The 99,267-nt window shown below is 61.0% G+C and carries 102 protein-coding genes and 2 pseudogenes; 63 read left to right on the top strand and 41 right to left on the bottom strand.

The annotated features are described in order from the left end of the window. Positions 1-778, bottom strand: a 778-nt coding sequence (locus NKI47_RS25625; protein WP_352594017.1) for an alcohol dehydrogenase catalytic domain-containing protein, incomplete at its 3' end; no start/stop codon positions are given. A gap of 242 nt (positions 779-1,020) precedes the next feature. Here NKI47_RS25625 and NKI47_RS25620 point away from each other — a divergent pair. The 5 genes from NKI47_RS25620 (at position 1,021) to NKI47_RS25600 (ending at position 5,646) form a co-directional block, all read left to right on the top strand. After that, complete coding sequence (locus tag NKI47_RS25620) at positions 1,021-2,271, top strand: lanthanide ABC transporter ABC transporter substrate-binding protein PedA1 (protein ID WP_352594016.1); 1,251 nt, start codon at positions 1,021-1,023, stop codon at positions 2,269-2,271. 21 nt (positions 2,272-2,292) lie between these two features. Beyond that, entirely contained in the window at positions 2,293-3,258 is a 966-nt protein-coding gene (locus tag NKI47_RS25615; RefSeq protein WP_352594015.1) for a YVTN family beta-propeller repeat protein, read from the top strand. Between the two features lie 98 nt (positions 3,259-3,356). Continuing rightward, positions 3,357-4,145, top strand: a complete 789-nt coding sequence (locus NKI47_RS25610) for a lanthanide ABC transporter ATP-binding protein PedB/LutE (RefSeq protein WP_031212311.1) — start codon at positions 3,357-3,359, stop codon at positions 4,143-4,145. Positions 4,146-4,156: 11 nt separating this feature from the next. Continuing rightward, positions 4,157-5,017: a lanthanide ABC transporter permease protein PedC gene (locus tag NKI47_RS25605; RefSeq protein WP_352594026.1), complete on the top strand. Its 861-nt coding sequence runs from the start codon at positions 4,157-4,159 to the stop codon at positions 5,015-5,017. After that, entirely contained in the window at positions 5,017-5,646 is a 630-nt protein-coding gene (locus tag NKI47_RS25600; RefSeq protein WP_352594014.1) for a hypothetical protein, read from the top strand. The genes NKI47_RS25605 and NKI47_RS25600 overlap by 1 nt, the downstream gene beginning before the upstream one ends. A 27-nt stretch (positions 5,647-5,673) precedes the next feature. On the opposite strand, the gene NKI47_RS25595 is transcribed toward NKI47_RS25600, so the two are convergent. The 4 genes from NKI47_RS25595 to NKI47_RS25580 all read right to left on the bottom strand — a co-directional run bounded on the left by NKI47_RS25595 (position 5,674) and on the right by NKI47_RS25580 (position 8,946). Then, positions 5,674-5,874, bottom strand: coding sequence for a hypothetical protein (locus NKI47_RS25595; RefSeq protein ID WP_023678847.1), 201 nt, complete (start codon positions 5,872-5,874; stop codon positions 5,674-5,676). A gap of 269 nt (positions 5,875-6,143) precedes the next feature. Then, entirely contained in the window at positions 6,144-6,959 is an 816-nt protein-coding gene (locus NKI47_RS25590; protein ID WP_352594013.1) for an oxidoreductase, read from the bottom strand. Between the two features lie 66 nt (positions 6,960-7,025). Beyond that, the gene (fabF, locus tag NKI47_RS25585; RefSeq protein ID WP_352594012.1) at positions 7,026-8,330 is read right to left on the bottom strand and encodes a beta-ketoacyl-ACP synthase II; all 1,305 of its coding nucleotides are present in this window, start codon (positions 8,328-8,330) and stop codon (positions 7,026-7,028) included. A gap of 37 nt (positions 8,331-8,367) precedes the next feature. Then, positions 8,368-8,946 carry a TetR/AcrR family transcriptional regulator gene (locus NKI47_RS25580; protein ID WP_352594011.1) on the bottom strand — a complete coding sequence of 193 codons (579 nt, stop codon included), beginning with the start codon at positions 8,944-8,946 and terminating at the stop codon, positions 8,368-8,370. A 79-nt stretch (positions 8,947-9,025) separates the two neighbouring features. On the opposite strand from NKI47_RS25580, the gene NKI47_RS25575 reads away from it, so the two are divergent. Then, positions 9,026-9,388 carry a hypothetical protein gene (locus tag NKI47_RS25575; RefSeq protein WP_352594010.1) on the top strand — a complete coding sequence of 121 codons (363 nt, stop codon included), beginning with the start codon at positions 9,026-9,028 and terminating at the stop codon, positions 9,386-9,388. Positions 9,389-9,499: 111 nt separating this feature from the next. Next, positions 9,500-9,958 (top strand): nuclear transport factor 2 family protein, encoded by a 459-nt coding sequence (locus NKI47_RS25570; RefSeq protein WP_352594009.1) that lies wholly within the window; start codon positions 9,500-9,502, stop codon positions 9,956-9,958. 212 nt (positions 9,959-10,170) lie between these two features. Here NKI47_RS25570 and NKI47_RS25565 read toward each other — a convergent pair whose 3' ends face one another. Then, on the bottom strand, positions 10,171-11,130 hold the full coding sequence (locus NKI47_RS25565) for a LysR family transcriptional regulator (protein ID WP_352594008.1): 960 nt from the start codon (positions 11,128-11,130) through the stop codon (positions 10,171-10,173). A 123-nt stretch (positions 11,131-11,253) separates the two neighbouring features. On the opposite strand from NKI47_RS25565, the gene NKI47_RS25560 reads away from it, so the two are divergent. The 10 genes from NKI47_RS25560 to gph all read left to right on the top strand — a co-directional run bounded on the left by NKI47_RS25560 (position 11,254) and on the right by gph (position 21,240). After that, positions 11,254-12,300, top strand: coding sequence for a class 1 fructose-bisphosphatase (locus NKI47_RS25560; RefSeq protein WP_352594007.1), 1,047 nt, complete (start codon positions 11,254-11,256; stop codon positions 12,298-12,300). Between the two features lie 5 nt (positions 12,301-12,305). Beyond that, a complete protein-coding gene (locus tag NKI47_RS25555) occupies positions 12,306-13,178 on the top strand; it encodes a phosphoribulokinase (protein WP_352594006.1) in 873 nt (290 codons plus the stop codon). A gap of 10 nt (positions 13,179-13,188) precedes the next feature. Next, positions 13,189-15,210: a transketolase gene (tkt, locus tag NKI47_RS25550; RefSeq protein WP_352594005.1), complete on the top strand. Its 2,022-nt coding sequence runs from the start codon at positions 13,189-13,191 to the stop codon at positions 15,208-15,210. 10 nt (positions 15,211-15,220) lie between these two features. Next, a complete protein-coding gene (fba, locus tag NKI47_RS25545) occupies positions 15,221-16,300 on the top strand; it encodes a class II fructose-bisphosphate aldolase (RefSeq protein WP_352455612.1) in 1,080 nt (359 codons plus the stop codon). Positions 16,301-16,321: 21 nt separating this feature from the next. Next, positions 16,322-17,815 carry a ribulose-bisphosphate carboxylase large subunit gene (locus tag NKI47_RS25540; protein ID WP_502897016.1) on the top strand — a complete coding sequence of 498 codons (1,494 nt, stop codon included), beginning with the start codon at positions 16,322-16,324 and terminating at the stop codon, positions 17,813-17,815. 18 nt (positions 17,816-17,833) lie between these two features. Continuing rightward, positions 17,834-18,268 carry a ribulose bisphosphate carboxylase small subunit gene (locus tag NKI47_RS25535; protein ID WP_352594004.1) on the top strand — a complete coding sequence of 145 codons (435 nt, stop codon included), beginning with the start codon at positions 17,834-17,836 and terminating at the stop codon, positions 18,266-18,268. Between the two features lie 7 nt (positions 18,269-18,275). Continuing rightward, positions 18,276-19,214, top strand: coding sequence for a CbbX protein (gene cbbX, locus NKI47_RS25530; RefSeq protein ID WP_352594003.1), 939 nt, complete (start codon positions 18,276-18,278; stop codon positions 19,212-19,214). A 62-nt stretch (positions 19,215-19,276) separates the two neighbouring features. Beyond that, the gene (gene rpe, locus NKI47_RS25525; protein ID WP_352594002.1) at positions 19,277-19,963 is read left to right on the top strand and encodes a ribulose-phosphate 3-epimerase; all 687 of its coding nucleotides are present in this window, start codon (positions 19,277-19,279) and stop codon (positions 19,961-19,963) included. 21 nt (positions 19,964-19,984) lie between these two features. Continuing rightward, the gene (locus tag NKI47_RS25520) at positions 19,985-20,542 is read left to right on the top strand and encodes a thioredoxin family protein (RefSeq protein WP_352594001.1); all 558 of its coding nucleotides are present in this window, start codon (positions 19,985-19,987) and stop codon (positions 20,540-20,542) included. Beyond that, on the top strand, positions 20,539-21,240 hold the full coding sequence (gph, locus tag NKI47_RS25515) for a phosphoglycolate phosphatase (protein ID WP_352594000.1): 702 nt from the start codon (positions 20,539-20,541) through the stop codon (positions 21,238-21,240). The genes NKI47_RS25520 and gph overlap by 4 nt, the downstream gene beginning before the upstream one ends. A 60-nt stretch (positions 21,241-21,300) precedes the next feature. Here the strand turns inward: gph and NKI47_RS25510 are convergent, their stop codons facing one another. Beyond that, entirely contained in the window at positions 21,301-21,681 is a 381-nt protein-coding gene (locus tag NKI47_RS25510) for a c-type cytochrome (protein WP_352450669.1), read from the bottom strand. A gap of 364 nt (positions 21,682-22,045) precedes the next feature. Between NKI47_RS25510 and NKI47_RS25505 the strand changes: the two genes are divergently transcribed. The 4 genes from NKI47_RS25505 to NKI47_RS25490 are packed head-to-tail and all read left to right on the top strand — an operon-like array spanning position 22,046 to position 24,788. Then, entirely contained in the window at positions 22,046-22,255 is a 210-nt protein-coding gene (locus NKI47_RS25505; RefSeq protein WP_023678830.1) for a hypothetical protein, read from the top strand. A 43-nt stretch (positions 22,256-22,298) separates the two neighbouring features. Next, complete coding sequence (locus NKI47_RS25500; protein WP_352593999.1) at positions 22,299-23,285, top strand: ABC transporter substrate-binding protein; 987 nt, start codon at positions 22,299-22,301, stop codon at positions 23,283-23,285. Then, on the top strand, positions 23,282-24,079 hold the full coding sequence (locus NKI47_RS25495) for an ABC transporter permease (protein WP_352593998.1): 798 nt from the start codon (positions 23,282-23,284) through the stop codon (positions 24,077-24,079). Before NKI47_RS25500 ends, NKI47_RS25495 begins: the two co-directional genes overlap by 4 nt. Next, entirely contained in the window at positions 24,048-24,788 is a 741-nt protein-coding gene (locus NKI47_RS25490) for an ABC transporter ATP-binding protein (protein WP_352594024.1), read from the top strand. The genes NKI47_RS25495 and NKI47_RS25490 overlap by 32 nt, the downstream gene beginning before the upstream one ends. 101 nt (positions 24,789-24,889) lie before the next feature. Here NKI47_RS25490 and NKI47_RS25485 read toward each other — a convergent pair whose 3' ends face one another. Beyond that, positions 24,890-25,243, bottom strand: coding sequence for a hypothetical protein (locus NKI47_RS25485; protein ID WP_352593997.1), 354 nt, complete (start codon positions 25,241-25,243; stop codon positions 24,890-24,892). 671 nt (positions 25,244-25,914) lie between these two features. Here NKI47_RS25485 and NKI47_RS25480 point away from each other — a divergent pair. The 7 genes from NKI47_RS25480 to pqqE all read left to right on the top strand — a co-directional run bounded on the left by NKI47_RS25480 (position 25,915) and on the right by pqqE (position 32,929). Beyond that, positions 25,915-27,816 (top strand): methanol/ethanol family PQQ-dependent dehydrogenase, encoded by a 1,902-nt coding sequence (locus tag NKI47_RS25480; protein WP_352455603.1) that lies wholly within the window; start codon positions 25,915-25,917, stop codon positions 27,814-27,816. A gap of 154 nt (positions 27,817-27,970) precedes the next feature. Then, entirely contained in the window at positions 27,971-28,495 is a 525-nt protein-coding gene (locus NKI47_RS25475; protein WP_352455602.1) for a c-type cytochrome, methanol metabolism-related, read from the top strand. Further along, entirely contained in the window at positions 28,467-29,360 is an 894-nt protein-coding gene (locus tag NKI47_RS25470; RefSeq protein WP_352593996.1) for a substrate-binding domain-containing protein, read from the top strand. The genes NKI47_RS25475 and NKI47_RS25470 overlap by 29 nt, the downstream gene beginning before the upstream one ends. A gap of 464 nt (positions 29,361-29,824) precedes the next feature. Next, complete coding sequence (pqqB, locus tag NKI47_RS25465; protein WP_352593995.1) at positions 29,825-30,763, top strand: pyrroloquinoline quinone biosynthesis protein PqqB; 939 nt, start codon at positions 29,825-29,827, stop codon at positions 30,761-30,763. Next, a complete protein-coding gene (pqqC, locus tag NKI47_RS25460) occupies positions 30,760-31,518 on the top strand; it encodes a pyrroloquinoline-quinone synthase PqqC (protein WP_352593994.1) in 759 nt (252 codons plus the stop codon). The genes pqqB and pqqC overlap by 4 nt, the downstream gene beginning before the upstream one ends. Continuing rightward, entirely contained in the window at positions 31,515-31,811 is a 297-nt protein-coding gene (gene pqqD, locus NKI47_RS25455; protein ID WP_352593993.1) for a pyrroloquinoline quinone biosynthesis peptide chaperone PqqD, read from the top strand. Before pqqC ends, pqqD begins: the two co-directional genes overlap by 4 nt. Beyond that, the gene (gene pqqE / locus NKI47_RS25450; protein ID WP_352593992.1) at positions 31,808-32,929 is read left to right on the top strand and encodes a pyrroloquinoline quinone biosynthesis protein PqqE; all 1,122 of its coding nucleotides are present in this window, start codon (positions 31,808-31,810) and stop codon (positions 32,927-32,929) included. Before pqqD ends, pqqE begins: the two co-directional genes overlap by 4 nt. 21 nt (positions 32,930-32,950) lie before the next feature. Here the strand turns inward: pqqE and fghA are convergent, their stop codons facing one another. The 5 genes from fghA to NKI47_RS25425 all read right to left on the bottom strand — a co-directional run bounded on the left by fghA (position 32,951) and on the right by NKI47_RS25425 (position 39,269). Next, on the bottom strand, positions 32,951-33,802 hold the full coding sequence (gene fghA / locus NKI47_RS25445; RefSeq protein ID WP_352593991.1) for an S-formylglutathione hydrolase: 852 nt from the start codon (positions 33,800-33,802) through the stop codon (positions 32,951-32,953). 457 nt (positions 33,803-34,259) lie between these two features. Continuing rightward, a complete protein-coding gene (locus NKI47_RS25440) occupies positions 34,260-35,714 on the bottom strand; it encodes an aldehyde dehydrogenase family protein (RefSeq protein WP_352593990.1) in 1,455 nt (484 codons plus the stop codon). Then, on the bottom strand, positions 35,711-36,985 hold the full coding sequence (locus tag NKI47_RS25435) for an NAD(P)/FAD-dependent oxidoreductase (RefSeq protein ID WP_352593989.1): 1,275 nt from the start codon (positions 36,983-36,985) through the stop codon (positions 35,711-35,713). Before NKI47_RS25435 ends, NKI47_RS25440 begins: the two co-directional genes overlap by 4 nt. Positions 36,986-37,041: 56 nt before the next feature. Further along, the gene (locus NKI47_RS25430) at positions 37,042-38,220 is read right to left on the bottom strand and encodes an alanine racemase (protein ID WP_352593988.1); all 1,179 of its coding nucleotides are present in this window, start codon (positions 38,218-38,220) and stop codon (positions 37,042-37,044) included. Between the two features lie 11 nt (positions 38,221-38,231). After that, complete coding sequence (locus NKI47_RS25425) at positions 38,232-39,269, bottom strand: GNAT family N-acetyltransferase (protein WP_352593987.1); 1,038 nt, start codon at positions 39,267-39,269, stop codon at positions 38,232-38,234. Between the two features lie 54 nt (positions 39,270-39,323). Between NKI47_RS25425 and NKI47_RS25420 the strand changes: the two genes are divergently transcribed. After that, on the top strand, positions 39,324-40,262 hold the full coding sequence (locus NKI47_RS25420) for an ornithine cyclodeaminase family protein (protein ID WP_352593986.1): 939 nt from the start codon (positions 39,324-39,326) through the stop codon (positions 40,260-40,262). 146 nt (positions 40,263-40,408) lie between these two features. On the opposite strand, the gene NKI47_RS25415 is transcribed toward NKI47_RS25420, so the two are convergent. The 6 genes from NKI47_RS25415 to NKI47_RS25390 form a co-directional block, all read right to left on the bottom strand. Next, the gene (locus tag NKI47_RS25415; protein WP_502897014.1) at positions 40,409-41,740 is read right to left on the bottom strand and encodes an NAD(P)/FAD-dependent oxidoreductase; all 1,332 of its coding nucleotides are present in this window, start codon (positions 41,738-41,740) and stop codon (positions 40,409-40,411) included. 30 nt (positions 41,741-41,770) lie between these two features. Further along, entirely contained in the window at positions 41,771-42,649 is an 879-nt protein-coding gene (locus NKI47_RS25410; protein WP_023678809.1) for an ABC transporter permease, read from the bottom strand. A 32-nt stretch (positions 42,650-42,681) separates the two neighbouring features. After that, positions 42,682-43,632, bottom strand: coding sequence for an ABC transporter permease (locus NKI47_RS25405; protein ID WP_023678808.1), 951 nt, complete (start codon positions 43,630-43,632; stop codon positions 42,682-42,684). Positions 43,633-43,716: 84 nt separating this feature from the next. Next, positions 43,717-45,387 (bottom strand): peptide ABC transporter substrate-binding protein, encoded by a 1,671-nt coding sequence (locus NKI47_RS25400; protein WP_352450650.1) that lies wholly within the window; start codon positions 45,385-45,387, stop codon positions 43,717-43,719. A gap of 23 nt (positions 45,388-45,410) precedes the next feature. Further along, a complete protein-coding gene (locus NKI47_RS25395; protein ID WP_352593984.1) occupies positions 45,411-47,075 on the bottom strand; it encodes an ABC transporter ATP-binding protein in 1,665 nt (554 codons plus the stop codon). Positions 47,076-47,491: 416 nt separating this feature from the next. Further along, a complete protein-coding gene (locus NKI47_RS25390) occupies positions 47,492-47,695 on the bottom strand; it encodes a hypothetical protein (protein WP_352593983.1) in 204 nt (67 codons plus the stop codon). Between the two features lie 156 nt (positions 47,696-47,851). On the opposite strand from NKI47_RS25390, the gene NKI47_RS25385 reads away from it, so the two are divergent. The 3 genes from NKI47_RS25385 to NKI47_RS25375 all read left to right on the top strand — a co-directional run bounded on the left by NKI47_RS25385 (position 47,852) and on the right by NKI47_RS25375 (position 50,822). Further along, the gene (locus NKI47_RS25385; protein ID WP_352593982.1) at positions 47,852-49,177 is read left to right on the top strand and encodes an NAD(P)/FAD-dependent oxidoreductase; all 1,326 of its coding nucleotides are present in this window, start codon (positions 47,852-47,854) and stop codon (positions 49,175-49,177) included. Between the two features lie 84 nt (positions 49,178-49,261). After that, entirely contained in the window at positions 49,262-50,335 is a 1,074-nt protein-coding gene (locus tag NKI47_RS25380) for a tartrate dehydrogenase (RefSeq protein ID WP_352593981.1), read from the top strand. 10 nt (positions 50,336-50,345) lie between these two features. Then, positions 50,346-50,822: an Lrp/AsnC family transcriptional regulator gene (locus NKI47_RS25375; RefSeq protein ID WP_352593980.1), complete on the top strand. Its 477-nt coding sequence runs from the start codon at positions 50,346-50,348 to the stop codon at positions 50,820-50,822. A 305-nt stretch (positions 50,823-51,127) separates the two neighbouring features. Here NKI47_RS25375 and NKI47_RS25370 read toward each other — a convergent pair whose 3' ends face one another. Then, positions 51,128-52,504, bottom strand: coding sequence for an aspartate aminotransferase family protein (locus NKI47_RS25370; protein ID WP_352593979.1), 1,377 nt, complete (start codon positions 52,502-52,504; stop codon positions 51,128-51,130). A 429-nt stretch (positions 52,505-52,933) separates the two neighbouring features. Here NKI47_RS25370 and NKI47_RS25365 point away from each other — a divergent pair, with 429 nt between their 5' ends. Beyond that, positions 52,934-53,623, top strand: coding sequence for a haloacid dehalogenase type II (locus tag NKI47_RS25365; protein ID WP_352593978.1), 690 nt, complete (start codon positions 52,934-52,936; stop codon positions 53,621-53,623). Between the two features lie 154 nt (positions 53,624-53,777). Here NKI47_RS25365 and NKI47_RS25360 read toward each other — a convergent pair whose 3' ends face one another. The 5 genes from NKI47_RS25360 to argE form a co-directional block, all read right to left on the bottom strand. Next, positions 53,778-55,253, bottom strand: coding sequence for an NAD-dependent succinate-semialdehyde dehydrogenase (locus tag NKI47_RS25360; RefSeq protein WP_352593977.1), 1,476 nt, complete (start codon positions 55,251-55,253; stop codon positions 53,778-53,780). 18 nt (positions 55,254-55,271) lie between these two features. Continuing rightward, the gene (locus tag NKI47_RS25355; protein ID WP_352593976.1) at positions 55,272-56,315 is read right to left on the bottom strand and encodes a tartrate dehydrogenase; all 1,044 of its coding nucleotides are present in this window, start codon (positions 56,313-56,315) and stop codon (positions 55,272-55,274) included. Positions 56,316-56,486: 171 nt separating this feature from the next. After that, positions 56,487-56,843 (bottom strand): cupin domain-containing protein, encoded by a 357-nt coding sequence (locus NKI47_RS25350; protein WP_023678793.1) that lies wholly within the window; start codon positions 56,841-56,843, stop codon positions 56,487-56,489. 14 nt (positions 56,844-56,857) lie between these two features. Further along, positions 56,858-57,781 carry a 2-hydroxyacid dehydrogenase gene (locus tag NKI47_RS25345; RefSeq protein ID WP_352593975.1) on the bottom strand — a complete coding sequence of 308 codons (924 nt, stop codon included), beginning with the start codon at positions 57,779-57,781 and terminating at the stop codon, positions 56,858-56,860. A 16-nt stretch (positions 57,782-57,797) separates the two neighbouring features. Next, positions 57,798-58,922 (bottom strand): acetylornithine deacetylase, encoded by a 1,125-nt coding sequence (gene argE / locus NKI47_RS25340; protein ID WP_352593974.1) that lies wholly within the window; start codon positions 58,920-58,922, stop codon positions 57,798-57,800. Positions 58,923-59,164: 242 nt separating this feature from the next. Between argE and NKI47_RS25335 the strand changes: the two genes are divergently transcribed. The 6 genes from NKI47_RS25335 to NKI47_RS25310 all read left to right on the top strand — a co-directional run bounded on the left by NKI47_RS25335 (position 59,165) and on the right by NKI47_RS25310 (position 64,267). Then, positions 59,165-60,043: a GNAT family N-acetyltransferase gene (locus NKI47_RS25335; RefSeq protein ID WP_352593973.1), complete on the top strand. Its 879-nt coding sequence runs from the start codon at positions 59,165-59,167 to the stop codon at positions 60,041-60,043. Positions 60,044-60,109: 66 nt separating this feature from the next. Continuing rightward, on the top strand, positions 60,110-60,289 hold the full coding sequence (locus NKI47_RS25330; protein ID WP_352593972.1) for a YdhR family protein: 180 nt from the start codon (positions 60,110-60,112) through the stop codon (positions 60,287-60,289). A gap of 450 nt (positions 60,290-60,739) precedes the next feature. Next, positions 60,740-61,708 (top strand): helix-turn-helix domain-containing protein, encoded by a 969-nt coding sequence (locus NKI47_RS25325; protein WP_352594023.1) that lies wholly within the window; start codon positions 60,740-60,742, stop codon positions 61,706-61,708. A gap of 145 nt (positions 61,709-61,853) precedes the next feature. Then, positions 61,854-63,371: an aldehyde dehydrogenase gene (gene adh / locus NKI47_RS25320; protein ID WP_352593971.1), complete on the top strand. Its 1,518-nt coding sequence runs from the start codon at positions 61,854-61,856 to the stop codon at positions 63,369-63,371. 69 nt (positions 63,372-63,440) lie between these two features. Beyond that, positions 63,441-63,773 (top strand): DUF779 domain-containing protein, encoded by a 333-nt coding sequence (locus NKI47_RS25315; protein ID WP_352455633.1) that lies wholly within the window; start codon positions 63,441-63,443, stop codon positions 63,771-63,773. 62 nt (positions 63,774-63,835) lie between these two features. Further along, positions 63,836-64,267 (top strand): potassium channel family protein, encoded by a 432-nt coding sequence (locus NKI47_RS25310; protein WP_352593970.1) that lies wholly within the window; start codon positions 63,836-63,838, stop codon positions 64,265-64,267. Positions 64,268-64,279: 12 nt separating this feature from the next. On the opposite strand, the gene hemN is transcribed toward NKI47_RS25310, so the two are convergent. Next, entirely contained in the window at positions 64,280-65,629 is a 1,350-nt protein-coding gene (gene hemN / locus NKI47_RS25305; protein ID WP_352593969.1) for an oxygen-independent coproporphyrinogen III oxidase, read from the bottom strand. Positions 65,630-65,784: 155 nt separating this feature from the next. On the opposite strand from hemN, the gene NKI47_RS25300 reads away from it, so the two are divergent. Then, positions 65,785-66,513 carry a Crp/Fnr family transcriptional regulator gene (locus NKI47_RS25300; protein WP_352593968.1) on the top strand — a complete coding sequence of 243 codons (729 nt, stop codon included), beginning with the start codon at positions 65,785-65,787 and terminating at the stop codon, positions 66,511-66,513. On the opposite strand, the gene NKI47_RS25295 is transcribed toward NKI47_RS25300, so the two are convergent. Next, a complete protein-coding gene (locus tag NKI47_RS25295; protein ID WP_352594022.1) occupies positions 66,510-66,926 on the bottom strand; it encodes a hemerythrin domain-containing protein in 417 nt (138 codons plus the stop codon). The two genes, NKI47_RS25300 and NKI47_RS25295, sit on opposite strands and share 4 nt — an antisense overlap. Before the next feature lie 252 nt (positions 66,927-67,178). Between NKI47_RS25295 and ccoN the strand changes: the two genes are divergently transcribed. From ccoN to NKI47_RS25245, 10 genes are all read left to right on the top strand, one after another. Next, entirely contained in the window at positions 67,179-68,789 is a 1,611-nt protein-coding gene (ccoN, locus tag NKI47_RS25290) for a cytochrome-c oxidase, cbb3-type subunit I (protein ID WP_352593967.1), read from the top strand. An 11-nt stretch (positions 68,790-68,800) separates the two neighbouring features. After that, entirely contained in the window at positions 68,801-69,532 is a 732-nt protein-coding gene (gene ccoO, locus NKI47_RS25285; RefSeq protein ID WP_352578058.1) for a cytochrome-c oxidase, cbb3-type subunit II, read from the top strand. Between the two features lie 12 nt (positions 69,533-69,544). After that, on the top strand, positions 69,545-69,694 hold the full coding sequence (locus tag NKI47_RS25280; RefSeq protein ID WP_352593966.1) for a cbb3-type cytochrome c oxidase subunit 3: 150 nt from the start codon (positions 69,545-69,547) through the stop codon (positions 69,692-69,694). A 2-nt stretch (positions 69,695-69,696) separates the two neighbouring features. After that, positions 69,697-70,560 (top strand): cytochrome-c oxidase, cbb3-type subunit III, encoded by an 864-nt coding sequence (gene ccoP / locus NKI47_RS25275; protein WP_352593965.1) that lies wholly within the window; start codon positions 69,697-69,699, stop codon positions 70,558-70,560. Positions 70,561-70,777: 217 nt separating this feature from the next. After that, on the top strand, positions 70,778-72,337 hold the full coding sequence (gene ccoG / locus NKI47_RS25270; RefSeq protein WP_352593964.1) for a cytochrome c oxidase accessory protein CcoG: 1,560 nt from the start codon (positions 70,778-70,780) through the stop codon (positions 72,335-72,337). After that, positions 72,334-72,831: a FixH family protein gene (locus NKI47_RS25265; protein WP_352593963.1), complete on the top strand. Its 498-nt coding sequence runs from the start codon at positions 72,334-72,336 to the stop codon at positions 72,829-72,831. The genes ccoG and NKI47_RS25265 overlap by 4 nt, the downstream gene beginning before the upstream one ends. After that, complete coding sequence (locus tag NKI47_RS25260; RefSeq protein WP_352593962.1) at positions 72,828-75,116, top strand: cation-translocating P-type ATPase; 2,289 nt, start codon at positions 72,828-72,830, stop codon at positions 75,114-75,116. Before NKI47_RS25265 ends, NKI47_RS25260 begins: the two co-directional genes overlap by 4 nt. Continuing rightward, on the top strand, positions 75,113-75,268 hold the full coding sequence (ccoS, locus tag NKI47_RS25255; RefSeq protein WP_352455561.1) for a cbb3-type cytochrome oxidase assembly protein CcoS: 156 nt from the start codon (positions 75,113-75,115) through the stop codon (positions 75,266-75,268). Before NKI47_RS25260 ends, ccoS begins: the two co-directional genes overlap by 4 nt. A gap of 208 nt (positions 75,269-75,476) precedes the next feature. Further along, the gene (gene nirK, locus NKI47_RS25250; RefSeq protein ID WP_352593961.1) at positions 75,477-76,583 is read left to right on the top strand and encodes a copper-containing nitrite reductase; all 1,107 of its coding nucleotides are present in this window, start codon (positions 75,477-75,479) and stop codon (positions 76,581-76,583) included. 51 nt (positions 76,584-76,634) lie between these two features. Then, positions 76,635-77,504: an SUMF1/EgtB/PvdO family nonheme iron enzyme gene (locus NKI47_RS25245; RefSeq protein ID WP_352593960.1), complete on the top strand. Its 870-nt coding sequence runs from the start codon at positions 76,635-76,637 to the stop codon at positions 77,502-77,504. 58 nt (positions 77,505-77,562) lie between these two features. Here the strand turns inward: NKI47_RS25245 and NKI47_RS25240 are convergent, their stop codons facing one another. Next, positions 77,563-78,738, bottom strand: coding sequence for an NnrS family protein (locus tag NKI47_RS25240; RefSeq protein WP_352593959.1), 1,176 nt, complete (start codon positions 78,736-78,738; stop codon positions 77,563-77,565). 103 nt (positions 78,739-78,841) lie between these two features. Further along, positions 78,842-79,279 (bottom strand): pseudoazurin, encoded by a 438-nt coding sequence (locus NKI47_RS25235; RefSeq protein ID WP_352593958.1) that lies wholly within the window; start codon positions 79,277-79,279, stop codon positions 78,842-78,844. Positions 79,280-79,429: 150 nt separating this feature from the next. Between NKI47_RS25235 and NKI47_RS25230 the strand changes: the two genes are divergently transcribed. Further along, entirely contained in the window at positions 79,430-80,131 is a 702-nt protein-coding gene (locus NKI47_RS25230) for a Crp/Fnr family transcriptional regulator (protein ID WP_352578065.1), read from the top strand. Positions 80,132-80,135: 4 nt separating this feature from the next. Here NKI47_RS25230 and NKI47_RS25225 read toward each other — a convergent pair whose 3' ends face one another. From NKI47_RS25225 to NKI47_RS25195, 6 genes are all read right to left on the bottom strand, one after another. Beyond that, on the bottom strand, positions 80,136-80,321 hold the full coding sequence (locus NKI47_RS25225) for a DUF1858 domain-containing protein (RefSeq protein ID WP_352594021.1): 186 nt from the start codon (positions 80,319-80,321) through the stop codon (positions 80,136-80,138). A gap of 133 nt (positions 80,322-80,454) precedes the next feature. Continuing rightward, the gene (locus NKI47_RS25220; protein ID WP_352455556.1) at positions 80,455-80,598 is read right to left on the bottom strand and encodes a hypothetical protein; all 144 of its coding nucleotides are present in this window, start codon (positions 80,596-80,598) and stop codon (positions 80,455-80,457) included. Positions 80,599-80,663: 65 nt separating this feature from the next. Continuing rightward, complete coding sequence (locus tag NKI47_RS25215) at positions 80,664-81,122, bottom strand: RrF2 family transcriptional regulator (protein ID WP_352578066.1); 459 nt, start codon at positions 81,120-81,122, stop codon at positions 80,664-80,666. 55 nt (positions 81,123-81,177) lie between these two features. Further along, positions 81,178-81,582 carry a group III truncated hemoglobin gene (locus NKI47_RS25210; protein ID WP_352594020.1) on the bottom strand — a complete coding sequence of 135 codons (405 nt, stop codon included), beginning with the start codon at positions 81,580-81,582 and terminating at the stop codon, positions 81,178-81,180. Positions 81,583-82,019: 437 nt separating this feature from the next. After that, entirely contained in the window at positions 82,020-82,289 is a 270-nt protein-coding gene (locus NKI47_RS25200) for a DUF6455 family protein (protein WP_352593957.1), read from the bottom strand. Positions 82,290-82,380: 91 nt separating this feature from the next. Beyond that, positions 82,381-82,689: a putative universal stress family protein gene (locus NKI47_RS25195; protein ID WP_352593956.1), complete on the bottom strand. Its 309-nt coding sequence runs from the start codon at positions 82,687-82,689 to the stop codon at positions 82,381-82,383. Between the two features lie 218 nt (positions 82,690-82,907). Between NKI47_RS25195 and NKI47_RS25190 the strand changes: the two genes are divergently transcribed. Both NKI47_RS25190 and fixJ read left to right on the top strand, forming a co-directional pair. Continuing rightward, positions 82,908-84,455, top strand: coding sequence for a sensor histidine kinase (locus NKI47_RS25190; protein WP_352594019.1), 1,548 nt, complete (start codon positions 82,908-82,910; stop codon positions 84,453-84,455). Further along, a complete protein-coding gene (fixJ, locus tag NKI47_RS25185; protein ID WP_352593955.1) occupies positions 84,445-85,059 on the top strand; it encodes a response regulator FixJ in 615 nt (204 codons plus the stop codon). The genes NKI47_RS25190 and fixJ overlap by 11 nt, the downstream gene beginning before the upstream one ends. Here fixJ and NKI47_RS25180 read toward each other — a convergent pair. Further along, positions 85,056-85,280: a hypothetical protein gene (locus NKI47_RS25180; RefSeq protein WP_352593954.1), complete on the bottom strand. Its 225-nt coding sequence runs from the start codon at positions 85,278-85,280 to the stop codon at positions 85,056-85,058. The genes fixJ and NKI47_RS25180 overlap by 4 nt on opposite strands. Before the next feature lie 274 nt (positions 85,281-85,554). On the opposite strand from NKI47_RS25180, the pseudogene NKI47_RS25175 reads away from it, so the two are divergent. The 6 genes and pseudogenes from NKI47_RS25175 to NKI47_RS25150 all read left to right on the top strand — a co-directional run bounded on the left by NKI47_RS25175 (position 85,555) and on the right by NKI47_RS25150 (position 89,912). Continuing rightward, a pseudogene (locus NKI47_RS25175) lies at positions 85,555-85,994 on the top strand (pyridoxamine 5'-phosphate oxidase family protein). Between the two features lie 160 nt (positions 85,995-86,154). Further along, complete coding sequence (gene trxC / locus NKI47_RS25170) at positions 86,155-86,604, top strand: thioredoxin TrxC (protein WP_352593953.1); 450 nt, start codon at positions 86,155-86,157, stop codon at positions 86,602-86,604. A gap of 2 nt (positions 86,605-86,606) precedes the next feature. Next, a pseudogene (locus NKI47_RS25165) lies at positions 86,607-87,859 on the top strand (MgtC/SapB family protein). A 158-nt stretch (positions 87,860-88,017) separates the two neighbouring features. Beyond that, positions 88,018-88,608 carry an NAD(P)H-dependent oxidoreductase gene (locus NKI47_RS25160; RefSeq protein ID WP_352593952.1) on the top strand — a complete coding sequence of 197 codons (591 nt, stop codon included), beginning with the start codon at positions 88,018-88,020 and terminating at the stop codon, positions 88,606-88,608. Positions 88,609-88,930: 322 nt separating this feature from the next. Continuing rightward, the gene (locus tag NKI47_RS25155; protein WP_352593951.1) at positions 88,931-89,221 is read left to right on the top strand and encodes a hypothetical protein; all 291 of its coding nucleotides are present in this window, start codon (positions 88,931-88,933) and stop codon (positions 89,219-89,221) included. A gap of 244 nt (positions 89,222-89,465) precedes the next feature. Then, the gene (locus NKI47_RS25150; protein WP_352455548.1) at positions 89,466-89,912 is read left to right on the top strand and encodes a pyridoxamine 5'-phosphate oxidase family protein; all 447 of its coding nucleotides are present in this window, start codon (positions 89,466-89,468) and stop codon (positions 89,910-89,912) included. Between the two features lie 221 nt (positions 89,913-90,133). Here the strand turns inward: NKI47_RS25150 and NKI47_RS25145 are convergent, their stop codons facing one another. The 4 genes from NKI47_RS25145 to NKI47_RS25130 form a co-directional block, all read right to left on the bottom strand. Continuing rightward, a complete protein-coding gene (locus tag NKI47_RS25145; protein ID WP_352593950.1) occupies positions 90,134-90,481 on the bottom strand; it encodes a hypothetical protein in 348 nt (115 codons plus the stop codon). A 2-nt stretch (positions 90,482-90,483) separates the two neighbouring features. Further along, positions 90,484-91,062 (bottom strand): hypothetical protein, encoded by a 579-nt coding sequence (locus NKI47_RS25140; protein ID WP_352593949.1) that lies wholly within the window; start codon positions 91,060-91,062, stop codon positions 90,484-90,486. A gap of 295 nt (positions 91,063-91,357) precedes the next feature. Further along, complete coding sequence (locus tag NKI47_RS25135; RefSeq protein WP_352593948.1) at positions 91,358-92,719, bottom strand: glucoamylase family protein; 1,362 nt, start codon at positions 92,717-92,719, stop codon at positions 91,358-91,360. A 22-nt stretch (positions 92,720-92,741) separates the two neighbouring features. Beyond that, entirely contained in the window at positions 92,742-93,386 is a 645-nt protein-coding gene (locus NKI47_RS25130) for a CBS domain-containing protein (protein WP_352593947.1), read from the bottom strand. Positions 93,387-93,688: 302 nt separating this feature from the next. On the opposite strand from NKI47_RS25130, the gene NKI47_RS25125 reads away from it, so the two are divergent. The 4 genes from NKI47_RS25125 to NKI47_RS25110 all read left to right on the top strand — a co-directional run bounded on the left by NKI47_RS25125 (position 93,689) and on the right by NKI47_RS25110 (position 99,002). Next, the gene (locus tag NKI47_RS25125; RefSeq protein ID WP_352593946.1) at positions 93,689-94,396 is read left to right on the top strand and encodes an ABC transporter ATP-binding protein; all 708 of its coding nucleotides are present in this window, start codon (positions 93,689-93,691) and stop codon (positions 94,394-94,396) included. A 5-nt stretch (positions 94,397-94,401) separates the two neighbouring features. Continuing rightward, entirely contained in the window at positions 94,402-96,765 is a 2,364-nt protein-coding gene (locus NKI47_RS25120) for an ABC transporter permease (protein ID WP_352594018.1), read from the top strand. 3 nt (positions 96,766-96,768) lie between these two features. Continuing rightward, positions 96,769-97,995 carry an efflux RND transporter periplasmic adaptor subunit gene (locus tag NKI47_RS25115; protein WP_352593945.1) on the top strand — a complete coding sequence of 409 codons (1,227 nt, stop codon included), beginning with the start codon at positions 96,769-96,771 and terminating at the stop codon, positions 97,993-97,995. Positions 97,996-98,633: 638 nt separating this feature from the next. Then, the gene (locus tag NKI47_RS25110) at positions 98,634-99,002 is read left to right on the top strand and encodes a hypothetical protein (RefSeq protein WP_352455540.1); all 369 of its coding nucleotides are present in this window, start codon (positions 98,634-98,636) and stop codon (positions 99,000-99,002) included. 30 nt (positions 99,003-99,032) lie between these two features. On the opposite strand, the gene NKI47_RS25105 is transcribed toward NKI47_RS25110, so the two are convergent. After that, positions 99,033-99,267, bottom strand: a 235-nt coding sequence (locus tag NKI47_RS25105; RefSeq protein WP_352593944.1) for a copper-binding protein, incomplete at its 5' end; no start/stop codon positions are given.

Genomic DNA, 99,267 nt, shown 5'->3' with positions numbered 1-99,267 from the left:
TCTGGTCGGCGCCGCGCTTGGTCATGTTGACGAGATGAGCCACGACATCGCCGTCGATCTCCTTCGGATTGACGAAATGCGTCATGCCGAATTTCTCGCCCCAGGCTCGTCTGTCGTTGTTCAGGTCGACGCCGATGATCATGTCGGCGCCGGCAAGGCGCAGGCCCTGGATGACGTTGAGGCCGATGCCGCCGAGGCCGAACACGACCGCCGTCGCGCCTTGCTCGACCTTGGCCGTGTTGATCACAGCGCCGATGCCGGTGGTGACGCCGCAGCCGATGTAGCAGATCTTGTCGAACGGGGCGTCGGCATTGACCCTGGCCACCGCGATCTCGGGCAGCACGGTGAAGTTGGAGAAGGTCGAGCAGCCCATATAGTGGAACAGCTTGTCCTTGCCGATCGAGAAGCGCGAGGTGCCGTCGGGCATCAAGCCCTGTCCCTGCGTGGCGCGGATGGCGGTGCACAGATTGGTCTTGCGCGACAGGCAGGACGGGCACTGCCGGCATTCCGGCGTATAGAGCGGGATGACATGGTCGCCCTTCCTGACCGAGGTGACGCCCTTGCCGACGTCGACGACGATGCCGGCGCCCTCATGGCCGAGGATCGCCGGAAACAGGCCTTCCGGGTCGGCGCCCGACAGCGTGAACTCGTCGGTGTGGCAGATGCCGGTTGCCTTGATCTCGACCAGCACCTCGCCATCACGCGGACCTTCGAGGTCGACCTCCATGATCTCCAGCGGCTTTCCGGCGGCGACGGCGACAGCGGCGCGCGTTTTCATCAGGCAATCCTCCCATGACGACCCATAGAGTTTCACATTCCGCCATTGCTGCGGATGAGACCGCAACACGCTCATTCATCGCCGTATCCCCGCGAAAAGGAATAGGACTAAAGCAGACACGTAAGTCCACTTGCAGGGCTTTGATAAATCTTGTGGCGTCCGCTAAGCTCATTGTGGGCACCTTGAATTCGCGCTGGTCCGGGAACAATCGGACTTTAGTGCAAGAATGGGCAGTTTTATCGATGACGAGCGCGGTGCCAGGCACTCTCGCGGCCTTTTTGTGCTTTTTTTTCCAGACCGCCAACGTTACAGGCGTGATAGCCCAGGAAGTGACGGGCAAGCAACCGGTCGCAGCCGACAGGCCGGAAAGAAAGATAACCGAAATCAGAATAGGTTATTTGCGGGCCTACGCGCCGCAACTGGCGCTTTCCCTGCTGGACCTGCCGCCACGCGACGAAGGTGTCGCCGGCGCCAATGTGGCGATCGGCGATAACAACACGACAGGAAAGTTCCTCAGCCAGAAATTCAGCCTCGACATAGCCGAGGTCAAGCCGGACGCCGACGCGGTTGAGGCGTTCAACGATCTGATTGCCAAAGGTGACCGCTATGTTGTCGCTGACCTCTCGGCCAGGCAATTGCTGTCGATCGCCGACATCGCCCGCGACAAGGGCGTTCTGGTCTTCAATGTCGGTGCCACCGACGACAGCCTGCGCGAGGAAGACTGCCGCATAAATATTTTCCATATCGCGCCGACGCGAAGCATGCTGGCTGACGCGCTGGCGCAGTATCTCGTGGTAAAGAAATGGCCGAATTGGGTGCTGCTCTACGGTTCGCATGAGCGGGATCATCTCTATGCGGACGCGTTGCGCCGCGCGGCGGCCCGCTTCGGCGGTCAGATCGTCGCCGAGAAGGAGTTCAAAGACACCGGCACGGCGCGCCGCACCGACACCGGCGCCACGCAGATACAGCAGCAGATTTCCGTGTTCACGCAGGATCTGCCGGAGCATGACGTGGTGCTTGTCGCCGATGAGAGCGAGGTGTTCGGAACCTATGTGCCCTACCGCACCTGGACACCGCGGCTGGTCGCTGGCACGGCCGGTCTTGTCGCATCGTCCTGGCATCCCGCGAGCGAGCAATGGGGTGGCATTCAAATGCAAAGCCGTTTCCTGAAGACGACCGGCCGGCGAATGCTGTCCAAGGATATGTCGGCCTGGACGGCGGTGCGGGCGGTGGGCGAAGCCAGCACGCGGACCAATGGCGACGATCCGAAGAAGATCAGCGACTACATCGGCTCGGACGATTTCTCGGTCGCCGCCTTCAAGGGACAGAAGCTGACCTTCCGCCAGTGGAACCATCAGCTTCGCCAGCCAATCCTGCTCGGCGACACCAAATCCGTGGTCTCGACATCGCCACAGGAGGGTTATCTCCACCAGATCTCCGAGCTCGATACGCTCGGCGTCGATCAGCCGGAAACGAAATGCGTCCTTAAGTAGAACCAATCGGGAGGAATTTTCGTGCAGAGACGAGCTTGCGCACTCGCCATTCTCGGCTTCATGGCCAATCCGGCGTGGGCTTACACCGTTTATGTCTCCAACGAGAAAGACAATACGATAACGGTCGTCGACACGGCGACGATGCAAGTGGTGAAGACCGTCGAAGTCGGCCAGAGGCCGCGCGGTATCACCATCTCGCATGACGGCAAGTTCATCTATTTGTGCGCCAGCGATGACGATACGATCGAAATCATCGATACCGCGACGCTGCAGATCGTTGGCACGCTGCCATCAGGCCCCGATCCCGAACTGTTCGTGCTTTCGCCCGACGGCAAGACGCTCTACGTCGCCAACGAGGACGACAATCTCGTCACCGCGATCAACGTCGAGAGCAAGCAGGTCATGACCGAGATTCCCGTTGGGGTGGAGCCTGAAGGCATGGCCGTCAGTCCCGATGGCAAAACCATGGTCAACACCTCCGAAACCACCAGCATGGCGCATTTCATCGACACCGACAGCCATGAGGTGACCGACAACGTCCTGGTCGACACGCGTCCGCGCTTTGCGCAATTCAAGCCCGACGGATCACAGATCTGGGTCAGTGCCGAAATCGGCGGTACCGTCAGCGTCATCGACAGTCTCAAACACGAGGTGGTGAAGAAGATCCAGTTCGCGATTGCGGGACTGCGGCCCGAAACCATCCAGCCGGTCGGCATCGCAATCAGCGCGGACGGCAAGAAAGCCTATGTCGCGCTCGGCCCAGCGAACCACGTCGCCGTCATCAACACCGAAACCTACGAGGTGGAAAAATACATCCTGGTCGGCCAGCGCGTCTGGCATCTCGACTTCACCCCCGATCAGAAGACGCTGATCACCACCAACGGCAATTCCAACGACATCACATTCATCGACACGGCGACGGACGAGCCGGTTCAATCGGTTACGGTGGGCCAGCAGCCTTGGGGCGTGGCCATATCGCCCCACTAGACCGCAGCAATGATCAGGGAGGCCGACGTGATGAATATTTGCCGCGGGGATGTTGCAAGTGCACTAGATAACCAGCGCGCCCCGAAGGAGCCAGCGGCATGCAGCATGTGAGGACAAGCGGAGCTGGAGAGGAGGTGGCAGCGCTCGATGTTGCCGGCATCAGCCATTCCTATGGTCCGAAGCGAGCGCTCCAGGACGTCTCATTCTCGATCGCGCCGGGAACTTTCACCGTGCTGCTCGGCCTCAATGGGGCCGGCAAGACAACTTTGTTCTCACTGATCAGCCATCTTTACGGCACCCGCCGCGGATCGATCCGCATCTTCGGCCATGACGTCAGCCGCGCTTCGGGCGAAGCGCTCAGGCGTGTCGGCATCGTATTCCAGGCACGCACGCTCGACCTCGACCTCAGCGTCCACCAGAACCTCTCCTACCACGCCTCGCTGCATGGCATTGGCGGACACCAAGCCCGGCAGCGCATTGCCGCGCTGCTCGATACAGTCAACATGCAGGGCCGTCAGCATGACAAGGCACGCAGTCTTTCCGGCGGCCAAATGCGGCGCATCGAGATCGCGCGGGCGCTGCTCCACCGCCCTTCCCTGCTGCTGCTCGACGAGGCGACGGTCGGTCTCGACATCCAGTCGCGTGCGGGCATTTTGGCCACCATCCGCAAACTCGTCGAAACCGAGGGCATCGGTGTGCTGTGGGCGACGCATCTGATCGATGAGGTCGAAGACGGCGACCACGTCGTCGTGCTGCGGCAGGGCGACCTGGTTGCCAAGGGTAAGGTGGCCGATGTCGTTGCGACGAGCGGTGCCAGTTCGATCCGCGACGCCTTTTCCAGGCTCAACCGCATCGAAACAAGCGGCATCGCGGAGATGTCGCCATGAGCGCTCCCGCAATGCCCGCAAAAGTCGCCGCCCTCACGCCGGTGAAGTTCGAACAGTTTGGGCTCCACCACTACCTTGTTTGCCTCAAAGGGATCGTCGTGCGGGAGTGCCTGCGCTTCCTGCATCAGCGCGAGCGCTTTATATCCTCGCTGGTTCGGCCGCTCGTCTGGCTGTTCATTTTTGCCGCCGGATTCCGGCAGGTGCTCGGCGTATCGATCATCCCGCCCTACAAGACCTACGTGCTCTATGAAATCTACATCACGCCGGGCCTGTGCGGCATGATTCTGCTGTTTTCGGGCATGCAGTCTTCGCTGTCGATGGTCTATGATCGCGAAATGGGCAACATGCGCACCCTGCTGGTCAGCCCCTTCCCGCGTTGGTTTTTACTGATCTCGAAGATGTTCGCCGGTGTCGCCGTGTCGATCGCGCAGGTTTACGCGTTCCTGATCGTTGCCTGGTTCTGGGGCGTCAAGGCCCCGCCGCTTGGCTATCTCACCGTGCTGCCGGCGCTGTTCCTGTCAGGCATGATGCTGTGCGCGCTCGGCATGCTTCTGTCCTCAATGATCAAGCAGCTCGAAAACTTCGCTGGCATCATGAACTTCGTCATCTTTCCCGGCTATTTCGCTTCTCCGGCACTCTATCCCTTGTGGCGTATCCAGGAGGCTAGCCCCCTGCTCTACAAAATCTGCCTCGCCAATCCATTTACTTACGCCGTCGAACTGATCCGCTTCGCCTTCTACGGCCAGGTTGACTGGCTGTCGCTGGGCGTCGTTGCCGGCTGCACGCTGCTGTTCCTTGCCGCCGCCATCATCGCCTACGACCCTTCGCGCGGCCTGATGACCCGCAAACAGGACACGGGAGGAAATGCCTGATGGCGCGAATGATCCATGTTCGCGGTCTGGCTCTGGTCGCCATGCTCGCGCCGGGCGTCAACGCCATGGCAGCCGACCCCGATCCAGACTGGCCCTGCATGCAGCGCAAGGTGCCGCAACTCTCGCTCGGCCAGATCTGGAGCGGACCGGACCTTCCTTCAGCCGCGAAGGACTGGTCGAAGGACCCCACCATCTCCGCCCTGATCGAGGAAGTGGCAGCTCGCCGGATGCCGATTGCGGAAGCTCAAAAGAAGATCAGGGATTTCGCCGCCTCCTTGCCGGCCGAGCAACTTGCACCCAAAATGACGATGATGGTGCAAGGCATGTTCGACCACCTGGACGCCGAGCGCTCGCAGGTGATCTCCGGCATTTCCCGCTACGCCCACAAGCAGCTCGAAATGGCCGCCGCGTTGCGCAAGGAAGCGTCCGAGGTCGATGCATTGCGGGCAACGCCGGATGCAGATCCCGAAGAGATCGATCGGCGAACCGAACAGCTGAAATTCGCAACGCGAATTTTCAATGAACGCGTCCAATCACTGACCTACGTCTGTGAAGTGCCGACGCTAATCGAGCAGCGGCTTTATCAATTGTCCAAGGCCGTCTCGGAAACGCTCGCCGCGAAGAAATAGAACCTCATTCGATCTTCGCGGCGGATATCACGATCCACGGCCGGGCAGCACGCGCCAGCGCTGAACGAAATAACCGGGATGCGTCTCGATCCACTGGGCTACCAGCGATTGCGCCTGCATGAAGGCGGTCCCGGGATTCATCGCCAGGCCGTCCACCATCTGTTCGCGTTGTTCACAGGTCTGCGGCACATCCGTCAGGCAGACCATCATAACGAGCGTGTAGAGCATTACCCCTTGTCCCCATCGATTCCCGAACCCCATGCCCGGGAGTTTCCGTGATACCGACCAGTCTGCAGGGATCGCACATACGGATCACTTACGGTGTGAAAGGAACGTGGCCCCCGCTCTTTCGCGCCGCAATATAACATGGCGCTAATCTAACGCCAACGACCGCAGGGCGTTCTCCAGAGCAATCGCGTCAGGTTGCGCCGCGCCACCGTGGTGCCGATGTTTCCAGCGTCGATGATTCCGATCTTCACGGGTGTTCGTCGATGTCATCAAACCGGGAGCCCGAGTTGCTTTCGCAGGCTTTTGTCGAATGCGGATGCGGGGACGAAACGGCGCAGGAAACTGACCTGGCGCGCCATTTTTCCAGCCGCATAGCGCCCCTTCGGAGCGGGATCGGTCGCAGCCGCCAAAACGGTCCTGGCCACCACTTCCGGCGTATCGCCTTTTTCCATCGCTTTCCGCACAGCTGCATTCATGCCAGCGCGAGCAGAGCCATAGATGTCAAGCAACTGATCCGGCCTGGCGAGATTTTCTTCAAATGAGGTGCGGGTATAGGCGGGCTCCACCAACACGACGCGAATTCCGAAAGTACGCAGTTCGTGGTCGAGCGATTCGGAGTAGCCCTCAACGGCATGCTTGGTCGACGAATAAAGCGCGAAATAGGGAGCTGGAATAAACCCCTGCACCGAGCTCAAATTGACGATTCTGCCCTTGCCTTGGCGGCGCATTGTCGGCAACACCGCTTTGGTTACTCGCATAACGCCAAAGACGTTCACGTCAAACAACGACCTGGCCTGGGCCATCGAGGACTCCTCCGCGCCACCAAGCAGGCCAACGCCGGCATTATTGACAAGCAGGTCGATGCGCCCGGTCTCGGCCAGCACGTCCTGGACAAGTTTCGCCACGGACGTGTCATCTGTCACGTCACAGGCCAGCATGGTAACGCCATCGGATCGGTCGACGACCGCGCGACGGCTGGTTCCGAACACGCGAAAGCCCGCGTTCTGCAGGGCTTTGGCCGTTGTGTGCCCGATACCGCTGGATGCCCCTGTCACCAGGGCGACGCCTAGATTGGTCTTGTTCATGGAGATCACTTCTTTCTTCGTTTTGGATTGGCGTGGGAGAAGCACGACAGGTCGGAGCGAAAGGCGTCAATCATGAGCGCCTCTGGTACTCGCGCCGGCCAGATCATCCGTCCAGCGCCGGAACAGAGCGCTGGCATTAACGCCTCCGAAGCCGAAGCCATTGGAGATTGCATAGCCCATCGCCATCGGCCGGGCCCGGTTTGCGACGAAGTCGATCCCGTCGCCGGCCGGATCGGGAGCGCTCAGATTGAGGGTCGGCGGTGCCATCTGATCCCTGAGCGCCAGGATTGCGAAGATTGCTCCGAGCCCGCCGGCGGCTCCGAGCAGGTGTCCGGTCGCCGATTTCGTTGCACTGACAGCTATCGCGAAATCGCGCCCGAACACGCTCTTGATCGCTTCGATCTCACCCAGGTCGCCCACCGGCGTGGAGGTCGCATGGGCATTGAGATGACGAACCTCGCGGGGCGAAATCCCTGCTTGGGCGATTGCGATCTCCATGGCCCGGCGCGCACCGTCGCCGTCCTCGGGACCGGAGGTGACGTGATGAGCATCCGCCGTCGTGCCGTAGCCGACAAGCTCGGCCAGCGGTCTTGCGCCGCGCGCCAGCGCGTGGCTCAATTCCTCGATGACCAGCATGCCGGCTCCTTCGCCCATGACGAAGCCGTCCCGCGACTTGTCGAACGGTCGGGAGGCCTCATCAGGACGGTGATTAAAGGACGTCGAAAGAGAGCGTGCCGCGGCAAACCCACCGAGGCTGACAAGATTCATGCATGCTTCCGTCCCGCCGCACACGGCAATATCGGTCTCGTTGGCGCGGATTAGGCGAGCCGCATCGCCGATCGCCTGAATGCCGGCCGCGCACGCCGTCACGGGTGCACCGAGCGGACCTTTGAAGCCATAGCGGATCGAGACGTGGCCTGCCGCGAGGTTCACCAGGAAGGACGGCACCGTAAAAGGTGATAGACGGCGGACGCCGCGCCGGTCGACCGTGCGCACCGCCTCGGTTATGGCCGGGAACCCGCCGACGCCCGAGGCGATGATCGTGGCCGTGCGCAAGCGATCCGCTTCCGAGACGGGGGCCCATCTTGCTTGGGCGAGCGCCTCTTGTGCCGCGGCCAGCGCAAAGAGAATGAACCGGTCTACCTTGCGCTGATCCTTCGGCGGAAGGATGGCTTCCGGATCGAAACCAGCGTCCGGATCTTCTTCTGTGGAGGGCACCACCCCGCCGACCTTCGCCGGCAGGTCGCACACCACATCATCCGCAAGCCTCCGGATGCCCGAGCGGCCGGCCAGGAGACGCGACCAGGACGTTTCAACATCGGCAGCAAGGGGCGTAACCGCTCCCATGCCCGTAACAACAATCCGTCGCATCTATTTTCCTGTCAGTTCGGGCGCGCCGCCACGCCGTTCAAGCGCCGGCTGATTCACGAACCTGATTGGCCGCCGCATCCAGAAAGGCCTGCGCGAGGTCAGGATCGTTGATGACGCGGGATAACATCAGCGCACCGACCATCGTCGAGAGAATGGCCATGGCCCTGCCATCGAACTCCCCGCCACTGGTCTCAGCAATGAAACGGCCGAGGATCTCGAGATGCTCCTTGATCCCGGCTTCGAACGGCGCTTTCACGTCCTTGCCCTGTCTGGCGGCATCCGAGCCGAGCGCCACGATCGGGCAGCCGTCCATCTTTTCTCCGCGATGATCCATACTGAGGTAGAACGCGATCACCGCGCCAAGCGGATCATCAGGGTTTGCCGCAGTCGCGGCCGACCATCGACGGGTGGCGCTCTCCATCGCCCGCCTGGACGCCTGCGCCGCCAGGTCGTCCTTGGATGCGAACTGCTTGTAAAACGCGCCTTGGGTCAGTCCGGCACCCTTCATCAGATCCTTAAGGCCGATACCATCAAAGCCGCGCTCCCGAAAAAGGCGGCTTGCCACGTTGATGACGGTTTCTCGGTTTTCCGCTGCCTGAGTACGACTTACGCGCATTGTTGACCTCTTTTTTAGATTGCGTTCGTAATCTATAGCCTATATAGAGTTCGAACGCAATCTAAAAAGGAGATGCGAAATGATCCGCAAAACCCTGAGCGCATCGCTCCTGGCCGCGCTGTTTCTTGCGACCCCGGCTTTTGCCGAGGGAGCCACCATCGGACGCCCGATCGAGGGCGGCAGCCTGCACGAGGGACACCTTGACATGGTTGTCTACTACGTTCCGGTCGACGGCGGCCTCCTGGAGGTCACCGCCACCTTCGCGCCGAAGACCGGGGGCGATCCGCTGCGCGTCGTCATGGGCCTCGCCGACGACGACTCCGTGGCATTTTCCATGCCGGGCCACCAGGACGCGCTCTACGCGTTCTCAAGGTCCGGGGATGAGGTGACGGTGTCGACCGAGACTGACATGCATCTGCGAGCCGACGCGACAATACGCTGAGCCGAAGTTCAGACCGCAGCCGGCGTGCTGCTGGCCGTGGACTCTCGCGTCCGCTCGGCTCGCCACACGGTGCCTCGATCACGCCATCGAATAAGTTTGGGGAGAGGTCAAATGCTATACAGTTATTTTGTCGAGAAATCGATCCGAGAGAGCTTCGACCACGTCAACAACCATCGCTGGGATGAGGCGGTGAAGGCACTCGCGCTGCATGTCCATCACCGCGTTTCCGGCGCCCACGCGCTTGGTGGTGAGCGCCACGACAAAGAAGCCATGCGCCGCTGGTTTGAGCGCCTCGGCCGCGTCCTGCCCAATCTTCATCTCACGGTCAACCACATCTGGGTGAAGGGCTGGCCGTGGCATACCACCGTGTTTGTCCAGTGGGACGGCACCGCAACACTGCTCAATGGCGACGCGTCGTACGTCAACCGTGGTCTCCACGTGTTCACCCTGCGGTGGGGCAGAGTCTATGCACTTGAGGAATTTTACGATTCACAAGCAGCGGCCCGCGGTCTTGCCGCCCAAGCGGCAGCTGGCCTCGAAGAAGCCGTCGCCGAACCAATTGTAGGCTAGCAGACGCTCAGTCAAAGCCCACCCGTTCCGTGAACGCGGGGGCGCTACCGCGTGGCCCAGCGCTTGGAGGGCGGTCGCCTCGGCTCCGCAAATGCGTGCCACCAGCGATGTCTCCCTATCCTCGGCGCGTGGACATCGGTCTGGAGATCAAAGCCGATCAGCCACTGATATGCACCATCGTTTGTCTGAAGCGTTCGCCTGGACCGCGCGCCCTAAGTCGCGCCACGTTTGGTGTTCGGCTCCTCGTGCGGATAGAGCTTGCCGAACAGTGGCAGGTACATCGCGCCCTTGCGCATCAGAAAATCGTGGAAGGTCGCCATCGCCGGCGAGATCGCGTGATCGCTGCGCATCACTGAAAACCATTGCCGGCGGATCGGCATGCCGACAACGTCGAGGATAACCAGCCGGCCGGCTTCGGTTTCGGCAGCGATGGTGTGGGCAGAGATGAATGCGATACCGAGCCCGGCCATCACCGCCTGCTTGATGGTCTCGTTCGAGTCCATCTCGACGCCGAGATCGTCGATGCGGCCGGGGACGTCGCTCAGGAATATTTCCAGTGAGATGCGCGTTCCGGAGCCGGGCTCGCGAATGAGGAAATGCTCCTCGGCGATCCGCTCCTTGGAAATGTCGCGTGCCGACGCCAGCGGGTGGTCGGGCGGTGCGATGATGACCAGCGGGTGATCGCCGAAGACCGAAGCACGCACCGGGACTTCCTTGGCCGGGCGTCCCATCAGCGCGATATCGATGTCGTGGTTCTTCAGATTGTCGATCGTCTCGGCGCGGTTGCCGATGGCAAGGCGCATGTCGATATCGGGATGTTCCTTCATGAAGGCGGCCATCAGCCGCGGTGCGAAATATTTGGCCGTGGAAACGACGCCGAGCCGCAAGCTGCCGGCGCGCACGCCCTTGATTGCATCCATCTTGTCTTCGAGCAGACGAAGCCGCTCCTCGATGGCCTGTGCCGTCTCGACGAAGGCCAGACCTGCGGCAGTGGGACGCATGCCGTCCGACGTCCGGTCGAACAAGGCCAGTTGGAACTCCTCCTCCACCTGCCGCAACTGGATCGTTACCGCTGGAGGAGACAGGCCTAACACCTTGGCCGCGCTGACGATTTTTCCGTGGCTAATGATCGCCTGAACGGTCTTGAACTGCTTGAGCGTGAGGTTTCTCATATGGCATACTAAAATTTTTTTACTGCCTAAGTAAAGTTATTGAATTTTACTTATCCAGCGTCGTTTGTTCTCCTTTCCCAATCCGGCCGACCCGAGGAGAGGCGGCTGGATCGGGAGGTTACGATGCCAGCGGCAACGCTCGACGCTTTTCTGAACTCCTATCTTGGCGAGCCGGACGAACTGCGCTCCGCCGTCGTAGCGACCATCCGTCAGCTGACGCAGGCGGCCACCACGATCCGCAACACCATCAATCAAGGGGTGCTCGGCACGGCCTTTGCGGGAACCCGCGGCGCCAATGCTGACGGCGACATCCAGAAGGATCTCGATGTCTTCGCCGATGACATCTTCCTCGATGCCATGCGCCACGCTCCGATCGCGCTCTACGCTTCCGAGGAACTGGAGCAGCCGGTGCTGCTCGACAGGCAAGCGCCTCTTGCCATCGCCATCGACCCGCTCGACGGCTCATCCAACATCGACACCAACGTGTCGATCGGAACGGTCTTCTCGCTCCTCCCTGCAATTGGTGCGCCGGATGGGAATCCGGCCGCCTCCTTTTTGCAGGCAGGCGTGAACCAGCTGGGCGCCGGTTTCTTCATCTACGGCCCGCAGCTGGCGCTGGTTCTGTCGCTCGGCAGCGGTACGCATGTCTTCGTTCTCTCGACCCGGCTCGGCACCTTCGTCCAGGCCTACGAGAGCCGGATCATCCCACAGCGAACCCAGGAGTTCGCCATCAACGCCGCCAACTACCGGCATTGGGACGAGGCGGTGCGGCTCTACATAGACGACTGCCTTGAAGGCACCGAAGGCCCACGTGAGAAGGACTTCAACATGCGCTGGATCGCCTCCCTGGTCGCGGACTGTTACCGCATATTGATGCGCGGCGGCGTATTCCTGTATCCAGGCGACAAGCGCAAGGGCTACAGGCAGGGGCGACTTCGCCTCGTCTATGAGGCAAACCCGATCGCCTATCTCGTCGAACAGGCGGGCGGTGCCGCCACCGATACGATCACCCGCATCCTCGAAATCGAACCAGAGAACCTGCACCAGCGCGTGCCCATGGTTTTCGGATCGGCGCGCGAAGTCGCGCGCATCACCCGCTACCACACCGAACCGAGCGCCATCGGCGAACGCGCGCCGCTTTTCAGCCGCCGCGGCCTTTTCAGGGCCTGAAGACCATGTCGGCAAAGCACCCCATCATTACCATCACCGGGTCGTCGGGCGCAGGCACTACCTCTGTCAAGCGCATCTTCGAACTGATCTTCCGGCGCGAGAACATCGGGGCCGCCTTCATCGAAGGCGATGCTTTCCATCGCTACGACCGCGCCACGATGAAGGCGAAGGTGGCCGAGGAGGAAAAGGCGGGCAATCCGAACTTCACCCACTTTCATGCCGAGGCCAATGAGCTGGCAATCCTCGAAGAGGTATTCGAGGAATATGGCCGCCGGGGAACCGGAAAGACCCGCACCTACATCCATGACGAAGACGAGGAGAAGCAGTACGGCACGCGGCCGGGACATTTCACCGAATGGCGCGAATTTCCGCCGAGCGACCTGCTCTTCTACGAGGGCCTGCATGGCTGCGTCGTCACCGACAAGATCAACCTGGCCAGGCACGCGGACCTCAAGATCGGCGTGGTGCCGGTCATAAATCTCGAATGGATCCAGAAGATCCATCGCGACCGGGCAACGCGCGGCTATTCCACCGAGGCGGTGATGGACGTGATCCTGCGTCGCATGCCGGACTATGTCCGCTACATCGTCCCGCAGTTTTCGCAGACCGCCATCAACTTCCAGCGCGTGCCGATCGTCGACACGTCCAATCCATTCATTGCGCGCTGGATTCCGACGCCCGACGAATCGATGCTGGTTATCCGCTTCGCCAATCCCCGCGGCATCGATTTCCCCTACCTGCTTTCGATGATCCACGACTCGTTCATGTCGCGGCCGAATTCCATAGTGGTGCCCGGCAACAAGCTCGACCTTGCCATGCAGCTGATCCTGACGCCGCTCATCCTGCAATTGATCGAACGCAAGAACCGTGTGTCGTGAGGAGGACGCCATGAACAGCCAGGCAGCAGCATTGAAGCCCGTCGCCGCCGTCTCGGAACGCGACATGGCCAACGCCATTCGCGCACTGGCGATGGACAGCGTCCAAAAGGCCAATTCCGGTCATCCGGGCATGCCGATGGGCATGGCCGATGTCGCAACGGTGCTGTTCAGCCGCTTCATCAATATCGATCCGTCGGCCCCCAACTGGCCCGATCGTGACCGCTTCGTGCTGTCGGCCGGGCACGGCTCGATGCTGCAGTATGCGCTGCATTACCTGCTAGGCTTTGAAGACATGCCGATCGAAGAATTGCAGCGGTTTCGCCAGCTGGGCAGCCGCACCGCCGGACATCCGGAATATGGCCATGCGCTTGGCATCGAGACGACGACCGGCCCGCTTGGACAAGGCATTTCGACCGCTGTCGGCATGGCGCTGGCGGAGCGCATGCTGGCGGCCCGCCACGGCGCCGATCTCGTCGACCATTTCACCTACGCGATCGCCGGCGACGGCTGCCTGCAGGAAGGCATCAGCCACGAGGCGATCGATCTTGCCGGTCACCTGAAGCTCTCCCGGCTGATCGTCTTTTGGGACGACAATGCGATCTCGATCGACGGGCCCACTTCCCTGTCGACATCGATGGACCAGCCGGCGCGGTTCAAAGCCGCTGGATGGCATGTCCAGTCGGTGAACGGCCACGACACCGAAACCGTTGCGGCGGCAATCGAAGCGGCGCAGCAATCGGACCAGCCGTCTCTGATCGCCTGCCGCACGGTGATCGGCAAGGGAGCGCCCAATCTGGGCGGTTCGGAAAAGACGCATGGCGCGCCGCTGGGCGATGCGGAGATCGCCGCGACGCGCGAAAACATCGGCTGGGCCTTCGCGCCGTTCGAGGTGCCGGACGATATCCTTTTCGCCTGGCGCGAGATTGCCGGCCGCGGTCAAGCGGCACGCCGCGCCTGGGAGCAGCGGCTTGCCGCCTCGCCGCGGCGCCAGGCCTTCGAGGCCGCGGTCGCCGGCGCCCTGCCCGACGCGGTCTTCGAAGCGCTCGGCGCCTTCCGCAAGGAACATGTCGGGAAGGCCACCAAGGTTGCAACGCGAAAAGCCTCGGAAATGGCACTCGCTGCGATCAATGGCGCAACCGAACTGACCGTCGGCGGCTCCGCCGATCTGACGCATTCGAACCTGACGATCACCAAGGGTATGAACCGCATCGCGCCGGGTGACTACGCCGGCCGGTACATCCACTACGGAATCCGCGAGCACGGCATGGCCGCAGCCATGAACGGCATCGCACTGCATGGCGGCTTCGTGCCTTATGGCGGCACGTTCCTGTGCTTCGCCGACTACGCGCGCGGCGCGATGCGGCTCTCGGCGCTCATGGGCCAGCGCGTCATCTATGTGATGACGCATGATTCCATTGGTCTCGGCGAGGACGGCCCGACCCACCAGCCGGTCGAGCACCTGGCGATGCTGCGGGCGACGCCAAACCTCAACGTCTTCCGTCCGGCCGACATCATCGAAACGGCGGAGTGCTGGGAACTGGCGCTGAAGAGCGAGAAGCGGCCAAGCGTGCTGGTGCTCTCGCGCCAGAACCTGCCGATGCTGCGCCAAGCACCTAGCGACGAGCCACACAGCGACGAGAACCGGTCGAGCCGGGGCGCCTACATCCTGCGCGAGCCAGCCGGGCACCGCGCGGTGACGCTGATCGCCACCGGCTCGGAGGTCGAAATCGCGGTTGCCGCCGCCCTACGGCTGGAGACCGAGCACGGCGTCGCCGCCGCGATTGTCTCGATGCCGTGCTGGGAGCTTTTCGAGGAGCAGGACGCCGGCACCCGCGAGGCCGTCCTCGGCTCGGCGCCCCGCATTGCCATCGAAGCCGCAGCACGGCTCGGCTGGGACCGCTGGATCGGCGACACGGGCACTTTCGTCGGCATGGCCGGTTTCGGCGCCAGCGCCCCTGCCCCGGACCTTTACCGGCATTTCGACATCACGCCCGAAGCCGTCGCGGCAGCGGCGCTGAAGCTCATCATCTAGGAGGACGACCATGGCCCGCATCACCCTTCGCCAGCTTCTCGACCATGCCGCCGAGCACGGCTACGGGGTGCCGGCATTCAACATCAACAACATGGAACAGGGCCTCGCCATCATGGAGGCCGCCAGGGCCTGCGATGCGCCGGTTATCATCCAGGCCTCGCGCGGCGCCCGTTCCTATGCCAATGACATCATGCTGGCCAAGATGATGGAGGCGTTGACCGAAATCCATCCGGCCGTTCCGCTATGCATCCATCAGGATCACGGCAACAACGAGGCCACCTGCCTATCGGCGATCCGCCACGGCTTCACCTCGGTGATGATGGACGGATCGCTGATGGCGGATGCCAAGACACCGGCGAGCTACGATTACAACGTCGCCATCACCGAACGTGTCGCACGCATGGCACATTGGGTCGGCGCTTCGGTCGAAGGCGAGCTCGGCGTGCTCGGCTCGCTGGAAACCGGCCAGGGCGAGGCCGAGGACGGGCACGGCGCCGAAGGTGCGCTTTCCCATGACCAGCTTTTGACCGATCCCGATCAGGCGGTCGACTTCGTGACGGCTACCCGGGTCGACGCGCTGGCGATCGCCTGCGGTACCTCGCACGGCGCCTATAAATTCAGCCGCAAGCCTGACGGCGGTATCCTGGCCATGCAGGTGATCGAGGCGATCCACGAAAAGCTGCCCAACACGCATCTGGTCATGCACGGGTCTTCCTCCGTGCCGCAGGAACTGCAGGACATCATCAACAACTATGGCGGCGAGATGCCCCAGACCTTTGGCGTCCCGGTCGAGGAAATCGAGCGCGGCATCCGCTACGGCGTGCGCAAGGTCAACATCGACACCGATTGCCGAATGGCCATGGCCGGGCAGTTCCGCCGCGTTGCGACGGAGGACCCGCGCGAATTCGATCCGCGTAAATTCCTGAAACCCGCCATGGACGCCCTGCGCGACCTTTGCCGCGATCGCTTCGAACGCTTCGGCACCGCAGGCCACGCGTCGAAGATCAGGGTGATCGCCATGGATGAGATGGCGAAACGTTACGCCGCAGGAAAGCTCGACCCCCAAATCGCAACCGCGAAAGCCGCCTGAGCGGCAAACAGGAGACCTGCCATGAACAAGATCGACATGCCCTCAGCAGGCACGCTCAAGGAAGGCAAGGAACGCTACAGGTCGGGCGTCATCCCCTACAAGAAGATGGGCTACTGGGAGCCGGACTACCGGCCCAAGGAGACCGACCTGATCGCCATGTTTCGGATCACGCCGCAGCCCGGCGTCGACCACGAGGAAGCAGCCGCAGCCATCGCCGGTGAATCCTCTACCGCGACATGGACCGTGGTGTGGACCGACAGGCTGACCGCCTGCGAGCTCTACCGCGCCAAGGCATTCAAATCCGAGCCGGTCCCGAACACAGGTCCAGGCACCAGGATCGAGCAACAGTACTTCGCCTATATCGCCTACGACCTCGACCTGTTCGAGCCCGGCTCCATCGCCAACCTGACTGCATCGATCATCGGCAACGTGTTCGGCTTCAAGGCCGTCAAGGCCTTGCGGCTCGAGGACATGCGCATCCCGGTGGCTTACCTCAAGACCTTCCAGGGCCCGGCGACCGGCATCGTGGTGGAACGCGAGCGGCTCGACAAGTTCGGCCGGCCGCTGCTCGGCGCAACGACGAAGCCGAAGCTTGGCCTGTCCGGCCGCAACTACGGCCGCGTCGTCTACGAGGCGCTGAAGGGTGGCCTCGACTTCGTCAAGGATGACGAGAACATCAACTCACAGCCCTTCATGCATTGGCGCGACCGCTTCCTCTACTGCATGGAGGCTGTGAACAAGGCGTCGGCCGCCACCGGCGAAGTCAAGGGCCATTATCTCAACGTCACCGCCGGCACGATGGAGGACATGTACGAGCGCGCCGAATTTGCAAAACAGCTTGGCTCCTGCATCGTCATGATCGACCTCGTCATTGGTTACACGGCAATCCAGTCGATGGCCAAGTGGGCACGCCGCAACGACATGATCCTGCACCTGCACCGGGCCGGCAACTCGACCTATTCGCGCCAGAAGAACCACGGCATGAATTTTCGCGTCATCTGCAAATGGATGCGGATGGCCGGCGTCGATCACATCCATGCCGGCACGGTGGTCGGCAAGCTGGAAGGCGACCCGCTGATGATCAAGGGGTTTTACGACACGCTGCGCGAGGAGCGCACGCCGAAGAACCTCGAAACCGGGCTGTTCTTCGATCAGGACTGGGCCTCGCTCAACAAGGTGATGCCCGTCGCCTCCGGTGGCATCCATGCCGGCCAGATGCACCAGTTGATCCATTATCTCGGCGAGGACGTCATCCTGCAGTTCGGCGGCGGCACGATCGGCCATCCGGACGGCATCCAGGCCGGCGCGACGGCCAATCGCGTCGCGTTGGAGGCGATGATCCTCGCCCGCAACGAGGGCCGCGACTATCTGCGCGAAGGGACCAAAATCCTCGAACAGGCGGCCAGATGGTGCACGCCGCTCAAGGCGGCCCTGGAGACGTGGAAGGACGTCACCTTCAACTACGAATCGACCGACACGGCCGACTTTGTGCCAACCGCAACGCCGAGCTTCTAGACGAAAGGAACCGTCGCCATGATGACCAATCCCGGAAACAAGGTCACGCAGGGACAGTTTTCGTTCCTGCCCGAGCTAACCGATGAGCAGATTTCGGCGCAGATCAAATACGCGCTGAAAAACCACTGGGCGGTCAGCGTCGAATACACGGACGATCCGCATCCGCGAAACACCTATTGGGAAATGTACGGCAACCCGATGTTCGACCTGAGGGACCCGGCGGGCATCCTGCTTGAAGTCAACAATTGCCGGAAAGCCATGCCCAACATGTATGTCCGGGTCACCGCCTTCGATTCGACCAAGGGCTGGGAAGCACCGCGCATGTCATTCATCGTCAACCGGCCACCCAATGAACCCGGGTTCCGGCTGCTGCGCCAGGAACGTGACGGCCGCAGTCAGAGCTATTCGATCGTGCCTTATGCGACCGACAGGCCCGAAGGCGAACGGAGCTAGGCGAACCATGCTGGACGCGATAGCAAAGAGCGCTGCCGCGCAGGGCGAATCGGTTGATCTACAGGCCGAGTTCGAGGCGTCCAACATCGACGAGGTGATGGACAAGCTCGACCGCGAACTCGTCGGCCTGAAGCCCATCAAGAACCGCATCCGCGAGATCGCTGCGCTGCTCCTGGTCGACCGGCTTCGCCGCAAGTTCGGGCTGATCTCTGGCGCACCAACGCTGCACATGAACTTTACGGGAAATCCCGGTACCGGAAAGACCACCGTGGCGCTCAGAATGGCCGAAATCCTGCATCGTCTTGGCTATGTCCGCGAAGGGCATATGGTCGCGGTGACGCGCGACGATCTCGTCGGCCAGTATGTGGGCCACACCGCGCCCAAAACCCGCGAAGTGATCAAGCGCGCCATGGGCGGGGTGCTTTTCATCGACGAGGCCTACTATCTCTACAAGCCCGAGAACGAACGCGACTACGGCCAGGAATCGATCGAAATCCTGCTGCAGTGCATGGAAAACAACCGTGACGATCTGGTTGTGATTCTTGCCGGCTACAAGGACAAGATGGACCGCTTCTTCGACAGCAATCCCGGCATGCGCTCGCGCATCGCCCACCACCTCGACTTTCCCGACTACGGCGTCAGCGAACTCAAATCGATCGCCGAGATCATGCTGGCGGAACAGAATTACCGGCTCAGCGAGGCGGCGTCCAAGGCGCTCGAAGAGTATCTCCCGATCCGCATGCGGCTGCCGCATTTCTCCAATGCCCGCTCCGTTCGCAATAGCCTCGACCGGGCGCGGCTTCGCCAGGCCAGCCGGCTTTTCGCATCGCGCGACCGGGCGTTGACGAAAATCGATCTTATCACCATCGAGGAATCCGATATTCGCGGCAGCCGCGTGTTGGCGGAAGGCAAGCTCGAAGGCGAACCGGACACGAAGGCGCGCTGACAAAATGACGCCGGTTGGTGTGCAGCGACCGGAAACGGACGACAGAATGGGAGCCGACGATCATGGATACCAAGACAATCATCGCGCCCTCGGTGCTTTCCGCGGACTTCTCGCGGCTCGGCGACGAGGTCGAAGCGGTCGTCCGGGCGGGTGCCGATTGGATCCATCTCGATGTGATGGATGGCCATTTCGTGCCCAACATCACCTTCGGTCCGCCGGTGGTCAAGGCGATCCGTAATCGAACGGACAAGGTCTTCGACTGCCACCTGATGATCGCGCCGGCCGACGCCTATCTCGGCGCCTTCGCCGATGCCGGCTGCGACATCATTACGGTGCATGCCGAGGCCGGACCGCATCTCGACCGTTCGCTGCAGGCAATCAGAAATCTCGGCAAGAAGGCCGGCGTGTCGCTGAACCCGTCAACGCCGGAAAGCGTCATCGAATATGTACTTGACCGGCTCGATCTGGTGCTTCTGATGACGGTCAATCCGGGCTTCGGCGGCCAGGCCTTCATTGCGGCGGTCGTCGACAAGGTCAGGCGGGTCAAGGCGCTGGTCGGCCATCGTCCGATCGACATCGAGATCGACGGCGGCGTCTCGCCCGAGACCGCTCCGCTGGTCACCGCGGCCGGCGCCAATGTGCTGGTCGCCGGCTCGGCCATCTTTAAGGGCGGCACCGAGGCTGCCTATCGCGCCAATATCGGCACCATCAGGCAGGCGGCCGACGGGGCGATCCGGAAAGCGGCGTAAACCATTTCATCGGAGGAAATCTTGGCGGCAATCCCACCTGTCTGCGATTTCGGCTGGCGAGCCATCGACGCCGTTTTGCCCGGCGTCGACGGCACATCGCATTGGATCTTAAGCCACGCCGGCCCGAACGGGCTGGTGGTGGCCTTCATCTGCAACCACTGCCCCTATGTGAAGGCGGTGATTTCACGGATGGTGCACGATGCCAATGACCTCAAGGCCGAAGGCATCGGCTTTGTCGCGATCAACTCCAACGATAGCGACGCCTATCCAGATGATTCTTTCGACAAGATGAAGCTCTTTGCCAGGACGAACGGCTTCACTTTCCCCTATCTCCATGACGAGCACCAGACGGTGGCGCGTGCCTACGGAGCCGTTTGCACCCCGGATTTCTTCGGGCTCAACAGCGAGTTGACGCTGCAATACCGCGGCCGGCTTGACGCGTCGCGACGCGACGCCGAATCGCCCGGACTGAGGCGCGACCTGTTCGAGGCGATGAAGCAGGTTGCCCGAACCGGCGACGGACCGCTGGACCAGATCGCTTCGATCGGCTGTTCGATCAAGTGGAAGGATGCTGCATGAACGTCGGCGCAGGCAGGCCGTTTCGATCGCCCAAGGCGATCCTGTTCGATCTCGACGGCACGCTGGTCGATTCGGCGCCTGATATAGCGGCCGCCGTCAACGAATTGCTGGCCGGACACGATCTGCCGCCGCTGCGGCTGGATCAGGTCAAGGCCATGATCGGCGGCGGCATCAGGAAACTGGTCGAACGAGCCTTCGCGGCTTCCGGCACGCCGCTCCTCGGCACTGCACTCGATGAGGCCAACCGCGTCATGGCGGCGATCTATCGCAGGCATCTGACCGGCCGCACGAGGCTGATGCCTGGCGTCAGGGAGGTTCTCACGCACTTGCATTTGAGCGGAATAGCCATGGCCGTGGTGACCAACAAGCCGCAGCTGGCAGCTCGCGAAATCCTGCTGCATTTTCGGCTGACGGACTATCTCGGCGCGATCGTCGGCGGAGACGCGGTGACATACTTGAAGCCGGCGCCAGACGCGCTGTTGCTGGCGCTCGACCTGCTTCAGGTCGAACCTCGTGACACGCTGATGGTCGGAGACAGTAGCGCCGACGTGGCCGCCGCCCGCGCCGCCGGCATGGCCGTCATTCTGCTGCGTGGCGGATACAGCCAAATTCCCGTTGAAGAGCTTTGCGCCGACCTCGTTTGCGACAGCCTGTTCGATCTGCCGTCAGCGATGCAGAGGCTGCAAGACGCTGCGTGACCCATGCGCAAAGCCGAGCCAACGCCGGCCGAGCGCAGTCCAACGGCCGGCGGTACCGCGTTATTTTGAGAATTGCTTCAGATAAGCAATGACGTTGGCGATGTCCTCGTCTTTCTTGAGGCCGACAAACGCCATCTTGGTTCCTTTGACCATCGCCTTGGGATCGCGAAGGTAGGTCGTCAGCGTGGCCTCATCCCATTTGACGCCGGACTTGCCGGCCTCGGTCATGGCCTTGGAATAGCTGAACCCCGGATGCGTCCCGGCCGTTCGGCCGATAACGCCGTTCAAGGACGGACCGACCTTGTTCTGGTCCTTGTCTGCGACGTGGCAGACCTTGCATTTGGCGAAGACCTTCTCACCCGCCGCGGCATCCTGTGCCTGAGACTGGGTAGTGACAAAGGTGGCGACGGACACGGCGGCGAAAAATGCGACTGCGCGCATGGCATTTCCTCATTGATCGTGTGAGTGCCCGGGACACTTTACGCGTGTCGATGCCTTGATCGCCGGCATTCGTTTTAAAGCGGGAGAGCGAACTATTCGTCCTTCCTCCCCGGACTGGCAGCACCTGCACGCCTCGAAAAGCTAGACTGCCGATGAAGGAAGTCAATCGTACAAAGGTCCTGTTTCGTTTCCCGACTGCGCGAAGGGAAGTGTGTAGCGACACGCGGTCCACATCATTGACGCCTGTTGGCCGAACGCGTAGCCTCACTCCAACCGGTTTGCTGTTTGGGCACCTTCAGGAATCCGCGCAACTCCAAAGCACGAACTCTGGAGAGTTCGCCGCGCAGGCGACGATAAGTGCCAAATGGACATGGTCGATCTCATATTAACGGTGTGCCTTAGCGCCAATCCGGGCAATTGCCGAGATGAACATCTCTATTTCGAGAGCCGCGGCTCTCTGTTCCAATGCATGTTCCTGGCGCCCGCCGAGATCGCAAAATGGTCTCAGGAACATCCGAGTCTCAAGGTCGTGCGCTGGAAATGTGCCGTTCCGAGCAAGGAACGAGCGATTTGATCGACATTCCTGGTTCGTCGACGACCCTACAAGAGGAGACGCCATGATGATTTCGCGGCGCACGACGCTGCGCTTGGCGGCTCTGGGGGCCATCCTCGCCTCAAAGCCGGTTGCCGTCTTTGCGAAAGCTAAGGTCCGAATTGGTGTCCTGAAGTTCGGCACCGTGAGCTGGGAACTCGATACGTTGAAACGCCACAAGCTCGACGAGGCCAACAGGATCGATCTGGAAATCGTCTACTTCGCCGGGGAGGATGCGACCAACGTCGCGCTGCTGGCCGGCGCGATTGACATGATCGTGACCGACTGGCTGTGGGTCTCGCGCCAGCGCTCCGAGGGCGGCGACCTTACATTGGCCCCTTATTCGACCGCCGTAGGGGCAATCATGGTGAACGAGGAATCGCCGATCCGGACGCTCGCCGACCTCAAGGAAAAGAAAATCGGTGTCGCCGGCGGCCCGCTCGACAAGAGCTGGCTACTGGTCCAGGCGCTGGCCAGACGCGATCACGGCCTCGACCTGCCGACAGCCTGTGACGTCGTCTTTGGCGCGCCGCCGCTGATTTCTGAAAAGGCGATGCAAGGCGAACTCGATGCCGTGCTCAATTTCTGGCATTTCTGCGCCCGGCTCGAGGCCAACGGCTTTCGTCGGTTGATCGGCGCGGATGATGCGGCGAAAGCGCTTGGTGCCTCGGGCCCCGTATCGGCGCTCGGCTACGTCTTCCACGACCAATGGGCGAACGACAATCCGGATGCCGCCCGGGGCTTCGTCAAGGCCTCCAAGCAGGCCAAGGAGTTGCTGGCCAGATCCGATGAAGAATGGCTGCGCCTGGCGCCGCTCATTCGCGCAGAAGGCAAGGAGCTGGAAAAACTGCGCGACCGCTATCGCCAGGGCATCCCCAGACGGCCGGTCGCCGAAGAAGCGGTCGATGCGGGCAAACTCTATCACGTGCTGGCCGCGATAGGCGGCGAGAAGCTGGTTGGCAGGGCGCCCGAGATGGCGCCCGGCACGTTCTGGCCGGAACTCGCGAAATGACCGCAACGGAAGACAAGTCGGGTCGATCCGGCTTTGCGACGCCGCTGACACCAGCGCTGACGGTAACGGTTTCCCTGATTGGACTTTGCCTGCTGTGGGGCCTCGCGGCTCATCTGTGGCAAAGCCGTGCTTTCCCCCCACCAGGGCAGGTCTGGCAGGTACTGCTCAGGGAAGCGGCGAGCGGTGACCTTTTTTATCATCTTGGCGCCACGCTCGGACGGGTTGCTGCGGCGTACGTCGCCGCAATGATTATCGGCTCGGTCATCGGCGTCATCCTCGGCAGCTACCGCGGTGCGGACCGGTTCTTCAGTCCGTGGGTGGTCCTGTTTCTCAACATTCCCGCGCTGGTGGTCATCGTGCTCGCCTATATCTGGTTCGGCCTCAACGAGGCGGCGGCGATTGGCGCAGTTGCCGTGAACAAGATCCCCAATGTCGTGGTGACGATGCGCGAAGGCGCCAGGGCGTTTGATCCGCGTTATGCCGAAATGGCCGCCGTCTACCGCTTCGCCCCACTCGAGCGCATCCGCCATGTCCTGCTGCCGCAACTGCAGCCCTATTTTGCCGCGGCCTCGCGGTCCGGCATCGCCCTCATATGGAAGATCGTCCTGGTGGTCGAACTGCTCGGCCGCTCCAATGGCGTCGGTTTCCAGATCTATCTCTATTTCCAGCTCTTCGACGTCGCCGCCATTCTCGCGTACACGCTGGCTTTCGTGGCGGTGATGCTTGTCATCGAACTTCTCCTGGTGCAGCCCATTGAACGACATGCAACCCGTTGGCGCCGCCGTCCCGCTTAGGGTCGACATCGCCGAAAAGACCTTCAGGTCCGCGCAAGGTGTGTCGATCACGGCGCTTCAGGGTCTGTCCTTCGAGGTCCGGCCGGGCGAATTCGCTTGCCTGTTTGGGCCGTCGGGCTGCGGCAAGACCACGACGTTGCGGATCCTGCTTGGACTGGACAAAGACTTTTCCGGCTCTTTCCAACTGCCGCAAGGCGGCTCGAACCGCATCGCCGCCGTGTTCCAGGAGCCTACTTTGCTGCCATGGCGGACGGTGGAGCAGAATGTCAGGCTGGCGCTGCCGAAAAGCCTAAGAGCGAAGAGTCTCGACGAGCTGTTTGACACTCTCGGCCTCGCCGGCATGCGCTCGCTCTATCCGGCGGAGCTTTCGCTCGGCCTTGCGCGCAGGGCAGCGCTTGCCAGGGCCTTCGCCACCGAACCGGCGGTACTTTTCCTGGACGAACCCTTTGCCTCCATCGACGAACAGACCGCCGAGCGGCTTCGGCAATTGCTTTTGACCGTCTGGTCAGCGCGGCCTACGACCGCCTTGATGGTAACCCACAATCTGCGCGAGGCACTGATGCTGTCGGACCGCATCATCGTGCTTGCGCAGCGCCCTGCCCATGTGCTCGGCATGTTCGACGTAGGCTTGCCGCGGCAACATCGCAACCCACAGGTGATGAGCGACCTTTTGCTGTCGTTCCAGCAAAAATTTCCGGGCGTGGCCTGATCGCCTTACGGCTCGAATGCGGATTGCAACGTATTTCGCAGCCAATGGCCAATAAAACGGCGAGACTGTGAGGCACCGCCACGCGCGCCTGTTTCGCCTGATTAAAAGCAACGTACGTCGGCTTCAGCCTGCGCGCGTTTCAGTTCCGTGCGCGCCGCCTTCGCTGGCGCGCTTTCGCGAAACAACCCTGCGGCCTCCCCTGTCGTCAGCGACATGCTTTTGAAGGTCTCCGCCCTCTCATAGTGATCGTAAGGAAGGATCGAGGCGATAACATCGATCGAGCAGGAACAGCTTTCAAGCGCCTGACGTGTCTGGCCATTTGTTTGCATGCAGCCGAGCACGTAGTCGGCAATCGTTGCCGTCGGGTAGTCTCCCGCGGCGCTGGCCAAGTTCGCAAAGGCCAGCGTCGCCGCAAAGGCCACCGGCAAGGTGAGAGATCCAACAGACCTTATCATGAGGAACCTCCAGTTGGCCTGGACACCATGCATCCAGACGGGATCATCGCTCCAATTGGCGACGTGCCGCAAAGCCAGTCAAGCTCCCATGGCCTGCGTATACGACCAAAGGAGGAATGCCCTATCGACCGACAAGAGCCAGCTTCATGACCCCCTGCGCACCCTCTTTCACGCGTTCATTTCATGCGTCGCTCACTATCGGCAGCCAGCGAGATGCACGCATACTTACTCCGATGTGCCTCGTGGAATATATCGAAATAAAGTCAAATGTGGATCACCTTGAGAATACGGGAACAATATGGCTGCTATATGTGTCGCAGCTGGCGGCCATCCTCTTATTAGTTTTTCACCCGATGCTTATTTTACTTGTTTCTAAATATTGCATCGCACCATAATCGATATTGCAGCGCAACGACGCATTGTAGGTTTTTGCTTGCCTGGTCTTTTACGATGACATAGCTTTTCCCTGTTTCCGGCTTCAAGAGCGCCACCGTCATCAGGGAGCGGCGGCAGTCTTTCGAAGACCAAGGGGGGCGGGCGGTAACGGTGCCCTCTGCTTCGGGGTAGGTCGTGACAGCTGCCGGAAAATAACTTCCCAACATGAATTGCTTGGGCAGGCCCCTGTGGGGCTTGACGGTCGATTCTTCACTGTGAACCCGGGAGGATTTTGGATGCGTGTACTTGCGAAAACTACCTACATACTGACGACCGCGGCGTTTTTATCGCTCGGCGCTGCCTATACGGCTTCGGCCAATGAAGACCTTGCAAAGCTCGCATCGGATGCGAAGAACTGGGCGATGCAGACGGGTGACTACGCCAACACCCGCTATTCCAAACTCAACCAGATCACTGCGGACAATGTGAAGAACCTGCAGGTCAAATGGAGCTTTTCCACCGGCGTGCTGCGTGGTCACGAAGGCGGGCCGCTGATCATCGGCGACGTGATGTATGTCCATACGCCTTTCCCAAACAACGTCTTTGCTCTCGACCTCAAGAATGACGGCAAGATCCTGTGGAAATACGAGCCCAAGCAGGACTCGAACGTCATTCCGATCATGTGCTGCGACACGGTCAATCGCGGTGTCGCCTATGGCGACGGCAAGATCATTCTCAACCAGGCCGACACCACCGTCGTCGCGCTCGATGCCAAGACCGGCAAGGTCGTCTGGTCTGTCAAGAACGGCGACCAGACCGACGGCGGAAAAGGCGAATCCGGCACGTCGGCACCCGTAGTCATCAAGGACAAGGTGCTCGTGGGCGTCTCCGGTGCTGAATTCGGTGTTCGCGGCTGGCTGGCCGCCTACAATCTGAAAGACGGCAAGCTCGCCTGGAAAGCCTATTCGGAAGGTCCTGATGCAGACACCCTTCTCGATCCCGAGAAGACGACTCATCTCGGCAAGCCTGTCGGAAAGGATTCCGGCACGAACACCTGGGAAGGCGAACAGTGGAAGACGGGCGGCGGCACGACATGGGGATGGTATTCCTATGATCCCAAGCTGAACCTGGTTTATTACGGCACTGGCAATCCCTCGACGTGGAATCCGGTCCAGCGCCCAGGCGATAATCGCTGGTCCATGACAATCATGGCTCGCGATGCGGATACCGGTGTTGCCAAATGGCTCTACCAGATGACCCCGCATGATGAGTGGGACTATGACGGCATCAACGAGATGATTCTCGTCGATGGCATGGAAGTCAACGGCGCCAAGCACGACGTGCTGGTGCATTTCGACCGCAACGGCTTTGCCTACACAATGGATCGCGCCACCGGCGAACTTCTCGTCGCCAAAAAATACGATCCGGCAGTGAACTGGGCGACGGAAGTCAACATGGATCCCAAGAGCGACCAGTATGGCCGCCCGCAGGTCGTCGCCAAGTATTCGACCCAGCAGAACGGCGAAGACACCAACTCGACCGGTATCTGCCCGGCCGCGCTTGGAACCAAGGACCAGCAGCCGGCCGCCTACTCGCCGAAGACCGGGTTGTTCTACGTGCCGACCAACCATGTCTGCATGGACTATGAGCCTTACAAAGTGAGCTACACCGCCGGTCAGCCCTATGTGGGCGCCACCGTGTCGATGTATGCGGCGCCCGGCGGTGACGGCAACATGGGCAACTTCATTGCCTGGGATGCAGCCAAGGGTGAGATCGTCTGGTCGAAGCCCGAGCAGTTCTCGGTGTGGTCGGGCGCATTGGCGACAGATGGCGACGTCGTCTTCTACGGTACCCTCGAAGGCTACATCAAGGCGGTCGATAAGGACGGCAAGGAACTTTACAAGTTCAAGACCCCGTCCGGCATCATCGGCAACATCACGACCTATGAGCATGACGGCAAGCAGTACGTCGCCGTTCTGTCCGGCGTCGGTGGATGGGCCGGTATCGGTCTGGCAGGTGGCCTGCTTTCGCCCGATAACGCCGCTGCCTGGCATGGCGCCGTCGATCAGGGCCGTGCGCAGGGCGACGAGACCGCGGTCGTTGGAACCGCTGGTCTGGGTGCCGTCGGCGGTTACGCGGCACTTGCCGACTATACGACGCTGGGTGGTCAGCTCACCGTCTTCGGCCTCCCGGACTGATAACCGGGAAGAGCCTTACGACTAGGTTCGAAAACGAGAGCCCGGGTCACCCGAAGCCGGGAACTGGGCTCTCGATTGCGCGCCCACCCAAACACCGATCAATGCCGCTGCACGACGGCAGCCAGTGTCCCTGGCAAATGAAGGAAGAGTCTGAATGATCGTCCGCATTGCAGTTTCCGCTCTCGCCCTGGTCCTGCTGCCTCTGGCCAGCTCAAGTCTGGCACGGGCCGAAGACAGCATGGAAAAAGCCAAGGCGGTGAAGCAAGAAGGAGGCAAATATGTAGATGCGGACGGAAATCCGACCTACAAGATCGAAAACGGAACCGTCGATTGGTACACGTTCAGCGGGTACCGCCGGTATCACTCCGATTGCCATGTCTGTCACGGACAGGACGCAACAGGTTCGAGCTATGCGCCTGCCCTGGTCAATAGTCTAAAAACCATGGATTACGCCACGTTCCTGTCGATCGTCGCCGAGGGCCGCAAGAATGTCGGCGGCGGCAAGGAAAACGTCATGCCTGCCTTTGGCGACAACAAGAACGTCTATTGTTACCTGGACGATCTCTACGTCTATCTGCGCGCGCGCGCCGATGGCGCGGCACCCCGCGGCAGGCCGCCCAAGCACGAAAACAAGGCTCAGGCAGCCAAGGATGCCGAAGCATCCTGCATGGGTGGATGATATGATCGGCTGCACTGCATCGAAGCTGCGCGTCGTTCTGCCGATCCTCGGCGCCCTCGCCTTGCTGCCGTCGAACGTTCTGGCGCAAAATGCCGGGCTTGGCGCTGCGGGCGAACTGGTCGATCCCGACATTCTGCGCGTCTGCGCCGATCCCTCGAATATGCCCTTTACCGACAAGAACGGCCAAGGCTTCGAAAACAAGCTGGCTGAACTGGTTGCCAAGAAGACGGGGCGGAAATCAGTCGCTTACACGTGGTTTCCCACTGTCACCGGCTTTGTGCGAAACACGCTGGGGGCCAACCGATGCGACATCATCATGGGCTACGCCCAAGGCGATGAACTGGTGCAGAACACCAATGCCTACTACCGCTCCGCCTATGTGCTCGTATACCCCAAAGGCAACGGCATGGAAGGCATCGAGACGATCGAAGACCCGAAACTTTCCGGCAAGAGAATCGGCGTCGTCGAAAGCACGCCGCCAACCGCCAACATGGCCGCCAACAAGCTTCTGCGGACCGCCAAGATCTATCCACTCGCGGTGGATACGCGCATCACTCCGTCCATGGGGGAGGTCATGATCAAGGACATGCTCGCCGGCAAGATCGACGCGGCGGTCCTGTGGGGGCCGATGGCAGGTTACTATGCCAAGGAACTCGGAGCCGATGTCACCATTGTTCCGCTGTTGAAGGAAAAAACCGGCTCGCGCATGTCCTACCGCATCACCATGGGCGTACGTCCGTCCGACCAGGAATGGAAACGAACGCTCAACCGGGTGATCAGGGAAAACCAGCCGGAGATGACCAAGCTCCTGCTGGGTTACAATGTGCCGCTGATCGACGAGCACGACAATCCGATCACGCAATAGTTGGGATGGGTCAGGAGGAGGAAAAACCCAGGCGATGAACAATTGAAGAGAAAACTACAGCTACTTTCGATAGTTTTGTTTTTCGGGCCTTTCAAAACCTTGTGTTTCATTTGTCCATTTGAGAACGTGATGGACGAGCCATTGCTTCGGTGCCCTGCAATGGTTGGCTAACCACCGGATCGGCCCCTTCGGGCTGGTAGAAGAGGAGAAATGTTATGAAGAAGAGCTGGACAAAACCGACCATGTGTCAGGTTGCTGCGGGCTTTGAAATTTCGCGGTATCTGCCTGCTGAAATTACTCCCAAGAAGTAGGCCGCAGAGGTGCGTGTCCCTGGCAACAGGGGCACGCATCCCCTTGCCGCATGGGATTTTCGTGAAAGATTTTGAGGCACGCAAAGCGGGCGGGCCGTTTTTTGCGGCTGCAAATTGGCTGCTGGTCAGAGAAGCCGCGGGGCGGGCGTTTTCATGCGCTTGAGAATCATTGGATCGGCGGCCGGCGGCGGCTTTCCGCAATGGAACTGCAATTATCGTCTGAGCCGTGCGGCTCGCACCGGGATGGCTGGCGTGCATTCACGAACCCAATCAAGTGTCGCCGCGTCGGCGGATGGGCTCGGCTGGGTTCTGTTCAACGCGTCACCCGACATTCGCCAGCAGATCGCGGCAACGCCTGAATTGCAGCCCGCGCACGATGCGCCGCTGCGCTCGACGCCCATTCGCGCGGTGGTGCTGACCAATGCCGATGTCGATCATGTGGCCGGCCTGCTCAGCCTGCGTGAGCGGCAGCCTTTCGCTATCTATGCAACGACACAGGTTCTGGCGACGCTGAAGGCGAATTCGATTTTCAATGTCCTCGATCCGGCGCTCGTGCCGCGACGCATCTTGCCGCCGGCGCAAGAACTGTCGATCTGCGACGCAGACGGCCACGACACCGGGGTGGCTGTCGAGAGCTTTCCCGTGCCCGGGAAGATAGCCCTCTATCTCGAAGAAAGAGGCCAGCCGGATGCCAATTTCAGCTCCGATGCCGGCGACACGATCGGCGTCCGTATCGCCGGTGCCGGCAGTCGCGGCTCCATCTTCTACATCCCCGGCTGCGCCCGCATCGATGCGACCCTGCGCACGCGTCTAGCCGATGCCGCATGCCTTCTGTTCGACGGCACGGTCTTCACCGACGACGAGATGATTGCTGCCGGCGTCGGCCAAAAGACCGGTGCGCGCATGGGGCATCTGGCAATGTCGGGAGACGCAGGGTCGATCGCCAGCTTGGCCGATGTGAGGATCGGCCGCCGTGTCTTCGTCCACATCAACAACACCAATCCTGTTCTGGACGAGAATTCTGCCGAGCAGGCAGCAGTCAAAGCGGCTGGCTGGGAAGTGGCCCGCGACGGGATGGAGATGGACCTTTGAGTGATTTCCACGACGCAGCCAGCAACGGCCTGTCCTCAAGCGAGCTCGAAGCCGTGCTGCGGCAGGTCGGTGCCGAGCGCTATCACAACCGCCATCCTTTCCATCACAGGATGACCAGCGGTGCGCTGTCGCGGACCGAGATGCAGGCCTGGGCGCTGAACCGCTATTGCTATCAGGCGGTCATTCCGCGCAAGGACGCCATGATCCTCGCTCATGCCGAGGATCCGGCGTTTCGTGCCGCCTGGCGCAAACGCATCGAGGATCATGACGGCGAGGACGGCTGGAGCGGCGGTATTGCGCGCTGGTTGCACCTGGCGACCTCGCTCGGTCTCGATGCCGACGCGGTGAAGAGCGAAAGGCTGGCCCTGCCGGCGACCCGTTTTGCGGTTGGCGCTTACCTCTCCTTTTGCACGAACCGGACCCTGCTGGAGGCGGTCGCGTCGTCGCTGACCGAGATGTTCTCGCCGCTCATCATCGGCGAGCGGGTACCCGCGATGCTGGCCAGATACGATTATATCACCGAGGACACGCTGGCCTATTTCAGCCGACGGCCCGAACAGGCCTCGCGCGACGCCGACTTCGCGCTCGCCTATGTGCTCGAACATGCCGACACGGCGGAACGTCAGCAGCAGGTGATCGATGCACTGGTGTTCAAATGCGATATACTCTGGGCCATGCTCGACGCGCTTCAACACGCCTATGGCGAGCCGGGCAGTATCCCGCCCGGCGCCTTCCGTCCGGAGGCAGCCCAATGATGGCACTGCGCGAAAGAGCCATGGTGTCGCCGCAGTCGGTTCCATCGCTGCCGAAGCACGTGCGCATACAGTATGACTCCGTGCGCCAGGCGTTCGCGGTGCTTTCGCCCGAAAAGGTGTTCTGGCCGAACCACATCAGCCTCGACATATTGCGCCGCTGCGATGGGCGGTCCACGGTCGGCCACATCATTGCCGGCCTTGCCGCGGATTATGATGCCGAACAGGAGGCCGTGGCGGCCGACGTCATCGCCTTCCTGCAGGAATGGTCGGACAAGCTGCTGGTGAAGCTATGAGCGAGCCCATTCTCCCTCCGATCGGCATGCTGGCGGAACTGACGCATCGCTGCCCGCTGCAATGCCCCTATTGCTCCAATCCACTCGAATTGCTGAAGGCCAATCGCGAACTCGACACGCAGAGCTGGCTCGACCTATTCTCGCAGGCCGCCGATCTTGGCGTTCTCCAGGTGCATCTGTCCGGCGGTGAACCGACGCTGCGTCGCGATCTCGAGCAATTGATCGCCGGGCTTTCGGCGCGCGGCGTCTACACCAACCTGATCACCGCCGGTGTCGGCATTGCGGATGGCCGCATCGAGGCATTTGCCGAAGCCGGGCTCGACCATCTGCAACTGAGCTTTCAAGGTGCACGGCCGGCGACCACCGAGCGCATCGGCAATCACAGGGGCAGCCACGAAAAGAAGCTGGAAACGGCACGCCGCGCTCGCGCGGCCGGCTTGCCGCTTACCATCAACGCGCCGATCCATCGCCACAATATCGAGGAGGTACCGGAATTCATCGATCTGGCCCTTTCGCTGGGTGCGGAGCGTCTCGAGATCGCCAACGTGCAGTACGCCGGCTGGGCGCTGACCAATCGCGATCAACTGATGCCCGAGCGTGCTGCCGTCGACCGGCAGGCGGAGATCGTCGCGGCGGCGCGCGAACGGCTCACCGGCAACATGAACATCGATTTCGTCACGCCGGATTATTTCGCCATCTATCCCAAGCCGTGCATGGGCGGCTGGGCGCGCGACGCCTTCATGGTGACGCCGGACGGCACCGTACTGCCATGCCATGCCGCCCAGACCATCCCGTCGCTCGGCTTCGAGCGTTTTGGATCACGCAGCCTGGCCGCGATCTGGACCGATTCCCCGGCATTTAATGCCTTTCGAGGCACGGACTGGATGCAGGAGCCCTGCCGCAACTGTGAGCGGCGCGAGATCGACTGGGGCGGCTGTCGCTGCCAGGCGATGGCAATCGCCGGCGATGCCGCCGCGACGGACCCGGCTTGCGCGAAATCGCCGATCCATGCGCGCATGGCAATGCTGATCGACGAGGCCCAGCGCGCTGCGACGGTTCCTTCGAAGGACGAACCATTCGTCTACCGGCGCATTGGCGTCGTCACCGAGCCCGCCTGACTGCCGACCTATTCCTACGGCCTACCCTCGTGAAAGCCGTTCGGCATGCCACGTCATATGGTCATGCATGAATGTCGAAATGAAAAAATAGGAGTGATCGTATTCGTCCTGCATCCGCAATTTCAATGGAATGCCTGCCTTGGAGCAGGCGTCTTCGAGCAGCCAGGGCCTGAGGCCCTCCTGGAGGAAACCGTCTGACGTTCCCTGATCGACCAGGAATTCCGGGAAACGGTGTCCATCTTCGATGAGCGAAGTGGCATCGTAGCGCCGCCACGAGGCCTTATCCAGGCCGAGATATTTTTCGAAAGCCGGCTTCGACCAGCCGGCTGTGCTTGGCTGCACGATCGGCGCAAAGGCCGAGCAACTTCTGAAACGCGCGGGATTGTTCAGTGCGATCGTCAGCGCGCCATGCCCGCCCATCGAATGGCCGAAGATCGACTGGCGCGCCATATCGGCGGGAAATTCGCGCCCGATCACGGCTGGCAGCTCCTCGACGATATAGGAATACATGCGATAGTTCTTGGCATACGGCTCTTGCGTCGCGTCGAGGTAGAAACCGGCGCCGCTGCCGAACTGCCAATTGTCCTTTTCATCCGGAATGTCGGCACCACGCGGGCTGGTGTCGGGACAGACAACGATCAAGCCGAGTTCGGCGGCAATACGTCTGTATTCGCCTTTTTCCATTACATTCGCATGGGTGCAGCTGAGCCCGGAGAGGTACCACACCACGGGGCAACGGCTTTCCCGTGCCTGCGGAGGCACGAAAATGGCAAACGTCATTTCGCACGAGCAGCTCGTCGAAAGATGAGAGTAAACATGCTGGGCGCCGCCATGCGACTTGGCAGTCGAGACGAGTTTCGGGTGCTCTGGCATATATTCTTCTCCACCAATTACCGCCGACCGTAGGCTCTACGACATCAAGGGTGATCGCGGCAACCTTGGTGGGCCGGCTGGCGCGCGGGGCTCTTGATCGGAGCCGGGATGGCCTGCCTTCGCCGACCGTCTTGGCGCAGCAAGGCGCGAGAGGCCACTCGCTGGCGCAGCGTTGCCCAGCAAGCCATACGGGCCAGGCTGGGCGATTGTTGGCGATGCTGGCTATAACAAGGACGCACTCACTGCGCAGGCATCGGCGATGCTTCCGGGACGCCGAACTCTGCGCAAATGCACTTGCCCTGGCTTTCAGTGGCGACAGCCGCTTCGACGCGGCTATGGCGGACGAGCACGCACGCGTCATCGCGTGGGCTCGCAGCAAGCGCGACAGGGTACCGAGCAAGAACTTGTGAGCCGACGGCTATTCCCGACCGTCGAAAGCCACGGACAGGCCCAGGGCCTAGAAATAGCCGAGTATGGATTTTACCTCGAGATACTCCAACATGCCCTCGATCCCATATTCGCGTCCGTTTCCGGACTGCTTGAAACCGCCAAACGGGGCGTGCGGATCCCAGGCCGGGTAGTTGAGATGCACCTGACCGGAGCGGATCCGCGAGGCCACGTCCCTGACGGCGTCCACATCCTGGCCCTGCACATGGGCCCCCAGACCGTAGACCGTGTCGTTGGCGATGGTGACGGCCTCCTCGATTGTGTCGTAGGGGATGATGCAGAGAACTGGCCCGAAGACCTCTTCCTGGGCAATACGCATGGTCGTGCGCACGTCGGAAAAGATGGTCGGCCTCACATAGAACCCGACGTTCAGATCGTGCGCACGGCCCGGTCCGCCGGTGAGGAGCCTGGCGCCCTCAGAAATGCCGACGCCGATCATGGTTTGGATGCGGTCGAATTGGGCACGGTTTGCGATTGCACCATGAGTTGTGGCTTCGCAAAGCGGATCGCCAATGACGATCTGGGCTGCGGCCCTTTTGGCGATTGCCTCGATCTCGGAGAGCAGCGCGCGTGGCACGATCATGCGCGTCGGGGCGCTGCATGACTGGCCGAGATTGCGGAAGGCGGCGGCTACGCCCAGAGAAACGGCGCGATCGAGATCTGCGTCCGGCAGGATCACGTTCGGCGACTTGCCGCCGAGCTCCTGCGCGACACGCTTGACCGTGGTCGCCGCCGCCTGGGCCACCGCAATGCCCGCGCGGGTGGACCCGGTAATGGAGATCATGTCGACATCCGGATGGGAGGCGAGACCCATACCGACGCCTGGACCATCACCTTGCAGGAGGTTGAAAACCCCGGCAGGGAAGCCGGCTTCCTCGATTGCCTCGGCGAACAGCAGGGCGTCCAAGGGAGAAAGCTCACTCGGCTTCAGCACGATCGTGCAGCCTGCAGCGAGCGCCGGCGAAACCTTGGCGGTGATCTGGTAAAGTGGCCAGTTCCACGGAGTGATCAAGGCGCAGACACCGATCGGTTCGTGGGTGACGGCGGTTTGCCCCCGTTGCTTGACGAAGCGAAAGTCTGTCAGCACATCGCGAGCGACCTTAACATGCGTGATCGCCAGCGGCACCTGGGCGCTGCGCGCATAGCCGATCGCCGCGCCCATTTCGAGGCTCAGGCATTGAGCCAGCAGTTCGCCGCGCGCCTCGAGCAGCGCTTGCAGGCGATCGAGCAGACCCGCGCGGTCTTCTGGCGTGGTCCGACTCCAGGAGGCGAATGCCCGGCGAGCCGCTGCAACGGCCGCGTCAACGTCCTCGCCATTTCCAAGCGGAAACTGGCTCACAACCTCTTCTGTGGCGGGATTGACGACGACGCCCGTCGCGGTGCCGCTCGGCTCAACCCATTGACCGTCGATGAAGAACTTGTCCAGGTGGCCGTTGCGGGCCAGGTGTTCGAGGGGCGTCATCACCCTACAAGGTCCTTCATGCGGTAATAGGCGCCGAGAATCGGCAGGAACCAGGGGCGCCCGAAATAACCGGGGATCGCTGGCCAGTCGAAATCCTTCCAGGGATTGAGCTCGGGGCGCCCGTCCATGACGTCGGCCATGATGGTGCCCATCAACGTCGACATCTGGGTCCCGTGTCCGCTATAGCCCATCGAGTAATAGATGCCATCGCGCTCTCCGGCGCGCGGCAGGCGATCGCGGGTCATATCGACCATGCCGCCCCAGCAGTAGTCGATGCGGGTGCCGGCCAGTTCCGGAAAGACCTCGACCATCGCCGCCTTGAGTATCCGGCCGCTTTTTTCGTCGGATTGAGGGTTGGACACGGCAAAGCGCGCCCTCCCGCCGAACAGAAGGCGATTGTCCGGCGTGAGCCGCCAGTAGACAACGAGATTGCGCGTGTCGACGACCATGCGCCCAGTCGGCATGAGACGCCTAAGGTGGTCGGGCGACAGCGGCTCGGTCACGATCAGAAATGCGCCGACCGGGATCATGCGCCGGCGGATCCAGCCGAGCGGGCCAACCTGGGAAATGCCGCTTGCCAACAGGACCTGCCGCGCGACGATCTTGCCCTTTGGCGTCGTTACCTCATGCCCGCCTGAAACCTTGCGCATCGCAATGACGGGCGAGCGTTCATGGACCTCTGCGCCACGCCGGGCAGCAGCGGTCGCGAGGCCCCGGACGAACCGGCCGACATGCATGCCCGCGCTCTTGGGAAAGAGCAGCCCGCCATGGTAGCGGCTGGTGCCGACTTCGGTTCGCAGGTCCTCGCGCGCGATCATCCTGGTGTCGGGATCGACATTGGCAGCCAGTAGTTCCTGGCTGCGCGCCAGCATGTCGTAGTGCTCGGGCTTGGCGGCAAGCTTGAGCTTGCCGACGCGGGAGAAGCTGCAGTCGATCTTCTCTTCCTGCACCAACCGCTCGACCATATCGACGCCGGCGTCAAAAGCCTTGTAGAGCGCATTTGCGGCCGGCTTGCCGTGCTTGGCAGCCATGATTGCATAGTTCTGGGCAAAGCCGTTGTTGCACATGCCGCCATTGCGGCCGGACGCGGCATTGCCGATCGTTTCGGCATCCAACAGGGCAACCCGGGCGCCCTTTTTGGCAAGGGCCAGCGCGGCGGAGGAGCCGGTCAAGCCGCCGCCCACAATCGCCACGTCGTAGTGGCCTTCGAGCGGTTTGGGCGACCCTTCATTGAACGGCTGAGACGTATCCAGCCAGTAAGAGGTAAACTTCATTTTCTTGACCACCAGTGTTGATTTGAGTGGGGCGACATCCGAGCGTAGTCGCGCGCCTACCAGCCGCGCATCCGCTCCCAACGCGCTTCAATCTTGGGGCTGTCCCCGTTGACAACGCTGTAGAAATCATGCTGGGCGGCCATCGCACACGCATGGTTGGGCACAATCCGGACCCGAGTCCCGAGCGGCAGCTCGGGCATGGACTTTCCAGAGCCGGCACGAATGGCGAGGATACCGTGTTCCTGGCTGGCCTGGGCCACGATCACATCTTCAAGCACCCTCCCCTTTTCGTCGCAGACCACGCCGTAACCCTGGTCGATCTGCTGGTTTGCGGTTCCCCGGTCGCGCGAAAGCGCCATCCATCCAGCGTCAACCAGCACCCATCCCTTTTCCGGCTTGGACCCGATCACCGTGGCCAATACGGAAATCGCGATGTCGTCGAGTTCGCACGCCCCAACGCCGTGCTGGACCAGGTCGAAGAACATGTAGACCCCGGCGCGCAGCTCCGTGACCCCCTCAAGGTTGTCGACGAAATGCGCTGTCGGCGTTGAGCCGACGCTGACGATCGGGCAGGCATGGCCATGGGCGCGCAGGACTTCAGCGGCGCGCACCGTGGCTGAACGCTCGTTCTCGCCTGCCTTGACCAGCGCATCGGGCGTGTTCAAGCCATAGGATTCGCCTGCATGGGCGAGAACGCCGACGAGTTTGGCACTGGCCGCGACGACACTGCCGGCCACGTCGAGCAACTTCGGGTCGTCCGGCCTCAAACCACCGCGATGGTCATCGCAGTCCAGTTCGATGAAAACAGATGGGGTCATACCGGTGGCTTCGCGGACGCCGGCCAGGGCATCGGCCTGCCCGACCGAATCGAGCAACAGCTTCACATCAGCGCCGGTGCGGCGACAAAGCTCCATGGCCCGCTTGGCCGAGGCCGGCGAGATGCCGACCGCGTAGGTGATGTCTCGAAAGCCATGGCCCGCGAAATACTCCGCCTCGGCGATGGTCGAGACCGTGATCGGACCGCGTTCGCGATGGAACGCGTATCGGGCGACATCGATGCTCTTGGCCGTCTTCATATGCGGGCGCAGCACCACGCCAAGCTTCCTGGCGCGCTCAGCCAGACCCTTGATGTTGTGCTCGAGCCGGCCACGGTCGAGAAGCAGCGTCGGGGTGACCAAGGCGTCGATCGTCCTAGCCGTCTCGCTCACCGCCAGGCTTGCCGCCATCTTATTCATAGACTCGTTTCCTAAGTGAACGACTGGTTTGCCAACGCATACATATGGGCTGGCCCCTCGGCGACGGGTCGTTGTCCTTTGACCATGGCGGTCGCAGTGCCGGACCGCTGCAGGCCAAGGCTCGCAAGCCAGTCGCCCAATCCATCCTCGGCATAGACGTCGATGCGAACGAATTGATTGTGAAGCTTCGAAAGCTGGGCCAGGATCAGAAGCCGCGCGTCGTGGTCGCTCTCGGCTGCACAAGGGCCGACGACATAGCCGCGGCCAAACCTCCTCGCGACAGCGTAGCCTGCAATCCGTCCCCTGCGCTCAATGACCAATGCGTTGCCCACATCGGCGAGCGCAGCCACCATCGGCAGCCGGGGCATGCCCGTGGCCCGTTCGTCGAAGGCCTGAATTGCCGCGAGGTCAGAGGCTGTCGCTTGACGGATGTCGTCGCGGGTACTCCGCGTCACGGCGACAGCCAGCGAGCCCTGGTGCTGAAGCACCGTGCCCCAGGCAGTGAAGCCGCGTCGCTTGTAGAGCGCCAGCCCCTCTTCGGTTGAGTTGAGCAGCAGGTTGCGACCGTGTGTCGCCTCAAGCAATCCATCAAAGAGCCGGGCGCCGTTGCCACCGCCTTGCGCGGAGCCAGTAACTATGATCATCCCGACCGAGGCATAGGACTGTCCGTAATTCCAGGACATGGCCGTGCCAATCACCTGTCCTGCCCGCTCAAGCATCAGGCCATTGCCGACCATCAGGGCAAATTCCCAATCCTCCTGACGGTAGGGCCAGGCCATCTCCTGCGACAGCTTCAGTGCGCCCGGCAAATGGCGGGTTTCCAATTTCATCAGCTCGATCGGGGCGCTGACGATATTTCTGTCATGCTCAAAGGCCATAAGGTGCAACGCTGTCAGTTGATCCAGAGTCGGATTGAAGTCGGATCTTAGAGTCGCGCCCGGCGGACAGATTTCGCTGCTGTTTTGCCCCTTCAAATCAGCGGTATTATTCGTTTTATGCAGTTCCTCGGCATGCCAAGTCGTGCAAATCGGGCGAGGAATACCTGGCACCTTGAATCGCCGCTTCGTGGTTGCCCGATCGGCGATGCCCAGGAGGAATTTTGGATGATCTACATCAGCGAAGAGGAGTCAGCTGCCCTCGTCACGCATGAACTTGCTTTCGAGGCGGCGCGCGAGGCTCTCGTGGCGGCAGCATCGCGGCAGAGCTGGGTCTTTCCGGCTGTTCTCGGGCGCACACAGGAGGTGACCAATACCTTCTCAATCAAATCCGGTTCGTCGGGCGACCTGACCGGCGTGAAAATTGGCTCCTTCTGGTCGGGCAACCCGGCACGTGGCCTTCCCCGCCACAACTCGACCATCGTGCTGCTCGATCAGCATACAGGTCGGCTCGGCGCCGTAGTCGAGGCCGGGAAGGTCAACGCCTACAGGACGGCCGCCGCCGACGCGGTTGCGGCCGATCTTCTTGCGCGCAAGCAAGCCAAGGTTCTGGCGATCTTCGGGGCCGGCAACCAGGCGAGCTTCGAAGTGATGGCGCTGGCACGCATCCGCCCAATCGAAACCGTGCTGGTCGTGGCCCGGCCTTCGCCGCGGCGCGACGCTTTTGTCGATCAGATCGGCGAAAGGGGACTGAAGGCGCGCGCTGCCTTGCCGGAAGAAGCCGTGCGCACGGCCGACATCGTGGTGACGGCGACACCCGCACGCGAACCGCTGTTCAATGCCGCTTGGGTGGGACCCGGAACCCATATCGTCAGCATCGGGTCGGATGCTCCGGGTAAACGCGAATTGCCGAGCGAATTATTTCCCAAGGCACGTCTGTTTTGTGATCTGCTTTGCCAGTCCGTCCAGATCGGCGAGTTCCAATACGTGCGCGACGAAATCGACGCCGGCGTGCTTGCGGTAACACCAATCGGCGACGTTATTGAAAGGCGTGCGCTCGGACGCCGCTTCGACAATGAGGTCACGGTCTTCGACAGTTCCGGCATCTCCCTGCAGGACCTCTACATGGCCGACGCGCTGATCCGCGCAAAGGCGTCCCACCGCTGATCAGTTTCGCACCAGGCCCCAGTCCCGACGGATTTTTCGGCACTCTCCGGCAACAAGGTGACCCCGCGCGATCCTGCAGTCGTGTCAGCGGCGGGCGCGCCAAAGGGTTGCCCGCATGAACCACGGATCGCCCCCGATGTCGGCGACTAGCGTCTGGCGCGCCAGAAGGCGAGACGGTCCTGCAACCGATAGCCCTGGATAATCGCCGGCATGAACCACGGATTGCCACGATAGAGCGGGACGGCCGAAGGCGGTCGAAAGTCGAACGCAGTGCGCGACTGCTCGCCATGCCCCATCAACTTGTGGGCCGCACGCATGCCAATCCATGGCGCCCAGACCACGCCCGAACCGCAGAAGCCAGTTGCATAGACCACGCCGTCCTTCTCGAAGATGCGGGGCAGCATGTCTCGGTTCATCGCCACATTGCCGAACCAGCAATGCGAAAGGCGCACGTTCTCCAACTCCGGGAAAAGGTTCACCAGGCCCTTGCGAAGGAGAAGTTTCGGCGCCGCCGGATCGCCGACGCGGGAACTGTCACGGCCCCCCAGCAGGATACGTTTTCCGTCGGGCGAGGGACGATAATAGAAACCGAGTTGCCGGTTCTCGGTGATCGTCATCAGCTTCGGCATCAGCCGCGCCATGATATCGGGCGCAAGTTCTTCGGTGACGATGATCCGGCTGCGAACCGGAACCAGGCGGCGGCGCAGGAAGGGAGCGGCGCCGTCGGTATAGCCGTTGGTACAGACCAGAACCTGCCGTGCATCCACCGTCCCTGCCGAAGTCGCGACGCGGAACCCCGAACCGTTCCTCTCGATCGACTTGACCACTGTATGCGAATGGACCGTCAACCCGGATGCGAGCGCCACCCGCAGGAGCTCAGCATGGAATTTTGCGGGGTGCAGCCCGCCAATGTCCATCCGAACAGTCCCGCCGCGGTAGAAGTCGGTGCCGATATAATTTCGCTGCTCGGCATGCGGAACCGCGTAGGACTCGATCCGCAGTTTCTTCGCCAGCGTCTCGGCGCCGCGCGCCATCTTCTCATACTGTTCATATCCGAAAGCGCCTTTGAACTGGCCAACCAGTCGGAAGTCGCAGTCGAGCCCTTCGGTCTTGATGAAGTCGTAGAGGAACTCGCGTGCGACCTTGCCCTCGGCCTCGATCGCCATGGCCTTCTCTTCCCCGAAGCGCCGGGTGATCGTGGCATAGTCCGGCCGGATGGTCCCGCTCGTAATCCCGCCGTTGCGGGTGGAAGCACCCTCGCCCGGATTCATCGCATCAAAGGCTGCGACCGAGCGCCCTTCGCGCGCCAGCGCAAGCCCGGCCGAAAGCCCGGCATAACCGGCGCCGACAATTGCCACGTCAAGGTTCTTTGCGACCGGCTGTCGCGGCCGCGGCATGACGGGCGCTGCTTCCCACCAGTAGGGTGTGTTCTTGTCGGCGATATGAGGCTCTTGCACGTGGCTGACTTCTCGCTGCATTGCAGGGGTAATCTACGGTCGGTGAAACTTTCAGATGTGGTCGTCTCGGACGTCGAGCGCATCACGCAGCCCGTCACCGATGAAATTGAAACTGGTTACCGCGATGGTGATTGCAGCTCCGGGAATGATTGCCAGCCAAGGTGCGCTGCCCAGATATTGCTGGGCGCCATTGAGCATGTTGCCCCAGCTGGGCAGTGGCGGCTGGATCCCGTAGCCGAGGAAACTGATGTAGGCTTCCATGAGAATGGCGCGCGCGACCGTCAAGGTGGAAGCGACGATAATCGGCCCCATGGCGTTGGGCAGTATCTCGCGGAACATGATGTGGGTGCCGCTCAATCCCAGCATTCGCCCGGCTAGGACGAACTCGCGTTCGCGTAACGAGCGGACTTCCGCTTCGACTATGCGGGCAACCTCCATCCAACTGGTGAGGGCGATAATGACGGTGATCATCACAGGACTGGGCTTCAGTGCGGCAGCCAGCGCCAGCAGCAGAAAGATCGATGGGAATGACAGGAATCCATCGACCGTGCGCATCAGCGTGGCCCCGACCCAGCCGCCGCGATAGCCGGCAATTACGCCGACCAGGGTGCCGATGAGTGTCGACAAAACCATGGCAAAGAAACCCACCAGCAGCGAGATTCGTCCCGCCATCAAAAGCCTTGCCGCCACGTCGCGGCCAAGCGGATCGGTACCTAGAAAGTGGTAGCCCGTCAGCGGAGGGGCAAAGCGGGCCCGCAGATCGATATACAGTGAGTCATAAGGCAGGAGATGGGGGCCGAGGACGCAAGCGAGGCTCAGGAAGATGATCATCGCCAGCCCGAGCAGCGCCAAGCGATGACGCATGAAACGACGTGCCGCGCGGTTGTTTCTCCATCGGCTTGGAGCTGCATTTGCGGTGAAAGCGGTCATATCGGCTGTCTCCTGTCGGGGAAGTTGCGCGCTCAAGCCAGACGAATGCGCGGATCGACAATAGCGACGACAATGTCGGCGATCAGGTTTCCAAGCAGAACGAGGATGGCGGAGAACATCAGCAGCCCCATCACAACCGGATAGTCGCTGTAACCAAGGCTATCGAGGAACAACCGTCCCATTCCTGGCCAGGTAAAGACGGTTTCGGTCACGAGCGCGCCAGTGAGGACACTGGGAAGCTGCATCCCGGCCAAGGTAATCATCGGCAAAAGTGCGTTGCCGACGACATGCTTCATCAGAATCCGGCGTTCACTCAACCCCTTGGCCCGAGCGGTCTTGACGAAGTCCTGGCTAATGGCATCGAGAGTGGCCGTCCGCATGTAGCGGCTCCAGATCGCGACATGGACCAGCGACAGCACGATACTTGGCAGGATCAGATGGTGGAGGTAGCCCAGGATCGAGGCGTCGCCGATCTCGGACATATTACCCGCAGGCAGCCAACCCAACTTCAGGGAAAAGACGTAGATGCCGACGAGTCCGAACCAGAAGGTGGGGACCGACAACGCAACCATGGCCCCGACAGTTGCAAGATAATCGAACAGCGAGTAGCGGCGCGTGGCGCCTCGGATTCCAATCCAGGCGCCAATGGAGATCGCAATTGCGGTTGAGGACCCCATCAGCAGCAGCGTGGCAAAGAGATGGCTGCCGATCACCTCCAATACCGGCGCTCCGTCGCGGAAAGAGTGACCCCAGTCGCCCCGCACCAGCCGCCATGCCCAGTCCAGATATTGGATCCATATGGGTCGATCGAGGCCCAGCAGCCCCTTGAGACGCTCGATATCCTGCTGGGTCATTCCGGGATCGAGCCCGAATTGCGCCAGCGGGCCGCCGGGAAGGAGGTTCAGAATGCCGAAGCCGATGATCGAAACGATCACAAGCAGCACCAGGCTCTGCGAGAGGCGATTGAGCAGGAAGCCGCGCATTCGAGTCCCTCCATTGTGGGTTGATGATTTTAGTCTGTTGCCGCCGCCGCGGCGGAATCGGCGGGGCGGCGGCAACTGCGTGGATTAGGCCTTCCACTGCCAGGCTGCGGCATCCCACGACGCGGTGCGGGTGTTGGCGTTGGGCTCGAAGCCGTCCAACCCCTTCTTGCGCCCGAGGACGATTGTGTACGCGAACAGCGGCAGGAAGGGCAGATCATGGCGCACCACTTCCTGCACGCGATTATAGATCCCGCGTCGTTCTTCCGGATCGAAGCTGCGAGCGCCCTTTTCGAGCAGGGCATCGACCTCAGGGTTGGAATATTGCCCGGTGTTCGAACCGTGTCCGCCTTGAGCGGCGATTGCCTTCGTATGGAGCCGGTTTGTGGCGTCGGGGTCCGCGGCAATCAGATAGGTGACGCCCACCATGGCGGTGTCGAATTGCGACTTCAGCCAGAACTCGCCCCACATAACTGCAGCCGGCAAATTCGAGATCGTCATCTCGACGCCGATCTCGGCAAACGTCTGCTGCAGGAACTGCTGCGTCTGCTCGCGGAGGTTGTTGCCGGAAGTTGTCGAGTTGGAGAAGGACAGTCGCACCCCATCCTTGGCGCGGATTCCATCCGGCCCCGGCGCCCAGCCGGCCTCATCAAGGATTTGGCGCGCCCGGTCCAGATTGAACTCCTGAACCGGCAGGTTCGGGTCGTAGTAGTAGGACTCCTTCGGCATGAAGGTCTCGGTGAGAGTGCCCACGCCGTAATAGATCGTGTCGACGATCGCTTTCCTATCCAAGGCGGCGTAGAGCGCCTGGCGCACTGCCAACTCCTTGAACTGCGGGCGGCCCAAATTGAGGTAGATCGACTCCAGGGATGACCCGGTCTCAAGTGTCACCACGCGGTCTGCTAGTTCGCGGGCTTCAGTATAATGGTCGGCGGTGATGTACGACTGATCGACCAGGTCCACGTCGCCGCTCTTGAATTGCGTGTAGAGCACCGTCATGTCGGGGATGTATTTGAAGATGAGCTGCTCGACATAGGGGCCTTCGCCCGCGTACTCAGGATTGGCGACGAGCTCGATGTGATCACCTGCGACGCGCTGGCTCCATTTGAATGCGCCGGTGCCGACCGGCGCCTGGTTGAAGGCGGCTGTATTCGGATCGGCCTCTTTCTCCAGAATGTGCTTGGGCACGATGAACGTTTCGGCCAAGAACGAAAGATAGGGCGCAAAAGCCTCCTTCATCCGCCATGTGATCTCGGTGGGCGAAACCACTGTGATGTCCTGCACGAGCGAATGGCCGCTCGTGCGCCAAGCGCGAAACTTCGGGTTCGTGATGAGTTCAAGGGTGAATTTCACGTCCTCGGCCGTGAAGGGCTCACCATCGTGCCAGCGGGCATTGTCACGCAACCGGATGCGCCAGTTGAGACCGTCCTCCGAAATGCCGCCGTTCTTTTGGCTTGGCACCTCGGCTGCGAGGTTTGGATGTAGACCACCTTGGGGATCCATGCGGACCAGCGCGTCGAAAACCGAGAAATGGACCGCGTCATCGACTTCGATATGCGCCATCAGCGGATTGAACACGGTCGGCTCTTGGGAGAGGCCGACGATGACGCGACCGGCCGGGCCTGCAGGAGGGGTCTTGGCGAAGGCGGGCTTGCCCAACAGATTGGGCGCGATGAGGCCTGCAGCCCCACCTATCGCCATCAGTCGCAGCGCTTCGCGCCTCGAGTAGTTGGACGTAGTCGATGAATTTTTGGTCATGGTAGTTCCTCTCTTGTTATTTCTTATGCGTTTGCTGCTACTGGACGGGCATTGCCCGGCCGCTCTCCTGGAATTGCCGCTACCAGTTGGCGCGTGTAGGCTGCTTGCGGGTTCAGGAATATTTGCGAGGGCGGTCCGCGCTCGACGATCCGGCCCTTCTGCATCACCGCGATTTCGTCGCAGATCTGGCTGGCGACGCGCAGGTCGTGCGTGATGAAGACCATCGACACGCCCGTCTCGCGCTGGATCTGGTCCAGAAGCTGCAGGATCTGCGCCTGGATCGACACGTCGAGTGCGGAGACCGCCTCGTCGGCAATCAACAGCTTCGGCTTGAACATCAGCGCACGAGCGATGCCGATGCGCTGGCGTTGCCCACCCGAGAACTCGTGCGGGTAGCGGCCAAAAGCGCCGGCATCGAGACCGACATGGGCCAGAAGCGCACGCGCTTCATCGCGCGCTTGGACATAAGGCATCCCGTGCGCCATCGGGCCCACCGTCATGATGTGACCGACCGTCGAGCGTGGGTTCAGAGAAGCGAAGGGATCCTGGAAGATCATCTGGATCCGCGGTCGAAGCGGGCGGAACTTCGCTTCGGAAAGCTTGGCTATGTCACAGCCCTCGAACAAGATCCCGCCGCCGTCATTGTCCAGCAGCTTGATCAGCAGCCGGCCCAGCGACGATTTCCCCGAACCGCTCTCGCCTACGACCCCAAGCGTGCGGCCGGGCGCCAGTTCGAACGAAACCTCGTTGACCGCTGTCACAACTCGTTGCGCGCCGAACAGCGCGCTGCCGCCGCGATAGGTCTTCACCAGACCCTCAACCTTCAGGATCGGCTCCTTGCTGGCAGCTTCCGGACGAGGGCGATCTTCGCCGGTCAAATGCGGTACGGCTGCAATCAGGCGCTGGGTATAAGGGTGCTTGGGCGACTTCAGCACCTGTTCGGCGCTGCCCTGTTCGACGACATTGCCCTTTTCCATCACCACGACGCTGTCGGCGATCTCGGCCACCACGCCGAAATCGTGGGTGATGAACATAACGCTCATGCCCTTGCGCTGCTGAATGTCACGGATCAGTTGCAGGATCTGAGCCTGGGTGGTGACGTCGAGCGCGGTGGTTGGCTCATCCGCAATCAGCACCGTCGGCTCGAGCGCCAGGGCCATGGCGATCATGACGCGCTGCCGCTGCCCGCCCGAAAGCCGGAAAGGGTACTGGTGATACATGAGTTCGGGATCTGGCAGGCCTACTTCAGTGAGCAGCTCGATAGCGCGGTTTCGACAGGTTTGTGGCGTGCCGAAGCCATGCGCGGCCATGACCTCGTCAATCTGCGCGCCCACCGTCATCAGGGGATTGAGCGCCGAGAGCGGGTCCTGAAAGATCATCGACACGACCCGTCCACGCAGGTTGCGCAGCTTGTCGGGCGACATGCCGATGATGTTCAACCCCTCCAGCTGGATTATTCCCGATGAGAGGCGGATCACCTTGGGCAGTAGCCCCATGATCGCGTTCGCCGTGACCGACTTACCCGATCCGGACTCGCCTATGATGCAGAGTATCTGGCCGCGTTTCAGATCGAAGGAAATGTCCTTGACAGCATGGGTCCGTTCCATGCCTTGCGGCAAATTCACCGTGAGGTCGCGCACCGAAAGCGCCACATCGTGGGGGGCTACAGCCTGGATGCTTGCGACCATCGAGATCACCTCCCCTTTCAACCGAGCGCGTCCACCCTGTTGCGGACCGCTTCATCGCCCTTTGAGCAGAAGCGCCTCACCGTAGCGGCCGCAGTCTGGCCTTCTCGGCGCTTCGCGCGCTGAGTCTGCGAGAGACGGGTTCTGCTCATCCTGGCGGTTCCCTTATGAAATCCGGTCCGTGTACCGGACTCTGTTCCCTTTTTTCTTGGAGAACTCTCCGAAGGGGCAAGCCCTGCCTGTCGGATGTCCTCTGGAGCCTGCCTACCATAAGGAAGGGTTGCTCCGTTCTTCCAGCCAGTTTGACTGTTCTGTTTCCGCAGAGTCTTCGAAACTTGGCCCTCGCGCGGCAGGAACTTCTGAAAAGAACATCCAGTTCGGCATTTCACTCTGTTCCCGTTTCGGCGCGGAAACCGGGATCAGGCAACCATATCCTTCATCCGGCAATACGCGCCCAAGAGGGATAGGACCAAGGCTTTCCGGTGTACATCGGCACATGTGCAGGTCATGCCGCCGAGCGGATTGGTGACCGTGCGGCCCATCACAATGTCGGCCAAGGCGCTGCCGATCAAGGTCGACAACTGCGCCGTGTGCCCCCCATACCGCAGATGACGCGACTGCATGAAGTGTACTCCTGCTTGGCTCGCAGCGAGCTTTTCGCACAATAATTGCCTGTCCTGGAGGCTGCTAAACGCAGGAAATTCCGTCCAGGCACAAACTCCGCAGCCTGCATTTGCGGGCGGCAGGTTAGGATGCTTCAAATTACCGGAGTCCCATCCATGCCCGCGCCGCTCATGCACATCGACTGCAGCCCTTCCCTCCCTCGCGAGGCGGAAGTCGTCGTCATCGGCGGCGGCGTGGTGGGCGTGTTCAGCGCATATTATCTGGCGCGCCGCGGCCTCAAGGTCGCCCTGGTCGAGAAGGGGCGTATCGCCGCCGAGCAGTCCAGCCGCAACTGGGGCTGGTGCCGCCAGCAGAACCGCGATGCGCGCGAGTTGCCAATGGCAACCAAGAGCCTCGATCTCTGGGAGAAGGTGGCACAGGAGACTGGTGAGGATACTGGATTTCGCCGCTGCGGGCTCCTCTATCTCTCACAAGACGAAAATGAGCTGGCAGGCTGGGCGAAGTGGCGCGATTTTGCGAGAACGGTCGGGATCACCACGCACATGCTGAGCGCGGAAGAAGCCACCGAACGGGGCAAAGCGACGGGCCGCAAATGGAAAGGTGGCGTGTTCTCGCCAACTGACGGAACGGCGGATCCTTCCAAGGCAGTGCCGGTTGCGGCGCGCGGCATCATGGCGGCGGGCGGCACCGTACATCAGCATTGCGCGGCGCGCGGGCTGGAATTGAGCGCCGGCCGGGTGAGCGCTGTGGTGACCGAAGCGGGCACCATCCATACAAAGACTGTTGTCATGGCCGGGGGCGCGTGGGCTTCTTCCTTCTGCAACCAGCTCGGTGTTCGTTTCCCGCAAGCTGCCGTGCGTTCGTCCATTCTGGCCGTGGCACCCGGCGCAAACAGCCTGCCGGATGCCCTGCATACCACGCGCGTCTCTCTGACGCGGCGCAGCAACGGTGAATACGCGCTGGCGATCAGCGGGCGGGCGCGTGTCGATCCAACGCCGCAGCAGTTCAGGTTCAGCCGCGAGTTTGTACCTATGTTCGCCCGCCGCTGGCGCAATATCGCCCCGGGCGCCTTAGAGGGCTGGCGTCAAGGCCATGAAAGCCTGCGCAAATGGGCCCTGGACGAGATCACGCCAATGGAACGGAACCGCATTCTCGACCCGAAGCCCGACATGGGACAGATTCGGCTGACATATCGAAGAGCCTGCGAATTGATCCCCGAACTCCAACGCGTCGCGATCTCCGATGTGTGGGCGGGTTATATCGACAGTACACCCGATGGCATTCCCGCAGTCGGCGAAGTGGAGGGGATTCCGGGCTTCATCCTGGCGGCGGGATTCAGCGGTCACGGCTTCGGGATCGGCCCCGGCGCGGGGCATATGATCGCCGACATCATTACAGGCAGCGAGCCTATCGTCGATCCGCGTCCTTATAGGCCCGAGCGCCTGAAGACTGCTGCGTGGGGCAAGGTCGCTGAATTCTGAGAAGACCGTCTTGCCAACATACAATCGATCGCACACGAGATTGAGGTCACCAGGCGGCCAGCACCAAAAAACAGGGAAGTGACGATGCGCGAATATGAGATTGCCGCCATTCCGGCCGACGGGATCGGCCCAGAGGTGATTGCCGCAGGTCTCCAGGCGCTTGAGGCGCTGCAGCAGCGCTGCGGCGACTTCAAGCTGCGCCTCCAGCACTTCGACTGGGGCTCAGACTATTACAAGGTCCATGGTCGGATGATGCCCGAAGATGGGGTGGCGCAACTGAAGCGCTTCGACGCCATCTTCTTTGGCGCGGTGGGCGCCCCCGATCTGCCTGACGACATCACGCTCTGGGGCCTCCGGCTGCCGATCTGCCAAGGCTTTGATCAGTACGCCAACGTGCGGCCGACCAGGATATTGCCCGGGATTGTTTCGCCGCTGGCGGGCGTTGGCCCTGGCGATCTGGATTGGGTGATCGTACGGGAGAATTCCGAGGGCGAGTATTCGGGCCACGGCGGCCGCGCCCATCGCGGACTCCCCGAGGAAGTCGGAACCGAGGTCGCGATCTTCACGCGCGTCGGCGTCACCCGCATTATGCGATATGCATTCCGGCTGGCGCAGTCACGGCCGCGAAAGCTCCTGACAGTTGTTACGAAATCCAACGCGCAGCGCCACGGCATGGTAATGTGGGACGAAATCGCAGCCGAGGTGGCGCAGGAATTCCCGGACGTCGCGTGGGACAAGATGCTAGTCGATGCTATGACAGTGCGTATGACGTTGAAACCTCGGAGCCTCGATACGATCGTCGCCACCAATCTTCACGCCGACATATTGTCGGACCTTGCAGGCGCGCTCGCGGGCAGTCTCGGCGTTGCACCGACCGCCAACATTGATCCCGAGCGGCGCTATCCCTCGATGTTCGAGCCAATTCACGGCTCGGCATTCGACATCGCCGGCAAAGGTATTGCCAACCCGGTCGCCACCTTCTGGACCGCTGCCCAGATGCTCGAACATCTGGGCGAGAGCGCAGCGGCGGTGCGGTTGATGAGCGCTGTGGAAGCGGTGACGAGTGAAGGCGTGCTGACGCCGGACGTAGGAGGGACAGCGACCACGCAGGAGGTGACGGACGCCGTCTGTCGGGCGATCCGCGGTTCGAACCTGTGACAGGTTTCCAATGAAGCTCGACAGGATCGACATCAAGATCTTATCCCAACTGCAAAAGAACGGGCGGGTCACGAATGTCGAGCTTGCCGACCTGGTCAACCTTTCGCCGAGCCCTTGCCTGATGCGGGTGAAGAAGCTTCAGGCGGAAGGCTTCATCACCGGCTATTCCGCCCAGATCGATGTGTCCAAGCTCGGACAGACTCTAACGATCTTCACCGAAGTCACGCTCAAGCACCATCAACAGAACGACTTCGCGAGATTTCTCACCGCTATTCAGAAAGTCGATTCTGTCATCGAATGCCATCTGGTTTCAGGCGGCTACGACTATCTTGTGAAGTTTGTCACAGCGGGCATCAGCGAGTACCAGACAATCATGGAGCGGATGATCGAATTGGATATCGGAATCGACAAATATTTCAGCTTCGTCGTGCTGAAGTCACCGATCGTGAAAACCCATTTGCCTCTCGACATCATTTTCGACAAATGAAGCTGCTCCGCAGTCTTGGACCTGGAGAGCCGCGCGCCAGCATTCCCTCTTGCTGTTTTCGCTGCGCTTGTGCAACGGCATGCGATTCCACATACCGGCAAATGCTTGGCACTTGGCAGACGGCGGCATCACCTGAGGATTTGTTTCGGGGCCGCTAAAGCGCGTCGCGTTCGACCGGCCTCATGCGACGCGCTTTAGGTTCTTGTTTTGATGCATGTCGTTATCGCAAAACCGCTGCACACTTTTGCGCGACATGCATTAGGCGTCTACCGCATTGACCGAGGTCGCTTCGGCGATGCCAATGATCATCCCTGCATCGCTGACCGCACGTCCTTGTCTTCGAGCGTTTGATCCAGCGTCATTCGGGTACGTTCGAGGATTCCATCAATATCGTCCTCGGTGCAGCAGAGCGGCGGCGCAAAGCCGAGGATGCCGCTGTTGAAGGCGCGGATGACAAGGCCGTTCGCCCACGCGCGCTCGAAGATGCGGCGCCCCGGATCGGCCGCCGCCGGCAGCGGCGTTTTGCGCTCCTTGTCGGTGACCAACTCGATTGCTGCCAGCATACCGCGACCGCGGATGTCGCCAACCAGCGGGTGGTCGGCGAGCGAGCGAAGGCCTTGCATCAGGCGCTTCCCGGCCTTGCGCCCATTCTCGAGCAAGCCATCTTCATAGAGACGCAGGCATTCGAGCCCAACTGCCGCGCTCACGGGATGGGCCGAATAAGTATAGCCATGGCCGACCGCCGCTTTGCCGGCTCCGTCCGCGATCGTATTGTACACGTGGTCCGACATGAAGACGGCGCCCATCGGCACGTAGCCCGAGGTCAGTCCCTTCGCTGTGGTTATGAAATCCGGCACGACGTCGTCTTCCTCACACGCGAAGAGCGGGCCGGTACGGCCAAAGGCAGTGATAACTTCGTCCGCAACGAACAGAATGTCGTGTTCCTTGCACACGGCGTGCAGAGCCTTCAGCCAACCTGCCGGCGGAACGAGGACACCGCCCGAACCCTGGACGGGTTCGGCGTAGAAAGCTGCAACGCGGCCCGCGCCGAGTTCCGCGATTTTGGCCCGCAGGGCCGCGACCGATGCATCGATGATCGACTGCGGGTCAGAACCGACCGGATTGCGATAGGCGTAGTGCGAGGGAATCTTGTGCTGCCAGTCGTATGGCACACCGAAACCAGCATGGAAAGCCGCGATCGCTGTCAGACCTGACCCTGCCGTCGAGGATCCATGGTAGCCATACTCAACCGAGATGAACTGGTCTTTTTGCGGCGTACCCTTGGCATGGTAGTAATAGCGAATAAAGCGGATCGTACTGTCGACTGCATCGGAGCCGCCAAGCGTGAAATAGACATGGTTCAAATCGCCGGGCGCCAGTTCGGCAAGCCTGGCGGCAAGGCGAATGGCAGGCTCGGATCCCAGCCCGAAATATCCCGTCGCATAGGGAAGCTCTCTTAGCTGCTTTGCGGCTGCTTCAACGACGCTTTCCTGGCCGTATCCGATGTTGACACACCATAGACCGGCGAATCCGTCCAGCAGGGTTTTCCCGCTTGCATCGGTCACGGTTGCGCCTTTGGCGGATTTGAGCACCCGCACGCCCGTGTCCTCGTGGCCCCGATAGCATGAAAACGGGTGAACCAGATGTGCGCGATCGAGTTCGATCAGTGAGTTTGCCAGCATTTCTTCCTCCGATTCAGCGCAGTGCCTGACTTACGAGAGCATTAAATCCGGTGTGGTGTGGTTTCGTCCTTCAGCTCGTTTTCCAGCGTGATCTGCTGCGCGGTCATGGTTCATTCCGGGCCTGAATTCTCTAGGCCCAAGATAGGCTGCTGCGGACAGCAGTTCTTCCCGACCAGAACCTGAGCGATAGGCGTTTTGACTTTGCTTTGCCGCCGGCGCCGCATTTTATGCCGACGCACGGCTGAAGGATCGCGCTCCCGCCGAAGCCCGAAACGAACTCAGGCGCAACTCTCTGCCAAAGCTCTCACCCAATACAAAACAATCTGCTTCAGGGCGCATCGAATGCGGCGACTAGCCTTCTCCGGTCCTCATTATGATCCTTGCTGTAAAAGGCACGCAGTGCCGACAGGATCGGAAGGATCGACGCCCATGACCCAGTTCAGACCGAAATACATCACCTTCGACTGCTATGGCACGCTGACCAACTTCGACATGGCCGGCGCGGCGAGACGCATATACGGCGCGCAGCTCTCCCCAGCTGGGATGGCGCAGTTCATCAAGGATTTCTCGGCCTGTCGCCTCGATGAGGTCCTTGGCGCCTGGAAGCCCTATGTCGAGGTCGTGCACAGTGCCGTGGAACGGACCTGCAAGCGCAACGGCGTCGCATTCCGGCCCGAGGATGCCCAGCGCATCTATGCGGAAGTGCCGACATGGGGTCCGCACCCGGATGTCCCGGTGGGCCTGGCCAAGGTGGCCAAGGAGATTCCGCTGGTGATCCTGTCGAACTCCATGAAGAGCCTGATCATGTCGAACGTGGAGAAACTCGGCGCGCCCTTTCACATGGTCATCACGGCCGAAGAGACGGGCGCCTACAAGCCGCAGATGAAGGGCTTCGAATATATGTTCGACAAACTAGGCTGCGGCCCGGAGGACATTACGCACGTGTCGTCCTCATTTCGCTACGATCTCATGACCGCCTATGATCTCGGTATCAAGAGCAAGGTCTGGGTGAACCGCGGCCACGAGCCTGCGAACCCCTTCTACGAATATACCGAAATCAAGGATATCGGCGGTCTGGCCGGCGCCGTCGGACTGGAGCCCGTTCGGGAATTCGCCTGAACGTCTGTTTGCTGGCGCAGTCACACCAGACTGAGGCGCTCCCAAAACGTTAATGCTCACTGGTCGCAATAGAGAAAGGGGCGGTTTTCACCGCCCCTTTCTTGTGGTTCCAACGCTTTAGGGCTGCAAGTGTTTCCACCTGCGTGCAAGATAACTAGTTAAGCCCGCCAACATGAAGCGCCTTGACCTCGAGATATTCCTCGATGCCGAGCTGCGATCCTTCGCGCCCCACTCCCGACTGCTTGACACCGCCGAAAGGCGCAACCTCGGTCGAGATCATGCCTGTGTTGAGCCCGACCATACCGAACTCCAGCGCCTCGGCAACACGCCATGAGCGCTTGAGGTTGTCGGTGTAGAAGTAGGCGGCAAGGCCGAACGGCGTACCGTTCGCAATGGCGATGGCCTCTTCCTCCGTCTCGAAGCGAAAAAGCGGCGCCACCGGACCGAACGTCTCTTCCGATGCCAGGAGCATCCCCGTAGTAGCTTCTCCCAGCACGACGGGCCGTGCATATTGCTTACCCTCCGGCATCGTCTCGCTTTGGGCGATGATCTGCGCACCTTTCGCCCGTGCATCCGCGATGTGACGCTCGATCTTGTCGATCGCGGCCGCGTTGATCATCGGGCCGATCTCAGTGCCCTCGTCGGTCCCTGCGCCAACCTTCATCCGCGTGACGCGCTGGCTCAGCTTTTCGGCGAAAGCATCGTAAACGCCTTCCTGCACGAGAATCCGGTTCGCGCAGACGCAGGTTTGACCGCCATTGCGGAACTTGGATGCGATCACCCCTTCAACTGCCTTATCCAGATCGGCGTCGTCAAAGACGATAAAGGGTGCGTTGCCGCCAAGCTCCAGGCTCAGCCGCTTGATGCTATCGGCCGCGCCACGCATGAGTAGCGCACCGACGCGGGTCGAACCGGTGAACGAGATCTTGCGCACCGTCTCGTTGGCCATCAGTTCGTTGCCGATTTCGATGGGCATGCCGGTTACAATATTGATCACGCCGGCAGGGATACCTGCCCGTTCCGCCAGAACGCCGAGCGCCAGCGCCGAGAATGGCGTAAATTCCGACGGCTTGATGACAACCGTACAACCTGCGGCCAGCGCCGGTGCCACTTTGCGTGCGATCATCGCGTTGGGAAAATTCCACGGCGTGATGATGGCGCAGACGCCGACAGGTTCTTTCAGCACCAGAATGCGGCGATCGGCCGTGGGTGACGGAATGGTCGAGCCACCGATCCGGCGCGCCTCCTCCGCAAACCATTTCACAAAAGATGCGCCGTAGCGGATTTCATCCACCGCCTCGGCAAGCGGCTTGCCCTGTTCCAGCGTAAGCAGGAGCGCGAGATCCTGTTCGTGCTGACGAATGAGGTCGTGCCAGCGCTCCAGAAGTCCTGCACGCTCGGCATGGGTCTTCTTCTTCCAGCTTTTGAAGGCCTCAGCCGCGGCGCCGATTGCGGCTCTCGTCTCGTTCTCCCCCATTGCGGGAACGGTGCCGAGAACACTTTGGCTGGCAGGGTCAATGACATCGACCACGCCCTTCGTTTCGCCATCCCGCCAGACACCGCCAATCAGCGCCTGCTGGCGGAAAAGGTCGGAATCGTTGAACATGCCAATCTTCGTCATCGCATTCATGGTCTTTCCTCTGCTTTTTCAGATCAATCCTGCCAGCACGGCCTGCGTGATTGTTTCAGTCCTGTCCTTGCCTGCGATCGTGCCAATCCCTCGCGCGGTTGCGGACTCGATTGCCGACATCACTTCGGCCGCAGTCTGCCCCTCACCCAGATGCTCGAGCATCATCGCACCGGACCAGATCGCGGCGATCGGATTGGCGACACCGAGATGCGCGATGTCGGGCGCCGAACCATGGACCGGCTCGAACATGGAAGGCGCGCTGCGATCGGGATTGATATTGGCGGAGGCGGCGTAACCCAGCCCGCCCTGAATGGCCGCTCCAATATCCGTGAGGATGTCGCCGAAAAGGTTCGATGCGACGATTACGTCGAGGCTTTCCGGCGCCAGGACCATACGGGCGGCAATGGCGTCGATGTGGTAGTGCGAGACCTCCACATCGGCATAGTCTTTCGCCACCTCGCGCGTGACCTCATCCCAGAAAACCATGGAGTGTTTTTGCGCGTTGGATTTGGTGACAGATGCGAGCTTCCTGCGACGCGCCCGCGCCTGTTCGAAACCGAAACGGATGATCCGTTCGACACCCGTACGCGTGAAAATCGCGGTCTCTACCGCGACCTCATCGGCCGTGCCGGAATGAACGCGCCCACCGGCGCCGGAATATTCGCCTTCCGTATTCTCGCGGATGCACAGGATATCGAAACCATCGGAGCGGAGGGGCCCCTGAACGCCCGGCAACAGCCGGTGCGGTCGTATGTTGGCGTACTGCGAGAACCCTTTCCGGATCGGCAGGAGCAGTCCGTGAAGCGATACTGAGTCGGGCACTTCCGCGGACCAGCCCACAGCGCCGAGATAGATCGCATCGAATTTTCGAAGTGTCTCGATGCCGTCTGACGGCATCATTGCACCGGTCTCCAGGTAGTAGGCGCACGACCACGGGAATCTTGTGTCATCAAGGGCGAAACCGCCCTGCTTAGCCGCCGCCTGCAGCACCTGCCATGCCGCCTGCGTCACGTCCTTGCCGATGCCGTCGCCGGGGATCAGCGCTATCTTGTAGGTCTTCATTGATGGAGGTCCTCATTCGCACTGGCGTCACCGGAACAGTAGTCGACCGCCCGCCGCATTTTCCGTCGAGGTTGAGCTCTCCGACGGCGTCGAATCGCGTCAGGCGGAACCTGGAAAGCCGATTGTTCTGGAACCGCCGCGCGCTATTCGGCCGGACCTTGAGCACTGAACTCAGTCATAAACGCAGACGTAGATTTTGCGCACGGTCTCGATAGTGCGCCAGACGCCGACGAAACCAGGCTTCATCACGAAACTGTCGCCGGCGCGGTAGGTCTTGGTCTCACCGCCCTTCTCCTCGATTTCGACGAGACCCGAAACGATGTGGCAGAACTCGTAGATCGTGCCCTTGATCGAATGCGTCTCGCCGGGCGTCGCCTCCCAGACACCGGTGAGCACCTTTTCTCCCTTCGAGGCATCCTGCGCCCAGGTCTTGAAGGATGGATTGCCGGAAATGAGCCGCTCCGGAGCCGGTAGTGCCTCCTTCGGCGCGAAGTCTGGAACTGTGTCGATCGTGATCAGAAGTGACATGTGATGTTTCCTGGTTAGTAGCCGAGTGTCCGATCGACGAGGCCGATCAGTTCTTCTCCGGCGCGGTGGCGCCGGATGTTGTCAACGACGGATTGTGCCGCCGTATGCGGTTGCGTCACCGAGGCGATGTGCGGCGTTATCATCACCTTCGGATGCGACCACAGCGGATGGTCTTCCGGGAGCGGTTCTGGATCGGTGACATCAAGCATCGCCGCAAATACGTGACCGGTGTCGAGCGCGTTGATCAGCGCGGCCTGGTCCAGTTGCGGACCCCTGCCGACATGCAGCAGCTGCGCCCCGACGGGCAGTAAGTCGAAGAACTCTGCATCGAGCATGCCGTGCGTTTGTTCCGTGAGCGGAAGCAGGCAGACGAGAATATCCGTTTGCTTCAAAAAGCCCGCGAGTTGGTCCGTGCCGTGAAAACAGGCGACGTCCTCTATCCGCTTTTCGCTGCGGCCCCACCCGGCAAGCGGAAACTGGAAGGGCTTCAAGCGCTCGATAGCCGCCTGGGCCAGCATGCCAAGGCCGAGGAAGCCAACCCGGCGTTCGGCCGCCTGTCGAGCGGCAATCGGTTGCCAGAGGCATCTTTTCTGCTGCTCAAGATAGGCGGGCATCTCGCGGTGGAGAGTCAACACGCCGAGCGCGACGTATTCCTGCATCATGCGTATGATGCCGTCCTCGACCATGCGCACAAGCTTCACATGGCTTGGCACCACGTCCTGCTTGAACTGGTCGACGCCCGCGCCGATGCAAAACAGCACTTCCAGATTGCGGTAGCGCGAGATCTCGTCCGGCACCGTCCAGGTGATGAGATAGCGCACCTTCTCCGGCTCCATCTCGTCCCCGGAATGGACGAATTCCAGATCTGGGAGCTGGCGCGCAAAGATCTCGCGGAAGACCGCAGCACGCGCCGCATCGGAATTGAAAAGAAACGCCATGGTGACCGCCCTTCCTTCAGGCCGCAAGACGCGCGCCGAGCCCCTCGATCATCTTCCGGCAAGCGGCGAGTTCACCAATCTCGATATATTCGTCGGGACGATGGGCACGGTCGATGTCGCCGGGTCCGCAAACGACCGCATCGATGCCGGCCTGCTGATAAAGTCCGGCCTCCGTGCCGTAACTCACAGCTGTCAGCGGCTCCTGCCCCGTCAGCTCCGTCAGAACGGCCGCTAGCTCGCTCCCGTTGCCGGGCGCAAGGGCGGGATAGGTGCTCAACTCATGCCACGCCACATCGAAGCCGCTGTCTCGCAGAGCGAAAAGCCGGGCCTTGACCGGCTCAAGCAGGGAGGCTGGAGAAACGCCGGGCACGGCGCGCGCCTCGATATCGGCTGTGCAGTGGCCAGCGATGATGTTGACCGCCTGTCCACCGGCGATGACGCCCACCTGCAAGGAAGAATACGGGGGCTCGAAATTTTGATCGAGCGGCCCGTCGGCGAGGGATTGGCCGTAGGCCACGGCGTGCGCGATGACGCCGGCCATGGCGTGCACGGCGTTGAGTCCGAGATCGGGGCGTGAGGAATGGCCGGATCGCCCGATCACCTCGAGCCGCGCGGCAGCCTTCCCCTTGTGCGCGCGCACGGGCTGCATCCGGCTCGGCTCGCCGACAATCGCGCAAAGCGGCCTCTCGCATAAGCTCGGCAACGCGGCTAGGAGATGCGGCACACCACGGCACCCAGCCTCTTCGTCATATGAGAATGCGAGATGAACTGGCTGCCGCAGGTTCATCGCCGCAAGTCCTGGGAGCGCCGCCAATGCGCAGGCGAGGAAGCCCTTCATGTCGGAGGTGCCGCGGCCGTAAAGCCTGCCGCCCTCGCGGCGCAGAACGAAGGGGTCCGAGCTCCATTCCGGCTCGCTGGCCGGGACGACATCCATATGCCCGGAGATGATGTAGCCCCGACCCTGGCGCGGGCCGATCGTGAGGAAAAGGTTGGACCGGTCACCCTCGGGGCCGGGGAGGACCGTCACCTCGGCTCGGGCCGCCTGACAGTAGTCGCGGATCCAATCGACGATCGCGCCGTTTGGCGTGCCCACAACAGAGGGAAATGCAACCAGGGTCGCGAGGATTTCTTCCACGTTCATGGCGGTCCGCTCTGCTTGCACACTATCACCGGGTGCAACCAGCCTATCCGCAGGCAGCAGTGTTCCCTGCCGAATTGCGTCGTGCTTTGGCCGAAGATTGCGAAAAAGCACCTCGAACCAGCGAAACCTGCTGGCTTTCCCGTATAATGCTGCGGCAAAAGAGGTATGTCGCGACATGGCGATCGATGACAGGATCAACACCGCGTGCCTTGCGCATTCGTTGAAGGAGCGGATCGATTGAGATGCAGAGATCAGTACGCCTGAAATCCTTCGAACTGGTCGCGCGGGACATTGATGATGTCGACGTCAAGCTGCTGCACGCGCTGTCGATCTCAGTCCGCTGGCCTCACCGGCCGAAGGATTGGGACTTTCTGCGCCGTGCCGGACGCGGCATTGTTGCCGTTGATGGTATTGGACGCGTTTTCGGGAGCGCGATGTGGTTTCCCCACGGGGACGACTTTGCCACCATTGGCCTGGTGATCACAACGCCACGCACACAAGCGCAAGGAGGCGGCCGATGGCTCATGGACCTAGTCCTTGAGCAGTGCGGCGATCGCAATTTGGCGCTCAACGCGACCCATGCTGCCTACCCCCTCTACGTTTCACTCGGCTTCACGACCGAGGCGATCGTATATCAGCGCCAGGGGGAGGTCCCACAAACACTCCCGGCTATGCCGGCCTTGAACGGTGAATTGCAGGCGCTGTCGAGCGACAGGCTTAAGGACATCACTCCGCTGGATACGCGCGCGTTAGGGATAAACCGCGAGAGGCTGCTCGCGTTGCTCGCAGTGGATGCCTCAATCTGCACTTTGAGCCGCGGCGGCGAAATCGTCGGCTATTCCATGTGTCGCGAGTTCGGTCGTGGTCACGTGATCGGCCCCATGGTCGCGCGAAACGATCTCGACGCGGTCCATCTTACAGCCCTGCATCTGAAGGAACTGGCAGGACGATTCGCCCGCGTCGACACCCGCGAGAAGGATGGCGTGTTTGCCGCGTTTCTCCAGCAGAGCGGCCTCGGCATTGCCGAGACCGTTACGACCATGTCCAAAGGGCGCCGCTTCCTGAACCGGCAAGACAATGGGCCTTGGGTCTATGGATTGGCCGGCCACGCCTTGAGCTGAATGCAAGCATACTGTCGCCTTCAACCAGCCGTCAGAGAATCAATGAGCCCGGGCTGATCTGGAAGTGTGGACCGAGGCGCCCGATCGAGATGTTGCGGGCGGGTCTATTTGTTCGACAGCGTCGAGCACGCGCAAGCGTATATCGAGAAACATTCCGCGCACCTGAACTGTTTCGGTATCGCCGACATCGGCGTTCGCTCGTACGCTGTCAACGAACGGCTGTCGATGGCCACCCGTGGACGATGAGCCGATATTGATATGTAATAATTTGGTGGGCCCGGAGGATGTGCCGAAAGCGTTGATTTGTTGGGTTTTGGAGGCCACAATCAGAAAGCTTCCCGTATTGTTCCGCACGATCCCGCAGCTGATTATGGTCAGCCGTCTTTGCTATGGATCAATGAATGCCCAGTTCATACCGGTAGGCTTGCGGGGATCAGCCGAACAGTTGCCTGGAAGAGAGAGAGAGAGAGAGAGAGAGAGAGAGAGTGTGTGTGTGGGGGGCACAGGCGAGGACGACTACCCATTGGCCAACGTCACTGACTGACAGGAAAACATAGCGGATGTCTGGTTCTTCTGTCGAATTGACAGTGCGGTGATCGAAAGCGGAACTTGGCAGGACACCAGCGTTAGCTTGCCTTGAAGCAGCCGTGGTTTAGTAGCCGACAGGAAGAGAGCTGGGGTTCTGGGAGGACAAGCATGGGTGAGGATCTATCCGGTCATCACGCCGACCGCGTTCAGGCCGCGATCGCTTCGGACGCGGCGGCGAAGTCCGCGCTGGTCGCTTCCTGGCGACGGTCTTCCAGTCTGCACCGGCTCGATCCGGCCGATTGCAGCCCCCCACGCTATCTGACAGAGGCGGAATTGGGAGAGGCCCGGCAACGCATCGGGCCGCTCGTCCGGGTTGCTCAATCAAGCCTGGACCGGCTCTATCTTGCGGTGGGCGGCGTTGGATGCTGCGTCCTGCTCGCCGATCGCGACGGCGTGCCGGTCGAACGGCGCGGCGCGCCTGTGGACGACGAGACGTTTCGTTCCTGGGGGTTATGGACAGGGTCCGTCTGGAACGAGGAGAGCGAGGGCACCAACGGTATCGGCACCTGTCTGGTGGAACAGCGCGTCCTGACGATCCACCGTGATCAGCATTTTCACACGCGCAACACCGGGCTGAGCTGCACCACGGCTCCGATTTATGATTACCGTGGAGACCTTGCGGCTGCCCTTGACGTGTCTTCCTGCCGGGCTGATCTGACCGAGGTCTTCTCCAAGCTTATTTCCATGGCCGTCGTCGACGCGGCGCGTCGGATCGAGGCCGAGAACTTCAAAATGGCATTCCCCAAGGCGCGCATTCTGCTGGCGCCGGTGCCCGACAAGGGTTCCGGCGCGTTGATCGCGGTTGATGCGGACGACCTTGTGGTCGGCGCGACCCGTTCGGCTCGCCTGGCGCTTGGAATTACGCAACAGTGTCTCGACAAGCCGATGCCTGCGGCCGATCTGCTCGGTTGGGCCGAGAGCCGCCCCGAAGTCCTCGCCGAGGCGGAGCGCGGCGTTCTGCAGCGGGCGCTGGCGCGGGCAGACGGAAATGTCTCGGCCGCGGCCCATGCGCTCGGCATCAGTCGCGCCACGCTTCACCGCAAACTCAACCGCCTGGACGTCCACAGGTCCCACTGACTTTTGAAACGTCGCGTGACTGTCGCAATTCTGCGACACACCCGCCCGCCCACTGTCCCCGGCGCATTGGCAATAGCGGTGGGAGATCGCAAGTGTCTTCCCGAAGCGTCGCATTCCGCGGCGCCAGCTTTGCGGAGGAAGACACATGAACAAGGTAGAATTCTCACGCCCGGTCAAGGCGCCCTTCGACAAGCGCTACGGCAATTTCATCGGTGGCAAATGGGCCGAGCCGCGTTCGGGCCGTTATTTCGAAAACTTCTCGCCGGTGAATGGTCAGTTGCTCTGCGAGGTGGGTCGCTCGGATGCCCAGGACATCGAGGCGGCTTTAGACGCTGCCCATGCCGCCAAGGACGCCTGGGGGCGCAGGAGCGTGGCCGAGCGCTCACTCATCCTCAATCGCATCGCCGATCGCATGGAGGAAAACCTCGATCTTCTCGCATCTGCCGAAACCTGGGACAACGGCAAGCCGATCCGCGAAACGACCGCCGCCGACCTGCCTCTAGCCATCGACCATTTCCGCTATTTCGCCGGTGCCTTGCGTGGCCAGGAAGGCAGCCTTTCGCAGATCGACGACGATACCGTTGCCTATCATTTCCATGAGCCGCTCGGGGTGGTTGGCCAGATCATCCCGTGGAACTTCCCGCTGCTGATGGCCTGCTGGAAGCTTGCTCCCGCGCTTGCCGCCGGAAACTGCGTCGTGCTGAAGCCTGCCGAGCAGACGCCGGCTGCCATCTTGCTGTGGGCCGATCTTATCGGCGATCTGCTGCCGCCGGGTGTGCTCAACATTGTCAACGGCTTCGGCCTCGAAGCCGGTAAGCCGCTCGCGTCGTCGCCGCGCATTGCCAAAATCGCCTTCACCGGAGAAACCACGACCGGCCGGCTGATCATGCAGTATGCCAGCCAGAACCTGATCCCCGTCACCCTGGAACTGGGCGGCAAGTCGCCCAACATCTTCTTCAAGGACGTTGTCGCCGAAGACGACGATTTCTTCGACAAGGCGATCGAAGGCTTCGTCATGTTCGCGCTGAATCAGGGCGAAGTCTGCACCTGCCCGAGCCGCGCGCTCATTCATGAATCGATCTACGACAGGTTCATGGAACGTGCGCTGAAGCGTGTCGAGGCGATCGTGCAGGGCGATCCGCTCGACCCGGCAACGATGATCGGTGCCCAGGCATCATCCGAGCAGTTGGAAAAGATCCTGGCCTACATCGACATCGGCCGCCAGGAAGGCGCCGAGTTGCTGACCGGTGGCGAGCGCAACGTCCTGCCCGGCGATCTCGCCGGCGGCTACTACGTGAAGCCGACGGTGTTCAAGGGCCACAACAAGATGCGCATCTTCCAGGAAGAGATCTTCGGACCGGTGGTCTCGGTCACGACCTTCAAGGACGACGACGAAGCGCTCAGCATAGCCAACGATACGCTCTACGGCCTCGGCGCCGGTATCTGGACACGCGACAGCAACCGCGCCTACCGGTTCGGCCGCGCGATCCAGGCGGGCCGCGTCTGGACCAACTGCTACCACGCCTATCCCGCGCATGCGGCCTTCGGCGGCTACAAGCAGTCCGGCATCGGCCGCGAGACGCACAAGATGATGCTCGACCACTACCAGCAGACCAAAAACATGCTGGTCAGCTACAGCCCGAAGAAGCTCGGCTTCTTCTGATCGCCGCTTTGACCCACAGGCGCGGCTCCGCGAGGGGGCCGCGCCAAAGGCTGGAAATCGGAAAACATGATGCGAGCGAAGGTCACAGCGACACCGGCAGCCCTTGAACTGATCGCCGAGATTGTCGCCGAGCACGGTCCGGTGCTGTTTCATCAATCCGGCGGCTGCTGCGACGGCTCTTCGCCGATGTGCTATCCGCGTATCGGCTTCATCGTGGGCGACCAGGACGTGCTGCTCGGCCACATCGGCGACGCGCCGTTCTACATCGGTGCGTCGCAATTCGAGGCTTGGAAACATACCGATCTCATCATCGACGTGGTGCCGGGTCGCGGTGGCATGTTCTCGCTGGATAACGGGCGGGAGAAGCGGTTCCTGACCCGGTCGACAATCTGCACCGCATAGGCGAAACCTGCCGGTTTGATTTCGAGCAAGGAAGGCACCGCAGCAATCTCTACCTTCCGAAGATGATCCTCAATCTGCTCATCGGCACCGTCGTCATTAGCCTTACGGTCCTGGTTCACACCTTTGGTCTGATCGTGGTCACACATGTGATGGGTCACCTGGTCGCCCGGTTTCGCATGCACGGGCGCCGCAGCCGCATCGTTGCGATGATCAGCGTGGTGATGGGGCTCTTTGCCATCATGACCGCAGAGGTGTGGCTCTGGGCAGGACTATACCGGCTGCTCGATATCTTTCCTGACTTCGAAACCGCGCTGTACTTTTCCACCATCACCTTCTCGACCGTCGGGTACGGCGACATTGTGCCCGCTCACGCATGGCGCGTCCTCGCGGCTCTAGAGGGCGTGAACGGATTTCTTCTGATTGGCTGGTCGACCGCCTATCTGATCGCGGCCGGCACCCGCATTGGCCCATTCAAGGCCGGCGAGCATTTCTGAACGGGCGATCGTTCAGACCGCTACGGAATGCCTGGCTGTACCGGTTTCGAAATATTTGTCGAACTTCGCCGCGATGCTTCTGACAAAGGGCCGGCTTTCCGCCGGCACGACGAAGCGGTCACCATAAAGTTCAAGCAGCCGCGCAGGACCATGAAGAGCCGTGGAACTCGCCTTGAGGAGAAGTCTTTGGCCGGCTTCGCCAAAGCGCTCCACCAGCTCAATCGCCGAGAAGGCGAAGTCACACATCAATCGCTCGATGATCCAGCCGCGAACACGGTCGTCGTCGGAAAGCGCGATACCCCGAACAGCGGCCAGCCCGCCATCAGCAACCATGCGTCCATACTCGGCGGTCGAAGGCATGTTCTGTGCATAGCCCTGGCGAAACTGGCTGATGGATGACGGGCCAAGGCCGATCAAGGTCTCGCAGCGATCCTCGGTATAGCCCTGGAAGTTCCGGTGCAGTGTTCCGGCGCGGGCGGCAAGCGCGAGGGCATCGCCCGGTTTGGCGAAATGGTCGAGCCCGATTGCTTCGTATCCCTGGTCCACGATCGCCCGCGCCGCAAGTTGCGATTGAGCAAACCGCTCTGCCGGACCCGGCAGCCATGCCTCGTCGATCATCGTCTGATGTTTCTTGAACCACGGCACATGGGCGTAGCCAAAAAGCGCTATCCGGTCCGGTTCCAGGGTCAGTGCCTGCGCGACGGTGGAGGAGACACTCTCCCTGGTCTGGTGTGGCCAGCCGTAGAGCAGGTCCAGATTGACCGATTCGACGCCGCGCGAACGAACGCCGTCGACTACCGCTTTGGTCTGCAAAAAGCTCTGCTCGCGGTTAATTGCCTTTTGCACCTTCGGGTCAAAATCCTGGACGCCGAGGCTCGCACGGGTCATGCCGATTTCGGCGAGTGCGTCGAGGCGGGCATCGTCCATATCATTGGGTTCGATTTCGACGCTGATCTTGGCGCCGGGAAGAAAGGTGAAGCTGTTGCGCAGGGCGGTTCCCAGCGCCACCAGATCCTCCGGTTTGAGCATCGTTGGCGAACCGCCGCCGAAATGGACGGCACGCACGCGGCCCTTGCCTGCGACAAGACCGGCGACGGTGGCGATCTCGGCATGCAGTGAGCGAAGATATGTGGTCACCGGTTCGTAGTGGCGTGTCTGCTTGGTATGGCAGGCACAGAACCAGCAAAGCTTGTCGCAGTACGGGATGTGCAGATAGAGCGATATCTCGTGGCCCTCGTCGAGCGCCTGCAGCCAGCCCCGACAAACGGCAGCATCGACGCTTGCATTGAAATGCGGCGCTGTCGGGTAGCTCGTATAGCGCGGCACGTTCTCACCAAGTCTGGCAACTAATTCTGGCCGCACGTCTCTATCCGCTCCACTTTGCATGGCCCGACGTTGCCCACATTACTGGCCGGTAGCCTTGATTTCGGTCAAAGTCCGCGGTGGACAAACTGCCGCAAGGATTTTCCTGCCGCCGATGCTATCTTGCCGGCACTTTGGGTCCTCGGACGATCATGATGACAGTGCGTCAGGATATTCACAGCACCGGCATTCCAGTGCTTTGCCGATCATGCGAAGCGCGCCACCATGGCGTCTGCGGCGCGCTCGATCCCGATCAACTGGTGGGCCTCGCCAAGACCTCATCGAAGCACACCGTTGAACCGGGCGCAGAACTGATTGGTGACACCCAGACCGTCGACCGTTATTCGAACGTACTTTCCGGCGTGGTGAAGCTCACAAAGAGCCTGTCGGACGGACGCCAGCAGATTGTCGGCCTCCAGTTTGCCCCCGATTTCCTGGGCAGGCCCTTCAAGGTGGAGAGCGCGATCAACGCCGAAGCCGCAACGACCGTTTCCCTGTGTTCCTTTCCAAAAGCCGCCATCGAACGCATGATGAAGGAATCGCCACAGCTCGAGCATCGTCTCTTCAAGCAGACGCTCAATGAACTAGACGAAGCACGAGACTGGATGGTGACGCTGGGGCGCAAGAGTGCTGCGGAAAAGGTGGCGAGCTTTCTCCTGATGATCGCCAGGAATATCGATCCCACGCTTGACCCGGCGGCCCAGTCGACAAGCTTTGACCTGCCGCTGACGCGCGCCGACATCGCCGATTTTCTCGGCTTGACGATCGAGACGGTCAGCCGCCAACTGACCAGGCTGAGAACAGACAGCGTAATCCGGATCGACAACAACCGGCACATGACTGTGGAGAACATGAGCCGGCTGCAGCGACGCTCCGGCGCCTAACCGGTATCGACGACCCCGATCATCGGCAAGACGTGCTCGCGTTCGAAGGCGATATGCCGGCGCAAGCTTTCGAATAAGCCGCGCAGCATGAAGCCGACAGCCTCGGCATTCTCGACTGTCTCGCCATGGCCGATCGCCAGCAGGATTTCAGTCACCTCGCTGGCAAAGCATTCGTCCTCGACGTGTTCTGCGCGCAATCGACGAGTTGAAGCAAGGTTGGAATCGCTGCCAGTCAAAGCAGCCTCGTAGGCCGGAAAGATAACCGTCTCCTCGTATCGGTGAATGTTGCGCAACAGCGGAACGATCGCGTTGGCCACGCCAATACACTTCAGGCGATCTGCGGCCGGCAACGTATCGGCGATCTTTTCCAAGGCGTCACAAAGCCGCAGCTTTTCCCCATGGGCACGTTTCATCACAGCGCCAGGGAGGAACTCTCGATCGAACCGTCCGACCGGCATGGAAATCTCGCGGCGGGCTTCAAACAGCGACGATTTCCGCTCGTTCTCCCCGTCCAATGAAAGCCTCCTGATCGTTTGCGAGTTCGAAGCTGCCCAATCCAAAAGCAAATGGCTTTGACATGGATCAAGGCAGCGACGACGCGACTGCTGAATTGGTGTCAAGCGGATTGGTATCCGCGCATCCCAATCCGAGGTCGGGGACAGGTCATGAAGTTCGGCACGCAAATCTTCGCCTTGGGCCTGTTCACATTTGCGGCCCTTGTGGCAGCCGGGTTCGGTGTGGACGAGCCATTCCGGCAGCATATGTGGGTACTGTTTTTTGTGCTGCTCGGCTTTGTCGCCATCCTCATCCGCAACACGAATTTCGAAGTGGCTGCTCCGATCGACCCGTCCGCCTACATGGATGGGCCAGTCCGCTATGGCGCCATCGCCACCATGTTCTGGGGTGTCGTCGGCATGCTGGTCGGCGTCGTCATTGCGCTGCAACTTGCCTACCCCGATCTCAACATTCAGCCCTGGTTTAACTTCGGCCGTTTACGGCCATTGCATACGTCGGGCGTCGTCTTCGCCTTTGGCGGCAATGCGCTGCTCTGCACGTCCCTGTATGTCGTCCAGCGCACCTGCCGCGCGCGGCTGTTCGGCGGCGATCTCGGTTGGTTCGTGTTTTGGGGCTACCAGCTCTTCATCGTCATGGCCGCGACCGGCTACCTGCTCGGCATCACCGAGAGCCGCGAATACGCCGAACCCGAATGGTATGTGGATATCTGGCTGACCATCGTCTGGGTCGCCTATCTCATCCTGTTCCTCGGCACGATCCTGAAGCGCAAGGAGCCGCATATCTACGTCGCCAACTGGTTTTACCTGTCCTTCATCGTCACCATCGCGATGCTGCATGTGGTCAACAACCTGTCGATGCCGGCCTCATTCCTGGGTTCCAAGAGCTACTCCGCCTTTTCCGGCGTCCAGGACGCCCTGACGCAATGGTGGTACGGCCACAACGCCGTCGGCTTTTTCCTCACCGCCGGCTTCCTCGGCATGATGTATTACTTCGTGCCCAAGCAGGCGAACCGGCCGGTCTATTCCTACCGGCTGTCGATCGTCCATTTTTGGGCGATCATCTTTCTATACATCTGGGCCGGCCCCCATCACCTGCACTACACCGCCCTGCCCGACTGGGCGCAGACACTCGGCATGGTGTTCTCGATCATGCTGTGGATGCCGTCATGGGGCGGCATGATCAACGGCCTGATGACGCTGTCGGGCGCCTGGGACAAGCTGCGCACCGATCCGATTATCCGCATGATGGTGATGGCCATCGCCTTCTACGGCATGTCGACCTTCGAAGGTCCCATGATGTCGATCAAGACGGTCAATTCGCTGTCGCACTATACCGACTGGACCATAGGTCACGTGCACTCCGGTGCGCTCGGCTGGGTTGGGATGATCTCGTTCGGCGCGATCTATTACATGGTGCCGAAGCTTTGGAACCGCCAACGTCTCTATTCGCTGCGGCTCGTCACCTGGCACTTCTGGCTGGCGACGCTCGGCATCGTCGTCTACGCGGCCGTCATGTGGGTGTCCGGCATCATGCAGGGCCTGATGTGGCGCGAATACGACGAGCAGGGCTTCCTGGTCTACTCCTTTGCCGAAACCGTGGCCGCCATGCACCCCTACTATGTCATGCGCGCCATCGGCGGGGCCATGTACCTCTCCGGCGCCCTGATCATGGCCTGGAACATCGCCATGACCATCCTCGGCTACCAGCGCGAGGAAGAGCCGATGCCGGGCTCCCTGCCCGTCCTGCAGCCTGCCGAATAAGGAGCCAGACAATGGGCTTGATGGACAAACACGCACTGATCGAGAAGAACGCCACGCTTCTGCTCATCGGCTCTCTTCTTGTGGTGACTGTCGGCGGCATCGTCGAGATCGCACCGCTCTTCTATCTCGACAACACGATCGAGAAGGTCGAGGGCATGCGCCCTTACTCGCCGCTCGAACTTGTCGGGCGCAACATCTATGTGCGCGAGGGTTGCTACCTCTGCCATAGCCAGATGATCAGACCGTTCCGCGACGAGGTCGAGCGCTATGGTCACTACAGTCTGGCGGCCGAGTCGATGTACGATCATCCTTTCCAATGGGGATCGAAGCGCACCGGACCGGACCTCGCCAGGGTTGGCGACCGCTATTCCAATCAATGGCATGTCGAGCACCTTACGGATCCTCGTTCGGTGGTGCCTGAATCAATCATGCCGAGCTATGCGTTCCTGAAAGACACGCCGATCGAGGTGAAGGATTTCTCGACGCATCTGGTCGCCAACAGCCGTGTCGGTGTCCCCTACGGCGACGACATGATCGCACACGCCAGCGCCGACTTGATGGCGCAGGCTGATCCCAACGCCGACACATCCGGCCTCGAAGCCCGCTACCCCAAAGCCAAGATCGGCGACTTCGACGGCAACCCGCAACAGGTCACCGAAATGGACGCCCTCGTCGCCTATTTGCAGATGCTCGGCACGCTGGTCGATTTCAAGAACTACGACGAAGCCGCCGGCTACCGCTGAGGAGTTTTATCCATGGATTACGATTTGATGCGGGAGTTTGCCGACAGCTGGGGTCTGGTCGCCATGGCGCTTTTCTTTGTCGGCGCAATTGCCTTCGCCCTGCGCCCCGGCAGCCGCAAGTTGGCCGACGAAGCTGCCCGGATTCCCCTTGAGGACGAGTGATCATGAGCGACGAGCAGATCGATGAAATCTCTGGCATTTCGACCACCGGCCACGAATGGGATGGCATTCGGGAGCTGAACAACCCGCTTCCGCGCTGGTGGGTCGTAACCTTCTACGCCACCATTGTCTGGGCAATCGGATACACCATCGCCTATCCGGCATGGCCTTTGCTGCATTCGGCAACAACGGGCGTGCTCGGCTATTCGAGCCGCAACGAAGTCAAGAACGAGCTATCGGCGGCTGAAGCGGCGAAGGGCAAATATGTCGCGGCGATAGAATCGAAGAGTGTTTCGGAGATCGCGGCGGACGATGGTTTGCGCGAATTCGCGATCGCCGCTGGTGGCGCCGCGTTCAAGGTCAATTGCGTGCAATGTCATGGCTCCGGGGCCCAGGGCTCCAAGGGCTTCCCCAACCTCAATGACGATGACTGGCTGTGGGGCGGCAAGGCGGATCAGATCCAGCAGACGGTCACGCATGGTATCCGCTTCGCATCCGATCCGGATACGCGACTTTCGGAAATGCCAGCCTTTGGCGACATTATCACTGCCGACCAGATTAAACAGGTCAGCGCCTATATTGCCGGCCTGTCCCAAGCCGTCAGCGACGAATCTTTGGTGGCGCCCGGTGCCAAGGTTTTTGCGGAAAACTGCGTTGCTTGTCACGGCGACAACGCAAAGGGCAACAAGGAGCTCGGCGCTCCTGATCTGACCGATGCCATCTGGCTCTACGGATCGGGCGAAACGGCCATTGCCGCCCAGGTCACAGCGCCGAAACAAGGCGTGATGCCGGCCTGGGGGGCGCGCCTGGGCGAAACCAGGATCAAGGAGCTGGCGGTCTACGTGCATTCGCTAGGCGGTGGAGAATAGGAACGGGGGCCTATTCTCCGGCCCTCACCGCCGAAGCGACGAGGCCCGGCTCTGCCGGGGCTCGATTTGTTTTCCGTGGGCCAGGCGATTGACCTGCATCAACGCGGCGCAATCCAGTCGGCAGCAAAATCCGCTCGACGCTGTATTTCGCTGACCTGCCTGTGCCCAGTCAGAACATTTGCCCGGCGAAATCAAAGCTGCGCGACGGGAGAAACCAGTGCTGGACAATACGCAGGTAGAACGGCTCGAAGCCGAGGCGGTCAACTCCGCCAAAGTGCGACAGCCGATGTATGCCGCGCGCAAGAAGATCTTCCCGAAGCGGGCCTCGGGCAGCTTTCGCCGATTCAAATGGCTGGCAATGGCGGTCACGCTTGGTATCTACTATCTGACACCTTGGCTGCGGTGGGACCGCGGCCCGTTTGCCCCTGACCAGGCCGTGCTGCTCGATGTCGCCAACCGGCGTTTCTACTTCTTCTTCATCGAGATATGGCCGCAGGAATTCTACTATGTGGCCGGCCTTCTGGTCATGGCCGGCGTCGGTCTTTTCCTGGTTACGTCGACTGTCGGTCGTGCCTGGTGCGGCTATACGTGTCCGCAGACCGTGTGGGTCGATCTGTTCCTGGTCGTCGAGCGAGCTATCGAGGGCGACCGCAACGCGCGCATGAAGCTCGATGCCGGGCCTTGGACCGCCCGCAAGCTCGCGCTGAGAATGTCGAAACACGCCATCTGGCTGATCATAGGTGCAGCGACCGGCGGCGCCTGGATCTTCTATTTCGCCGATGCGCCGACCTTGCTCGTCGAACTCTTCACCGGCACGGCAGCGCCTATCGCCTACATCACCGTCGCTGTGCTCACAGCGACGACCTATACGTTCGGCGGGCTGATGCGCGAGCAGGTCTGCACCTATATGTGCCCGTGGCCGCGCATCCAGGCGGCCATGCTCGACGAAAGTTCGCTCACCGTCACGTACAATGACTGGCGCGGCGAACCGCGCACGCGCCACACCAAGAAGGTCCAGGCCGCCGGACAGTCAGTCGGCGATTGCGTCGACTGTAACGCCTGCGTGGCTGTCTGCCCGATGGGGATCGACATTCGCGATGGCCAGCAGCTCGAATGCATCACCTGCGCGCTCTGCATCGACGCCTGCGACGGCGTCATGGACAAGCTCGGCAAGGAGCGCGGCTTGATCTCCTACGCGACACTCTCCGACTACAATGCCAACATGATGCTGGCGACCGCGGGCGGCGCCTGTTCGGTCAATCCGTCATTGGTCAGGACCGCTGACGGCCTGTTTTCGGACAGGGTGGCGCATTTCCATGTCCGCAAGATCTTTCGGCCACGCACCTATGTCTACATGGCCATGTGGTCGCTGATCGGCCTGGGTCTGCTCTTTTCGCTGCTGACGCGCGACCGGCTCGAGATCAATGTTTTGCACGACCGCAATCCACAATTCGTGACGCTGTCCGACGGCTCGATCCGCAATGGCTATACCGTCAAGCTGCTGAACATGATCCCCGAACCAAGAACGATCGTCGTCAGCATTGGGGGTTTGCCAGGCGCAGAGATGAGCATCGTTGGTGTCGACCTCCCTGCCGATCGCTCTTTTGCGATCCAGGTCGAACCCGACCGCCTGAAGATGTTGAAGGTTTTCGTGCGCCTGCCTGCTGATCAGATCCATGGCGCAGCGCAGACCTTCACACTCCGGGTCGAGGACAAAGCGAGTTTCGAGTCCAACGAATACACCGCCACCTTCAACGCGCCGGAGATCGCCAGATGAACGCCACCACGCGAAAATCCCGGGAATTCACCGGCAGGCACATGTTGGCCATCATCCTTGCTTTTTTCGGCGTGGTCATCGCGGTCAATCTGACCATGGCGACGCTTGCCAATACAAGCTGGACCGGGCTTGTCGTCGAAAACACCTATGTGGCGAGCCAGCAATTCAACAGGAAGGCCGAGGAAGGGCGCGCGCAGGCAGCCCTCGGCTGGACCGGCAAGTTGACCATTGCATGGGGCGAAGTCCGCTATGGCGTCACCGACGCCGCCGGCAAGGGGGTTCCCTTGCATGGCGTCAAAGTGCTGTTTCGCCATCCCGCTTACGAGAAAGAAGATGAGTCCATCACGCTCGCCGCCGCCTCGGGCCACGAGTTTGCAGTGCAGCACATGCCAAGGGACGGTGTGTGGATCGTCGAAATCGACGCCGATGCCGGTCTGGCAAGGCCTTTCCACGACGTGCGCAGGATCATGATCTCCGATGGTGCGCTGAAATGAGCTGCTGTGCACCGGGCGCGGAAATGGCGCTGGATCTGGGCAACGCTACATCCGTCCTGCCGTCCAGCGAAGAGATCAAGCTGGCGAGCCGGTCGCTTGGCGATGGCCTTAGCCAGACCGATCTTTCAGTTCCGACGGTTCATTGCGCAGCCTGCATCCAGACAATCGAGACGGCGTTGTCAAAACTCGATCACGTCGAGGCCGCTCGCGTCAACCTGTCAACGAAGCGGGTCTCGGTCCGGTGGCGCGGGGACGAGGCCCCACCATTCGTCGCCATGCTGGGGCGGCTGGGTTACCAGGCGCATTTGTTCGAACCCGAGATTGGTGAAAAGGACAAAACGCTCTCGGAGCTTATCCGCGCCGTCGCTGTTGCCGGATTTGCGGCGGGCAACATCATGCTGCTGTCGGTTTCGGTCTGGTCCGGTGCCGAGGGCGCGACCCGCGACCTGTTCCACTGGGTCTCGGCACTGATCGCCATCCCCGCACTCGCCTTCGCCGGCGGCATCTTCTTCAAGTCGGCCTGGAATGCCTTGCGTCACGGCCGCATGAACATGGACGTGCCGATCGCGGTCGGCGTGTCGCTGGCCTATGCGATGAGCCTCCATGAGACGATCACCCATGGCGACCACGCCTATTTCGACGCGTCGGTGTCTCTGCTGTTCTTCCTGTTGATCGGCCGCACGCTGGATCACGTGATGCGCGCACGCGCCCGCACCGCCGTGAAAGGCCTGTCACAACTGGCCGCGCGTGGCGCCATGGTGCTGCGCGACGGTGGCGCACGCGACTATCTGCCGGTTGGCGAGATCGAACCGGGCATGCTGTTGCTGATAGCGGCCGGCGAAAGGATCCCCGTCGACGGCAAGATCACGCGTGGGACATCGGACGTCGACTGCTCGCTGGTTTCGGGAGAGAGCACGCCCAGAAGCGTGGCTCCAAACGATGCCGTCCAGGCCGGCGTGCTCAACCTTACCGGCCCGCTGACCATCGAGGCGACAGCCGCCGCGAAGGATTCGTTCCTGGCGGAAATGGTTCGGCTGATGGAAGCCGCCGAGGGCGGTCGCGCACATTACCGCCGCATCGCCGATCGCGTTTCAGCACTCTATGCTCCAGTTGTTCATCTCACCGCCTTCGTGACATTCCTTGGCTGGATGGCGGCAACCGGCGACTGGCATCGGGCGATAACCATCGCCATCGCCGTTTTGATCATCACATGTCCGTGCGCGCTCGGGCTCGCCGTGCCGATCGTCCAGGTGGTCGCCGCGCGGCGGCTGTTCGAGAACGGCATCATGGTCAAGGATGGTTCGGCCATGGAGCGCCTGGCAACGATTGATGCAGCGGTGTTCGACAAGACCGGCACGCTCACGCTCGGCCAGCCCCGTCTCGTCAATGCGGCCTCGATCGATCCGGCCATGCTGACGATTGCGGCCGACATGGCCGCGCATTCGCGTCATCCCTTTTCAAAGGCCATAGCCGGTCTTGCCGCTGGCGGCGGGCAGCACAAATTCGATGCCGTCACCGAGCATCCGGGGTTCGGTATCGAAGCAACTGACGTCGGAAGTATCTGGCGGCTGGGCAGACGCGGATGGGCTGGATGGAAGGCCCGCACAGGCGGCGAAGGCAAACATGGCTATGGCGGGACGGTCCTGACGAAAGACGGGATCGTTGTCGCGACCTTCAATTTCGAGGATGCGTTGCGTGCCGACGCCAAGGCGGCGATCGAGCGATTGAACGATGCCGGGATGTCGGTTCAGATGCTGTCGGGCGATAGCGCGGCCGCCTGCCGCGAAATCTCGAAAATGCTGGGTATCGATGACTTCGTTCCGTGCCTGCTGCCGTCCGGCAAGGTCGAATGCATCGAAACCCTGGCGAAAGAGGGACACCGGGTTCTGATGGTTGGCGACGGCTTGAACGACACGCCTGCGCTGAGCGCGGCGCATGTTTCGTTCGCGCCGGCCACGGCCGCCGACATTGGCCGCAATGCGGCGGATTTCGTATTCCTGCGCGAAAGCCTTCTGGCAATCCCCCTCGCGCTGGACGTCTCGCGCAAGGCGGGAAGCTTGATTCGCCAGAACATCACGATCGCCATCATCTACAATGCCGTCGCCGTGCCGATCGCGATCCTGGGGCACGTCACCCCTCTTATCGCCGCGATCGCGATGTCCGCGTCTTCCCTGCTTGTCATCGGAAATGCTCTGCGTCTGCGAGGTTCTATGCCAGATTCGCCGGCCAAAGATGTCCGGCGCGACAGGCTGTCCGACAGCAGCAAACTGGCCCAATCCTCATGACCACCCTTGCCTACCTCATCCCTGTCGCCCTGTTCCTTGGTGCGCTTGGCCTGGGGGGCTTCCTGTGGGCGTTGAGGAGTGGCCAGTACGAAGATCTTGACGGAGCTGCCGAGCGGATCCTTATCGATCGGGAAGACAGACTGGAGCGCTGATCCAGGGCCGAGGGCTGACAAACAGCGCCGGTGCAGCCAACCGCTCCCACACACCTTCCCCACTGCGACTATGCCGCGCACGATTGCTGTTTCCGGGGTTGTTGCTGCCTAACACTGAACGCCACCAATTTGCGCCAGCGCAAAGAAACGCTGCGTCAGGCCAGATACCTTCTGCTCATCCGCAACGGTTGAGAGATAGGAGACTGACATGATCACGCGACGCGACGCCCTTTTCGGAGCAGCGATTGGCGCTGCCACCGTGGCGGCACTGCCGGCATTTTCGGCAACGGTGACAAAGACGGACATTCGAGGGTTCGCCCGCGAAAAGATCGAGCTCGTGGCACCGCCCTTTGTGCATCCGCACGATCAGATCGCCACGGTTGGACCGAAAATCGTCGAGTTCACCATGACCATCGAGGAAAAGCCCGTCGTCATCGATGCCGACGGCACGACGCTCAATGCGATGACCTATAACGGCTCGATTCCTGGCCCTCTGATGGTCGTGCATCAGGACGACTATGTCGAACTGACGCTCATCAATCCCGACACCAACTCACTCGCTCACAACATCGATTTCCACGCCGCAACCGGCGCGCTGGGCGGCGGCGCCCTGACGCTGATCAATCCCGGCGAGCAGGTGACCTTGCGCTTCAAGGCAACCCGAACGGGTACGTTCGTCTATCACTGCGCACCCGGTGGCGCGATGATCCCATGGCATGTCGTCTCCGGCATGAGCGGCGCCATCATGATCCTGCCGCGCGATGGGCTCAGGAACGACAAGGGCGAACCGGTAAAGTACGACAAGATCTTCTACATCGGCGAGAACGACTTCTATATTCCGCGCGACGAGAAGGGCAACTTCAAGACCTACGAATCGGCCGGCGACGGTTACGACGACATCGTCAAGGTCATGCGCGGGCTGATCCCGACGCATGTGGTGTTCAATGGCAAGGTCGGTTCGCTGACCGGCGACAATGCGATGAAGGCGAAGGTCGGCGAGACCGTGTTGATCGTCCATTCGCAGGCCAACCGCGATACGCGACCGCATCTGATCGGTGGCCACGGCGACTATGTCTGGGAACAGGGCAAATTCGCCAATCCGCCGGCCAAGGATCTGGAAACCTGGTTCATCCGTGGCGGCTCCGCGGGGTCGGCGCTCTACACGTTCCTGCAGCCCGGCGTCTACGCCTATGTCAATCACAATCTGATCGAGGCCGTGGAACTCGGTGCGACCGCTCACTTTATGGTCGAGGGCGAATGGAATGACGACCTGATGACGCAGGTCGAGGCGCCGACACCCCTCGCCACCAACTGACGGCACTCCAATTTGCCCGGACAGCGATGCTGTCCGGGCATGGACAAAGCGATGTCTCCATTGATCCTCAAGGTTCTTCCGGTCGCCCTCGTCGCCGCTGCCGTTCCGGCAGGGCTCTCGATACAGACGGTCTTCGGGGATCGACAACCTCACCCCATCGCTATGACGGTTACCTTGCTTTCGGGTTCGATCACCTATCCGACGCCAGGGGAGTTCCTGATGGAGGGACGCCCGCAAGCCAATCCCCGCCTCAAGCGGCAACTCAACAGACCTCTCGAAATCATGGCCTACCAGATCAGCGCGGCCGACTATGCGGACTGTGTGTCGGCAGGAAGCTGTCAGCCGGCACAGGAGACGCGCGCGATCCCAAGCAACGCTCCCGTAACTGGAGTGAGCTATCTCGATGCCAATGCCTACGCCCGGTGGTATTCGCAAGTGACGGGCGACCAATGGCGGCTGCCATCCGACGAAGAATGGGCGTTTGCCGCGGCGGAGCGGTTCGCAGGGGAATTTGAGGGTGTCGAAAACGACGCCAACAACCCCGCCAGACGCTGGCTCACCAGCTACAAGGCCGAGGTGGACCTCAATCGCAAACCGGACCCGTTGCCCAAGAGCCGTGGCTCTTTTGGTTTCAATTCCCTGGGCCTCGCCGACTTTTCCGGCAATGTTTGGGAGTGGACTTCGACTTGCTATGTCCGCACCACATTGGCTGCGGATGGAAGCGGCGTTGCGAGTTCGGTCGACAATTGCGGCGTCCACGTCCTTGAAGGGCTTCACAGAGCCTACATGTCGAACTTCGTCAGCGACGGAAAAAGCGGCGGCTGTGCCGTTGGCACGCCTCCCGACAATCTGGGTTTCAGGCTGGTCCGGGACCATCGGGGGTGGGCGAACCGTATCGTCGGCTACCTCGGCATTGCCTGACAAATCAGAAGCGGCTTTTCCATTCGCGTTTCGACGGTCGCCTGCTCTCCCCGCCGCCTCACCGCACCTTTGGCCTCATCAACGCACTTCCATAGATCAGAATGAAGCCGGCAAATGCCGCCACCCATGCGGTGCCGGCCATGTCGATCACTATGTCATAGGGGACGAAGGCAGCCAGGATTCTCAATGATCCTGCGAGGAGGACGGCTCCAAAAATGAACGAGGCGCCTTTTCCAGCCTTGAGCTCTCGCCCGGTGTGACCGAGCGTTGCGCGGGTCATCACGGCAAGCGTCATCGCGCCGACCGCGCCAGTTCCGAGTGCGTGGAGTCCCGCCGCCGCCGGCACGGCATCGGGGAAGAAGATCGACACCGAGACAAGGGCGAGACCGACCGGCACGAAGGCATATGCGAGATGGAGTACGAGCACCAGCGGATCCCGCAAGGTGCGCTCGCCGGCCCACCGCGACAAGCGCCACGCCTGGCTGATTGCAGCGGCCGCCAGGAGCATTCCTGAGGCGCTGTTGTCGGGCGCGAACGTCCATGCTCCCAGCGCGATGGCTGAGATGGCTATCGATGCCATGTCAAAACGGTCGAACGGAGCAGGCAGCCGGCCAGGATTTTCGCGGACGAGCCAGTTGCGGGTGAAGCTCGGAATGATGCGCCCGCCGATCAACGAGATGAGCATGATCGCCGCGGCCATGCCGAGCCTGCGGCTGATGTTGGATGTGCCTTGAAGATGCGCCTCGATGTGGAACGTGCCGTTGGCGCCAGCCAGGACGGCAAGCGGCAGCAGTACTTTCAGGTTGCGCCAGTTCCGTCCTGCGACGATCTCGCGGGCCGCCGCGGCAGCAACCGCAAGCAGAAATGAGCCATCGATCACGGCGGCTGCTTCCCAGCCGATATCCGCCGAGACAAAGACAGCGACACGGCCGGCAAGCCACAGGACCACCAGCGCCAGCAGCGGCAGGCCTTGCACAGGCAGCCGGCCGGTCCAGTTGGGAATGGCGGTCAGCAAGAACCCGGTAACGATCGCCGACAGATAGCCGAACAGCATCTCGTGAATGTGCCAGTCGACGGGAACGAACGCACTGTGGGCATTGAGTTCGCCGGCATACATCGGCAGCCAAAGCAGAATGGAGAGCGACGCATACAGCGACCCAAGGAAGAAGAACGGCCTGAATCCGTAGGAAAGAAATGCGGGCCCGGTGTAGGCCCGCAGGCGTGGAATCCCCATGATTTGCGTCTCCAAATGAACAGGGCCGGATGAACCGCCGCCCTCGGTCCGTCCGGCCCGCGCCCGCGCTTTATGTGGCAGGCATGGCTGTATCGATTGCCGGTCAGTTGGCGGGGATCTGGGTGAACAGGTCGGCGAACACTGTCTTTGCCTTCCCGGGATGCTTGACCGCTTTGGCGGTATCGAGATTGACTGGCTTGCCGACAACGATCAGCGCGACCATGCCCATGCCGTAGTGCGGCGCGCATTTGACGCCATACACACCTTCCTGGGTGAGTGTGACGGTGATCTCCTCGCTGGGCTTTCCCTTGAAAGGCTCAGCGCCATCCGGAAGCATGCCCTTGATCGACTCTGCGTCATGGCTCTTGTCGGTCGGCACGAACTTGACGGTATCGCCGGGTACTGCCTTGACGAAGGCCGGCTGGAAAACCATGGCGCCCTTTTCGCCCTTGTTGAGCATTTGCACCACATGCTCTTCCGCGCTTGCGCCGCCGGCCAGCGCGAGGATGGAGATTGCGGCGGCGAGGATGGAGAGTTTCATCGGTTCGTCCTTTTGTTTCGTCGTCACGGCATTTGGCCGTTCCATGCCTTTTAGCCTGACAAGCCCCGGCAGAATTTGCGCTGGCGCAAACTCGGAGTAGAAAGCTCTTCCATGGACTGATGCGAAACTACAGGATCGTGAGGAATCCGCTTGGCTGCGTTGGACCGATCGCTGATATCGCGGCTGCCGCTCTTTCAAGGACTGACGCCCGACGAGCAGAGCGAGATCCTGCGAGATGCGCGGTCGTCTCGCTATGCCAAGGAGACGACGATCTTCGCGCAGGAAGCCGATGCCCATTCCTTCTTCGTGCTGATCGCCGGGCACATCCGCGTCGTCCGCACCACGCCGGATGGACAGCAGGTCATCGCTAGATACATCAGCGAAGGCGAGATCTTTGGCGTCGCCGCAGCCCTTGGCCGGACGACTTACCCCGCCAGCGCAGTCGCGGCGGTGGACTGCGTGGTGTTGGCCTGGCCCAACGCGCTATGGCCGGAACTGGCGAAGCGGTTTCCTGTGTTTGGAGCGACCACCTACCGGACGGTCGGAAACAGGCTGCAAGAAACCCAGACGCGGGTTGTGGAGATGTCCACTGAACAGGTGGAGCAGCGCGTTGCTCACGCGCTGCTGCGACTGGCAAATCAGACTGGTCGGAAGACCGACAGCGGCATCGAAATCGACTTTCCGATCTCGAGGCAGGACATTGCCGAAATGACGGGGACGACACTGCACACGGTCAGCCGGCTGCTCAGCAAATGGGAAGAGAATGGGATAATTGCCAGCGGACGCCAGAAAGTCACTGTCAAGGACGCGCACCGGCTTGTGGTCCTCTCAGGGAGTCGAACCAAGCGCTGATTTATCACCTGCGCGCTCGAACAGCCGATTCCAAATCCACCAGGAAGGCGGTCTCATTGATCTGATGCTCTCGGCACGCCTCAGCGATCGTATGGAAGGTACCGATTGGACAACCGACGCAAAGCATCCTGTATCTCAGCACGACAGCCACCGTTGCCGGCCATTTTCTCATGATCTCGTCGACGACCATGTCGGAATTGAACGAACTGAGCTCCTTCACGATGAAGTCTCCGCCATTGCGAAGCGTCTTAATAGATTCCTCTCAGGCCGCCTTCTTTGCGCTTTCGCAACTTTGATGAGCATTGCCGTTTGGCTAGGAAAAGCTAGACAAACGTCATGACCATAATTGCACCGATGACAATCAGAACAAGCCCGCCGATCAGCATAGGGAGCAGCGTGTTGTTCAGGTCGACGCCCGACTCGAATTGGTTGGCCACCGGTGTGTCATTTTTGTCTGGGTCAGTCATGCTTGTCTCCACGGGCCGGCAGACGCGAACCGCGCGGCGTTGCGGTTGAATTGTCGATCGAGGCCTTACCCATGCTTATCGTACGCCGAAGCTTCGGATGCAGGCAGCCCGCCGACAAAGTCCTGGGGCATCAATGCGACGTCGGCCAGCGTGTAACGATCAAGGGTGTTCTGGAAGGAGGCCATCGCGTCGCCGAACATTCCTGAAAGTTTGCAGCGGCCGGTGAGCACGCACTGATTTCCGGTCCCGAAGCACTCCACAAGCGCGAAATCTGGCTCCGTCAGCCGTACCACGTCGCCGATCCGGATCATCTCGGGGCTCCGCCCGAGGGCTAGCCCACCGGAGCGGCCGCGGACCGCTTTCAAGTAACCGCCGCGCGTCAGGGTGTTGGCGACCTTGTTGAGGTGCGTTTTGGATACCTTGAACGTGCGTGCCACCTCCTCGATCGTGATCAGGCGATCACCGGCAGAGGCCGCGTACATTAGCATCCTCAAGGCGTAGTCCGAGAAATTGGTCAACCGCACTAATGGTTCCTCTTTGCAATTCTCGTACAGGAGCCACTTACAATCCAGCCCCGCATCACAGGTCCTTCTCGACGATCGGTTCAATGCCCATCGTAGTCTCGCCACGGCTGAAGGCGACCGCGAGACGGAAGCTATGAGCTATGCGCAGTGCGCGGTCCATGAACAGCGCCGCAACCTCGGGTGGGCAAACACGGCGCACCGTTGCGCGAAACAGCTTTAGCCAACGCCGGAAATGCGCGACTCCAAGGCCGGAGATCGCCAGGTGTGGCGGTAATGGACGGCCTTCATAACGGGACGACCGGAGCAGCGTAGCGGACCAGAAGTCGCACATCTTAGCCAGATGGCGCGGCCAAGCCTCAGGATGGATAGCGTTATGAAAGATGGGGCCGAGAAGGTCGTCGCGGCGAATCTCATCATAAAAGCCGTCAACCACAAGACGGATCATGGCCTCGTCAAGCACGTCTGGCAACGGGGCACCACCGATGACGATCTTTTGTTGCTCCGACCATTCGCAATCATGTGCATGCTCTTAGTTTTCGAAGACCCAAAGACCTCAAAATAATTCCCACACTCAAACAGCTCCGCAACGCACCGAGTGAAGTCGCGTCCACGATGACGATTGATGCATTTGCTTCAAAGGAGGCCTTCGTCGGTATGGGTCGGAATCGCACCTTAAAAAAGATTGTCAATATATCTTATTGGCGGGCAGCTCGTGGCTGGAGGGGCCGGTCGGCTGTTTAATGAGAGCGGAGTTGCAGGCATTCGCGGGCGGTGTGCGCCGAAACGCCATCAGCCAGCAGATGCGAAACATTGGCCGAGCAATGACCGCCCAGGAAATCGAGGAGCTGCAGCACGCGGCCTTGGTGACGCGATCTGCGGTATGCCTGCACGACCGCTCTATCGTTGGCCGGCTGCGTGCTGCAGCCGTGCGATCAGGTCGCGGTTGCGGCAATAGTCTGGCGGATCATCAGCTTGCTGGTGTTCATCAAGCCAAGTCGAGCATTCATCCTGGTGCCCGCAGGAGCGACACCGGTCGACCGCTCGATTGGTGACGGCAACATGGTCCGGAACGACCTTCAAATATTTGTCGACGCCGAGCTTCTGCATCATGCGGCTCATCAAGGCGGTCCTGGCGTCAACTGAAATCAGGTAGTCGAGAAAACTCATGTCGTTTCGCTCCCGTTTTCTGGCAGATCATTGCGATATCGGCGATCGCTGCATTGATCTCGGTCAACAGGCGTCTCCCTCGTGGTGATATCTATCGTGCGTGCCTCAAGCGATGGCGTGAAGGTCCTGATGCGACCGGCGGCCAATACAACATGAAGCGGTTGATGCTGCTCTCTTCCATCAACGTACGCGTGACGCCGCCGAACGCCCATTCCCGCAGGCGGCTATGACTGCATGCGCCGGAAACCATCAGGTCTGTATGGATCATGCGTGCGAACGCCACCAGCTGTTCGCCATCACCATCGCCGGGATGAATTCGGTTCCGCACCGTGATGCCGTGGTGCTCAAGAAAGACGGGGACGTCCGCGAGGCTGTCACAGATGCTTTCTTTGTAGCACATTTGTGGTCGCCTTTCGCTGGAGCGTTTGGATGCTATGATGAAGTGCATCCGCCGGCACTCGACGCCTTGATGCGTGTCAAATGACACTACTCACCGGATCCCGAACCTCTGACTATGCCGGTTTTTGCGTGTGCAGAAAGAGCGATGAATGATAGTTAGAATGCGTTGCGGGTTCCCTGATCAAAGGACTTGATTTGGACGACAAACAAACACGTGACCTGTCGACCGGCGTTCGCGCCGAAGGGCGGGTCGCGGCCGAACACGACCGGCTCTCCCAGATGTTCGAGCAGGCCCCTGGTTTCATGACCTTGATGCGTGAGCCGGGTCATGTATTCGAGCTGACCAATGCCGCCTATCAACGTCTGATTGGCCAGAGGCAAGTGATAGGAAGGTCGGTACGCGAGGCCCTGCCCGAGCTCGAAGGCCAAGGATTCTACGAACTGCTGGACCAAGTATACGAAACGGGCAAGCCCTACAGAGGTCAAGGCGTGAAGGTCGCCCTTCGCAACAAGGACGGCGAGCCGGTCGATGAACGCATCCTCGATTTCGTATATCAGCCCATCAAGGCTGACGATGGTCGCATCACTGCGATCTTCGTCGAAGGCACCGACGTCAGCGAACTCTCCTATGCAAACGCCGCACTTCGACTGCGCGAAGATCATTTGCGTTCGATCCTAGCGACAGTGCCCGATGCAATGGTGGTCATCGACGAACAAGGCCGTATTCAATCCTTTAGCACGGCTGCCGAAACGCTGTTCGGCTACCAGTCCAGCGAAGTCATCGGCCAGAATGTCAATCTGCTGATGCCGTCGCCCTACCGCGAAGAGCATGATGCCTATCTTCACCGCTATTTAGCGACAGGGGAGCGCCGGATCATCGGGCTCGGTCGCACCGTCACTGGAATGCGCAAGGACGGCTCGACCTTTCCGATGGAACTCTCTGTCGGCGAGATGCATCCGGGAACCGGGCGCTTCTTTACCGGCTTCTGCCGCGACTTGACCGAACGCCACCGGGCGGAGGCAAGAATACAGGAGCAGCAGCTGGAGCTTCTCCACATGGCGCGGTTTACTGCGCTCGGCGAAATGGCCTCGACGCTTGCCCACGAGATCAACCAGCCGCTCACCGCCATTACGAACTACCTTAAAGGCAGCCGGCGGCTTCTCGAAAAAAGCACGGAAGACAACGCGCCGATGCTGAGGGAGGCCGTCGAAAAAGCAGCGGAACAGGCCTTGAGGGCCGGAGACGTCATTCGCCACCTTCGCGATTTCGTCGCAAGAGGCGAAAGCGAGCGCCAGGTCGAACGCCTGCCGGCGATTATCAAGGAAGCCTCGTCACTGGCCCTGGTCGGCGCAAGAGAAATAGATGTCCGCGCCAGCTACAAGCTTGATCCCGCCGCCGAACTGGTCTTGGCCGACCGCATCCAGGTTCAGCAGGTTCTGCTGAACCTGATGCGCAATGCGATTGAAGCCATGCAAGGCATGCCACGCCGCGAGCTGCAAATCATAACCATAGCCCGTGATGACGGCATGGCTGAGGTAAGCGTGGTTGACACAGGCACTGGTCTCGCGCCGGAAGTCTCCGCCCAGCTTTTCCAGCCATTTGTCACGACCAAAAAGCAGGGCATGGGGGTTGGCCTCTCTATTTGCCGCACGATCGTCGAGTCGCACGGCGGTCACATCTGGGCTGAGGCAATGCCGGCCGGAGGAACCGCCTTCCGGTTCACCTTGCGCATCTGGGAAAAGGAAGAGGTCGCCAGTGGCCGGTAGCAATCTTGTGCACGTCGTCGACGACGACGTCGACGTTCGCAAATCGCTTGGTTTTCTGTTGGCGACGGCCAACTTCGCCGTGCGCTTGTACGAATCGGCGACAGCTTTTCTGGCGGTGGCCACGAGCAGTCTTGACGGCTGCATTGTGACCGATGTGCGCATGCCGGGCATTGACGGCATCGAGTTCCTGCGACAGCTCCGGAGCCGCGGGCATACGCTTCCGGTCATCGTCATGACGGGTCATGCCGATGTGGCCCTCGCTGTTCAGGCGATGAAGGAAGGTGCCGCCGACTTCATCGAAAAGCCGTTTGACGACGAGGTGCTGATCGAAGCGATCCGCTCCGCATTGGACAGTCGCAATCGGACGGAGGCGACACACCCACAAGGCGTGGAAATCCGTGGTCGTCTGGCGGCCCTGTCGGAGCGGGAGCGACAAGTGCTGGACGGCCTTGTGTCCGGCCTGCCGAACAAGACGATTGCCTATGACCTCGGCATCAGCCCGCGCACGGTCGAGATCCATCGCGCCAATGTCATGAGCAAGATGGCCGCGAGCAGTCTGTCGCATCTCGTGCGCATGGCTTTGGTTGTGGAGTCCAAACGTTAAAGCGAGTCAGTAAGAGACCTGTGGTTGTTTGCCGGGATCGTATCCGGCACCCAGTCTCGCCAGTGGGTCGGGTGAACGTCGATGCGTGCGCGGGTGGCGGCGTTCTTCCAGCCTTCCCGCTCCTTGATGCACGGAAAGACAAGCGCATGTTCGCCGTCCTCGTCGAGGACGGCCAGTTCCAGCTCACGATCGAACGGAGCGCTTGAGATCGGCTTCCACATCATCCCCTATGATGGGTGGGAGCAGCAGGCCCCGCCTTGATCTGGATCATTTTCCAAATCCCCACTCCGGTATGGACGCTGACACTGACATGGGCCGCCATGCGAGTCACCGGCGGGCCTAGCCATGGTTGTCGATTCATCTGTTGGCCGACCGACTCCTTGATCGTGATCAATGACCTCCCTGGCGGCAGGGCTACGATCCGCGATGCCGAATATCAGAGTCGATGGAGCACCGGCGACACCGTGCTGTCACGAAAAACAGGAGATCGCGCCGATGCTGATCCGCACGCTTTCTGCTTTGGAATGTACAAAATTGCTGACGGCCAACCGGGTCGGCCACTTGGCATGCGCTAAGGATGGACACCCCTACGTCGTGCCATTCTACTATGCCCACGCCGACAATCACCTCTATGCATTTTCCATGCCGGGCAAAAAGGTCGACTGGATGCGTGCCAATCCGCTGGTGTGCGTCCAGGTGACGAACGCGGCCAAGGGCGGGCATGGAGAAGCGTCGATCGTGTCTATGAAGAACTGCCTGATCGGATCGGCTACAAGGTTCAGCGCGACCATGCGTGGTCGGTGTTGACCAAGCACGTCGACTGGTGGGAGCCTGGCGCTCTGAAGCCGGTTACGCCTCCTTTTTCGGACAGCACTCCGCATGTTTTCTTCAGGAACGTTATCAAGCAGGCATCGGGTCGGGAAGCAAAGGAATAGCGTGCTTCCCGTCCGAACACCGCGGGCGCACAGCCGCTGTGGATTGTGCCGTGCAATCCGTTTTCACGCCAATTCGTCCATCGCGCAAAAAAACATTGGAAGTCCGAGCCAGCTTGGGGATAGGCACTCTGTGGCGCATGTATACCAGTGGTGAAGGGCGATGGCGCAGGAAAATCTGGTGGTGTGCAGCAAATGCGGCGGAATCAATCGACTGCCGCCAGCGCGCGATGCCAAAAACGCAAAATGCGGAAAGTGCGGGAAAAAGCTGTTCTCAGGCCACCCCGAGGACGTCGATGCACGAACCTTCGATCGTCAGGTCAAGCGAGGCACCGTTCCCGTTGTCGTGGATGTCTGGGCGCCATGGTGCGGGCCCTGCAAGATGATGGCGCCCGCATATGAAGCCGCAGCAAACGAACTGGAACCGCATGTTCGGCTGATCAAGCTCAACTCCGATAATGAGCAGGCCGTTTCAGCCAGGCTCGGCATTCGCGGCTTCCCGACCATGATCCTGTTCCATGGCGGACATGAGGTTGCGCGCACTTCCGGTGCAATGACGGCGGGGCAGATCGTCCGGTGGATCCGCGACCACCTGCCTGTGGCCGGCGCCTAATCGTGGATCCGCTCATCGCCCGACTCGGACTTGCACTGACTATAGGCCTGCTCGTCGGACTGGAGCGCGGCTGGCGAGAGCGGGACGCGCCCGATCGTAGCCGGACGGCCGGAATTCGAACCTACGGCATATCCGGTCTGCTCGGCGGCATTCTCGCAGCTCTGGCCGATGCTCTCGACGCAGTGTCCGTGCTGGTCGGTGGTTTCATCGCCTTTGCGGCAATCTTCGCCTGGTACAAGGCGCGTGAGGCAGCCCATGATGAGGATTTCAGTGTTACGGCGGTAGTAGCAGCCCTTTGCGTGTTCGCGCTCGGTGCATTGTCCGTCGCAGGCGATTACCGCGCCGCTTCTGCAGGAGGAACAGCACTCGCGGCCATCCTTGCCAGTCGAGAAATCCTGCACGGCCTCCTGAAGCGGCTGACCTGGATCGAGCTTCGTTCCGCGCTGATCCTGGCTGTGATGAGCGCGATCATCCTGCCCTTGCTGCCAAACCGGACGATGGATCCATGGGGCGGCTTCAATCCATGGGAAGTCTGGTTCCTCACGGTGCTGATGGCGTCGATATCGTTCGCCGGCTATGTCGCCGTTCGCGTCCTGGGGACCACCCGCGGCCTGCTCGTCAGCTCGCTCGCCGGCGCCATCATCTCTTCCACCGCCGTAACCGTGGCGCTGGCCCGCAACGCCGTGTCGGGAAGCAATCCTCTGCCGCTCGCTGGCGCGGCGTCGCTGGCGCAATGGTTTCCTTGCTACGCGTCTGCGCCGTGGTTCTGATCGTCGAGCCAATCGTGTTCGCTTCGGTTGGCATTCCCGCAATTGCCGCGGCGCTCTCCTTCGCTGCTTGCGGAGCATTGCTGCTGGCTCGGGACAGCGGGGATCACGAGGGTCCCGCGGTCGCGCGCAATCCATTCGACCTAGGCCCGTTGCTGCTCTTTGCCCTGCTGTTTGCGATCGTCGCGACCGCGAGCGCTGCATTGGCTGCTCAATTCGGCGGACGCGGCTTGCTGGCGAGTTCGGCGTTTGCAGGCATGTTCGATGTCGATGTCTCGGTTCTCAGTGCCTTGCGCCTGGTCAAGCATTCGGTCCCTGTCGAGACCATTGGCCAGGCGGTGCTCGCGGCACTGGCAGCAAACGCGATCTGCCGCCTGTCGCTGGCCGCATTTGCCGGCCCGATCAGGTTCTGGTTCCCGCTCGCAGGTGCAACCCTCGTCGCCGCAATAGCCGGCTACGGCACGATGTTGCTGCCATCGACCTTCTGATAGCGCCGAGAACCGGCCTCTTTTGATGCCGATCAAGGGCCAAGCCGGACAGCCGCTTTATGAAACTCCGCGAAGGAGTACGCCATGATCAGCTTGAAGGGTCTCACCCCGAAATTCCGGCGCGTCCGGTTGGTGCCAAGCCGCCTCGGAGGTAACCCATGCCGCGGCGCATCTTGATTGTTGTCGGCCATCCCGATCCATCGCCGCACCGGCTCTGCCGTAGTCTCGCCAAGGCCTATGCCGAGGGAGCGGAACTGGCGGGGCATGTCGTCCGCCGGGTCGACCTCGCGGCACTCGATTTTCCAATGCTTCGGACGGTGCAGGAGTTCGAGCACGGCGCGATTCCCGACAGCCTAAAGGACGCCGCTGAAGCGATAGTCTGGGCGGAGCACATTGTATTTGTCTTTCCGCTGTGGCTCGGGACCGTGCCGGCTCTGCTCAAGGCTTTTCTGGAACAGGTGATGCGGCCGGGAACTGCCTTTACCTACCGGGACAAGGGTGGCGGCTTGCCCAGGAAACTGCTCCGCGGCCGCTCCGCTCGCGTCGTGGTCACGATGGGCATGCCGGCCGTTCTTTACCGGCTATGGTTCCTCAGTCACGGCATTGCCGGCATGCGGCGGAGCATTCTGCGTTTCGCCGGCGTGAGCCCGGTGCGCGAAACCTTGTTCGGCATGGTCGCGGATGCCACCGATCCGACGCGGGCGAAATGGTTCGAACAAATGCGCAGGCTCGGTGAGCGGGCGCTTTAGCACGATCGTCTTCAACCGGAACAGCAAAACTCCCCTTTCGCACGAATGCAAAGGTGGGCGAACGTGAGAATTGGCACGGCTTTGCGAAGTGCTGGTCAGCAAAGGCTCGCCCGCCGACGTCGCAATGGACCCTGAGCGCACTGCTCGCCTCGGCCTTTGTCGTTGCGCTCGGCTACGGAATCGTCTTGCCGGTCCTGCCGATGATGGTCGAGCGGCTTGCCGGTGCGACAGATCCGACATTCAATGCGCGGCAGATTGGCTTCCTGACTGCTGCCTATGTCGCCGCGCCGGTGGGCGCCGCTTTCCTCTCGGGGAAGTGGTCTTGTTTGATCGGGCGCAGATCTGTCCTCTCCAGGGACTTGTCTTCTCGCCGCTCGTCAACCCGGCAGCGGCGAGGCTGCTTGTGGCTCCTGCCCTCCTGGTGATGGCGATGGGTCTGGCGGTTGTGCCGATACTTGCCGGGCTCACGGAAATGCTGTTTGCGGTTTCCGTTGTTTCGGCTTCGGCCGGCGTGATCAGCCCGCTGCCCGCCTACTGGGTGTCGCGCATCAGTGCACGACGCCAAGGTATGGAACTCGGCATCGAGTCGGCAGCGGTCAGCCTCGGGCGCTAGTGGGCTCCGCGGCCGCCGGCCTGCTGTTCGGGGTTCCCCGGGCTGGAAGGCGCCGCCTTCTTCGCCGCTGCCGCAGCAATGGGCCTCGCCGCGATTGCAAGCCTGAAGCTGCCGCTGCCATTGGCGCGCGCACATTCCGAGGCGCGGTCGAGCCCTGCCGACCGAGCGGACGCAGCAGTTTGATCCACGTCATTGCGAGTGCGGCTGCCAGGATGTGAAATACAAAAAACAGGAGATCTCATCGATGCTGATCCGCACGCTGTCTTCACTGGAATGTACGAAGTTGCTAGCGGCCAATCGTATTGGCCACTTGGCATGCGCGAAGGACGGGCAACCCTACGTCGTGTGTTTCAACTACGCCTACGCTGACACTCACCTCTACGCGTTTTCCTTGCTAGGCAAGAAGATCGAGTGGATGAGAGCCAATCCCTTAGTGTGCGCCCAGGTCGAGGAACACGGCCAAGGACGCGGATGGAGAAGCGTCATTGTCGACGGCCGCTTTGAAGAACTGAGTGACCGGACCGGCCACGAGTTTCAACGCGGTCATGCATGGGCAGTGTTGAGCAAGCACACGGACTGGTGGGAGCCTGGCGCGCTCAGGCCGATCACACCTCCCGTGTCAGACAGCACACCGCACGTTTTCTTCCGGATTCTCGTAGAAGAAATTTCGGGCCGGGAGGCAATAGAATAGGCTGTTTTCCGGTAGATTGACGCGTTGCACGGAACGCAAGCACCTGGCTGACAGTGGATTGCGCCGGGCCGATCGTTATTCAGCCTTTGAATTCTCAGCGCGACATTTCGATCGGCGCCGATGATCACGAACGTGCCGGTGGCAAGGGGAAGCTATAGATCGCGCGAACTTGGCCGCTTTCGATGGACCATGCCCGCGCCCAACTCAAGTAAGTTTCTTCTCTACCTGCCCTGGATGAGGTCCATGACAGGCGGGAACGTCAGCAATACGCCTACCGCCAGCAACGCGAAGGACACAGAAAGGACCTTTGCCATTTCCACGTTCTTTGGGGCCCACCTGCGCGAAAGGATAAACCAGGCAATCAACCAGACGATGACTGCGCTGGTCGAGACGCCGGACAAGGCGCCGGTTGGTGTATAAAACGTGAAAAAGTGGTTGAGTGATGTAAAGGCATCGCCGGCCAAGGCGAATATCCCCATAGCGGCAGATCCAATTCCAGCGGCCAGGATGGCGGCCGCACCGGGACCGTTGGGAATCTCGTCCGGCCTGATAGGCTTGATATTGGCCATGACTATTCGCCCTCCTGTTCACCGGCGATGATTTCAATCATCGCGCCACCACGAACCGGGGCGTATTTGTTGAGAAACGCCCCGAAAGCACCCGCTACACCAGTCGCCACGAAGGCAACAACCGCGAAGCCGATGACGGCCGTGCGGATTTCTTTCTGCCTGGCCAAAGCCGGTCCGTATTTGGCGAAGACATAGGCGACCATCGTCATGGCAATTGGCGCAAGCCAAGCCACGTGCTCTTTCCACTCCATCCCCAAGCTATGCCACGCGGATGTCTTCGGGTTGGAGGTCAGCAGAAACTTTGGATAGTCGGCCAAATTGGTAACCCCTGGGGGCACCGCCGCTCGATACCACGGATATACTATGTAGGCACCCGACAGCACCGCACCCCAGGCAAGGAAGACCATTATCGAGAGATAAAGCAAAAGCAGATTGTGTTCTCTGGCGCTTGGGATGGATGGGGCTCCAGGCGCAGACATTCGATAGAGCTCGGCAAGTGCACCCGAAAACGCGAGCATAAAGAGTGCTCCAAAACCCATACCGTGGAATACTGTCATAAGATCGCGGGAAGAGATTTCCATGACGTCATCTCCTACGTTGACAAGCTTTGATCAAAGGCCGATGGGGGCGTTCCGCTTTGATCGAAATCAATTTGCGATATCCGATAACATTATTTTGAAGCTTTATTTGAACAAACTTGCCACTGCCCTGCTTCGTAATGCAAGACGCCTACGCGCAGCTGTTGGCGGCCGGCGCTGAAAGGGTCGTGAGGACGGACCCCATTCCGCATCCGCCGAATGCGATTTCCCTCGCCGGCTTAACGCTCGCCTATTTCTCAGCCTTCGTCGTATCCACCCGAACTCAATCCATGCCGAATCAAGCAGCCGGCGTCGACTCCTGATTGAACTCTTTCAACCAGCCACCTTCAAATCCCGCCCGTTGCAGGCCGGTGCGAATATACCGGCATGAGCGCATCAGCCGCCACAGGAGGCCGCTGCATTCGTTCTCGATCATGAGCACGACGGGACCTTCGTTGAGGCCGAAATGCCAAGGCGAAACCCACCATCCAAAGGCGTTGCCGGATGTTCCTGGATGCGTCGGATTGAAGGCCGCCTTGAAACCATAGGCATTGGCGGCCTTGAGCTTGGCTTGGTGGATGCAGAAGCTGATCGCCGGCCGGACGATTTCGGGAGCAAAAGGCAGGGAGGCAGCGACCGACCATGGAGCGAGCGTGCCATCGTCGGGACCATAGGGCACGCCGCGCGCGACATAACCCTCGAACTGGCGCTCGATGCCGTTCAACTTGAGCGTGGAAGGACCAGGCCCCTCGCTTGCGGTGATGCCCCAGCAGTGTTCGCCATAACCCTCAAATCCACGCGGATTGTCGACGGCGTAGCGTTGCTGAACGAATGTGGCCCGTCGGCTGTTCTCGAAATAGTCGCTTCCCTTGCTGCGCATGAAGGCATCCTGGATGTCACGAAAATCGATCCAGACATGGGAAAGCTGGTGAATGAACAGCGATCCAGCATAAAGATACTCGTAGCCGTAACAATTTTCCCATCGGAATGTTGCGGTCCAGGCGGGGTAGCTAGTCTCGGGCAAGGGGTGGGTCGGCGAACCCAGTCCCAGGACATAGAGCAAGAGCGCCTCGTCATAGCCTTGCCAGCGATATTTCAGGAACCCGTGCTCGGGTGTCCAGCCGTGGGCGACGGTCTCTCCCCCGTCCTGCGCCCAGCGCCAATCGGCACGGTGATAAAGCGCCTCGGCCAAGGTCCGGATCTCGGCCTCGGGCGCGGTGTCGGCATCGAAATACTGCCCTGCAGCCAGCGCGCCCGCCAGCAGGAACGTGCTGTCGATCGTCGACAGCTCGCATTGCCAGGTCCGCCGGCCGGTCTGCATGTCCAGGAAGTGATAATAGAAGCCGCGGTATCCGGTAGCGTCGGGCTCGGGGCCCTGCGGCCTGTTCCAGAAGAAGCGCAGCGTTGCCAAGGTGCGTTCCGCGGCCGCGCTTCGCGTCATGAATCCGCGCTCGACTCCCACCGGATAGCAAGCCAGCGCCAAGCCGGTGGCCGCAATGCTTGCCGGCCAATCCGCCTCGGTCTTGTCCAGGATGAGACCATTGGCGGGGTTCGCCTCATGAATGAAGTAGTCGAATGTCTCCCGCTGCAATATCGCCAGATCGTCTTGCATGGCAGAGGTGTTCGCGACGCTGTTGGTCTCGGGAGAATGCGCTCGCATCGCGCTGCGTTCCCCCCGCTGTTCACGGATGCGCCAGACACAGATGGTCGAACACACCTTTGACGCCCCTGACGCCTTCGGCAACCACGCGCACAGCATCCCGTTCACTCTGCGATCTGACCGCACCCGAAAAATGCACCAGGCCATCAGTCACCATAAGCGTTAACGCGTCTGCTTCGACCCCTGCGTCCTCTCGCAGCCGTGTAAGAATGCTGCGCCGGATCGCATCGTCACCTGCCGCCGTAGCGTCGTCAAACCTCGTCGCAACGACGACGCGCAGAAGATCGGCGCGGCTGACGACGCCGACCAGACGCTGTCCTCTCATCACCGGAATGCGCTTTATGCCGTGCTCCTGCATCAGCGCAACAATTCGCGCTATCGGGGTTTCCTCGTCCGCCACGATGACATCCGAGGTCATCAGATCCGCCACTTTCCAGCTGTGGCCCTTCACATAGCTGCGCGGTGCACCTATCGGAAATACTGGGGCACCCAGTTCTGACCTGCGCAGGAAATCACCCTCGCTCACAATTCCAGCCAGGCGGCCTTTGTCATCGACGACAGGCATGCCGCTGATGCGATGATCCAGCATGATCCGCGCTGCATGTCTTACGCTGTGGTCAGGCGACACGGCAACAATGTTTGGACTCATTACATCCTTTGCTTTCATCTGCCTCATCCTTGGCTCAGTTCAAGTGAACAGGCGCCCGAGCGCCAATCGGCGGCATCGTAGCGTAAATGCCGCCGACCTCTTTGAGGCAAGTCAATGCCGGTTCCGAACCGACCGGTGCGGCCGACTCGACTGCTCCCACAACATGTCGAGCGGCTACCGGAACACATGACCGCCCCCGAAGCGGTTTTGATTTGTATCAATGTCGCGCTCACCTCGACGGGTGACTGTGCCATGCGACCTCGCGGATTGATGTCTGCGCCGACGCGACAAGTGCCTCGAACATGCGATCCCTGGCGGCCATGGCTGATAGTGTCTTCACCGCAAGAGCGCTGACCAAAACCTACACCTCGGGCGAGACGCAAGTGCTTGCGTTGCGTAAGCTGGATCTTGAGATCGCGGCGGGAGAGATGGTCGTTCTGCTTGGACCGTCGGGCAGCGGGAAGTCGACCCTGCTCAACATCATGGGCGGGCTTGACCACGCCACGAGCGGCCAGTTGTTCTTCAGGGACCAGGAACTGACCAACCTCGATGATCGGGGGCTGACTGCCTATCGGCGGCAGCACGTCGGGTTCGTTTTCCAGTTCTACAACCTGATCCCCAGCCTGACCGCTTATGAAAATGTCGCTCTCGTCACGGAGATTTCCGATCATCCGATGCGCCCGGAGGAGGCTTTGGCGCTAGTCGGGCTTGAACCGAGGATGCACCATTTCCCGGCTCAATTGTCCGGTGGCGAACAGCAACGCGTGGCCATTGCCCGTGCCATCGCCAAGCGCCCGGACGTGTTGCTTTGCGACGAGCCGACAGGCGCGCTGGATTCCAAGACAGGCATCCGGGTAATCGAGGCACTGCTCGGCATCAATGCCCAGCTTGGCACCACGACACTCATCATCACGCACAACGCCAGCATCCAGGATGTCGCCGACCGCGTCCTGTTTTTCGCCGACGGGCAGATCTCCAGAATCCGCAAAAACGAGGTTCGCCGGACTGCTGCGGAACTTGTCTGGTGAACAGGATGGGCGCGCTGGACATCAAGCTCCTCCGCGACTTCGGGCGGCTCTGGGCGCAAGCGCTTGCCATCGCCCTCGTCATTGCCGGAGGCGTGGCGACGCTCATCCTCGCCGTCGGATCCTACCGTTCCCTGGACGAGACGCGCACTGCCTACTACGAACGCTACCGCTTCGCCGACGTCTTTGCTTCGGTAAGCCGCGCGCCAAAAACGCTTGTCGACCGGATTGCCGAGATTCCCGGCGTTGCTTCGGTCGACACACGAATTGCCAAGCTCGTGCTGCTTGACATACCGGGTTATCTGGAGCCGGCGACAGGTGAAGTCATATCCCTGCCCGAAACCCAGGAGGCTTCGCTCAACCTGCTCTACATGCGTGTTGGTCGCATGCCGGAGCCCGGACGCGCCGAAGAGGTCGTCGTCAACGAGGGCTTTGCCTTGTCCCACCGCTTTCAGCCCGGGGCCCGATTCTCGGCAATATTGAACGGCCGGAAACGTGAATTGACGATTGTCGGGATCGCGCTGTCTCCCGAGTTCATCTACGCGGTCGGGCCAGGCGACATCATGCCGGACGATCGTCGCTTCGGCCTCATCTGGATGTCGGAAAAAACGCTCGCCAGCGCCTACGATCTCGATGATGCGTTCTCGTCCGTGTCGTTGAAGCTGCTGCGGGGCGCGTCCGAGAGTGAGGTCATGATGCGCCTGGACGCCCTGCTCGAGCGCTATGGTGGCCGAGCGGCCTATGGCCGGAAGGACCAGACTTCGCACGCCTGGCTGAACCACGAACTCGATATGCTCAACAACATGAGCCGGACCCTGCCACCGATTTTCCTTTTGGTGTCGGCATTCCTGGTCAATCTCACACTGAGCCGGCTCGTTGCGCTGGAGCGCGAGCAGATCGGGCTGATGAAGGCGCTGGGATACAACAACGCCAGCATCGTCATGCACTACCTCAAATTCGTCACCGTCATCGTGATGATCGGCATTGTAATCGGCAGTGCAGCGGGCACTTGGCTGGGGATGCGCATCACCAGTCTGTTCGGTGACTTTTTCCATTTTCCGTTCCTCGTCTTCACCAAGAGCCCGGACCTCTACGTCATTGCCGCCGCGCTCAGTCTCGTCGCTGCAATCATCGGGGCTGTGCGAGCGCTTCGAGAGGTCGTGCGATTGGCGCCTGCCGTCGCGATGCAGCCGCCGGCGCCTCCGCGCTATCGGCGACTGCTGCCTGCGAGCTTCACAGTCGACAGGTTCATGTCGCAACCGACCACGATGATGTTGCGCAATATCACTCGCCATCCAGTCAGGTCGTTGTTCACGACGCTTGGAATTGCGCTGGCGACAGCCATCCTGATTGTGTCACTTTTCACTGGCGATGCGATGGAGCAGCTCATCGACGTGACGTATTTCCTGGCCGACCGTCAGGACGCCACCGTCAGTTTCGTGGAAAAACGCCCGCTGGACGTCGTGCTGCAGATCGCGCGGCTTCCGGGCGTTCTCGCCGCGGAGCCCTACCGCGAGGTGCCGGTCCGCATCAGGAGCGGAAACGTCGAGCGCCGGATCATGATCAGCGGCAGGCGGCGTGACGCCGATCTCAACCGCATCATTGATGTCGACCTGCGGCCGGTCGTTCTGCCGGAAGCGGGCCTGGCGATTTCGAGCATGCTTGCTAGGATTCTCGCGGTGAGGGTCGGCGATTCCGTCGAGGTCGACTTGCTCGAAGGAGCGCGGCGGACCTCTGTCGTTCCTGTGGCAGCCTTGGTCGAAGATTACTTCGGCATCCGCGGGATGATGGATTCAGAGACGCTCGCGCGCCTGATGCGCGAAGCGCCGTCTGTGAACAGCATCAATGTCAGCCTCGACCAGAACAGCCGGGAAACGTTCTATGCCGCCATCAAGAACCTGCCGATTGTCGGCGGCCTGGCTCTGCAGAGTGTGTCGCTTGCGAATTTCCGCAAACTGGTTGCCTTGCTGATCACGACAATGGCCAGCATCTACACCGGGCTGGCTGCCGTCATCGCGTTTGGTGTCGTCTACAACAGCGCCCGGATCTCGCTTTCCGAACGGGCGCGGGAGTTGGCCAGCTTGCGCGTCCTTGGCTTCACCCGGGGTGAAGTGTTGCGCATCCTGCTGTTGGAACTCGCCCTGCTCACATTGATCGCGCAGCCGCCTGGATGGCTCATTGGCTTTGGTCTTGCCTGGATTATGCAGAAGAACCTGGCCGGCGAACTGATGCGGGTGCGCCTGATCGTTGAGCAGTCCACCTACGTCTTCGCCAGCGCGATCGTGATCGCCGCGGCCGTGCTTTCCGCGCTCGTCGTTCGCCGAAGGCTCAACGAGCTGGACCTTGTCACCGTTCTCAAGACACGGGATTGAACCATGCACACGATCTGGATGAAGCGAACGTTGGGCATTGTAGCGTTGACCATCTTGGGCGCCGGCGCCGTCTGGTTCGCATGGCCGCGGCCGATTGCAGTGGATCTGGCAACGCTGACGAAAGGTCCCATGGAAGTCACGATCGACGACGAAGCGAAAACGCGCGTGCGTCACGTCTATACGGTGTCAGCCCCGATCGCCGGCAAAGTCCTGCGGATCTCTCCACCCCGCCACATCGGAGACCACGTCACCAAGGACGAAACCGTCGTGGCTGTGATGCAGCCGACACTGCCGAGCTTTCACGATGCGCGCACCCACGAGGAACTGCTGGCGGCGCTGGCTGCGGCCGATGCGACGGTAAACCTTGCGGCAGCCGAAATGCGCCGGATCGAGGCTGCGCTTGTATTTTCGAGAACGGAGTTGGGGCGGGCGGAAGCACTTGCGCGCACTGAGGCGATTTCTCTCAAAGCCCTCGATGGCGCCAAGTTCGACGTCGAAACCAATGAGGCAGCCCTGGCCAGTGCAAAAGCTCAGCTGGAGGTCCGCCGAAACGAGCGTAACAGCGTTGCAGCCCGGCTTGGTGAGCAGTCGGGAACCGCGCCGGAGCCAGATCCCGCCTGCTGCATACAGTTGCGCGCTCCCGTGGCAGGCAGCGTGCTGAAGATCATTCAGGAGAGCGAAGGGGTAGTCCAAGCCGGTGCACCGCTGATCGAAATCGGCGACCCGCTCGATCTCGAAATCGTCGCGGACCTGTTGTCGACCGACGCTGTCCGCATAAAGCAAGGCGCGCCGGTCTGGATCGACAACTGGGGTGGACTGCCGGTCCAGGGCCGCGTCTCCCGCGTCGATCCGGCGGGCTTCACCAAGGTTTCCGCACTTGGCATCGAGGAACAACGCGTCCGCACGACGATCGACTTCACCGACCCTCCGGCGAAGTGGTCGGGGCTAGGACATGATTACCGCGTGATAGTGCATGTCACGATCTGGAAAGGCGATGACATCCTGGCCGTCCCGGTGGCTGCCCTGTTCCGACAAGGAGACGACTGGGCGGTATTCGCGGTAAGGGACGGCCGTACACGGGTATCTATCATCAAGATCGGTCAGCGAAACAGCCGTACGGCGGAGGTTCTGTTGGGCCTTGCCCCAGGCGATCGCGTGGTACTGCACCCGAGCGACAGGGTCACGGACGGCGTGACCGTCGCGGAGCGCGATGTCCAATACTCTCAATAGCTAGTGTCGGAACGGCAAAGTCGATGGGAAAGGCGGAAACCAGCGGGAACTGGCGGGTGGACAACAAAGGACGACATTTATGGCGAGACGGCACTTCGACGGATTATGTTTGAACGTCTTCTTTTTAGTCCTCTCGCGGCGTCCCTCCGGTGAGTAGCAACGATGCCTCGGGTCAGGTCACGACATCGTCGTGATGACCTGAATGTCGGCCAGCTCTCATGTGTCGTCCCAGCCTAAAGCCAACCTGTCGCAATCAGCCCAAGGCTGACGAGCGGGCATGCGCCGCATATCGGCCGTTGAGGTCGAGCTTTGCTACCACGGGACCGGTCGATAGTGTCTCGAGCGTTTGTGATCTTCTTGTGAAACCGCTCACAAAGCCAGGATCGCCAACGCTTCTACTCATGCTATGATCTCTTTAAGGCCATGCAAGAACAAGTAATTTGTTCTTGCTGAGTCTATCGCCGCGCAAAGACATTGTGCTTAGCACCCGCATAATGAGCCTGCCAGCCGCCTTGTGCGCTGCAGGCGACGAGGACTATCCAGCCTCTGAACGTCTCCGCCAACGCCGACATGGACATTCGATTCGAACATTGACGCGAGAGGTGATAGTCTGACCTTGGAACCTTGGAAGGAGGAAAATGCGCGCCATTGCACTATTTGCCGGCGTGTTGGTGACTCCGCCCTCGATGGCGGCGGAGCAGCTGATCTTTTACACAGCTAGTTTTCCAGATGCCACGTCGGTCCAGCTCAGCGTCGTGAACAACAATGTCTCGCTATATGGGGACTATGACTTTGACGTCGCTATTGGCCTAGTCGAGACGGACGCGAACGGCGCCATCAGGTATGAAGATGGCGGCAGGCACCGTGCACAAGTTCGCTGTAACTATCCGGCATATGTGAGCGTAGGTGCGCGAAAATATCCCATAGAGATGCCTCTGAGCCGCTCCGCACGTGACGACTGGAAAGAAAATCTCTGGAGGATTTTCTGCCCGGCACCTTCATCCTGACTTCCGTACCCATGGCATTGCTCGACCGGGTTACTTGATACCGGTGACCGTGATGCGTCCGTTGACGCGATCGGCTGTGAACTCGATCGCCTGACCCGTTTTGACCTTGTCGAGCAGGCCCTGCTCGGCGACGACGAACACCATCGTCATCGCTGGCATGTTGAGATTGGTCAGCGGCCCATGCTTAATCGTCAGCTTCTGCTGTTTGGCGTCGACCTTGATGACTTCGCCCTTCACGTATTCCTGCGCAAGCGCGCTCCCGCCG

Source organism: Mesorhizobium sp. M0633, from assembly GCF_040320645.1.
In the GTDB taxonomy this organism is placed as follows: Bacteria; Pseudomonadota; Alphaproteobacteria; order Rhizobiales; family Rhizobiaceae; genus Mesorhizobium.
Note: the sequence above shows the minus strand (reverse complement) of the source record. Positions and strands in the feature narration are given on the sequence as shown.

What these genes read in the sequence shown, in the direction of transcription:
- NKI47_RS25620 (WP_352594016.1), top strand. Translation starts at nt 1,021, where the DNA reads ATGACGAGCGCGGTGCCAGGCACTCTCGCGGCCTTTTTGTGCTTTTTT.
- NKI47_RS25610 (WP_031212311.1), top strand. Translation starts at nt 3,357, where the DNA reads ATGCAGCATGTGAGGACAAGCGGAGCTGGAGAGGAGGTGGCAGCGCTC.
- NKI47_RS25605 (WP_352594026.1), top strand. Translation starts at nt 4,157, where the DNA reads ATGCCCGCAAAAGTCGCCGCCCTCACGCCGGTGAAGTTCGAACAGTTT.
- NKI47_RS25600 (WP_352594014.1), top strand. Translation starts at nt 5,017, where the DNA reads ATGGCGCGAATGATCCATGTTCGCGGTCTGGCTCTGGTCGCCATGCTC.
- NKI47_RS25595 (WP_023678847.1), bottom strand. Translation starts at nt 5,874, where the DNA reads ATGCTCTACACGCTCGTTATGATGGTCTGCCTGACGGATGTGCCGCAG.
- NKI47_RS25590 (WP_352594013.1), bottom strand. Translation starts at nt 6,959, where the DNA reads ATGAACAAGACCAATCTAGGCGTCGCCCTGGTGACAGGGGCATCCAGC.
- fabF (WP_352594012.1), bottom strand. Translation starts at nt 8,330, where the DNA reads ATGCGACGGATTGTTGTTACGGGCATGGGAGCGGTTACGCCCCTTGCT.
- NKI47_RS25580 (WP_352594011.1), bottom strand. Translation starts at nt 8,946, where the DNA reads ATGCGCGTAAGTCGTACTCAGGCAGCGGAAAACCGAGAAACCGTCATC.
- NKI47_RS25575 (WP_352594010.1), top strand. Translation starts at nt 9,026, where the DNA reads ATGATCCGCAAAACCCTGAGCGCATCGCTCCTGGCCGCGCTGTTTCTT.
- NKI47_RS25570 (WP_352594009.1), top strand. Translation starts at nt 9,500, where the DNA reads ATGCTATACAGTTATTTTGTCGAGAAATCGATCCGAGAGAGCTTCGAC.
- NKI47_RS25565 (WP_352594008.1), bottom strand. Translation starts at nt 11,130, where the DNA reads ATGAGAAACCTCACGCTCAAGCAGTTCAAGACCGTTCAGGCGATCATT.
- NKI47_RS25560 (WP_352594007.1), top strand. Translation starts at nt 11,254, where the DNA reads ATGCCAGCGGCAACGCTCGACGCTTTTCTGAACTCCTATCTTGGCGAG.
- NKI47_RS25555 (WP_352594006.1), top strand. Translation starts at nt 12,306, where the DNA reads ATGTCGGCAAAGCACCCCATCATTACCATCACCGGGTCGTCGGGCGCA.
- tkt (WP_352594005.1), top strand. Translation starts at nt 13,189, where the DNA reads ATGAACAGCCAGGCAGCAGCATTGAAGCCCGTCGCCGCCGTCTCGGAA.
- fba (WP_352455612.1), top strand. Translation starts at nt 15,221, where the DNA reads ATGGCCCGCATCACCCTTCGCCAGCTTCTCGACCATGCCGCCGAGCAC.
- NKI47_RS25540 (WP_502897016.1), top strand. Translation starts at nt 16,322, where the DNA reads ATGAACAAGATCGACATGCCCTCAGCAGGCACGCTCAAGGAAGGCAAG.
- NKI47_RS25535 (WP_352594004.1), top strand. Translation starts at nt 17,834, where the DNA reads ATGATGACCAATCCCGGAAACAAGGTCACGCAGGGACAGTTTTCGTTC.
- cbbX (WP_352594003.1), top strand. Translation starts at nt 18,276, where the DNA reads ATGCTGGACGCGATAGCAAAGAGCGCTGCCGCGCAGGGCGAATCGGTT.
- rpe (WP_352594002.1), top strand. Translation starts at nt 19,277, where the DNA reads ATGGATACCAAGACAATCATCGCGCCCTCGGTGCTTTCCGCGGACTTC.
- gph (WP_352594000.1), top strand. Translation starts at nt 20,539, where the DNA reads ATGAACGTCGGCGCAGGCAGGCCGTTTCGATCGCCCAAGGCGATCCTG.
- NKI47_RS25510 (WP_352450669.1), bottom strand. Translation starts at nt 21,681, where the DNA reads ATGCGCGCAGTCGCATTTTTCGCCGCCGTGTCCGTCGCCACCTTTGTC.
- NKI47_RS25505 (WP_023678830.1), top strand. Translation starts at nt 22,046, where the DNA reads ATGGACATGGTCGATCTCATATTAACGGTGTGCCTTAGCGCCAATCCG.
- NKI47_RS25500 (WP_352593999.1), top strand. Translation starts at nt 22,299, where the DNA reads ATGATGATTTCGCGGCGCACGACGCTGCGCTTGGCGGCTCTGGGGGCC.
- NKI47_RS25495 (WP_352593998.1), top strand. Translation starts at nt 23,282, where the DNA reads ATGACCGCAACGGAAGACAAGTCGGGTCGATCCGGCTTTGCGACGCCG.
- NKI47_RS25490 (WP_352594024.1), top strand. Translation starts at nt 24,048, where the DNA reads ATGCAACCCGTTGGCGCCGCCGTCCCGCTTAGGGTCGACATCGCCGAA.
- NKI47_RS25485 (WP_352593997.1), bottom strand. Translation starts at nt 25,243, where the DNA reads ATGATAAGGTCTGTTGGATCTCTCACCTTGCCGGTGGCCTTTGCGGCG.
- NKI47_RS25480 (WP_352455603.1), top strand. Translation starts at nt 25,915, where the DNA reads ATGCGTGTACTTGCGAAAACTACCTACATACTGACGACCGCGGCGTTT.
- NKI47_RS25475 (WP_352455602.1), top strand. Translation starts at nt 27,971, where the DNA reads ATGATCGTCCGCATTGCAGTTTCCGCTCTCGCCCTGGTCCTGCTGCCT.
- NKI47_RS25470 (WP_352593996.1), top strand. Translation starts at nt 28,467, where the DNA reads ATGCCGAAGCATCCTGCATGGGTGGATGATATGATCGGCTGCACTGCA.
- pqqB (WP_352593995.1), top strand. Translation starts at nt 29,825, where the DNA reads ATGCGCTTGAGAATCATTGGATCGGCGGCCGGCGGCGGCTTTCCGCAA.
- pqqD (WP_352593993.1), top strand. Translation starts at nt 31,515, where the DNA reads ATGATGGCACTGCGCGAAAGAGCCATGGTGTCGCCGCAGTCGGTTCCA.
- pqqE (WP_352593992.1), top strand. Translation starts at nt 31,808, where the DNA reads ATGAGCGAGCCCATTCTCCCTCCGATCGGCATGCTGGCGGAACTGACG.
- fghA (WP_352593991.1), bottom strand. Translation starts at nt 33,802, where the DNA reads ATGCCAGAGCACCCGAAACTCGTCTCGACTGCCAAGTCGCATGGCGGC.
- NKI47_RS25435 (WP_352593989.1), bottom strand. Translation starts at nt 36,985, where the DNA reads ATGAAGTTTACCTCTTACTGGCTGGATACGTCTCAGCCGTTCAATGAA.
- NKI47_RS25430 (WP_352593988.1), bottom strand. Translation starts at nt 38,220, where the DNA reads ATGAATAAGATGGCGGCAAGCCTGGCGGTGAGCGAGACGGCTAGGACG.
- NKI47_RS25420 (WP_352593986.1), top strand. Translation starts at nt 39,324, where the DNA reads ATGATCTACATCAGCGAAGAGGAGTCAGCTGCCCTCGTCACGCATGAA.
- NKI47_RS25415 (WP_502897014.1), bottom strand. Translation starts at nt 41,740, where the DNA reads ATGCAGCGAGAAGTCAGCCACGTGCAAGAGCCTCATATCGCCGACAAG.
- NKI47_RS25410 (WP_023678809.1), bottom strand. Translation starts at nt 42,649, where the DNA reads ATGACCGCTTTCACCGCAAATGCAGCTCCAAGCCGATGGAGAAACAAC.
- NKI47_RS25405 (WP_023678808.1), bottom strand. Translation starts at nt 43,632, where the DNA reads ATGCGCGGCTTCCTGCTCAATCGCCTCTCGCAGAGCCTGGTGCTGCTT.
- NKI47_RS25400 (WP_352450650.1), bottom strand. Translation starts at nt 45,387, where the DNA reads ATGACCAAAAATTCATCGACTACGTCCAACTACTCGAGGCGCGAAGCG.
- NKI47_RS25395 (WP_352593984.1), bottom strand. Translation starts at nt 47,075, where the DNA reads ATGGTCGCAAGCATCCAGGCTGTAGCCCCCCACGATGTGGCGCTTTCG.
- NKI47_RS25390 (WP_352593983.1), bottom strand. Translation starts at nt 47,695, where the DNA reads ATGCAGTCGCGTCATCTGCGGTATGGGGGGCACACGGCGCAGTTGTCG.
- NKI47_RS25385 (WP_352593982.1), top strand. Translation starts at nt 47,852, where the DNA reads ATGCCCGCGCCGCTCATGCACATCGACTGCAGCCCTTCCCTCCCTCGC.
- NKI47_RS25380 (WP_352593981.1), top strand. Translation starts at nt 49,262, where the DNA reads ATGCGCGAATATGAGATTGCCGCCATTCCGGCCGACGGGATCGGCCCA.
- NKI47_RS25375 (WP_352593980.1), top strand. Translation starts at nt 50,346, where the DNA reads ATGAAGCTCGACAGGATCGACATCAAGATCTTATCCCAACTGCAAAAG.
- NKI47_RS25370 (WP_352593979.1), bottom strand. Translation starts at nt 52,504, where the DNA reads ATGCTGGCAAACTCACTGATCGAACTCGATCGCGCACATCTGGTTCAC.
- NKI47_RS25365 (WP_352593978.1), top strand. Translation starts at nt 52,934, where the DNA reads ATGACCCAGTTCAGACCGAAATACATCACCTTCGACTGCTATGGCACG.
- NKI47_RS25360 (WP_352593977.1), bottom strand. Translation starts at nt 55,253, where the DNA reads ATGAATGCGATGACGAAGATTGGCATGTTCAACGATTCCGACCTTTTC.
- NKI47_RS25355 (WP_352593976.1), bottom strand. Translation starts at nt 56,315, where the DNA reads ATGAAGACCTACAAGATAGCGCTGATCCCCGGCGACGGCATCGGCAAG.
- NKI47_RS25350 (WP_023678793.1), bottom strand. Translation starts at nt 56,843, where the DNA reads ATGTCACTTCTGATCACGATCGACACAGTTCCAGACTTCGCGCCGAAG.
- NKI47_RS25345 (WP_352593975.1), bottom strand. Translation starts at nt 57,781, where the DNA reads ATGGCGTTTCTTTTCAATTCCGATGCGGCGCGTGCTGCGGTCTTCCGC.
- argE (WP_352593974.1), bottom strand. Translation starts at nt 58,922, where the DNA reads ATGAACGTGGAAGAAATCCTCGCGACCCTGGTTGCATTTCCCTCTGTT.
- NKI47_RS25335 (WP_352593973.1), top strand. Translation starts at nt 59,165, where the DNA reads ATGCAGAGATCAGTACGCCTGAAATCCTTCGAACTGGTCGCGCGGGAC.
- NKI47_RS25325 (WP_352594023.1), top strand. Translation starts at nt 60,740, where the DNA reads ATGGGTGAGGATCTATCCGGTCATCACGCCGACCGCGTTCAGGCCGCG.
- adh (WP_352593971.1), top strand. Translation starts at nt 61,854, where the DNA reads ATGAACAAGGTAGAATTCTCACGCCCGGTCAAGGCGCCCTTCGACAAG.
- NKI47_RS25315 (WP_352455633.1), top strand. Translation starts at nt 63,441, where the DNA reads ATGCGAGCGAAGGTCACAGCGACACCGGCAGCCCTTGAACTGATCGCC.
- NKI47_RS25310 (WP_352593970.1), top strand. Translation starts at nt 63,836, where the DNA reads ATGATCCTCAATCTGCTCATCGGCACCGTCGTCATTAGCCTTACGGTC.
- NKI47_RS25300 (WP_352593968.1), top strand. Translation starts at nt 65,785, where the DNA reads ATGACAGTGCGTCAGGATATTCACAGCACCGGCATTCCAGTGCTTTGC.
- NKI47_RS25295 (WP_352594022.1), bottom strand. Translation starts at nt 66,926, where the DNA reads ATGAAACGTGCCCATGGGGAAAAGCTGCGGCTTTGTGACGCCTTGGAA.
- ccoN (WP_352593967.1), top strand. Translation starts at nt 67,179, where the DNA reads ATGAAGTTCGGCACGCAAATCTTCGCCTTGGGCCTGTTCACATTTGCG.
- ccoO (WP_352578058.1), top strand. Translation starts at nt 68,801, where the DNA reads ATGGGCTTGATGGACAAACACGCACTGATCGAGAAGAACGCCACGCTT.
- NKI47_RS25280 (WP_352593966.1), top strand. Translation starts at nt 69,545, where the DNA reads ATGGATTACGATTTGATGCGGGAGTTTGCCGACAGCTGGGGTCTGGTC.
- ccoP (WP_352593965.1), top strand. Translation starts at nt 69,697, where the DNA reads ATGAGCGACGAGCAGATCGATGAAATCTCTGGCATTTCGACCACCGGC.
- NKI47_RS25265 (WP_352593963.1), top strand. Translation starts at nt 72,334, where the DNA reads ATGAACGCCACCACGCGAAAATCCCGGGAATTCACCGGCAGGCACATG.
- NKI47_RS25260 (WP_352593962.1), top strand. Translation starts at nt 72,828, where the DNA reads ATGAGCTGCTGTGCACCGGGCGCGGAAATGGCGCTGGATCTGGGCAAC.
- ccoS (WP_352455561.1), top strand. Translation starts at nt 75,113, where the DNA reads ATGACCACCCTTGCCTACCTCATCCCTGTCGCCCTGTTCCTTGGTGCG.
- nirK (WP_352593961.1), top strand. Translation starts at nt 75,477, where the DNA reads ATGATCACGCGACGCGACGCCCTTTTCGGAGCAGCGATTGGCGCTGCC.
- NKI47_RS25245 (WP_352593960.1), top strand. Translation starts at nt 76,635, where the DNA reads ATGTCTCCATTGATCCTCAAGGTTCTTCCGGTCGCCCTCGTCGCCGCT.
- NKI47_RS25240 (WP_352593959.1), bottom strand. Translation starts at nt 78,738, where the DNA reads ATGGGGATTCCACGCCTGCGGGCCTACACCGGGCCCGCATTTCTTTCC.
- NKI47_RS25235 (WP_352593958.1), bottom strand. Translation starts at nt 79,279, where the DNA reads ATGAAACTCTCCATCCTCGCCGCCGCAATCTCCATCCTCGCGCTGGCC.
- NKI47_RS25225 (WP_352594021.1), bottom strand. Translation starts at nt 80,321, where the DNA reads ATGGTCGTCGACGAGATCATGAGAAAATGGCCGGCAACGGTGGCTGTC.
- NKI47_RS25220 (WP_352455556.1), bottom strand. Translation starts at nt 80,598, where the DNA reads ATGACTGACCCAGACAAAAATGACACACCGGTGGCCAACCAATTCGAG.
- NKI47_RS25200 (WP_352593957.1), bottom strand. Translation starts at nt 82,289, where the DNA reads ATGAGTTTTCTCGACTACCTGATTTCAGTTGACGCCAGGACCGCCTTG.
- NKI47_RS25195 (WP_352593956.1), bottom strand. Translation starts at nt 82,689, where the DNA reads ATGTGCTACAAAGAAAGCATCTGTGACAGCCTCGCGGACGTCCCCGTC.
- NKI47_RS25180 (WP_352593954.1), bottom strand. Translation starts at nt 85,280, where the DNA reads ATGTGGAAGCCGATCTCAAGCGCTCCGTTCGATCGTGAGCTGGAACTG.
- trxC (WP_352593953.1), top strand. Translation starts at nt 86,155, where the DNA reads ATGGCGCAGGAAAATCTGGTGGTGTGCAGCAAATGCGGCGGAATCAAT.
- NKI47_RS25160 (WP_352593952.1), top strand. Translation starts at nt 88,018, where the DNA reads ATGCCGCGGCGCATCTTGATTGTTGTCGGCCATCCCGATCCATCGCCG.
- NKI47_RS25150 (WP_352455548.1), top strand. Translation starts at nt 89,466, where the DNA reads ATGCTGATCCGCACGCTGTCTTCACTGGAATGTACGAAGTTGCTAGCG.
- NKI47_RS25145 (WP_352593950.1), bottom strand. Translation starts at nt 90,481, where the DNA reads ATGGCCAATATCAAGCCTATCAGGCCGGACGAGATTCCCAACGGTCCC.
- NKI47_RS25140 (WP_352593949.1), bottom strand. Translation starts at nt 91,062, where the DNA reads ATGGAAATCTCTTCCCGCGATCTTATGACAGTATTCCACGGTATGGGT.
- NKI47_RS25135 (WP_352593948.1), bottom strand. Translation starts at nt 92,719, where the DNA reads ATGCGAGCGCATTCTCCCGAGACCAACAGCGTCGCGAACACCTCTGCC.
- NKI47_RS25130 (WP_352593947.1), bottom strand. Translation starts at nt 93,386, where the DNA reads ATGAAAGCAAAGGATGTAATGAGTCCAAACATTGTTGCCGTGTCGCCT.
- NKI47_RS25125 (WP_352593946.1), top strand. Translation starts at nt 93,689, where the DNA reads ATGGCTGATAGTGTCTTCACCGCAAGAGCGCTGACCAAAACCTACACC.
- NKI47_RS25120 (WP_352594018.1), top strand. Translation starts at nt 94,402, where the DNA reads ATGGGCGCGCTGGACATCAAGCTCCTCCGCGACTTCGGGCGGCTCTGG.
- NKI47_RS25115 (WP_352593945.1), top strand. Translation starts at nt 96,769, where the DNA reads ATGCACACGATCTGGATGAAGCGAACGTTGGGCATTGTAGCGTTGACC.
- NKI47_RS25110 (WP_352455540.1), top strand. Translation starts at nt 98,634, where the DNA reads ATGCGCGCCATTGCACTATTTGCCGGCGTGTTGGTGACTCCGCCCTCG.